At 66.2% G+C, this 115343-nt stretch carries 106 protein-coding genes (2 of these 106 running past the window's edge); 52 read left to right on the forward strand and 54 right to left on the reverse strand.

All coding sequences use genetic code 11. From position 1 onward, the window contains the following. A protein-coding gene (locus tag QM618_RS07020) for a WapI family immunity protein (RefSeq protein ID WP_428096064.1) crosses the window boundary here: on the forward strand, positions 1–183 show its 3' end. 258 nt of this gene lie to the left of the window's left edge; only the last 183 of its 441 coding nucleotides appear in the window; its start codon lies off the left edge, out of view; the stop codon is at positions 181–183. A gap of 8 nt (positions 184–191) precedes the next feature. Here QM618_RS07020 and QM618_RS07025 read toward each other — a convergent pair whose 3' ends face one another. Beyond that, positions 192–1610 (reverse strand): aldehyde dehydrogenase family protein, encoded by a 1419-nt coding sequence (locus QM618_RS07025; RefSeq protein WP_428096066.1) that lies wholly within the window; start codon positions 1608–1610, stop codon positions 192–194. Positions 1611–1638: 28 nt separating this feature from the next. Continuing rightward, positions 1639–2058 carry a ribonuclease HI gene (gene rnhA / locus QM618_RS07030; protein ID WP_428096479.1) on the reverse strand — a complete coding sequence of 140 codons (420 nt, stop codon included), beginning with the start codon at positions 2056–2058 and terminating at the stop codon, positions 1639–1641. 66 nt (positions 2059–2124) lie between these two features. On the opposite strand from rnhA, the gene ybaK reads away from it, so the two are divergent. The 7 genes from ybaK to QM618_RS07065 all read left to right on the forward strand — a co-directional run bounded on the left by ybaK (position 2125) and on the right by QM618_RS07065 (position 5625). Next, positions 2125–2622, forward strand: coding sequence for a Cys-tRNA(Pro) deacylase (gene ybaK, locus QM618_RS07035; RefSeq protein ID WP_428096068.1), 498 nt, complete (start codon positions 2125–2127; stop codon positions 2620–2622). Further along, the gene (locus QM618_RS07040) at positions 2623–3333 is read left to right on the forward strand and encodes a YggS family pyridoxal phosphate-dependent enzyme (RefSeq protein ID WP_428096070.1); all 711 of its coding nucleotides are present in this window, start codon (positions 2623–2625) and stop codon (positions 3331–3333) included. 330 nt (positions 3334–3663) lie between these two features. Further along, on the forward strand, positions 3664–3864 hold the full coding sequence (locus tag QM618_RS07045) for a hypothetical protein (protein WP_428096072.1): 201 nt from the start codon (positions 3664–3666) through the stop codon (positions 3862–3864). Beyond that, positions 3864–4055 carry a helix-turn-helix transcriptional regulator gene (locus tag QM618_RS07050; protein WP_428096074.1) on the forward strand — a complete coding sequence of 64 codons (192 nt, stop codon included), beginning with the start codon at positions 3864–3866 and terminating at the stop codon, positions 4053–4055. Before QM618_RS07045 ends, QM618_RS07050 begins: the two co-directional genes overlap by 1 nt. Continuing rightward, a complete protein-coding gene (locus QM618_RS07055) occupies positions 4045–4452 on the forward strand; it encodes a hypothetical protein (protein ID WP_428096076.1) in 408 nt (135 codons plus the stop codon). The genes QM618_RS07050 and QM618_RS07055 overlap by 11 nt, the downstream gene beginning before the upstream one ends. A 61-nt stretch (positions 4453–4513) precedes the next feature. Continuing rightward, complete coding sequence (locus tag QM618_RS07060) at positions 4514–4852, forward strand: YciI family protein (protein ID WP_428096078.1); 339 nt, start codon at positions 4514–4516, stop codon at positions 4850–4852. A 74-nt stretch (positions 4853–4926) separates the two neighbouring features. Beyond that, positions 4927–5625 (forward strand): VIT1/CCC1 transporter family protein, encoded by a 699-nt coding sequence (locus QM618_RS07065; RefSeq protein ID WP_428096080.1) that lies wholly within the window; start codon positions 4927–4929, stop codon positions 5623–5625. On the opposite strand, the gene QM618_RS07070 is transcribed toward QM618_RS07065, so the two are convergent. From QM618_RS07070 to QM618_RS07085, 4 genes are all read right to left on the reverse strand, one after another. Further along, the gene (locus tag QM618_RS07070; protein WP_428096082.1) at positions 5622–6674 is read right to left on the reverse strand and encodes a lipoate--protein ligase family protein; all 1053 of its coding nucleotides are present in this window, start codon (positions 6672–6674) and stop codon (positions 5622–5624) included. The two genes, QM618_RS07065 and QM618_RS07070, sit on opposite strands and share 4 nt — an antisense overlap. Positions 6675–6694: 20 nt before the next feature. Next, a complete protein-coding gene (gene cimA / locus QM618_RS07075) occupies positions 6695–8296 on the reverse strand; it encodes a citramalate synthase (RefSeq protein ID WP_428096084.1) in 1602 nt (533 codons plus the stop codon). Between the two features lie 164 nt (positions 8297–8460). Next, a complete protein-coding gene (locus QM618_RS07080) occupies positions 8461–8829 on the reverse strand; it encodes a type II toxin-antitoxin system death-on-curing family toxin (RefSeq protein ID WP_428096086.1) in 369 nt (122 codons plus the stop codon). Beyond that, positions 8830–9030 (reverse strand): hypothetical protein, encoded by a 201-nt coding sequence (locus QM618_RS07085; protein WP_428096088.1) that lies wholly within the window; start codon positions 9028–9030, stop codon positions 8830–8832. Between the two features lie 162 nt (positions 9031–9192). Between QM618_RS07085 and QM618_RS07090 the strand changes: the two genes are divergently transcribed. From QM618_RS07090 to QM618_RS07105, 4 genes are all read left to right on the forward strand, one after another. Beyond that, positions 9193–10320, forward strand: coding sequence for a hypothetical protein (locus QM618_RS07090; RefSeq protein WP_428096090.1), 1128 nt, complete (start codon positions 9193–9195; stop codon positions 10318–10320). Positions 10321–10400: 80 nt separating this feature from the next. Beyond that, on the forward strand, positions 10401–10958 hold the full coding sequence (locus QM618_RS07095) for a sigma-70 family RNA polymerase sigma factor (RefSeq protein ID WP_428096091.1): 558 nt from the start codon (positions 10401–10403) through the stop codon (positions 10956–10958). Further along, positions 10955–11893 (forward strand): hypothetical protein, encoded by a 939-nt coding sequence (locus tag QM618_RS07100; protein ID WP_428096093.1) that lies wholly within the window; start codon positions 10955–10957, stop codon positions 11891–11893. Before QM618_RS07095 ends, QM618_RS07100 begins: the two co-directional genes overlap by 4 nt. Before the next feature lie 148 nt (positions 11894–12041). Beyond that, on the forward strand, positions 12042–13232 hold the full coding sequence (locus QM618_RS07105; RefSeq protein ID WP_428096095.1) for an EAL domain-containing protein: 1191 nt from the start codon (positions 12042–12044) through the stop codon (positions 13230–13232). Between the two features lie 3 nt (positions 13233–13235). On the opposite strand, the gene QM618_RS07110 is transcribed toward QM618_RS07105, so the two are convergent. The 6 genes from QM618_RS07110 to QM618_RS07135 form a co-directional block, all read right to left on the reverse strand. Beyond that, positions 13236–13760, reverse strand: coding sequence for a M48 family metallopeptidase (locus QM618_RS07110; protein WP_428096097.1), 525 nt, complete (start codon positions 13758–13760; stop codon positions 13236–13238). Between the two features lie 29 nt (positions 13761–13789). Further along, complete coding sequence (locus QM618_RS07115) at positions 13790–14272, reverse strand: hypothetical protein (RefSeq protein ID WP_428096099.1); 483 nt, start codon at positions 14270–14272, stop codon at positions 13790–13792. Positions 14273–14275: 3 nt separating this feature from the next. Next, positions 14276–15130: an alpha/beta hydrolase gene (locus QM618_RS07120; RefSeq protein WP_428096101.1), complete on the reverse strand. Its 855-nt coding sequence runs from the start codon at positions 15128–15130 to the stop codon at positions 14276–14278. Between the two features lie 26 nt (positions 15131–15156). Further along, the gene (locus QM618_RS07125) at positions 15157–15630 is read right to left on the reverse strand and encodes a hypothetical protein (RefSeq protein WP_428096103.1); all 474 of its coding nucleotides are present in this window, start codon (positions 15628–15630) and stop codon (positions 15157–15159) included. Positions 15631–15701: 71 nt separating this feature from the next. Further along, a complete protein-coding gene (locus tag QM618_RS07130) occupies positions 15702–16265 on the reverse strand; it encodes an NADPH-dependent F420 reductase (RefSeq protein WP_428096483.1) in 564 nt (187 codons plus the stop codon). Positions 16266–16345: 80 nt separating this feature from the next. Beyond that, positions 16346–16735 (reverse strand): YrdB family protein, encoded by a 390-nt coding sequence (locus tag QM618_RS07135; RefSeq protein WP_428096105.1) that lies wholly within the window; start codon positions 16733–16735, stop codon positions 16346–16348. A gap of 58 nt (positions 16736–16793) precedes the next feature. Here QM618_RS07135 and QM618_RS07140 point away from each other — a divergent pair, with 58 nt between their 5' ends. After that, positions 16794–17672: an HNH endonuclease gene (locus QM618_RS07140; protein WP_428096107.1), complete on the forward strand. Its 879-nt coding sequence runs from the start codon at positions 16794–16796 to the stop codon at positions 17670–17672. Here QM618_RS07140 and QM618_RS07145 read toward each other — a convergent pair. From QM618_RS07145 to ilvD, 9 genes are all read right to left on the reverse strand, one after another. Beyond that, entirely contained in the window at positions 17669–19456 is a 1788-nt protein-coding gene (locus QM618_RS07145) for an AMP-dependent synthetase/ligase (protein ID WP_428096109.1), read from the reverse strand. The two genes, QM618_RS07140 and QM618_RS07145, sit on opposite strands and share 4 nt — an antisense overlap. A gap of 238 nt (positions 19457–19694) precedes the next feature. Then, positions 19695–20810, reverse strand: a complete 1116-nt coding sequence (locus QM618_RS07150; protein ID WP_428096111.1) for a branched-chain amino acid aminotransferase — start codon at positions 20808–20810, stop codon at positions 19695–19697. A gap of 103 nt (positions 20811–20913) precedes the next feature. Further along, positions 20914–21957, reverse strand: a complete 1044-nt coding sequence (locus QM618_RS07155) for a 3-isopropylmalate dehydrogenase (protein ID WP_428096114.1) — start codon at positions 21955–21957, stop codon at positions 20914–20916. Further along, the gene (ilvC, locus tag QM618_RS07160) at positions 21954–22982 is read right to left on the reverse strand and encodes a ketol-acid reductoisomerase (RefSeq protein WP_428096116.1); all 1029 of its coding nucleotides are present in this window, start codon (positions 22980–22982) and stop codon (positions 21954–21956) included. Before ilvC ends, QM618_RS07155 begins: the two co-directional genes overlap by 4 nt. 52 nt (positions 22983–23034) lie before the next feature. Continuing rightward, a complete protein-coding gene (gene ilvN / locus QM618_RS07165; RefSeq protein WP_428096119.1) occupies positions 23035–23553 on the reverse strand; it encodes an acetolactate synthase small subunit in 519 nt (172 codons plus the stop codon). A 3-nt stretch (positions 23554–23556) separates the two neighbouring features. Next, positions 23557–25392 carry an acetolactate synthase large subunit gene (locus tag QM618_RS07170; RefSeq protein WP_428096121.1) on the reverse strand — a complete coding sequence of 612 codons (1836 nt, stop codon included), beginning with the start codon at positions 25390–25392 and terminating at the stop codon, positions 23557–23559. 260 nt (positions 25393–25652) lie between these two features. Beyond that, on the reverse strand, positions 25653–27074 hold the full coding sequence (locus QM618_RS07175) for a hypothetical protein (RefSeq protein WP_428096124.1): 1422 nt from the start codon (positions 27072–27074) through the stop codon (positions 25653–25655). 87 nt (positions 27075–27161) lie between these two features. After that, on the reverse strand, positions 27162–27458 hold the full coding sequence (locus QM618_RS07180; protein ID WP_428096127.1) for a DUF1905 domain-containing protein: 297 nt from the start codon (positions 27456–27458) through the stop codon (positions 27162–27164). A gap of 144 nt (positions 27459–27602) precedes the next feature. Beyond that, positions 27603–29300 carry a dihydroxy-acid dehydratase gene (ilvD, locus tag QM618_RS07185; protein ID WP_428096129.1) on the reverse strand — a complete coding sequence of 566 codons (1698 nt, stop codon included), beginning with the start codon at positions 29298–29300 and terminating at the stop codon, positions 27603–27605. A 114-nt stretch (positions 29301–29414) separates the two neighbouring features. Here ilvD and QM618_RS07190 point away from each other — a divergent pair, with 114 nt between their 5' ends. From QM618_RS07190 to QM618_RS07210, 5 genes are all read left to right on the forward strand, one after another. Further along, the gene (locus QM618_RS07190) at positions 29415–30038 is read left to right on the forward strand and encodes a hypothetical protein (RefSeq protein ID WP_428096132.1); all 624 of its coding nucleotides are present in this window, start codon (positions 29415–29417) and stop codon (positions 30036–30038) included. Between the two features lie 33 nt (positions 30039–30071). Further along, complete coding sequence (locus tag QM618_RS07195; protein ID WP_428096133.1) at positions 30072–30821, forward strand: MerR family transcriptional regulator; 750 nt, start codon at positions 30072–30074, stop codon at positions 30819–30821. Between the two features lie 156 nt (positions 30822–30977). Continuing rightward, entirely contained in the window at positions 30978–32903 is a 1926-nt protein-coding gene (locus QM618_RS07200; RefSeq protein ID WP_428096486.1) for an APC family permease, read from the forward strand. A 139-nt stretch (positions 32904–33042) separates the two neighbouring features. Beyond that, entirely contained in the window at positions 33043–33600 is a 558-nt protein-coding gene (locus tag QM618_RS07205) for an NADPH-dependent FMN reductase (RefSeq protein ID WP_428096135.1), read from the forward strand. A 60-nt stretch (positions 33601–33660) separates the two neighbouring features. Then, on the forward strand, positions 33661–34023 hold the full coding sequence (locus tag QM618_RS07210) for a DUF1801 domain-containing protein (protein WP_428096137.1): 363 nt from the start codon (positions 33661–33663) through the stop codon (positions 34021–34023). 12 nt (positions 34024–34035) lie between these two features. Here the strand turns inward: QM618_RS07210 and QM618_RS07215 are convergent, their stop codons facing one another. After that, the gene (locus QM618_RS07215; RefSeq protein WP_428096138.1) at positions 34036–34998 is read right to left on the reverse strand and encodes a 2-hydroxyacid dehydrogenase; all 963 of its coding nucleotides are present in this window, start codon (positions 34996–34998) and stop codon (positions 34036–34038) included. A 174-nt stretch (positions 34999–35172) separates the two neighbouring features. After that, a complete protein-coding gene (locus QM618_RS07220; RefSeq protein WP_428096140.1) occupies positions 35173–36339 on the reverse strand; it encodes an ROK family transcriptional regulator in 1167 nt (388 codons plus the stop codon). Between the two features lie 85 nt (positions 36340–36424). Here QM618_RS07220 and xylA point away from each other — a divergent pair, with 85 nt between their 5' ends. Continuing rightward, on the forward strand, positions 36425–37618 hold the full coding sequence (gene xylA / locus QM618_RS07225) for a xylose isomerase (protein WP_428096142.1): 1194 nt from the start codon (positions 36425–36427) through the stop codon (positions 37616–37618). Positions 37619–37663: 45 nt separating this feature from the next. Then, entirely contained in the window at positions 37664–39088 is a 1425-nt protein-coding gene (gene xylB, locus QM618_RS07230) for a xylulokinase (protein ID WP_428096144.1), read from the forward strand. Between the two features lie 172 nt (positions 39089–39260). Here xylB and QM618_RS07235 read toward each other — a convergent pair whose 3' ends face one another. Continuing rightward, the gene (locus tag QM618_RS07235) at positions 39261–40256 is read right to left on the reverse strand and encodes a LacI family DNA-binding transcriptional regulator (RefSeq protein WP_428096147.1); all 996 of its coding nucleotides are present in this window, start codon (positions 40254–40256) and stop codon (positions 39261–39263) included. Positions 40257–40384: 128 nt separating this feature from the next. On the opposite strand from QM618_RS07235, the gene QM618_RS07240 reads away from it, so the two are divergent. The 5 genes from QM618_RS07240 to QM618_RS07260 are packed head-to-tail and all read left to right on the forward strand — an operon-like array spanning position 40385 to position 47245. Continuing rightward, positions 40385–41728, forward strand: coding sequence for an ABC transporter substrate-binding protein (locus tag QM618_RS07240; RefSeq protein ID WP_428096150.1), 1344 nt, complete (start codon positions 40385–40387; stop codon positions 41726–41728). A gap of 46 nt (positions 41729–41774) precedes the next feature. After that, complete coding sequence (locus QM618_RS07245; protein WP_428096491.1) at positions 41775–42812, forward strand: carbohydrate ABC transporter permease; 1038 nt, start codon at positions 41775–41777, stop codon at positions 42810–42812. Between the two features lie 5 nt (positions 42813–42817). Beyond that, the gene (locus tag QM618_RS07250; RefSeq protein WP_428096152.1) at positions 42818–43723 is read left to right on the forward strand and encodes a carbohydrate ABC transporter permease; all 906 of its coding nucleotides are present in this window, start codon (positions 42818–42820) and stop codon (positions 43721–43723) included. A 3-nt stretch (positions 43724–43726) separates the two neighbouring features. After that, entirely contained in the window at positions 43727–46003 is a 2277-nt protein-coding gene (locus tag QM618_RS07255) for a glycoside hydrolase family 3 N-terminal domain-containing protein (RefSeq protein WP_428096154.1), read from the forward strand. A gap of 30 nt (positions 46004–46033) precedes the next feature. Further along, positions 46034–47245 (forward strand): endo-1,4-beta-xylanase, encoded by a 1212-nt coding sequence (locus QM618_RS07260; RefSeq protein WP_428096156.1) that lies wholly within the window; start codon positions 46034–46036, stop codon positions 47243–47245. A gap of 179 nt (positions 47246–47424) precedes the next feature. On the opposite strand, the gene QM618_RS07265 is transcribed toward QM618_RS07260, so the two are convergent. Then, complete coding sequence (locus tag QM618_RS07265; protein WP_428096158.1) at positions 47425–48045, reverse strand: polysaccharide deacetylase family protein; 621 nt, start codon at positions 48043–48045, stop codon at positions 47425–47427. Between the two features lie 127 nt (positions 48046–48172). On the opposite strand from QM618_RS07265, the gene QM618_RS07270 reads away from it, so the two are divergent. Together QM618_RS07270 and QM618_RS07275 are read left to right on the forward strand one after the other, a co-directional pair. Then, positions 48173–49213, forward strand: coding sequence for a LacI family DNA-binding transcriptional regulator (locus QM618_RS07270; RefSeq protein WP_428096160.1), 1041 nt, complete (start codon positions 48173–48175; stop codon positions 49211–49213). Positions 49214–49222: 9 nt separating this feature from the next. Further along, on the forward strand, positions 49223–50695 hold the full coding sequence (locus QM618_RS07275; protein WP_428096162.1) for an alpha-N-arabinofuranosidase: 1473 nt from the start codon (positions 49223–49225) through the stop codon (positions 50693–50695). Here the strand turns inward: QM618_RS07275 and QM618_RS07280 are convergent. From QM618_RS07280 to gatC, 4 genes are read right to left on the reverse strand one after another with little or no spacing between them, the layout of a single operon-like run. Beyond that, positions 50625–51971 (reverse strand): MFS transporter, encoded by a 1347-nt coding sequence (locus QM618_RS07280; RefSeq protein WP_428096164.1) that lies wholly within the window; start codon positions 51969–51971, stop codon positions 50625–50627. The two genes, QM618_RS07275 and QM618_RS07280, sit on opposite strands and share 71 nt — an antisense overlap. 51 nt (positions 51972–52022) lie before the next feature. Next, on the reverse strand, positions 52023–53540 hold the full coding sequence (gene gatB, locus QM618_RS07285; protein ID WP_428096166.1) for an Asp-tRNA(Asn)/Glu-tRNA(Gln) amidotransferase subunit GatB: 1518 nt from the start codon (positions 53538–53540) through the stop codon (positions 52023–52025). Next, positions 53537–55042: an Asp-tRNA(Asn)/Glu-tRNA(Gln) amidotransferase subunit GatA gene (gene gatA, locus QM618_RS07290; protein ID WP_428096167.1), complete on the reverse strand. Its 1506-nt coding sequence runs from the start codon at positions 55040–55042 to the stop codon at positions 53537–53539. The genes gatB and gatA overlap by 4 nt, the downstream gene beginning before the upstream one ends. Next, entirely contained in the window at positions 55039–55338 is a 300-nt protein-coding gene (gatC, locus tag QM618_RS07295) for an Asp-tRNA(Asn)/Glu-tRNA(Gln) amidotransferase subunit GatC (protein WP_428096170.1), read from the reverse strand. Before gatC ends, gatA begins: the two co-directional genes overlap by 4 nt. 88 nt (positions 55339–55426) lie before the next feature. Between gatC and QM618_RS07300 the strand changes: the two genes are divergently transcribed. Next, complete coding sequence (locus QM618_RS07300; protein ID WP_428096172.1) at positions 55427–55675, forward strand: CopG family transcriptional regulator; 249 nt, start codon at positions 55427–55429, stop codon at positions 55673–55675. A 14-nt stretch (positions 55676–55689) separates the two neighbouring features. Then, positions 55690–56019, forward strand: coding sequence for a type II toxin-antitoxin system PemK/MazF family toxin (locus QM618_RS07305; protein ID WP_428096174.1), 330 nt, complete (start codon positions 55690–55692; stop codon positions 56017–56019). A 6-nt stretch (positions 56020–56025) separates the two neighbouring features. On the opposite strand, the gene QM618_RS07310 is transcribed toward QM618_RS07305, so the two are convergent. After that, on the reverse strand, positions 56026–56604 hold the full coding sequence (locus tag QM618_RS07310; protein ID WP_428096176.1) for a GNAT family N-acetyltransferase: 579 nt from the start codon (positions 56602–56604) through the stop codon (positions 56026–56028). A gap of 146 nt (positions 56605–56750) precedes the next feature. On the opposite strand from QM618_RS07310, the gene QM618_RS07315 reads away from it, so the two are divergent. Continuing rightward, positions 56751–58394 (forward strand): AbgT family transporter, encoded by a 1644-nt coding sequence (locus QM618_RS07315; protein WP_428096178.1) that lies wholly within the window; start codon positions 56751–56753, stop codon positions 58392–58394. 32 nt (positions 58395–58426) lie between these two features. On the opposite strand, the gene QM618_RS07320 is transcribed toward QM618_RS07315, so the two are convergent. Continuing rightward, on the reverse strand, positions 58427–59065 hold the full coding sequence (locus QM618_RS07320) for a TetR/AcrR family transcriptional regulator (RefSeq protein WP_428096181.1): 639 nt from the start codon (positions 59063–59065) through the stop codon (positions 58427–58429). A gap of 106 nt (positions 59066–59171) precedes the next feature. Here QM618_RS07320 and QM618_RS07325 point away from each other — a divergent pair, with 106 nt between their 5' ends. The 6 genes from QM618_RS07325 to QM618_RS07350 all read left to right on the forward strand — a co-directional run bounded on the left by QM618_RS07325 (position 59172) and on the right by QM618_RS07350 (position 67747). Next, complete coding sequence (locus tag QM618_RS07325) at positions 59172–61742, forward strand: beta-glucosidase family protein (RefSeq protein ID WP_428096183.1); 2571 nt, start codon at positions 59172–59174, stop codon at positions 61740–61742. A gap of 83 nt (positions 61743–61825) precedes the next feature. Further along, positions 61826–63517, forward strand: coding sequence for an ABC transporter substrate-binding protein (locus QM618_RS07330; protein WP_428096186.1), 1692 nt, complete (start codon positions 61826–61828; stop codon positions 63515–63517). 104 nt (positions 63518–63621) lie between these two features. Further along, positions 63622–64650, forward strand: coding sequence for an ABC transporter ATP-binding protein (locus tag QM618_RS07335; protein WP_428096188.1), 1029 nt, complete (start codon positions 63622–63624; stop codon positions 64648–64650). Continuing rightward, complete coding sequence (locus QM618_RS07340; RefSeq protein ID WP_428096190.1) at positions 64647–65627, forward strand: ABC transporter permease; 981 nt, start codon at positions 64647–64649, stop codon at positions 65625–65627. Before QM618_RS07335 ends, QM618_RS07340 begins: the two co-directional genes overlap by 4 nt. Positions 65628–65630: 3 nt before the next feature. Beyond that, complete coding sequence (locus QM618_RS07345) at positions 65631–66665, forward strand: ABC transporter permease (protein ID WP_428096192.1); 1035 nt, start codon at positions 65631–65633, stop codon at positions 66663–66665. Beyond that, positions 66662–67747, forward strand: a complete 1086-nt coding sequence (locus QM618_RS07350; RefSeq protein WP_428096194.1) for an ABC transporter ATP-binding protein — start codon at positions 66662–66664, stop codon at positions 67745–67747. Before QM618_RS07345 ends, QM618_RS07350 begins: the two co-directional genes overlap by 4 nt. A 160-nt stretch (positions 67748–67907) precedes the next feature. On the opposite strand, the gene ligA is transcribed toward QM618_RS07350, so the two are convergent. Then, positions 67908–69956: an NAD-dependent DNA ligase LigA gene (gene ligA / locus QM618_RS07355; protein WP_428096196.1), complete on the reverse strand. Its 2049-nt coding sequence runs from the start codon at positions 69954–69956 to the stop codon at positions 67908–67910. A gap of 56 nt (positions 69957–70012) precedes the next feature. On the opposite strand from ligA, the gene QM618_RS07360 reads away from it, so the two are divergent. Then, on the forward strand, positions 70013–70897 hold the full coding sequence (locus QM618_RS07360; RefSeq protein ID WP_428096199.1) for a M15 family metallopeptidase: 885 nt from the start codon (positions 70013–70015) through the stop codon (positions 70895–70897). Between the two features lie 32 nt (positions 70898–70929). Here the strand turns inward: QM618_RS07360 and QM618_RS07365 are convergent, their stop codons facing one another. From QM618_RS07365 to QM618_RS07375, 3 genes are read right to left on the reverse strand one after another with little or no spacing between them, the layout of a single operon-like run. After that, positions 70930–71490: a dihydrofolate reductase family protein gene (locus tag QM618_RS07365; RefSeq protein WP_428096201.1), complete on the reverse strand. Its 561-nt coding sequence runs from the start codon at positions 71488–71490 to the stop codon at positions 70930–70932. A 44-nt stretch (positions 71491–71534) separates the two neighbouring features. Next, positions 71535–72077 (reverse strand): dihydrofolate reductase family protein, encoded by a 543-nt coding sequence (locus QM618_RS07370; RefSeq protein ID WP_428096202.1) that lies wholly within the window; start codon positions 72075–72077, stop codon positions 71535–71537. A gap of 13 nt (positions 72078–72090) precedes the next feature. Then, positions 72091–73650, reverse strand: coding sequence for an amidase family protein (locus QM618_RS07375; RefSeq protein ID WP_428096205.1), 1560 nt, complete (start codon positions 73648–73650; stop codon positions 72091–72093). 97 nt (positions 73651–73747) lie between these two features. Between QM618_RS07375 and QM618_RS07380 the strand changes: the two genes are divergently transcribed. Further along, positions 73748–74452: a YoaK family protein gene (locus QM618_RS07380; RefSeq protein WP_428096207.1), complete on the forward strand. Its 705-nt coding sequence runs from the start codon at positions 73748–73750 to the stop codon at positions 74450–74452. Here the strand turns inward: QM618_RS07380 and QM618_RS07385 are convergent. Genes QM618_RS07385 through QM618_RS07400 form a run of 4 tightly spaced genes read right to left on the reverse strand, consistent with a single transcriptional unit; the run spans position 74437 to position 79206 of the window. After that, the gene (locus tag QM618_RS07385) at positions 74437–74943 is read right to left on the reverse strand and encodes a flavodoxin family protein (protein WP_428096210.1); all 507 of its coding nucleotides are present in this window, start codon (positions 74941–74943) and stop codon (positions 74437–74439) included. The genes QM618_RS07380 and QM618_RS07385 overlap by 16 nt on opposite strands. A 54-nt stretch (positions 74944–74997) precedes the next feature. Then, positions 74998–76443 carry an amidohydrolase gene (locus QM618_RS07390; protein ID WP_428096214.1) on the reverse strand — a complete coding sequence of 482 codons (1446 nt, stop codon included), beginning with the start codon at positions 76441–76443 and terminating at the stop codon, positions 74998–75000. Between the two features lie 27 nt (positions 76444–76470). Further along, a complete protein-coding gene (locus tag QM618_RS07395) occupies positions 76471–77526 on the reverse strand; it encodes an SDR family NAD(P)-dependent oxidoreductase (RefSeq protein ID WP_428096216.1) in 1056 nt (351 codons plus the stop codon). Between the two features lie 15 nt (positions 77527–77541). Then, entirely contained in the window at positions 77542–79206 is a 1665-nt protein-coding gene (locus QM618_RS07400; RefSeq protein WP_428096220.1) for an FAD-binding protein, read from the reverse strand. Between the two features lie 54 nt (positions 79207–79260). On the opposite strand from QM618_RS07400, the gene QM618_RS07405 reads away from it, so the two are divergent. Beyond that, complete coding sequence (locus tag QM618_RS07405; protein WP_428096223.1) at positions 79261–79818, forward strand: TetR/AcrR family transcriptional regulator; 558 nt, start codon at positions 79261–79263, stop codon at positions 79816–79818. 187 nt (positions 79819–80005) lie between these two features. Here the strand turns inward: QM618_RS07405 and mnmA are convergent, their stop codons facing one another. The 5 genes from mnmA to QM618_RS07430 are packed head-to-tail and all read right to left on the reverse strand — an operon-like array spanning position 80006 to position 86629. Continuing rightward, a complete protein-coding gene (gene mnmA, locus QM618_RS07410) occupies positions 80006–81082 on the reverse strand; it encodes a tRNA 2-thiouridine(34) synthase MnmA (protein WP_428096227.1) in 1077 nt (358 codons plus the stop codon). A gap of 26 nt (positions 81083–81108) precedes the next feature. Further along, positions 81109–81690, reverse strand: a complete 582-nt coding sequence (locus tag QM618_RS07415; protein ID WP_428096230.1) for an NAD-dependent epimerase/dehydratase family protein — start codon at positions 81688–81690, stop codon at positions 81109–81111. Beyond that, on the reverse strand, positions 81687–82394 hold the full coding sequence (locus tag QM618_RS07420) for a tyrosine-protein phosphatase (protein ID WP_428096233.1): 708 nt from the start codon (positions 82392–82394) through the stop codon (positions 81687–81689). Before QM618_RS07420 ends, QM618_RS07415 begins: the two co-directional genes overlap by 4 nt. Beyond that, positions 82391–83494 carry a cysteine desulfurase family protein gene (locus QM618_RS07425; RefSeq protein WP_428096236.1) on the reverse strand — a complete coding sequence of 368 codons (1104 nt, stop codon included), beginning with the start codon at positions 83492–83494 and terminating at the stop codon, positions 82391–82393. Before QM618_RS07425 ends, QM618_RS07420 begins: the two co-directional genes overlap by 4 nt. Before the next feature lie 36 nt (positions 83495–83530). Next, a complete protein-coding gene (locus tag QM618_RS07430; protein ID WP_428096239.1) occupies positions 83531–86629 on the reverse strand; it encodes an ExeM/NucH family extracellular endonuclease in 3099 nt (1032 codons plus the stop codon). A 142-nt stretch (positions 86630–86771) separates the two neighbouring features. Between QM618_RS07430 and QM618_RS07435 the strand changes: the two genes are divergently transcribed. Beyond that, a complete protein-coding gene (locus QM618_RS07435; protein WP_428096495.1) occupies positions 86772–87611 on the forward strand; it encodes an oxidoreductase in 840 nt (279 codons plus the stop codon). Here the strand turns inward: QM618_RS07435 and QM618_RS07440 are convergent. From QM618_RS07440 to QM618_RS07455, 4 genes are all read right to left on the reverse strand, one after another. Further along, entirely contained in the window at positions 87608–88570 is a 963-nt protein-coding gene (locus tag QM618_RS07440; RefSeq protein ID WP_428096242.1) for an electron transfer flavoprotein subunit alpha/FixB family protein, read from the reverse strand. The two genes, QM618_RS07435 and QM618_RS07440, sit on opposite strands and share 4 nt — an antisense overlap. Further along, positions 88567–89352, reverse strand: a complete 786-nt coding sequence (locus QM618_RS07445; RefSeq protein WP_428096245.1) for an electron transfer flavoprotein subunit beta/FixA family protein — start codon at positions 89350–89352, stop codon at positions 88567–88569. The genes QM618_RS07440 and QM618_RS07445 overlap by 4 nt, the downstream gene beginning before the upstream one ends. Before the next feature lie 442 nt (positions 89353–89794). After that, positions 89795–90982, reverse strand: a complete 1188-nt coding sequence (locus tag QM618_RS07450) for an MFS transporter (protein ID WP_428096248.1) — start codon at positions 90980–90982, stop codon at positions 89795–89797. Continuing rightward, positions 90979–91971 (reverse strand): phosphotransferase family protein, encoded by a 993-nt coding sequence (locus tag QM618_RS07455; RefSeq protein WP_428096250.1) that lies wholly within the window; start codon positions 91969–91971, stop codon positions 90979–90981. Before QM618_RS07455 ends, QM618_RS07450 begins: the two co-directional genes overlap by 4 nt. A gap of 416 nt (positions 91972–92387) precedes the next feature. On the opposite strand from QM618_RS07455, the gene QM618_RS07460 reads away from it, so the two are divergent. From QM618_RS07460 to QM618_RS07505, 10 genes are all read left to right on the forward strand, one after another. Continuing rightward, a complete protein-coding gene (locus QM618_RS07460) occupies positions 92388–92732 on the forward strand; it encodes a hypothetical protein (RefSeq protein ID WP_428096253.1) in 345 nt (114 codons plus the stop codon). Positions 92733–92868: 136 nt separating this feature from the next. Next, positions 92869–93405 carry a hypothetical protein gene (locus QM618_RS07465; RefSeq protein ID WP_428096256.1) on the forward strand — a complete coding sequence of 179 codons (537 nt, stop codon included), beginning with the start codon at positions 92869–92871 and terminating at the stop codon, positions 93403–93405. Positions 93406–93499: 94 nt separating this feature from the next. Continuing rightward, on the forward strand, positions 93500–94531 hold the full coding sequence (locus tag QM618_RS07470) for a peptidoglycan-binding domain-containing protein (RefSeq protein WP_428096259.1): 1032 nt from the start codon (positions 93500–93502) through the stop codon (positions 94529–94531). Further along, the gene (locus tag QM618_RS07475) at positions 94522–95169 is read left to right on the forward strand and encodes an ABC transporter ATP-binding protein (RefSeq protein WP_428096263.1); all 648 of its coding nucleotides are present in this window, start codon (positions 94522–94524) and stop codon (positions 95167–95169) included. Before QM618_RS07470 ends, QM618_RS07475 begins: the two co-directional genes overlap by 10 nt. After that, positions 95166–96293, forward strand: coding sequence for a hypothetical protein (locus QM618_RS07480; protein WP_428096266.1), 1128 nt, complete (start codon positions 95166–95168; stop codon positions 96291–96293). The genes QM618_RS07475 and QM618_RS07480 overlap by 4 nt, the downstream gene beginning before the upstream one ends. A 77-nt stretch (positions 96294–96370) precedes the next feature. Then, positions 96371–96607: a helix-turn-helix transcriptional regulator gene (locus QM618_RS07485; protein WP_428096269.1), complete on the forward strand. Its 237-nt coding sequence runs from the start codon at positions 96371–96373 to the stop codon at positions 96605–96607. Continuing rightward, entirely contained in the window at positions 96604–97866 is a 1263-nt protein-coding gene (locus QM618_RS07490; protein WP_428096271.1) for a HipA domain-containing protein, read from the forward strand. The genes QM618_RS07485 and QM618_RS07490 overlap by 4 nt, the downstream gene beginning before the upstream one ends. 71 nt (positions 97867–97937) lie before the next feature. Next, on the forward strand, positions 97938–100091 hold the full coding sequence (gene glgX, locus QM618_RS07495; RefSeq protein WP_428096274.1) for a glycogen debranching protein GlgX: 2154 nt from the start codon (positions 97938–97940) through the stop codon (positions 100089–100091). A 101-nt stretch (positions 100092–100192) separates the two neighbouring features. Continuing rightward, positions 100193–100573, forward strand: coding sequence for a hypothetical protein (locus QM618_RS07500; RefSeq protein ID WP_428096278.1), 381 nt, complete (start codon positions 100193–100195; stop codon positions 100571–100573). Further along, a complete protein-coding gene (locus tag QM618_RS07505) occupies positions 100566–101231 on the forward strand; it encodes a hypothetical protein (RefSeq protein ID WP_428096281.1) in 666 nt (221 codons plus the stop codon). Before QM618_RS07500 ends, QM618_RS07505 begins: the two co-directional genes overlap by 8 nt. 54 nt (positions 101232–101285) lie before the next feature. Here the strand turns inward: QM618_RS07505 and QM618_RS07510 are convergent, their stop codons facing one another. The 6 genes from QM618_RS07510 to QM618_RS07535 form a co-directional block, all read right to left on the reverse strand. Then, positions 101286–105134: a glycosyl hydrolase 53 family protein gene (locus QM618_RS07510; RefSeq protein ID WP_428096284.1), complete on the reverse strand. Its 3849-nt coding sequence runs from the start codon at positions 105132–105134 to the stop codon at positions 101286–101288. A 22-nt stretch (positions 105135–105156) separates the two neighbouring features. Next, entirely contained in the window at positions 105157–107088 is a 1932-nt protein-coding gene (locus tag QM618_RS07515; RefSeq protein WP_428096288.1) for a glycosyl hydrolase 53 family protein, read from the reverse strand. Between the two features lie 8 nt (positions 107089–107096). Further along, positions 107097–107996 (reverse strand): sugar ABC transporter permease, encoded by a 900-nt coding sequence (locus QM618_RS07520; protein WP_428096292.1) that lies wholly within the window; start codon positions 107994–107996, stop codon positions 107097–107099. 2 nt (positions 107997–107998) lie between these two features. Next, the gene (locus QM618_RS07525) at positions 107999–109603 is read right to left on the reverse strand and encodes an ABC transporter permease subunit (RefSeq protein ID WP_428096295.1); all 1605 of its coding nucleotides are present in this window, start codon (positions 109601–109603) and stop codon (positions 107999–108001) included. Between the two features lie 113 nt (positions 109604–109716). Next, positions 109717–110988: a sugar ABC transporter substrate-binding protein gene (locus QM618_RS07530; protein ID WP_428096298.1), complete on the reverse strand. Its 1272-nt coding sequence runs from the start codon at positions 110986–110988 to the stop codon at positions 109717–109719. Between the two features lie 136 nt (positions 110989–111124). After that, entirely contained in the window at positions 111125–113152 is a 2028-nt protein-coding gene (locus QM618_RS07535) for a beta-galactosidase (RefSeq protein WP_428096301.1), read from the reverse strand. Between the two features lie 194 nt (positions 113153–113346). Between QM618_RS07535 and QM618_RS07540 the strand changes: the two genes are divergently transcribed. Then, positions 113347–114360: a LacI family DNA-binding transcriptional regulator gene (locus tag QM618_RS07540; RefSeq protein ID WP_428096304.1), complete on the forward strand. Its 1014-nt coding sequence runs from the start codon at positions 113347–113349 to the stop codon at positions 114358–114360. 203 nt (positions 114361–114563) lie between these two features. After that, a protein-coding gene (locus tag QM618_RS07545; RefSeq protein ID WP_428096306.1) for an alpha-1,4-glucan--maltose-1-phosphate maltosyltransferase crosses the window boundary here: on the forward strand, positions 114564–115343 show its beginning. The gene runs 1230 nt beyond the window's last position; the window shows 780 of its 2010 coding nt (coding positions 1–780); it begins with the start codon at positions 114564–114566; its stop codon lies off the right edge, out of view.

Genomic DNA, 115343 nt, shown 5'->3' on the forward strand with positions numbered 1-115343 from the left:
GACTTGACGGTGAGATGCCTGCCCAATGGCGCACTCCAAGCCAGAGTGCGAGTTGCGGACCCGCTCCAATTCGACAGGGAGTTAACGGCGGATCTTCGAGATCTAGACCAGTCGCATCTGCCCAGCGCTATCGAGCAACTGCGCGCGATCGAGGGCGCCTTTCCGCCGCCCGCCCACCGATAGCCGGCCTACTAGCCCTGCAGCTCGATCCAGATGGCCTTCTCGCGCGTCCACTGCTCGAACGCGCGCAAGCTCTTCTCCACCCCACCAAACCCGGACTGCTTCCACCCGCCAAACGGCGACGTTAGGTCGCCCTCGGAGTAGTTCCCCACGGACACGACACCCGCCTGCACACCGCGGGCCGTGGCCAAGGCGTCGTCGATGTTCTTGGTGTAGACCGACGCTGCGAGCCCGTACTCGATCGCGTTCGCCATCTCGATGGCCTCTTCGCGCGTCGAGAACTTCTGCACGATCGTCACCGGCCCAAAGAGCTCGATGGTGAGGATGGGGTCGCCCTCGGCGATGTCCGTGAGGATCGTGGGCGCGATGTACCGGCCACCGCCCTCCACCGCCACCTCGGCACCTCCGGCCGCGACAACCGCTCCGGCATCCACGGCTGCGTGCACCGCCGCCATGATCCGGTCGGCAGCGCCAGCATTGATGATGGGCCCAACCTGCGTTGCAGGGTCCGACGGGTCCCCCACCCTGAGCGCCGACGCCGCCTGAGCGAAGCGCGCCACGAGCTCGTCGTGGATGCTCTCGTGCACCAGCACCCGCGAGCCCGCGGTGCAGTTCTGGCCCTGCGTCATGAAGGCGGCCGTGATGAGCCCGTCGATGAGCGTGTCCCCAAACGAGAGTCCATCCGCGAAGACGATCTGCGGGCTCTTGCCGCCCATCTCGAGGCTCACGCGCTTGAGGTTGGAATCGGCCGCGGCGCGCAGCACCGCGCGCCCGGTCGCCGTGGAGCCGGTGAAGGACAGCGCCCCAATAATCGGATCGGACGCCAAGGCCGCCCCCGTCACCGGCCCCGTACCAGGCAGCACGCGCAGAACTCCCTCAGGAATGCCCGCCTCCACCGCCAAAGAGGCGACGTGCAGCGCAGACCTGGGGGTGGCGTCGGCCGGCTTGAGGATGAGGCAATTGCCGGCGGCCAACGCCGGGCCGATCTTCCACGCCGCCATCGCGAGCGGGTAGTTCCACGGCAGGATGGCGGCGACCACGCCGAACGGCTCCCGCTGGGTGAAGGCCAACACGGACCCGGGCGCGGGGGCGACGGCGCCGTAGAGCTTGTCGGCGCATTCGGCGAAGTAGCGGATGGACTCGATCGCGCCGGGGATGTCGCCCTCGAGGCACTCGGTGATGGGCTTACCGGCGTCCTCGGAGTCGAGGCGAGCGAGCAGCGAGGCGTCCCGCTCCATGAGGTCTGCCAGCGCGTAGAGCGCGGCAGCACGCTCTCGCGGCGCGAGACCAGACCACACCCCAGAATCGAACACCGCAGCCGCATCGCGTGCGTGCTCGGCGACCTCTTCGGCACTGGTGATGGGCACGGTGGCGAGCACCGAGCTGTTGGCGGGGTTCACGATCTCGAGGTATGCGTTGTCAGCGGTCACGCGTGAACTGTAGCCCGCCGTCGGACCGCTAGACCGCCTTGAGCACCCCGGCGTTCGCGAGCGCATCGGCGCGCTCATTGCCAGGATCGCCCGCGTGGCCCTTCACCCATACCCACGAGATCTGGTGCCGCGTCATCTCCTCGTCCAGCGCCTGCCACAGCTCCACGTTCTTGACGGGCTTCTTGTCGCCCGTGCGCCAGCCGTTGCGCTTCCACCCGTGGATCCACTTGGTTGCGCCGTTCATGACGTAGGTGGAATCCACGTGCAGCGTCACCGCACACGGCTCCTTGAGCGCGCGCAGTCCCTCGATCACCGCGGTGAGTTCCATGCGGTTGTTGGTGGTGACCTTCTCGCCGCCGCAGAGTTCCCGCTCATGGGAGCCGTACTTCATCCAGGTTCCCCAACCGCCCACGCCGGGATTGCCCTTGCAGGCGCCATCGGTCCACATCTCGACACTTCGCAACGCATCTGACACGACGCCAATGTACCGACAGGAGTCAGACAGAATGGGCACATGGCCAAGAAGCACGAGGTGGGCGCCACTCCCGCCGTCCACACCCTTGTCGAGGCCGGCATCAATCACACGCTGCACCCTTACACGCATGACCCGAGCAGCGACCTCGGCTACGGGCTCGAGGCCGCCGCGGCCATCGGAGTGGACGCGGATCAGGTCTTCAAGACGCTGTGCGCATACGTGGATGGGCATCTGTCCGTGGGCATCGTGCCCGTGTCCGGCATGCTCGACCTCAAGGCGCTGGCTGCGGCCTTCGGAGGTAAGCGCGCCGAGATGGCGCCACCCGCAGATGCCGAGCGTTCCTCTGGCTACGTCGTCGGCGGTATCTCCCCCATCGGCCAGCGCAAGGCCCTACCCACCGCCCTCGATGAGACCGCGGAACTCTACGACGTCATCTACGTCAGCGGCGGGCGGCGCGGTCTCGACATCGGACTCGCGCCCGCAGACCTGGCGCGCATCACCGGGGCCATCATCGCGCCCATAGCGAAGGACGCCTAAGTGACCTGGGACTACGCCGCGCGCCTCACCGAGGTCAAGGCGCGCATCCACGCCGCCGAGGCCGCGTGCGGCAGGGCGGGCGCCGGGGTTCGGCTCTTGGTGGCCACCAAGTTCTGGGGGCCCGACGCTGTGGTCGCCGCAGTGCGCGCAGGCGCCACCTTGGTGGGCGAGAGCAGGATGCAGGAGCTCGAGGAGAAGGGCCCTGCGCTGCTTGGGGCGGGCGCCCGGGTGCATGTGATCGGCCAGTTGCAGCGCAATAAGGCCGCGACGGCGATCCGATACGCGCAGTGCGTGCAGACCGTGGACTCGCTCGCGCTCGCTGAGAGGCTCTCGCGGTTGTCGCTTGAGGCGGAACGCGATCTCGAGGTGATGATCCAGGTCAACGTGTCCGGCGAGGACACGAAGGCCGGGGTGAACGATGCAGAGGCCCTTGCCCTAGCGTCGGCCGTGCAGGGTTTACCAGGGCTTACGGTGACGGGCTTCATGACGATCGGGCTGAACTCGCGCGAAGAGGCGCCGGTGCGAGCGGGCTACGCGCGGTTGCGCGATATCCGCGATCAGGCGCTCATCCTCAGCGAGCGCGGGTCAATGCCGCTGAGCAGTGCCTGGGAGCTGTCGATGGGCATGTCCAACGACCTCGAGTGGGCGATCGCCGAGGGCGCGACGATGGTGCGCGTTGGCACCGCGGTGATGGGGCGCCGCCCGGCATAGCGTGCCCGCATCCTCCTCACCACCTGGGTTTAGGCACCTCACATGTACCAAATGGGCTGGAACGCGCTCGTTTAGGCAACTCACTAGTATTTTCACGTCCAGCCCGGCTGTGCACTACCCGGCGCCTGCTCCGGTCCCCGCTGATCGCGGAGCACAACTCAGCTGCCAAAACCACGGCCAGATCGTCCAATCGGTACATGTCAGATGCCAAAACCCTGGGGCGCGGCGACTTGTTCAGAAATCGGTTGTCAAGCTCGCTTGACAACGCTCCCCATGTCAAGCATCCTTGTTATGTCAAGGTCGCTTGACACCAAACCCAAGGGGAACACCATGAACGCCAAGCCCGCCACCAACCGGAACGCCCTCCTCGCCGCCCTGTCGAGCGCGGCCCTCGTGCTGCTAACTATCCACGCGAGCGAGAACGGCTCGTTCAGCGAGACAAGCACCTTCGTGGGCATGTTCGTAGGCGTAGCACTGGCCACTGCGGGCTACCTCATCGCCAAGCGCGTGATCCGCGGGCGCGAGCGCTGATGCGCAACGACGTCCGCGAAAACCGCGAGCGTACGGGCCTCTCCCAGGCCGCGCTTGGCGAGGCGCTTGGCGTATCTCGCCAAACGGTCAACTCCATTGAGACAGGCAAGTACGACCCCTCTCTCCCTCTAGCCATCGCCATCGCGCGCCACTTTCACACCACCGTCGAGGAGATCTTTCATGTCGACTAAGGCCCCATCCACGATCGCCAAAGTGACCGGGATTCTCTCCGGAGCCGCCGCCATCACCGTCATCGCCATCCTTGGCTACACAACGGACCACGGAAGCTTCGCCAAGGGAGCGATCATCGGCGGCGCGGCCGTGCTCATCGCGATGATCGTGCTGTGGTCCGGCGTGGGGCGATCAAGCACCGCCTCGCGCATGGCCTCTGGCCAGGCCGACGAACGCGAGCGCCACATCTTCCGCGAAGCGGCCGCGGACGCCGGGCTCGCGATGTTCGGCGCTGGCGTGGCCTGCGCCATCTGGGCGCTGTTCGACGCGGAGGCGATTGGCGTTGCGGGCATCGTCCTGTGGACCGGGCTCCTCACATGGGGCATCAGCATGATCGTGAGACTACGACGCGGATAGCCGGCGCTCATCTGTCGATATCGCGCCAACCCGTTCGTAGAGTTAGCGAAACGGAGGAAACATGACCGACTACATGCTCTCGATGTACTACCCCCAAGTTCCCAGCTCAGTCCCCGACAACATCCAAGAAATCATGGAGCGCGTCAACGCGCTCACGGCCCGCATGCGCGAGGCGGACGCCCTCGTGTGGACAGGCGGCCTTGAGTTTGCCGGCGCCGCACGCGTGGTCACCGCGGGCGAGCCGCCGCTCGTCACCGAGGGTCCGTATCTCGAAACCAACGAGGCCATTGGCGGGTTCTGGATTCTGCGTGCGGACTCCAGCGACGAGGCTCACGACTGGGCCGCCCAAGCCAGCGAGGCCGTGGGGCTACCCATTGAGGTGCGCGCGTTCCAAGGCTGACGCGAAAGTTCGGCGCGCCAAAGACAGGCAAGCCTTCCTAGCGCGCTTACCGCAACGCTTTCTACCCTTGACGCGTGATCGAAGAACACGTCGAAGAGGAGAACCTCTCCGCGCGCCTTAATTGGTTGCGCGCGGGGGTTCTCGGCGCGAACGACGGCGTGGTTTCCGTGGCCGCGCTGCTCGTTGGCGTCGCCGCCTCGGATCCGGCCGCGGGAGTGCTCGCCACCGCAGGCATCGCCGGCATTGCGGCGGGCGCCTTGAGCATGGGCATCGGCGAATACGTGTCCGTGTCCAGCCAGAGCGACTCCGAACGGGCGCAGCTCAAGCGAGAGCAGAGTTGGCAAGAGACGCGCCCAGACTGGGAACTGGAACAGTTGGTGCGGCTCAACATGGAGACGGGGATGTCAGAGGAGACCGCGCGCCGCGCGGCCACCGAGCAACACGACCACGACCCCGTCGCGATTCACGCCAAGATGCACCTTGGCATCGACCCCAACGAGATCGTGAACCCCTGGGCCGCCGGCATCGCGAGTTTCATCGCCTTCACGAGCGGCGGGCTGTTCCCGCTGGCCACGATGTTGCTCGCGCCAGAGACCGCGCGCATCCCAGCGACGTTCGCCGTGGTGATCGTCGCACTCGCCGTGACCGGCTTCGTCTCCGCGCGCCTTGGGCAATCGAAGCGGCGCATCGGCGTGCTGAGGAACGTCGTTGGCGGCGCGCTCGCAATGGCGATCACGTATGGAATCGGCACCCTGGTAGGCACCGCGGTCTAGGGGACGAGCCCTATCCAGGCCTCGCTAGCGAACTTGGTATCTACCAGGCCAGACGCTCGCTCGAGTTCGTGCGGACGCACAGTTCCCTGCGTGGTGGCATAGCGGCCCGCGAAGTAGGCAAGGAAGGCCTCGACGATCTGCTCTCTGGCCATGCCCGTCTGGCTGCGCAGCGGATCCACACGCTTGTTGGCGCTCTTGGTGCCCTTGTCGGAGAGCTTCTCGCGACCAATCCGCAGCACCTCGAGCATCGCGTCCGCGTCGATGTCATACGCCATCGTCACGTGGTGCAGTACAGCGCCTGAGGCGTAGCGCTTCTGGGCTGCACCCGCGATCTTGCCCGCCGGTGACGCGATGTCGTTCAGTGGAACGTAGGTGGCGTCGATTCCCAGTTCGCGGAGTGCCCCGATCACCCAGTCATCAAGGAACGCGTAAGAGCGCTCGAAGCTCAGCCCGTCCACGAGTGACGCTGGCAGGTAAAGCGAGTACGTGATCGTATTTCCCGGCTGAATGAACATTGCCCCGCCGCCGGAGACTCGCCGCGTCACCGTGATGTCATGCTTGCGGGCACCCTCCGCGTCCACCTCGTTGCGCAACGACTGGAACGAGCCAATGACCACGGCGTTGCGTTCCCATTCCCAGATGCGCAGCGTGGGCCCACGCTCTCCGTCGCCCACTGCCCTAGCGATGACCTCGTCGAGGGCCATCTGCAGGTGCGGCTCGCGGGGCTCATCGTGGATCACCTCAAACGTGTGGTGTTCCCAACCCGTGGCGTGCCCAAGTGCGCGCCGAACGGCGGTGGCCACAGCGTCGGCCGTGAAACCAACGAGCGTCGCGTCACCAAAGGCCTCGGCAACGAGAGCAGCGAGATCACGCGCCTTGGTGGCGACGGGCACGCCAACGAGCGCGCCATTGACCGCACCGATCGCCTCTGCGGGTTCGAGGAAGAAGTCCCCGGAGATGACCGCTGCGGCGATCGTGTCCCCTGCCTCGTTGAGCTCTAGATCTGCCGCGACAAGCTTGCCGCCCGGAACCTTGTATTCGCCGTGCATGATCTCGATTCTCCCAAGCCCTAGGGCTTGGGCGTGACGTCGAGCTTCAACAGCCCGTAGTGCAGCGCGTCCGTGAGCGCCTCCCACGAGGCTTCGATGATGTTGGGGCCCACGCCTACCGTGCGCCAGGCCAGCCCCGTCTCGGAGTCAACCGTGGTGATGAGCACGCGCGTCACCGCGTCCGTGCCGTGTGACGCATCCATGATGCGCACCTTGAAGTCAACGAGTTCAAACCGAGAGATCTCGGGGTAGACGCGCACGAGCGCGGTGCGCAGCGCGTGGTCGAGCGCGTTGACGGGACCATTGCCCTCTCCCACCGTGATGACGCGCTCTCCCCCGCCCGCGTGAAGTTTGATGACGGATTCGGCGTCCGCGTCGCGAGGGTTTCCAGGTGCCGAGGACACGCGAACGCGCCACGACTCCACGTCCCAGTACGCGGGCGATTGCCCCAGTTCAGAGCGCAGCAGCAACTCGAACGAAGCATCCGCTGCGTCGTAGGTGTAGCCAGATGCCTCGGCGTTCTTGACGCGCTCCGTGACCCGGCCCAAGAGATCCGCTTGACCAGAGAGGTCAAAGCCAAGCTCCTTGCCCTTGAGCTCGATCGATGCCCGGCCTGCCATCTCGGACACGAGCATGCGCATGTCGTTGCCCACAAATTCGGGCTGAGTGTGCTGGTAAAGGTCCGGATCCACCTTGATGGCCGAGGCGTGCAGCCCCGCCTTGTGGGCAAAGGCCGAGGCGCCGACGTAGGGCTGGCGAGCGTACGGGGCGATGTTCGTGATCTCGGAGATCGCGTGGGAGATGCGCGTGGCCTCGGCGAGGCCATTTCCGCGCAAGGCCACCGCGCCGCGCTTGATCTCGAGATTCGCGACCACCGCCACGAGGTCCGCATTTCCCGTGCGCTCGCCGTAGCCGTTGACGCACCCTTGGACGTGGCGCGCGCCTGCCGCAACGGCCGCCATCGAGTTCGCGACCGCGCACCCGGAATCGTTGTGCGCGTGCATGCCCAAGGGCGTCCCCACGCGGGAGGCGACGGCCGCAACGATCTCAGCCACGCCGTCGGGCAGCATGCCACCGTTCGTGTCACACAGGCACAGCGTGGAGGCTCCGCCCGCTTCCGCGGCGAGCAGCGCGCGCACCGCGTATTCCGGGTCAAAGCGGTAGCCGTCGAAGAAGTGCTCGGCGTCGAGGATCACGCGGCGGCCCTCGCCCGCGAGGAAGGAGACGGTCTCCTCGATCATCGCGAGGTTCTCGTCTCCAGAGACCCTCAGCGCGCGTTCCGCATGCCGGATGTCGCTTTTGGCAACCAAGGTGATGATGGGCGCCTCGGAATCGAGCAGCGCCCGCACCTGGGGGTCCGCGGCCGCCGTGGAGCCCGCGCGGCGCGTCATGCCGAACGCCGCAAACTGCGCGTTCTTGAAGGTCAGTTCTTTGTGAACCAGGGCAAAGAACTCGGTGTCCTTGGGCACGGCGCCCGGCCAACCGCCCTCGATGATGCCAACGCCAAGCTCGTCCAGGAGGGGTGCAATCGCCATCTTGTCCGCGACGGACAGGTTCATGCCCTCTTGCTGCGCGCCATCGCGCAGCGTGGTGTCGTAGACCTCAACGGTGAGATCGGACATCGTGTGCTCCTTCTGGTTGTGCGGCGGCCTCATCCCAACAAAAAAGCCCCCCAGGGTGCGGGAGGCTGCGCGTCGGGGGTTGGCCGACGCGCTACGGAATGATGATCGCGGTAAACATCGTTGTCATTCTGGCACAGCTTTGGCCGTTGGCATATGCCCGACGCTCACCTGGCTTCCGTACGTAGCCTCGCGGCAATCTCGGGAACGTCGCGCAACTCGCCGGAGGCGACGGCCATGACGAGGTCGAAGAGTTCGTCGTTGGTCAGACTCAGGCCCTCTCCGTTGATGTCGAGGAAGACCGACATGGCAATGGCGGCTATCCGCTTGTTGCCGTCGACGAGGGCGTGGTTGAGACAGAGCGAGTGCATCAGCGCGGCCGCCTTGAGGTGAAGGCTCGGGTAGGCGTCGACACCCATAAGCGTGGTCTGAGGGCGCTCGACGGCAGACTTCAGTAGACCGGGGTCGCGCACTGGCCCGATTCCTTCCGCGTGCACCATGTCGACGACGTGGCGGTACTGCAGGTAGCGCGTCATCTAGACGGATCCCAGGCGATCGAGCGCGTCGCGATAGCGCGCGACCGTCCTCGCGTACGCGTCGGTCACGTCGGCGTCGAGGTCGGTGCCGGAGTCCGCAGCCTCAAGCGCTCGCACCACCGCCTCCGTCTTCGACACGCCCCACCGCTCGGCAAGCCTCGTGAGCATCTGGTCGTGCCGTTCCTCAAGTCTGAGTGTCATAGCCATACTTCCTTGATACCACTCTGGTATCACTCTGTCGAGATCCCACCGTTGCACGACGTTGCTTTGTGCTGTCAAGACACGTGGGGAACGTCGCGCCGCTGGCGGCGGACCAGCCGTGTCAGCCGCTCGTGGCAGACTCGCACCCTTGGGAGGTGTGAGTTGAGCAAGTGGCCACAGACGCTTGAGGCGCTGATGCGCGATCGCGGGCGCGAACTCTACGGGTACGCGTTCGCGCTAACGGAGAGCCGCGATGAGGCAAATCTTCTGGTCAAGGAGGCCCTGTACCGCACGTTCCGTCGCGGGAAAGGGCCAGCGACCATAGACGAGGCCGACTCATCGGTTCGAGACCACATGCTCGCGCTGTCTCCCGAAGAGCGCGTGCTCGCCGTGACCGACCCCTCCCACAACAAGTCCGCTGAGGAATCAATCGCCGCGGGCATCGAATCGCTCGGTAGCCGCAACATGCAGGATGTGATCGGGCCCACCAGACGCCGAGCCCGCAAGCATCGGCGCAATGTTGCCTTCGCCTGGACTGGGATCGCAGTGGTCACGATTGGCGCCGTGTGGATCGCCACCGCAGTGATCACCAACGATCCCGCGCCAGAGCCGTCGCCCTCCGGGATCGTGGTGCCCGCCGGCACCATGGATGCCACCTACCTCTTGTCCGAGGCCAGCAACCGGGCGCCTGGCTCTCAGTACCCGGGACCGCCCGGCCTCAAATGCGACGTTGGCGACGAGAACCCCCACCTGGATCGGGGCACTGCCGCAGCCGTCACCGCGGAGTGCATCACCCTGTGGATCACCGCAGATCTGGCCCTGGAGCTCACGTCGGAAGTCAGCGTCGACACAACGGCGGGCACCGTCACCTTGAACTGGAGCGTCGCGAACGAGTCGTACCCCGTACTCCTCGACCGCGCAGGAATCATCGGCGTTCTCACCACCGGCTCAGAGGGGTTCGCGCAAGACGTGTCCCATACGGACACCACCCTTGCCGCAACCACCACCTGGACGTCCGCGTCAACAGAGTTGGGGCTTCTCAACTCGAGCGAGGACCTCGCGGTACTGACCGCCGACACGCCACTTGAGGGCTCGACTACATGGAATGCAAGCGACAGCACCCTGGTCGCGAGCGCCATAGCCGGCGAGACCCCCTTCGCGCTCACTCTGCAGCTGCGCATAGGCCCCACAAGCGACGCACCCGCCACCGAGCTGCTCATCTCACTCGGAGCCAGCACCACGTACGTCATCCAGGATGACGAGGTTGAGATCTCCTCGACAACCAACTGACGGCACCCCCAACCCCACACTTCGCCCGCCGCGTGCGTCCTTGCCAGTGAGACAATCACCATGGTTGGGAGGCAGGGCTCGTGAGCACGTGGGCAGAGACGCTTGACACGCTCGTTCGCGAGCGCGGAGGCGCGCTGTACGGTTACGCATTCGTGCTCACTGGAGACCACCACGCCGCCGACGACCTCCTCCAAGACGCCCTCGTTCGCGCCTTCCGACGAGGCCGCGGCACCATGCCGCTCGACGCCGCCCACGCCTACGTCAAGCGAGCCATGCAGACGGCGCTCATCGACGGCCACCGCCGCGCCAGCGCACGGCCCAAACCCGACCACCGCCAAGCGGACGCCACGGCGCCAGACCCCACCACAGCGTCGGACACACGAACGGCGCTTCACGAGGCCGTCCTTGCCCTGCCGCCGCGTGAACGCACGTGCGTGGTGATGCGGTATTTCGACGGCCTCAACGCCACCCAGATCGCGCACGAGCTGGGCCTGCAGCCCGGCACCGTGCGCCGGTACCTGGCCGACGGCGTGGGCACCTTGTCCCGCACGCACAGTGAGTTTGGGCTCGCGCAAGAAGACATAGAACCGGAAGAGAGCATCACCGTGGTGGTGCAGAGCAAGGAGGCGCGGCGATGAGTCAGCAGCTGAAGGACGCGCTGAGCCAGGCGGAGCACGCCGGCCGCGTGGAGTTCGCCACGCGCGACGCCGACGACGTCATCGTTCCTGCTACCAGGCGGGTGAGGCGTCAGCGGGCGATGGTCGCAACGGGAAGCGCACTCGGCGTCGCAGTGATCGCGGGCGGCATCGTGTGGGGGGCGGAGGCGTATGGGCCCGCGGGGCCCGGAACCGTGGACCCTGCAGGGAGTGCGAACCCGAGCGGAACCGCCAACACCGAGGTGCCGGAGGTGCCGTGGTCAACGCTGCAATTGGCGGCAATCGCGGAGCCGCGCAAGCAAGGCGAACTGCGCGAGGACTCCGTGGCGGGCATGATCTGCAACCACGACAGCCCCACCGACGATCCCCGCGTGTATGTGCGCGAGGCCCACAACGACACCATCAGTCACGCCCTGTTCTTCACGGATTGCGCGCCAGTGTGGTTCAAGCACGGACCAGCGACCACGGATTCAGAAGCATTCGTGTCAATGGGAGATTCGCTCGAGTTGGCTAGCCAGGCAACGATTCACAATGTCTCCGCGAACAGCATTGCGATTGACCGTGATTCGATCTTCATGTGGGTGGAATCGGCGCCTGCAAAGGCAAGCGACGGATCCGCAGACACCTACGCGGGCGCGGTGATTGGCACGTCCATGTGGGACACGAGCGGCTATGTGACCGCGCTGCTGGATTCGTCGACCGCCACCACGGTCATCGAACCCGGCGAGGCGCTCGTGGCCGCCGAGGCTGCCGCTGGCGTCCCCGGCGGGAGCGCCGCGCTCTCGAACCTGCTCAAGAACGGCCAGCCGTTCACCGTCACCTTCTGGGCACGCGTTCACGAGGAGAACCCGTCTGGCGATGCGACGTATTTGATCCAACTGGGAGCGGCTCACGAGTATTTGCAGGCAGGGAATTAGTTCACCCTTCCGTTGGCGAAGTGAGGAATGCCACTCCTGCGCGCCTTGACGGCTATTTCCCTATTAGCCCATTCCTTCTACGCTCATAAGCGAGGTAACTCCCGCAACTGAGGGCTGGAGGGCTGATGCTGGGGAAACTGGGGGCGCCATGACGTCTCAACTGAAGCGCGTCACCATATTCGACGCGGATGCCGCGCTCGCACGGAGCCTCGCCGCCCTGCTCGAGGGCGAGGGGTTCGAGGCGCGCGCCACCGCAGACCCTCAGGAGTTCGCGGACTGGGCCGATTCGTGGCTGCCAGCTCTTGCGTTCGTCGACATTGTGGACGACGCCGACGGCGCAATGACCGTTCTTGACCGCATGGCGAAGGGCCGGTCGCGCGCAGGCGTTGTGCTCATGTGCGGCTCGAGCCGCGGCGGCATTCGCGCGGCCCGCGAGTTTGGGGCCGCGCAAGGACTGGTGCACGCGGGGCTGCTGCGGAAGCCGTTCAGCAAGGGCCACGTGCTCATGGCCCTGGCCCGCAATCCTCATGCCCTAGAAACGGTGGAACGCGTCGCCGACCCGCTCGACGGGTGGAGCGAAGAGCAACTTGCCGAGGCCCTGCACCACGCCATCGACCACAACGAACTGCGCAACGTCTATCAGCCCAAGATCTCGTGCACGGATGGAAGGCCCGTTGGCTTCGAGGCGCTCGCGCGCTGGGACCACCCAACACTCGGTCATATTCCGCCAAGCACGTTCATCCCGTATGCCGACGCGCAAGGGTTGTTACGGACCATCACGGAAGCGGTCACCGCAAACGCGCTCGAGTGGCTGGGGACGGCCCGTGCGGGCAGCCGCGAGCGCATTTCCATCAACTACTCGCCTGCTGAACTCAAGGACGCGGATCAGTTGCGCGAACTGCGCGACCAGTGCGCGCGGCACGGCGTGGCACCGGAGCGCGTGGCGCTAGAACTGAGCCACACCTCCGCCCTGACTGACGATCCCGCCATGCTTGCCGCGCTGCGCGGCCTCGATAACGACGGCTTCCACCTCATCATCGACGACTTTGGCACGGGCTACTCCACCGCGGCACGCCTTGCCGCCCTCCCGTTCAACGAGGTGAAGATCGACACCCGGTTTGTTCGCAAGTGCCAGCGCTCGGACGCGGCGAGCGCTCTTGTCGAGTCCCTCGTCATGACGGCTCGCGATCTCGACATCGAGTGCACCGGCGAGGGCGTGGAAAACCAGCAAATCCTCGACAAGCTGGTGGGGTGGAGATGCGATTACGCGCAGGGCTACTACATCGCGCGCCCCATGCCCGCGGACGAGATGGACGTGTGGCTTCGCGCCCAGCTCTAAGCCTCAGCGCCCGTTGAGCCGCGCTCGGAGGCCGGGCCACTCGGGCAGGTAGCGCGTCATGATCGCCTTGAAGGCTGGGCCGTGCCCCCGCTCGTACAGGTGCGTGAGTTCGTGCACGATGACGTATTCGAGGAGCTCGTCATCGCGCCGGGCAAGCTCAAGCGCGAGCGTGATGTGCCGCCTCTGCGTGTTGCATGTGCCCCACCGCGAGCGCATCCGCCGCACCGAGTAGGTGGGCGGCACCAACCCCATGCGGTCTGCCCAGTACTCCACGAGCGGCCCAATCTTGGCGTACAGCACCGGCCGCAACTCCTCTGGCACCGGCTCCGCCTCGGGCAAAGAAGGCGCGGAGGCCATCCGCTCCTGATGCTTGACGATCCATGCCCGCTTCTCGAGCACAAAGCGTGCAATGTCCCGTTCGCTCACGTGACGTGGGGCAGTAACCGCAACCCGGCCGTCGGGCGGCAAGACGCGAATGCGCGTGTACTTCACGGGCTTTCGCGTCACCGTGTAGGCGGGCAGGTTCATGCGTGAAGCGTACGTGGTGCGGCTGACACCTAGGCGGCGACCGGCACCTTCGCCTTGCGCGGTTTCACGAACGCGGCGAGCAACGGGATGAGGCTCAGCACCGCCCACACCACCGTGAGCGGAAGGTAGAGCAGCCACACGAAACCGGCGTCCACGATGGGCGTCACCGCGGTCCAGATCATCCACCAGGCCATCAGTGCGAACGCAGCCTCCGCCACCACGGCGAGGATCACAAACCAGCTGGGGCGGCCGTAGCGCTTCTGGAAGCGGTCGTAGCCGATGAAGCGCAACAGGAACGCGATGACAACCGGGAAGCCGATGAGCACTGCTCCAAACAGCGCGTCCGTCCCTGCCTGCAGCCAGCTCTCGGCCGGCGTGGCGGGATCGGCGAGTTCGTCCACGTCAACGGTGAGGTAGTTAATGACCCCCACCGCGAATGCGCCCAGCAAGAAGGCGACCGTGCCGATCACCGGGATCCAGCGCAGCGTGCTCTTGTGTTCCGTTGTGTCCATGCTCTACCCCTCGAGATTGCTCGCCGCCCTCGCAGCGATCCAGTCCAGTGCCTGTGGTGCGGCCGTCATCACACCGATATGCCCCGCTCCCTGGACCTCCAGGAGCTCAGCACCGTCGATGCGCGTGGCCAACCAGCGGCCGTGTGCCGCTGGCACCACCCTATCCTCCATGCCATGTACCAGGAGTGTTGGCACCCGAATGTCGCTGGGGTCGAATCCCCAGTCGCCAACGCTTGCCACGTCGTCGTCGATGAAGGGCTCCGGCCCGCTCGCCTCCGCGAGTCCCACCACGTGGTTGAACCATGCCCACTCGCCGTTCAGCAGAGCCCAGTCGCTGTCTGTGAACATGCTCGGGTCAAACTCGGCGGTTTCGAGGTGGGCGCGGAGTTCTGCGGCACCAAGCGTTGCAGCCCGCAGTTCCGCCTCGCCGCCCCGGTTGAGACCAGCGAACCAATCAAGTCCGCGTGCGCCCATGGGCGCGAGGCCGCTCATGCTCACGGCCGCGACCACGCGGTCAGGGGTGAGCGCCGCACACGCCAGCGCATGCGCTCCCCCGCCGCTGTGGCCAAGCACGGCGTAGCGCTCAAGGTCCAGTGCGTCCGCCACGGCTTGAGCATCAAAGGCCGCCTGCCCGACGCTGCGGCCGGGTTGGGCGCTTGACCCGCCATAGCCTGGGCGGTCGTACCCCACCCATCGCAGCCCGCGAGCAGCGGCCGCCTCAAAGAGCGGCGCCGGTGGCTCTCCCACGTTGGGACTGCCGTGATGCCAGATGATCGCGAGGTGGTCTGTGGCGTCTGGCGTGACGTCGTAGAACTGAAGTTCCCTACCATCCCCCAGCGTGACTGTGCCTGTGCGCATAGGGCGACCCTAGCGTCGGGCCGTGCCTAGATGATGGGCGTGATGGGGCGCCGCTTGCCGAACACAAAACCGACGATCAAGATCCCGAGGCTCACGACGAACCAAATCACGCACATCCAAATGAACACGAGGAAGCCGGTGCCGACGCGCACGGAGTTCGCGGTGGCCACCCACAGCACCCAGAGGGCGATCACGAGGAAGATGGCCTCGAGCACCAGGGCGGGGATGCGCAGCCACGCGGGCTGGCCGTAACGGTCCTCGAGCCGGCGGTAGGCGAAGTAGCGCATGACGGCGCCGAAGAACGCGCCCGCTCCGCCGATGAGCGCCACCATCACGATCGCCGCGCCAGCCGCGAGCCAGCTGTCGGGGACGTCGTCGAGGGAGACGTCGGCGCTGGGGACAAAGCGGCCGCGCATTGTGGCGCCCGTGATGAATGCGCCGACGAGCAGAAGCAGCCAGGCGTAGAACGGAGCGAGTTTGAGGCTCGTGAGCGAGGTCATCATTGATCCCCTTGGTGAAGCGCTTCGATAGTGCGTGTAGAAGCGATGCTAGCAGGGGTTGTGCGGGCGCTCTACTGCTGCTGGACGCGCTCCGGGTTCTTGGTGAGCTCGCGGAGTTCCTCAGCCGTAGTGCGCGTGCCGTAAGCGGGCGTGTCGCGCTCCACGCGCCACGATTCGCTGAGGTTACCTAGGTCAACGGTGTCGAAGCCGATGTCGCTGAGGAAGGCTTCTACCTGGTGCTTCGCTGCAGCATCGTTGCCCGCGATGGGCAGAGCCCTCCGATTGGCCGCTCCGGCGGGAAGGCCTGCGGTGGGGATCTGGTCCGCGTAGATGTTGTTGAAGGCCTTCACCACGAAGCTCTCCGGGAGGTGCGCCTGGAGCAGCTCGCTCGTGGTGCTGCTGTTGGTGTCGAGGGCCTCGATGCGGCCGTCTCGCTGCGGGTAGTAGTTATTGGCGTCCATGACGACCTTGCCCGCGAGCTCGTGGACTGGGACGCCGTCGATCTTGCCTAGTGGGACGGCGACAAGCACGAAGTCGCCCTTGGTCGCCGCCTCCGTGGCGGTGGCCGCCGTTGCCTTGGGGCCGAGTTCGTCGATGAGGTTCGTGAGGGTCTCCGGTCCGCGGCTGTTGGAGATAACGACGTCCTAACCAGCTCTGATAGCTGCGCGTGCCACGTTCGAGCCGATGTTGCCTGCGCCGATAATGCCTATTGTTGTCATGCGCGAGGCAACGTGGGGTCTTCCGTGTCCATTCCTTGGGGCTGCGCGCGGCCTGGCACGTCGATGGGGTACTTAGCGGCTAACGCGGTACCTACCAGGGCCGACGCTGCGGTTGCGATCGCGGCCCACCGCACGTCCGCGAGCCACCAGGCCGTGGCGCCGGCGAGGAGCAGTACGAGCCGCGTGATCACTTTTGCGGGGGTTGGCAGCGGTCGGGGCGCCTTTGGCGAGAGCGTGAGGCTCCAGAACACCGAGACGAAGAACGGGACGCCCAGCCCAACGAGCCAGCCCCAGAAGTGCGGGAAGGAGGTGTAGCCCCACCAGAACATGCCGGCATACATCGCCAGCTCTGCCAGGAAGACGAGGGTGCCGCCGAGCCACTTCATGGTGGTTAGTTTGGCATGGCGTGTTGTGGGCCGGCGGCGATGCTGCCAAGCTGCGGGCATGGGTTTGGACTCGCCGGCGCTCCGAACAGCGGCTTTCGCATACGTCCGCCGATGCGCCGACGCCCGGGGCGGTACCATCACTCGCGCCGAGCTCGAGGCCTTCACCTTCGCTGGCGTCCAGGTGAAACTGATCGCGCAAATGCAGGGCATCAACAATCCCAAGGTGCTCGACGCGTGCATCTCCGTGGTGTCGTCCCCCACCGGGCCGTACGAAGATGAAGCGGTCTCGGACGGAGTATGGGACTACGCGTACGAAGGAAAGACGCCGGGCCGAACTAACATCCGGCTCCGGCGAGCAATGGAATTGGGCCTGCCAATCATCTTCCTGGAGAAGGTGCGCGATGGCATCTACATCCCCTACACGGACGTCGTGGTCGTCGGGGATCGGCCGCAAGACCTCAGGTTTGAGCTAGCTCTCGGCGACGTGAGTCAGTTGGGCAATCCAGCGGACGACACCCCGGTAGAGCGCGCGTATCGCGAGGTCGTTGTAGAGCAGCGACTCCATCAGCCAAAGTTCCGCGCGCGCGTCCTCACCGCCTACGAAACCCAGTGCACGGTGTGTCACTTCCGCCACGCCGAGCTACTCGACGCCGCCCACATTCTCGGCGACCGCCACGAACGCGGCGACGCGACCGTCACCAACGGAATGGCAATGTGCAAGATCCACCATGCCGCTTACGACCGCAACTTCCTCGGCGTGACCGCGGACTATGAGATCCGGATCAACTCGGATCTACTAGCGGAAAAGGATGGCCCAATGCTGCGGTACGGACTTCAGGCGATGCACGGACAGCAGATCATTGTGCCGCGCCGCAAGGCCGAGCAGCCCGACAAGGATCGCCTCGCAGAGCGATTCGCGCAGTTCAGCGCGACCTAAGCCCCCTGCGGCTTAGCGGCGGAATACATCTCCTCAACAACATCCGCATAGTTCGCAAGCACCCGGTCCCGCCGCACCTTGAGCGACGCCGTCATCTCCTCGCGCGCCTCCGAGAAAGACGAGGGCACAATCCGGAACTCGCGGATCGACTCCGCGCGCGAAACATGCGAGTTCGCCATCGCAACCGCCCGCGACACTAGCTCGCGCACGCGCGAGTCGCGCGACGCCTCTTCCACCGTCATGGACGGCAAAGAATGCGCAGTGAGCCAGTCCGGCAGCATGACCTCGTCCAGCGCCACGAGCGCCGAGACAAAGTGTCGCCCCTCCCCCACCACCACGGAATCCTGAATGGCAGGGTGCGTGCGGATCGAGTCCTCGAGCACGGCCGGCTGCACATTCTTCCCAGACGAAAGCACCAAGATTTCCTTCTTGCGCCCCACCACGCTGAGCGCGCCGTCGGTAATCCGCCCAAGGTCACCCGTGGCAAACCAGCCGTCGCGCATCACGGCGGCCGTAGCGTCGGGCGCATTCCAGTAGCCGAGGAAAAGGTTCGCGCCGCGCAGCAAAATCTCGCCGTCCTCGTCAACTGCGGCCTCCGTGCCCGAGAGGGGCCGCCCCACCGTCCCGATCACCCGGCGAGGCTCCGGCGTGCCGAGCGCCGCCGCCGTGGTCTCCGTGAGTCCGTAGCCCTGCAGGATGGTCACGCCAACACCCTCGAAGAAGTTGCCCACGTCCTCGTTGAGGCGCGCGCCACCGCTCAGCGCGTACTGCAGCTGCCCGCCCGTGAGGTGGCGAATCTTGGCAAGGACCAGGCGGTCTGCGATCTTGTGGCGCGCCTTCAGCGCAGCCGACGGCTTGCCCAACGGCACCGTGGCGCCGTACTCGCGCGCCACCTTGGCAGCCCACCGGAAGATGCGCTTCTTGGCGCCGTGCTGGGCGGCGTCGGCGCGGTTGTAGATGGTCTCGAGCACGCGCGGCACCACCGTGATGACCGTGGGCCGGAAGCTCGCCATGTCCGCCGCGAGCGTCTTGTGACTGGGCGCGAACGCCGTCACCACTCCCGCCGACATCGCGAGCACCATCGCGAGCCGCCCAAACACGTGTGCCAGCGGAAGGAACAACAACAGCCGCGCGTCACCTTGAACGAACCCGCCAAAGTCCGGGTCCCGCTCGATGTTCAACACGTGGTCCACAAAGTTCGCGTGGCTGAGCATGGCGCCCTTGGGCCGGCCCGTGGTGCCGCTCGTGTAGATGATGGTCGCGAGGTCATCGGGCAGCACGTCCGCGGTGCGCGCGTCCAGCTCCTCATCCGTGATCGCCTGGCCCGCGGTTTCCAGTTCGCTGAGCGCGCCCATGTCCAAAACACGGCCCGACGCTTCGGCAACGGCCTCTGCCCGCTCGGGGAGGTCGGTGGCCACGTGGGTAATGCCTGCGTCGGCCATGATCCAGGCAAGCTGGGTGGTTGAGGAGCTGGGGTAGATCGGCACCGAGATGGCACCCGCGGCGAGCACCGCGAAGTCCATGACGGCCCACTCGTAGCGGGTGTCGCCCATGATGCCAACGCGCTCGCCAGGAGCGATTCCTTTGGCAACCAAACCCTTGGCTACGGCGCGAACTTGTGCGTGGAATTCCTTGATGGTGAGGGGGGTCCAGGTACCGCCTTCGCCCTTATTTTCGGCGAACGCCTGGTCGGGCTCCGTGGCGGCACGCCTCGCCAGTAGTTGGGTCAGGTTGCAGCGCTCCTCAGGCGTCACCAGTGACGGCGAGGACATCTCGGTCCACATGACCCAAGTCTAACCTACGGGAGCGTAGGTTATGCGACTCGTCACGTGTGGCATTAGCCACCCTATGTGTGCGCCAGCACCACTTCTGGTGGCGACGACCCTGCTGTGTGTGCGTGAGCGCGACTTTGGCGCAGCGCCGAACCCAGCCACGCCGTCGGGCGTGTGCGGCAAAGTGGTACTGACGCACACGTGCGAAAGACGGGACGGCGAAAAGCGGCGCTCACGCACACATAGAGGCCTAGACGAGCCGGCGCATCCACCCGTACGTGTCCTTGGCGCGGCCGTACTGAATGTCAGTGAGCTTCTCGCGGATCGCAACGGTCACCGGACCGGGCTCGCCGTCGCCAACCGTGAGCTCGAAGTCCTCGGACCCGAACTTCCCGATGGGCGTCACCACCGCCGCCGTGCCGCACGCGAAGACCTCCGCGATGTCGCCGGACTCCAGCCCGGCGCGCACCTCGATCAGCGGGATGTCTCGCTCCACCACCTTGGTCTCGGACTCGCCGAGCAACTGGATGATCGACGACCGCGTGATGCCCTCGAGGATGTTGCCGTTGATGACTGGGGTGACCACCGTCCCGTCGGCCATGACGACGAAAACGTTCATGCCACCGAGCTCCTCCAGCAGCGTGCCGTGGCGAGCGTCGAGATAGAGCACCTGCTCGTAACCGCGCGCATACGCCGCCATCTGCGGCATGAGCGACGCGGCGTAGTTGCCGCCGCACTTGGCAGCGCCCGTGCCACCCGGCCCGGAGCGGTGGAAGTCCTTCTCGATCCAAATGCTCACGGGCTTGAGACCGGACGCGAAGTACGGGCCAACCGGGGACGCGATGACGAGGAACTCCACGTGCTTAGCAGGCCGTACACCCAGGAACGCCTCTTGCGCGTACATGAACGGGCGCAAGTACAGTGAGGTCTCCGCGCCACCGGGAACCCAGGCGGCGTCCTCCCGCACGAGCGCCTCGATCGCCCCGATGAAGTCCTCGGTGGGCAGTTCGGGGAGCGCGAGCCGCCAGGCGGAACGCGCGAGCCGCTCGGCATTCGCCTGCGGCCGGAAGGCCCACACGGAGCCATCCTCCCAGCGGTACGCCTTGAGCCCCTCGAAGACCTCTTGGCCGTAGTGCAGCACCGCGGCAGCGGGATCCAGTTGCAGGGGTCCGTATGCCTCAACCCGGCGATCGTGCCAACCCTCGCCATCGGTCCACGTGATCCGGGCCATGTGGTCCGTGAACTGGACGCCAAAGCGAAGGTCGGCCAGAGCGTCGGCCCTCTCCTCATCTGAGTGAGGCGAGGCGTTCGCGACTACCTGGAAGGCCTCGACACTCGAGGGAACTGATGCTGCAGTGATGCTCATGAGACCTTCCTTTCGTTGTTGACACTATCTGTTCGGTGCTGTGAGTGGATATCGGAGGAAATGACTGGCAGATCCTCGCAGATCCACTCACAGCGGTTGGTGGTTAGGCGCGGATGCGAGCGGCGAGTGCGTCGCCTACCTCGCTGGTTGAGCGGGAAACGCCCGGCACCTTCTCCGCGGCGTCCGACGCTACGGCGCCTTCTACCTTGGCGGCCAGTTCGGGGTAGCCAAGGAAGTCCAGCATGAGCGCCACCGAGAGCACGGTCGCGGACGGATCCGCGATGCCCTTCCCCGCGATGTCGGGTGCGGAGCCGTGGACCGGCTCGAACATCGACGGGAACGTCTTGTCGGGGTTCACGTTGCCCGACGCCGCAAGCCCGATGCCGCCAGAGATGGCAGCCGCCTGGTCCGTGAGGATGTCGCCAAAGAGGTTGTCCGTCACGATGACATCGAACTTGCCGGGGTTGGTGGTCATGACGATCGTGGCCGCGTCGATGTGCAGGTAGTCCCACGTGACGTCGGGGAACTCTGGCGCCACGGCCTCGACCGTGCGGCGCCACAAGTGACCCGCGTGGACCAGCACATTGTGCTTGTGGACCAACGTCAGCTGCTTGCGCTCACGCTTGGACGCCACCTGGAACGCGTAGCGGACCACGCGCTCCACACCGTGACGGGTGTTGATGGACACCTCGGTAGCGATCTCGTGCGGGGTGTCGACGCGCAACGCGCCGCCGTTGCCCACATACGGACCCTCGGTGCCTTCGCGGACAACCACAAAGTCGACCTCGGTCACGTCGCGCAGCGGCGAGACCTCTCCCGGGTACAGCCGCGACGGACGCAGGTTCACGTACTGGTCAAGGGCGAAGCGCAGCGGCAGCAGCACTCCCCGCTCGAGCACTCCGGAGGGAACCGACGGGTCGCCAATGGCGCCGAGCAGGATGACGTCGTGGCTTCCGATCTCTTCCAGGTCCGAAGAGGTGAGGGTGTCGCCAGTGGCGTGCCAGCGTCGGGCACCCAAATCAAACTCCGTGGTCTCAAAGGTGAGGTCGGTGCCCTCGGTGGCAGCGGAAAGGGCCTTGAGGCCCTCCGCGACCACCTCGGGACCGATGCCGTCACCGGCGACCACCGCGAGGCGGTAAGCCGTCATCGCGCGGTCTGTCCGTCCACGTAGTCGGAGTCCACAGCCGTAGTCCACGCGAAGAGCTTGCGCAACTCGCGGCCCGTGGTCTCGATGGGGTGGCTCTCGCCCTTGCGGCGCAACTCCTGGAACTCCTCGCCGCCACCGTCTTGGTCGTCGATGAAGCGCTTGGCGAACACACCCGTCTGGATGTCCGTCAGCACGGCCTTCATGTGGTCCTTGACGTCGGGCGTGATGACGCGCGGGCCGGAGACGTAGTCGCCGTACTCTGCGGTGTCGGAGACTGACCAGCGCTGCTTGGTGATGCCGCCCTCGTGCATGAGGTCAACGATGAGCTTGAGCTCGTGGAGCACCTCGAAGTACGCGATCTCAGGCTGGTAGCCGGCCTCGGTGAGCGTCTCGAAGCCGTACTGGATGAGCTGCGACACGCCGCCGCACAGCACGGCCTGCTCGCCGAACAGGTCCGTCTCGGTCTCTTCGGTGAAGGTGGTCTTGATGACGCCGGCGCGCGTGCCGCCGATGCCCTTGGCGTAGGACTTGGCGATCTCCCAAGCCTGGCCGGACGCGTCCTGCTCCACGGCGATGATGTCCGGGATGCCGCGGCCCGCAACAAACTCACGGCGCACCGTGTGACCGGGGGCCTTGGGGGCGATGAGGATGACGTCGACGCCCTCAGGGGGCGCGATGTAGCCAAAGCGGATGTTGAAGCCGTGCGCGAACGCGAGCACCTTGCCGGGGGTCAGGTGCTGCTCGATGTCGTCGGCGTAGATGAGGCGCTGGAACTGGTCGGGCGCGAGGATCATGATGACGTCCGCCCACTCGGCGGCGTCGCCAACCGACAGCACGCCAAGGCCGGCGGCCTCGGCCTTGGCGACCGAGCGCGAGCCCTCGCGCAGGCCAACGCGCACCTCAACGCCGGAGTCCTTGAGGTTGAGCGCGTGGGCGTGACCCTGCGAGCCGTAGCCGATGATGGCCACCTTCTTGCCCTGGATGATGCTCAGGTCTGCGTCGTCGTCGTAGTACATCTCGGCCATGACTGGTCTTCTCTCGTTTCTGTTGTGCTGCGTGAAAAAGCTAGGGAAAGTGTTAGGCGCTGACGCGGTCCAGCGCGCGCTCCGTGATGGAACGGGCACCGCGGCCAATAGCGACGGTTCCGGACTGCACGATTTCGCGCACGTCGTAGGTGCCGAGCGCCGCGAGCAGCGCGTCGAGCTTCTCTGGTGTGCCGATCGCCTCGATCACAAGGGCGTCCGTGGAGACATCCACCACGTGCGCGCGGAAGAGGTCAACGATCTGCAGGATGTCTCCGCGCTGGCGCGCATCCGCGCGCACCTTCACGAGCAGCAACTCGCGCTGCACGGAGCGTTCCTTCTCGAGCTCCACGATCTTGAGCACGTGCACCAGCTTGTTGAGCTGCTTCGTCACCTGCTCCAGCGGGTGCTCTTCGACGTCCACCACCACGGTGATGCGGCTGATGTCCGGGTGCTCGGTTGGACCCACCGCTAGCGAGTGGATGTTGAAGGCGCGGCGCGAGAACAGCCCAGCGACGCGAGCGAGCACGCCTGGCTTGTTCTCGACGAGCACCGAGAGGGTGTGCTTGGGCATGATCTAGACCTCGCGTTCCCACTGCGGCGCCAAGCCGCGAGCGTACTGAATCTCATCGTTGCTGGTACCGGCCGCAACCATGGGCCACACCATCGCGTCTCGCGACACGGTGAAGTCCACCACCACGGGCTGGTCGTTGATCTCGTTGGCGCGCTTGATGGTGGCGTCCACATCCGCATCGGACTCGCAACGCAGACCAACGCAACCCATGGCGTCGGCCAGCTTCACAAAGTCCGGGGTGCGGCGGGTGCCGTGGCCCGTGTTGAGGTCCGTGTTGGAGTAGCGCGACTCGTAGAACAGTGTCTGCCACTGGCGCACCATGCCGAGCGACGAGTTGTTGATGATCGCCACCTTGATGGGGATGTCGTTGATGGCGCACGTGACCAGCTCTTGGTTGGTCATCTGGAAGCAGCCATCGCCGTCGATCGCCCACACCGTCTTGTCCGGCGCGCCCACCTTGGCGCCCATCGCGGCGGGCACCGAGAATCCCATCGTGCCGAGGCCGCCCGAGTTGATCCACGTGTTGGGGTGCTCGTACTTGATGAACTGGCTGGCCCACATCTGGTGCTGGCCAACGCCCGCGGTGAAGATCGTGGAGTCAGGGTCATTGAGCTCACCGAGCCGCTTGATGACGTACTGCGGGCTGCTCAGGCCGTCCTCGGTGGGCGTGTACCCAAGCGCGTAGGTGGTGCGCCACTCGTCGAGCTGCTTCCACCACGCCTCGAGGTCGGGCTTGCCGTGCTTGCGCTGCTCCTCCTCGAGCGCCGGAACCAGGTCCGCGAAGACGTCCTTGAGGTCGCCGACGATCGGGACGTCGGCCACGCGGTTCTTGCCAATCTCTGCGGGGTCGATGTCCGCGTGCACGATCACGGCGTTGGGCGCGAAGCCATCCAGCTTGCCCGTCACCCGGTCGTCGAATCGGGCACCCAAGGCAACCACGAGGTCGGCCTTCTGCAGCGCCGCAACGGCCGCAACGGTGCCGTGCATGCCGGGCATACCGAGGTGCTGGGGGTGGCTGTCGGGAAGCGCGCCACGAGCCATGAGGGTGGTCACCACGGCGGCGCCGCTCAGATCGGTGAGCTTGCGCAAACCGGCCGACGCTCCGGAACGGATCACGCCGCCGCCCACGTAGAGCACGGGTCGCCGTGCCGTAGCCAGCAGGCGGGCGGCCTCAGTGACGGTCTTGGCGTGGGGCTTGGAGCCGGCGTTGAAGCCAGGCAAGTCGATGCGCGTTGGCCAGCGGAACGTGGTCTGCGACTGCATCGCGGACTTCGTCACGTCCACGAGCACGGGGCCTGGGCGGCCGTGCGTGGCGATGAAGAACGCCTCGGCGATCGCGCGCGGGATGTCCTCGGGGTCCGTGACCAGCATGTTGTGCTTGGTGATGGGCTGGGTGATGCCCACAATGTCCGCCTCTTGGAAGGCGTCCGTGCCGATGAACTGCGCGCCCACCTGGCCCGTGATCGCGACGAGCGGGATGGAGTCCATGTTGGCGTCGGCGATCGGCGTCACGAGGTTGGTGGCGCCAGGGCCGGATGTGGCGATGCACACGCCTGGGCGGCCGGTGGCGTGGGCGTATCCCTGCGCGGCGTGACCCGCGCCCTGCTCGTGGCGCACGAGGATGTGGCGCAGGACAGTGGAGTCCATGAGCGGGTCATACGCGGGCAGGATCGCGCCGCCGGGAAGCCCAAAGATGTCCGTGGCGCCCGCCATCTCGAGCGAGCGAATGAGCGACTGAGCGCCCGTCATCGCCTCACCGGTGTGTGCTGCGGGCGTGGCCGGCGTCGCGGCCGGGCGCGTGCGCACCGCGGAGGGCTTCGGTGTCTCGACCTGTGCCATGGTCTCTCCCAATCTGTCGATGAGGCGGCCGTCGCATCCGCCTCGCATGAAAAACCCCCTAGGCCGTCTTGTCGAATGACTCAGTGGCTTTTGGGGGATGCGCGCGGACGGTGCCTGGTTGCTGGACTAGTGGTCCGCGCGCCCAAGTACTACTACGACGATCGTCTGCATGGTGCGACTCTACGCCCGCGTAGGTTGCGTTGTCACCATCTGGCGCCACAATCTCGCATTGTGGTTCACCGTCTTATATATTGAGACAATCAGTATGGGACGTTGACGAACACAGTCAGGGCCAGCGAGGGAGGCGCGTAGCCGGTCCACATGTACTTGGTGCCGTCCGGCGAATAGGTGGGTGCCGCGTCGGCCTCGTATTCCGAGTTCCCCTCGAACGGCTCGAGCCAGTCCTGGTTCGAACCCGCCTCGCTCTCTAGGTGCCACAGCTCCGAAGGTTTCGTCGCGTGATACGAAACGTAAACGCTGTCGCCGTCTGGCCCCCACGCCGTCTCGGGATACGCCTGGTAGCGGATCTTGGACTTCGCATGGAGGTCTCCTTGCCTGGACACCACCCATGCGGTCTTGCCGGAGCTAATGAAGAGACGCTGGCCATCTGGTGACCACCGAATCTGGCCGTACCCAGCCGGCTTGTTGATGCCGGTGACTTGCTGCGTGGCGCCGCTCGCGAGGTCCCGCACCATCCAGTCGGTGGTGCCGTTTGCGCGGTCGTATTGGTACGCGATGGCGGAACCGTCGGGAGCCCACTGCGGCGCACGGTTCTGAAGCGGAGCCGCTTCTTCGCTCTCGGGAACCAGCACCTCGCGCTTGGATCCGTCAGGTCGCGAGACGACCAAGGCTGTTGCGTGGCCGTCGCCGTCCTCATCAGCCCAATACGCCATGCGGTCGCCGGACGCAGACATCGTGAGGAGCCCTCCGGCATCGATCGTCGTCTGCTTGCCGGTGGCGAGGTTGACGCCAATTATGGAAGAGCCGTTCGCGTGCCAGGAGGGGCCCTCCGCCAAGATGATCGCCTTGTCATCCGCCGACCACGCGACCGCCGTCGCCTGATCCATATCCGTGAACTCGTAGATCTTGTTCGTAGTCGACGTGGCGTTGACCACCCGCAACACGCGGTTGTGCTCGTCGCACCCCATGACAGCAAGACGGTTGCCCGTGTGCGACCACGCGAGCGGGTATCCGCAGAACTCCATCCACACCTCGGAACCAGCGACCGTGTCGACGATCATGACATTGGCTCTCCCCGCAATGTCCAGAACGCCAGCGGTGATGGCGACGTAATGCGAATCGGGGCTCCACACTGGAGTGACCGAGTCAACCTCGTGGGCGAGCTCGTACGCCTGCTCCCAGCGAGCCTCTTCGGCTCCCTCGCTCTGAGATGGCTCGCTGCTGGGCGACACCGACGGCATAGGAGTGGCCGGTTCGCTCACGACTGCCGACGGCGTGGATGAAGGCAACGCCGTAGCGGATGTCGCTGTGGACGAGCTTGCGCTAGGTGTCACAGAGGGACTCGCGAGTGGAGCACCGCCGCCTGCGCTGGCAGCTGCGACCACGACGCCCGTAACGACCACAGCACCAACGACGCTGGGAATCCACACTTTTGGCTGCCGCACGGTGCGCTTCCAAGAACGCGCTGTGGCCGGCTCAACGGTGACTTCTTCGTCGCTCATCAGTACCCCCCAAGCTAGTGGTTGAGCGCCAATTTAGCGCTCTAGGCCCCTGACACACAGCCACAAATGGACACGGATTTGTCACAGTTAGGCATCGGCCCGACGCTGGGTCAGGGTTACCTCGACGGTGTCACCTATGCCCTTACCCAGTTTCTTGCGCACCTGCGAGTTGAGCGACAGCATGTGGCCGCCCGCACCGGTAGGCAGCAGACCCACGTTGTCGAGCGAGATGCCGTCGACCGTGGCGTCGACCTTGACCGCCTTGCCGGTGCCTAAGAACTCAGCGGATCCCGGCACCTCAACGCACGCCCAGGTCTCGCCTTTCACCTCAACGCCTATGCGTGCGGAGAAGGTGTGGCCACGAGGGCTGCTGTCATGGGTCACAAACCCACCCAATCACACGTCCGATGAGCCCGTCACGAGCGCCCTGAGTGACTCAGTGTTGCTTTCGACGAGAACCCGACACTCAGACACTCAGGGAGCGCACGCGGACCCGTGGGAGGTGGTGCGACTTCAGGCAGCATGGCACTACGAGAGAACGGCACCCTTGGACGCAGAACCCACGAGCTTGGCGTACTTCGCGAGCACACCGCGCGTGTAGACGGCGGGCAGCGGCTCCCAGCCCTCCTTTCGGGCGGCGAGCTCCTCGTCGGAGACGAGCAGCTCGAGCCGCCCGTTCGCCACATCGAGCGTGATCTTGTCACCGTCACGCACAAAGGCGATGGGGCCGGCGTCGACCGCCTCGGGTGCGATGTGACCAACGCACAGGCCCGTGGTGCCACCGGAGAAGCGGCCGTCGGTCACGAGCAGCACGTCCTTGCCCAGCCCAGCGCCCTTGATGGCCGCGGTAATCGCGAGCATTTCGCGCATGCCGGGGCCTCCCTTGGGGCCCTCGTAACGGATGACGACGCAGTCGCCGGCCTGGATGGTGCCGTCCTCGAGCGCATCAAGCGCCGCGCGCTCGCGGTCAAACACGCGCGCGGTGGCCTCGAATACATCGTTGTCGAAGCCAGCGGACTTCACCACGGCGCCGTCAGGGGCAAGCGATCCCTTGAGGATCGTGATGCCGCCCGACTTGTGAATGGGGTTGTTGAGCGCGCGCACCACGCGGCCGTCGATCTTCTCCGGCTTGAGCTCCGCCATGTTCTCCGCGAGCGTCTTTCCCGTGACCGTCAGCACATCGCCATGCATGAGCCCGGCCTCGAGCAGTGTGTTCATCACCGCGGGCACTCCCCCAACCCGGTCAACGTCGTTCATGACGAACTTGCCGAACGGCTTGAGGTCACCCAAGTGCGGGACCTTCGCGGCCACGCGGGCGAAGTCGTCGAGCGTCAGGTCCACCTCTGCCTCGTTCGCGATCGCGAGCAGGTGCAACACCGCGTTCGTGGAACCACCAAACGCCATGACCACCGCGATCGCGTTCTCGAACGCCTCCTTAGTCATGATGTCGCGAGCGGTGATGCCCAGCCGCAGCATGTTGACCACCGCCTCGCCCGACTTGTGCGCGTAGTAGTCGCGGCGTCGGTCAGCAGAAGGCGGAGAGGCCGAGCCAGGGATCGACATGCCGAGCGCCTCGCCAACAGACGCCATCGTGTTGGCCGTGTACATGCCGCCACATGCGCCCTCACCAGGGCAGATGGCCTTCTCGATCGCCAGGCGGTCCTCCTCGGACATGAGCCCTCGAGCGCACGCGCCCACCGCCTCGAACGCGTCGATGATCGTGACGTCCTTCGACGTCCCGTCAGACAAGGTCACGTGCCCCGGCATGATCGAGCCCGCGTAGAGGAACACCGAGGCAAGGTCAAGGCGAGCGGCCGCCATGAGCATGCCTGGCAGCGACTTGTCGCATCCCGCGAGCAGCACAGAGCCGTCGAGCCGCTCCGCCATCATCACGGTCTCCACGGAGTCCGCGATGATGTCGCGGCTCACGAGCGAGAAGTGCATGCCCTCGTGGCCCATCGAAATGCCGTCGGAAACGGAGATGGTGCCGAACTCGAGCGGGTACCCCCCGCCCGCGTGCACGCCGTTCTTTGACGCGGCAGCGAGGCGCTGCAGGGACAGGTTGCACGGGGTGATCTCGTTCCATGAACTCGCGATGCCGATCTGCGGCTTGGCGAAGTCTTCATCGCCAAGGCCAACCGCGCGCAGCATGCCGCGCGATGCGGTGGCCTCCAGGCCGTCGGTGACTTGGCGGGAACGGGGCTTGATGTCGGGACCGGACGTCATACGGGGAGTCTAGAACCGGCCCGACGCTGTGGTTGCGTCGCGCTCGAAAAGTGGGCTTAGCGTTGACGTAGCGTCAACTTCCGGCACACAGCCCACCGATGCAAGAATGAGCATGTGGGCGACGTGGAGGTAGCGGCAGACGCGTGGTGGAAGATCGCGCCGTACGACCGTCTCGTCGTGGTGTTGTCTAGCGAACCTGACTCGTTCGGTGAACTCGCGTGGGCCGCGGGTCGTTGGCGTACCCGCATGGGACGGCGAGAGGTCTGGAACGCGCTAGACGCGCTCACGCAGAGCGGTCTTGCAACGAGGTCACCCAGGGGCTGGGCGGCCGCTGGCCCCCTCACGGAGATCCGCGAAGCGAGTGTCGCCGCCGAGGAGGATTACTTCAGTCGCTTGTACGCGAAAGCTGTTGCGGTTGGCGACATCAAAGACGGTGACGAGAACTTCTGCGGCGACTGCTGCTACCAATACGACGACGTAGAGTCGATTGACGATGGCACAATTCGCGACGCGGCGCTCAGGGATGTCCACCTCATAGACTCACCACCCCCTCCCCCGGCGCCAAGCGTCAACCTCGCCGTATCGACGGTTCGCGCCGCGCTCACCAACACCGTGCTCGGAGGATTCCTGGCCTTACTCGTCATCCTCACGCTGCCACTTGTCTTGGTGATCGTAGGCGCTGGCTGGGCGATCGTCGGCATCGGACGGCTTGCGAAGGCAATCTTCCGGCGCGCTTGACGTTGACGCGACGTCAACTTTTACGATGGTCGCATGACCTCGATATCCATCGCTCAGGCCGCCAAGAAGACCGGCATCACGAGCCGCACCCTGCGCCACTACGACGCGATCGGCCTACTCACACCAAGCGAAACCGCGCACGACGGCCGACGCTTCTACGGCGAAGAAGAGCTGCTGCGTCTCCAACACATCCTCGTCCTGAAGGAACTGGGAGTGGACCTCACCACCACCAAACGGGTGTTGGACGCAGAACCCGGCCACGCCGTCGGGCTGCTGAAAGACCACCTAGCCGCGCTCACCAAAGAGCGGGACCGCTACGCACGGCTCGCCACCACGGTGAGCCGCACCATCGACCACCTAGAAAGAGGCACAGCCATGACCACCGACGAGATGTTCGAGGGCTTCCAACACGCCCGCTACGAGCCAGAAGCCCGCGAGCGCTGGGGCGACGCGGCCATCGACAGCGGCAACGCTAACTGGGAGAAGCTGGGCGACGACGGCAAGAAGCGCCACATGCAGATTGACCGAGAGATCGTCGAGGCGCTTGGCGCAGCCGCGCGCATTCACTTGGCGCCCACCAGCGCAGAGGTGCAGCAGACCGTGGCGCGCCACTACGAGTGGCTCACCCAGATCTGGACGCCGAACGCCGAGGCGTACGTCTCGCTCACGCAGATGTACGTGGACGACGAGCGCTTCCGCCAGCACTACGACGAGGTGACGCCGGGCGCTGCGGCCCTCCTGAGGGATGCGGCCGTGGTGTACGCGCTGGAGAACCTGACCTGAGCGCACACAAACCAACCGGGACCTTGGGGCTTGCCGGCAACCTACGGCGGCGTAGCATGGTGATACGTGACTGCTTCGGCGCGCGATCTCAAGCGCTGGTTTGTGGGTAAGCCCCTACCGTCGGACAAGGCCGAAGGACAACTCCTTCGCAAGCGCATGGCGCTACCTATCTTCTCCTCGGACATGTTGTCCTCCGTGGCGTACGGTCCCCAGGAGTTGCTGCTCATGCTCACGGCGGGCGGCCTCGCGTTCCTGGCCTTCGCGCCGTGGGTGGCCGCCGCGGTGGTGGTGCTCATGGTCATCGTTGTCGTCTCGTACCGCCAGCTGATCCGTGCCTACCCCAGCGGCGGCGGCGACTACGAGGTGGCCTCCAAGAACCTCGGCGAGAACGCGGGCCTCATCGTGGCGTCCGCGCTGCTCATTGACTACGTCCTCACGGTGGCCGTGTCGATCGCGAGCGGCGTGGACAACCTCATCTCCGCGATGCCGGGGCTGCACGCGTGGCGCATCGAGATTGCGGTTGCCGCGGTGGTGGCGCTCATCGCCATGAACCTGCGCGGCGTTGCCGAGAGCTCGCGCGCGTTCGCCGCGCCCACCTACTTCTTCATCTTCTCGGTGTTCGTGATGATCATCGTTGGCGTTGCCCGCGAGGTGTTTGGCGTGCTCCCCCAAGCCGAATCCTCGCAGTACTCCGTGGCGCACCAAGACCTGGCCACCGCGGGAATCGTGCTGCTGGTGCTACGTGCGTTCGCCTCTGGCTGTTCCGCACTCACCGGTGTTGAGGCGATCGCCAATGGCGTGCCCGCCTTCCGCCGCCCCAAGGTCACCAATGCGCAACGCACGCTCGTGACCATGGGTGCGATCGCGGTAACCGCCTTCATCGGCATCACGTTCCTCGCGTTACGCACCAACGTTCACTACGCGGCCAACTCGTGTGACCTGCAAGGCTTCGTGGACTGCGAGACCACCGCCCAGCGCTCGGTGATTGCGCAGCTCGCGGGCGCGGTGTTCGGCGGCTACAACTCCGTTGGCTTCTACGCGGTGCAGGCCGCCACGGCCCTGGTGCTGTTCCTCGCCGCCAACACGGCGTTCAACGGCTTCCCCTCGCTCGGCTCCGTGTTGTCTCGCGACCGCTACGCGCCCAAAGCCCTGCAGGCCCGCGGCGACCGCCTCGTGTTCAGCAACGGCGTGATCATCCTCGGCGCCGCGGCCGCGATACTCGAGATCGTGTTCCGTGCCAACGTGAACCTGCTCATTCAGATGTACATCATCGGCGTCTTCATCAGCTTCACGCTTGGGCAGTCCGGAATGGTCATCCACTGGACTCGCAAGCTGCGCCGCGGCCACGCCCCTGGGGCAGCGGCCGCCAAGATCAAGCGCATCCGTGTGCTCAACTTCGTGGGCGCCATCACCACCGGCACCGTTCTCATCATCGTGTCCATCACCAAGTTCACTCACGGCGCGTGGGTGGTGTTCCTGGTGATGCCGATTCTGTGGTTCTTCATGCGCAAGATCAACCGCTACTACGCGGCCGTGGAGAAGCAGATCGAGCCCGACGCCACCACCGTATTTGGGTCCACGGGTGACCACGCGATCGTGCTGGTGCACAAGCTCCAGACTCCCGTGCTGAAGGCACTTGACTACGCCATTGCCGCCCAGCACCAAAGCCTCGAGGCCGTGCATGTGGCGACCGACCCGTCGGCTCTTCCTGGCCTGCAGCGCGACTGGGCGCTCCACCGCATCCGCCTGCCGCTCACCGTGCTTGCCTCTCCGTACCGCGACGTTTCCACGCCGCTCATCGAGCACATCCGCGCGCACCGCGAGGAGCACGGCTCCGAGGTGGTGTCCGTGTACATCCCGCAATACGTGTTTGGGCACTGGTGGGAGGGCTTCCTGCACAATCGCAAGGCGCGGCGCATTCGCCACCGGCTGGTGCTGTGCCCGGGCGTCGCCGTGGTGCTGGTGCCGTGGCTGCTCGACTCTTCCCGCGCGCTCTATACGCGGCCGCCGCGGCCCATGCCCGGCTTGGAACGGCGCGGGGTTGCCGCGCTCCCAGTGGTCAGGGATAACGCGCGCAAGTAGGCGCCCGCCCGACGCTGTGGCCGGGTGTGGTGTACGCCTCGCCGATTCTGGGAATGGTTGAGACGTCAAGTTCGTTCCCTCAGCGTGCCGGCACGGCTGCCGGCGTCCCCCACTTCCCTTTTCTTGAGGAGACTTTGTCATGCGCATTGGCGTCATCGTTGGCTCGCTGTCCGGCCGTTCCATCAACCGCGCGGTGGCGAACCACTTCGGTTCGGTTGCCCCAGAGGGCGTGGAGTTCGTCGAGATTGACTGGTCTCAGTTGCCGCTGTATCGCCAGGACCTTGAGGCCGATTTCCCCGCAAGCGCGCTGGCGTTCAAGCAGGACATCGCCGATGCCGACGGCATCATCATCGTCACGCCCGAGTACTCGCGTTCGCTACCCGGCGCCCTCAAGAACGCGCTTGACTGGGCGGCTCGCCCGTATGGCAAGGGGGCCTTCAACGGCAAGCCCGTTGCGATCATGGGAGTGAGTGGCGGCCCCATCGGCACGGCGGCCGCGCAGCAGCACTTGCGCGCCATCCTCGGCCACTACAACGCCCCCACCCTTGGTCAGCCAGAGGTGTTCTTGCGCTTCAACGCGGAGGACTTCGCGGGCGGTGTGATCGTCAACGACGCTACGCGCGCCGTCCTCACGCACTTCCTCGCGGCCACCGCCGCGCACGTGGCCCTGCACACGCGCGAGGTCGCCACCGTCTAGGCGACACGAGTACGCGGGCCTACCTACCGTCGGGCCGCTGGTAACGGTACTTTCAGGGGTATGACGTCCCCCGAGGTCGACACCTGGATGACGCGCTACGACAACCCGATGCGCGATGTGGTGCAACGTCTGCGGCAAATCATGTTGCAATCCGACGAGCGGCTCGACGAGTGCATCAAGTGGCAGACCCCCACGTTTGTCTACAAGGGCTACCTCGCGAGCTTCTACCCCAAGCCCACCGCCGTGGCGACCTTGGTGTTCCACGCGGGTCGCGCCATTCCCGGCACGTTTCCCAGCCTTGAGCCCGCCGGGCACGAGGGCCTGGCGTTGCGCGTGGTCTCCATCGCCGAGGCCGAGGAACACCGCGAGGAACTGGAGCGGATTGTCTCTGCCTGGATCACCCTGCAAGACAAGGTTCGCTGACTGTTTCTTCGTCTACTGACGCGGTTCCGGCACCCACTCGCCCGTGCCCACGAAGTTGACGGGCTCCCCGCCCGCGAGCGCCGCGTTGATTTGGCGGTGCACTAGATCGGTGTAGCGGCGATCGGTGAGCGGGGTCATGCCGCCAACGTGGGGCATGATGATGCAGCCAGGGGCGTCCCATAACGGGTGATCCTGCGGGAGCGGCTCCGGATCCACCACGTCGAGCGCGGCGCGCAGGCGCCCGGAGGCGAGCTCCGCGAGCAAGGCGTCGGTGTCAACCACGGGGCCGCGGCCAACGTTAATGAGCAGCGCGCCATCCGGCATTTTCGCTAAGAAGTCGGCGTTTACCAGGCCTTTCGTGGCATCGGTGAGCGGAGTCACGATGACCACGATCTCTGATTCGGGAATCAGGAACGGCAGGTCCTCCACGCCGTGCACCAGGGTTCCGTCCGCGGCCATGCGGGGTGCGGTTGCTACGCCGAGCACCTGCGCCTCGCACGCGCGCATGCGAGCGCCGATGGCGCTGCCGATGGAGCCGTAGCCCACGATCAGCACGCGTCGGTCCGCGAGCGACGGCGGGTAGGTCTCGCCGCGCCAGTCGTGGCTGCGTTGGGCCTCGAGAAGCTCGGGGAACATGCGCTGGCTCGCGAGCGCCAGGGTGAGCGCCATCTCTGCAGTGCGGGTGTCGTGGACGCCAGCGGCGTTTGCCAGTGCCACACCCTGTGGCGTGATGGGGAGCGCGTGCTCATATCCCGCGGAGGGGATCTGGATCACCTTCAGATTGGGCAACTGCGCGAGCCGCGCGTACACCTTGCGCCCGCCCGTCTTGTGGGGGATGCACACAAGGTTGATCTCGTCTTTCGCGTCCTGAGGCGCGTCGCCCTCGCCCGGGTGCCACAGCACCAGGCGCACGTCTGAGGGAAGCTCGCCTAGAGCGTCGGCCACATCCTGATCGGGAACGGAGACGGTCAGCATCCAGCCAGTCTGTCACGCCCTCCTCCCCCCTCCCCCGCAAGCCCTCCAACAACGACACGCGCGACACGCCGGTGCACCGGTACATGGGGGCGCAACACGCCGGGCAACACGCCGAAGCGTTGTTGGAGAGCTTTCGGCGGGGGACGGCTTGCGGCGGCGGCGTTTCCGCGCGATCTACACGCGGGCTGGCACAGGATCCGCGAGCAACGGCGCGAACGCGAGCTCCGCCGCGCCGAGCGCCAAGACCGCGTCGCCGAGCCCCGCGCGCACGATAGGCACTCCGTCCGCGAGCGGCGGCAGCGTCTGCTCCGCGACGCGCCCGAGCACAAGTTCCGACTGATCGTCGATGAGCTCTGCCAAGAAGCCACCGACCACCACCAACTGGGGGTTGAAGGCAGAGATGAGGTTGGCGATGGCACCAGCGAGCACTCCCGCCTGCCGCTCCACCTCGGCTTGCCGCGCGGCGCCCTCGAGCCCCGCGAGGCGTTGCACGTTGACCTCGGTCTCGAGGCACCCCGTACGTCCGCAGTCACATCGCCGCGTACCGCTCGCCACGGCCATGTGGCCAAACTCGCCGCCGTGCCCGCGCGCACCCGTCATCAGGCGCCCGCCAACGAGCGCCGCGCCACCGATACCGGACGTGGACCCATTGAGATACAGCACGTCGCTCGCGCCCATCGCCGCGCCAAACCGCACCTCCGCGAGCAGGGCAACATTGGCGTCGTTGCCCACGTACACCGGCATCCCTAGGGCGCTCGACCACGGCTCAGCAATGGCCTCGTCCCGCCAGCCAAGGTGCGGAGCGTTCACCACGGTTCCCCCTTCGAAGGCGACCAGGCCGGGTACCGCAACACCTGCACCTACCAGGCCCGACGCTCGCTCACCCACAATCGAAGCCGCTAGTCGAGCGGCGGTTGCGGCAGCGTCGGGCGGGCTGGGAACGGAAGCGAAGCTTTCCGAAGCCTCGGCGAGAACCTCTCCCCCGAGGCTCACAAGGGCAACGCGAATGGCGTCGATGTCGGGGTTGATGGCGAGCGCGCAGACTGTGGGCGCGGGGCTGATAACGGGGCTGGGGCGGCCAACGGAGCGCTCGGCGGAGGGTTCGTCTGAGGTGACGAGGCCTGCCTCCTCGAGCGTGGAGACGACGGCGCCAATAGTGGAGCGGTTGAGGCCCGTCTCGCGCGTGAGGGCCGCGCGTGACACGGCGCGGCTGTAGTGCACGGCGCTCAAAACCGTGGACAGATTATGCCTGCGCACGGACTCGTTGCGCGCGCCGCCGGAGCCCCGGACCGTCCACGGCTGCGGGGACGCCTCGGCGCCGCGAACAGGGGTGTCGACCATGACGCTCCCATCGTTTGACATCGTCTGGGCGCAAGTATATGTTGTCAGTCACAACATAAACAGTCTTTTCTTCAGGAGTGTTGCAATGGCGCCCACACCCACCGCGGCCGACAAGTTCTCATTTGGTCTTTGGACCCTTGGCTGGACCGCGCAAGATCCTTTCGGCTCGGCCACCCGCCCGCCGCTCGACAACCCCGCGGCAGTGCGCAAGCTCGCCGAACTCGGCGTGTGGGGCATCACCTTCCACGACGACGACGTATTCCCGTTCGGCAGCTCGGACGCTGACCGCCAGAAGGCGATCGACGACCTCCGTGCGGCGTGCGACGAGACCGGCGTAGTGGTGGAGATGGTCACCACGAACCTGTTCTCGCACCCCGTCTTCAAGGACGGCGGTCTCACCTCGAACGACCGTGGCGTGCGCCGCTTCGCGCTGCGCAAGGTGCTGCGCAACATCGACCTTGCCGCCGAGCTTGGCGCCAAGACGTTCGTGATGTGGGGCGGCCGTGAGGGCGCAGAGTACGACAGCGCCAAGGACATCAACGCGGCGCTCGAGCGCCTGCGTGAGGCCGCGAACCTGCTGGGCGACTACGTCACGGACAAGGGCTACGACATCAAGTTCGCGCTTGAGCCCAAGCCCAACGAGCCCCGCGGCGACATCCTGCTGCCCACGCTCGGTCACGCGATCGCGTTCATCGACTCGCTTGAGCGCCCCGAACTGGTTGGCCTCAACCCCGAGGTTGGCCACGAGCAGATGGCCGGCCTCAACTTCACCGCCGGCATCGCGCAGGCGCTGTTCCACGGCAAGCTCTTCCACATCGACCTCAACGGCCAGCGCGGCATCAAGTACGACCAAGACCTGGTCTTCGGTCATGGCGACCTGCACAACGCGTTCTCGCTGGTAGACCTGCTCGAGAACGGTTCGCCCAACGGCGGCCCCCGCTACGACGGCGCACGCCACTTCGACTACAAGCCCTCGCGCACCGAGGACGAGAACGGCGTGTGGGACTCGGTCAAGGCCAACATGTCGATGTACCTGCTGCTCAAGGAGCGCGCCGCTGCGTTCCGCGCAGACCCCGAGGTGCAGGAGGCTCTCGAGGCCGCCCGCGTCTACGAGCTTGGCCAGACCACGCTTGGCGAGGGCGAGACCGCAGACCAGCTGATCGCGGACCGCTCCGCGTTCGAGGACTTCAACGCCGACGCCTACTTTGGCGGCAAGGGCTTTGGGTTCGTTCGCCTGCAGCAGCTTGCGAGCGAGCACCTCATGGGGGCGCGCGGTTAGTTCGTTCGCGGGCCAGTAGGCCCACATCTCACGCAAGGGGAGGCAATGACGCTGGTTGCGGGGGTGGATTCATCCACCCAGAGCTGCAAGGTCGTGATTCGCGACCTCGAGACGGGCGCCGTCGTGCGCTCTGGCAGGGCCACGCACCCAGACGGAACGTCTGTTGACCCGCGGCACTGGTGGGATGCCTTGCTCGCGGCCATCGCGGACGCTGGGGGTCTCGACGACGTCGCGGCCATCAGCGTCGGGGGGCAGCAGCACGGCATGGTCGCGTTGTCCTCCGCCGGCGAGGTGGTGCGCGACGCGCTCTTGTGGAACGACACTCGCTCTGCCGGGGCAGCTGCGGATCTGATCCGCGAGTTCGGCGCCGAGGAACTGGCATCGCGCACGGGACTTGTTCCGGTGGCGAGCTTCACGTCCACGAAATTGCGCTGGCTGCGCGACAACGAACCGGACAACGCAATGCGGGTAGCGGCTGTTGCGCTCCCCCACGATTGGCTTACGTGGCGCCTTCGAGGCTACGGACCTGCGGTCGAGTCCCCGCTCGGTCCTGACCTCGAGGCGCTCACCACGGACCGGTCAGATGCGTCGGGAACGGGGTACTGGAGCCCCACCACCGGCGAATACGACCGCGACCTGCTCTCCGCCGCGCTTGGGCATGACGCCGTCCTGCCGCGAGTGCTCGGGCCGGCGGAGAGCCCGGGTGTTGTTCATTCGTCGCTTGCTGCTAGCAGCCCGACGCTGGGGCCGGGTGCCGGCGACAACGCTGCCGCCGGCCTTGGGTTAGGTGCCGCAGCGGGTGATGTCGTCGTGTCTATCGGCACCTCCGGCACGGTGTTCGCCGTCACGCCATCACCTGTGCGGGACGTGACCGGCACAGTTGCCGGATTTGCGTCCGCCTCCGGAGACTTCCTTCCCCTGATCGCCACCTTGAACGCCGCGCGCATCCTCGATGCCTTCGCGCGCGTGCTCGGTGTGGATCACCACGAGCTGAGCCGCCTCGCGCTGGACGCCGAACCCGGCGCGGGCGGCTCTCTTCTTGTGCCCTATTTCGAGGGCGAGCGCACCCCCAACCTGCCGCATGCGACGGCGTCGCTCACGGGGTTGACCTTGGCGTCGATGACCCGCGAGAACCTCGCGCGCGCGGCCGTGGAGGGCATGCTGTGCGCACTCGCCGATGGCATGGATGCGATCCTGCGACTCGGTGTTGAGGCGAAGCGCGTGCTGATCGTTGGCGGCGCGGCCCAGTCCCCCGCCGTCGCGCTCGTTGCCTCGCAGGTATTCGACGTTCCCGTCGAGATTCCAGAGCCCGGCGAGTACGTCGCGGCCGGTGCGGCCGTTCAGGCGGCGTGGGCGCTGACGGGATCCCGCCCGCAGTGGCCCGTCACCACGGTTGCTAGCCCCGCCCCGGATCCCACGCCGTCAATCCGCCACGCATACGCCAAGGCAAGGGCGGCATACGGCGCCTAGCCCAAACCGCGAACACCTCTCCACACACGGCGATCGCCCCTCCACACAAGACCGTCCACTGCCGAACGGCACAGGTAATCTACCAGGAACGACTCTCGCGGCCAGCTCTGAAGTACGTCCACTTGTGTGGAGAGGTGATCGCCGTGTGTGGAGGGGTGATCCGGATCGACGGCTAGAGAGCCGGCAGGGCCGTGGACTCGCGCACGATGAGTTCGGTGGGCATGCGCAGATGCGTCTCGCGATCCTTGCCCGCCAAGAGATCCAGCAGCATGTGCATCGCCGCCTCGCCCATCGCGCCAAGCGGCTGACGAACGGTCGTGAGGAGCGGACTCACGAGCGAGGCCTGCGGAATGTCGTCGAAGCCCACCACCGAGACATCCTGCGGCACGCGCATACCGAGCACGCGCGCGGCGCCAAGCACGCGGATCGCGGTGACGTCGTTGGCCGCAAAGATCGCGGTGGGACGTTCCGGGAGCGAGAGCATGTCGAGAGCGATAGCTTCTGCAGCATCGGGGTCGTAGCGCGACTCACGAACATACGCATCTGGCACCGTGAGGCCAGCGGTTGCCATGGCGTCGCGGTAGCCGTTCTCGCGAAGTCGTGACGAATCCAGTTCGCTACGACCGCCGATGAAGGCGATGCGGGTGTGACCCAAACCGATGAGGTGCTTGACGGCCGCGAGCGCTCCCCCGTAGGAGTCCGCGTCAACGGTGGGCATCTGGTTGGGGCCGTAGTGAGGGTCGATGGCAACGGCGGGAACGATGAGGTTCACCTCAGAGGTGGTGGGGGTGACGATAACCGCGCCGTCGATGAGAGTGCCACCAAGCCGTGCAAGGGAGCGACGCTCCCACCCGTGCGTCTCGCCACCGGCGTGAGAGAGCAGCTCCCACTCCGTGCCGCGCGTCACGGTGGCCGCGCCCTTGATGATCTCCGCGGAGTACGGCTCAAAGTCGGCCACAAGGATGCCAAGCACGTTAGTGCTGGCAGATCGCAGACTGGCGGCAGAAAGATTACCCACATAGCCCAGCTCGTCGATGACGCCCTGAACTACCTCGATGGTCTCCTTCGAGACCCCATAGCGTCCGTTGACGACCTTGGAAACGGTGGCCACTGACACGCCGGCACGGGCGGCGACATCGGAGAGCTTGACGCGCGCTGCCGGGTTCATGGTGGCAATAGTAGCGGGTTTTCGACTGTTGCGAAAACGTTATCGACAACGTTTGACATCGCAACAGAGCCGGTGCCACACTTCCCATGTTCGGCATAGATCAACGACGATCCGAAAGGACACACTCCATGGCGCACATGCGACGAATGGCCGCATTCGCGGCTATCGCTGCCTCTACCGCGCTGGTGCTCGCCGCTTGCAGCGACTCCAGTGACGACCCCACCGGTGGCACCACCGGCGGAACCGACAGCACCGAGCCCGTAACCCTCACCTGGTGGCACAACGGTGTCGCGGGTGACTCGGGTGAGAACTCGCTCGGCGACTACTGGGACAAGGTGGCCGCTGACTACACGGCCGACCACCCCAACGTCACCATCAAGATCGAGCAGATCCAGAACGAAGACCTGCAGCGCACCCGCATCCCCACCGCGCTCCAGTCTGGCGACGCTCCCGACATCTTCCAGCAGTGGGGCGGCGGCGAAATGGCTGCCCAGGCCGAAGCCGGCTACCTCATGGACCTGAGCGACGTGCTCGCCGACGACATCAGCAACCTCGGTGGTGCTGTTGGCCCGTGGCAGGCGGACGGTGCGACCTACGGTCTGCCGTTCCAGTTCGCGGTTGAGGGCATTTGGTACCGCAAGTCGCTCTTCGAGCAGGCTGGCATCACCACGGAGCCCACCACGTTCGACGAGCTCAACGCCGACGTGCAGAAGCTCAAGGACGCGGGCATCGTCCCCATCGCCGTTGGTGCCGCTGACAAGTGGCCCGCCGCGCACTGGTGGTACAACCTCGCTCTGCAGCAGTGCTCGCAGGACACGATCAAGAACCTCGGCTCGTTCGACTTCAGCGACCCGTGCCTTGTGAAGGCTGGCGACAACCTGCAGGCGTTCCTCGACACCGAGCCCTTCCAGAAGGACTACATGTCGACGGTCGCTCAGACCGGCGCTACGTCCTCCGCTGGCATGGTTGCCAACGCAAACGCGGCCATGGAGCTCATGGGTCAGTGGAACTTCTTCGTCTACCAGGGCTTCACTGACGGTAGCGACGAGGCCAACCAGGCTCTGCTCGACGACCTCGGCTGGTTCCCGGTTCCCGCTTACGGCGGTGGCGAGGGTGACCCGACCGCTGCCCTCGGTGGTGGTGACGGCTTCAGCTGCTACGTGGACGCCCCGCCGGAGTGCGCGGACTTCCTGTCCTACATCGTGAGCGACGACGTTCAGCGTGGCTTCGCCGAGGCCGTTGGCGGTCTGCCCGTCAACCCCAACGCTGCTGACGCAGTGGCACACCCGCTCAACCAGAAGATCGCACAGGCCGCGTCCAACGCCGCTTACGTGCAGCTCTGGCTCGACACTGACCTCGGTCCCAACGTTGGTGGCGGTGCCATGAACGACGGCATCGTGGCCATCTTCGGTGGCACGGGCACCCCGCAGGGTGTGGTCGACAACATGGTCGCCGCAGCCGCAACCGAGTAGTCAGAGCACACAACTACAAGAAAGCGAGGCGCTCCACGTGACCACGATGGAGACCTCGGGCAAGGGAGCGGGCCCCGTCGGCGACACGTCGTCGGCGGGGCCCCGCACCGCCAGCCCGGATGTAATGGCGATGCGTCGCCAAGACCAGCGCCGTAAGTGGGGCGAGATCGCCTTCTTCACCGGCCCAGGCCTGATCCTCTTTGCACTCTTCGTTCTCTTCCCCGTGGCGTCCGCCGCCCGGTACAGCCTGTACAAGTGGAACGGCATCAAGAAGTTTTCTGAGGCCGAGTTCATCGGCTTCGAGAACTACGCGCGTGCACTGTGGGGCGGCAACGACCCCGCCACGCGCGAGGCCTTCAAGACGGCGTACACCGAGCCGTTCTGGGAGGCGCTGAGCCACAACCTGCTCATCATCGTGGCCTCCATGGCGGTGCAGTTGCCGCTCGCGCTCCTCATTGCGCTGGTGCTCAACCGCAAGTTCCCCGGACGCAGCTTCGTGCGCGTCGTCATCTTCGCCCCTTACGTCATCAGCGAGGTCATCGCGGGCGTCATGTGGTTCATCATCTTTGACCCCAACGGCATCGCCACCAAGTTCATGGAGTCGATTGGCCTCAATGCCCCGTCCGGCGGGTGGTTCGAATCCCAGACCTGGGGGATATGGACCGTCTTCTTCATCGTGACCTGGAAATACCTGGGCCTCGCGATCATCCTCTTCCTCGCCGGCCTCTCCGGCGTCCCGCAGGAACTCCAGGAAGCCGCGAGCATCGATGGCGCCAGTTGGTGGCAAGTGCAGCGCCGCATCAACATTCCGCTGATCGGCCCCACCATCCGCATCTGGGTGTTCCTGTCCCTCATCGGCTCCATCCAGCTCTTCGACATGGTCTGGGTGCTCAACCGAGGCGGCACGCAGGGCCAATACGCCACGATCGCCACCTTCATGATGCAGTTCGGCTACTTCCGCAAGGACGTGGGCTTCGGCTCCGCGGTGGCCGTGATCATGTTCCTGATCTCGCTCATCGTGGCCGTCGCCTACATGTTGACGATCCTGCGCCGCGATAACGACAACTCCGAGCTGGCGAGGTAACTGCCATGACCGCAACTCTTAACGACGCTCCCCCTGCCGGCCCGACGGCCCAGTCACCTGCCGCTGTCACCCCACCTAAGCGGGGCAAGGGTATTGATGGTGCCGCTCTTGGCGCGATCTTCGTTGGCTTGGTGGGCATTGCGCTGACGCTCGGGCCCATCCTCTACCTCGTCATTGGTGGCTTCCGCAGCCAGCAGAACCTGTCCACGAACCCCACGGGCCTCCCGGATCCGTGGATGTGGTCCAACTACATCGACATCCTCACCGAGGGCACGTTCTGGCGTCAGGCCCTGAACTCGCTCGTGGTGGCGCTTGGCACCACTATCGGCGTGGTCCTGTTCGGCACGATGGCCGCATACCCCCTGGCACGGTACCGTTTCAAGGGACGCGAGCTCATCTACCTCATCTTCGTGACGGGCCTCATGTTCCCCCTCACGGTGGCGGTGCTGCCGCTGTACTTCATGATCAGGAACCTTGGGCTCACCGGCAGTTTGTGGGGCCTCATCGTGCCGCAGATTGCGTTCGCCTTGCCCGTCACTGTGATCATCATGCGCCCCTTCCTCAAGGCCATCCCTCGGGAACTTGAGGAGGCCGCCTTCGTCGATGGTGTGACGCGCGTTGGGTTCTTCTGGCGCGTGGTGCTTCCCCTCGCTGGCCCCGGCATGGTGACCGTTGGCGTGCTCGCGTTCATCGGGTCGTGGAACGCGTATCTGCTTCCTTTGCTGCTGCTCACCGGCCCGCAAGAGGGAATGACGCTTCCGCTCGGTGTGGCTACCTTCCAGGGCCAGCACGCCTCCGCGACCACGCTGATCATGGCGTACACCTCGCTGTCCATGATTCCCGCGCTCATCTTCTTCCTCATGCTCGAGCGTCGCATCGTCGACGGTCTCACGGGCGCGGTCAAGGGCTAGTCCATGACCGCGATCCAGGGCGCTCCGGCGCCAGAGCACGACACGAGTACGCGTGTTAGCGCAATCATTTCCCAACTGACCCTGCGCGAGAAGCTCGCGCAGCTCGTGGGCCTGTGGCAAGACGAGGCGGGTGACGTGGTGGCCCCGTTGCAGGGCCAGCAAGTGGCAACGCTTGGGCTCAACGACGCTCTCGCTGCTGGCCTTGGCCACATCAGCCGCGTCTACGGCACCAACCCCGTGGATCCCGACGAACGCGCGGCGTGGCTGTGGGACGTGCAGCGGGAGATCGTCGCCAACTCCCGTTTTGGGATTCCGGCGATCGTCCACGAGGAGTGCCTCACGGGACTCGCCGCCTGGAAGGCGGCGACGTTCCCCTCTCCCCCAGCATGGGGAGCAACCTTCGCCCCGGACCTCGTGGAAAAGATGGCCGGTCTCATCGGCTCGTCGATGCGTGACCTCGGCGTGCACCAGGGCCTCGCACCGGTGCTCGATGTCATCCGCGACCCGCGCTGGGGGCGAGTCGAGGAGTGCATCAGCGAGGACCCATACCTCGTGGGAGCCGTGGGAACAGCGTTCGTGCGCGGGCTTCAGGAGGCGGGAGTCCACGCGACTCTCAAGCACTTTGTTGGCTACTCCGCGTCCGCGGCCGGCCGCAACTTTGGCCCCGTGCATGCGGGGCCGCGCGAGCTCGCGGATGAGCTCCTCATCCCCTTTGAAATGGCGGTCAAAGACGGCCGCGTGCGTTCCGTCATGCCTGCATATACACAGATTGACGGCGTCCCAACGCACGCGGACCCCTCGCTCCTCACCGACGTCCTGCGCAACAAGTGGGGCTTCGACGGAGTGGTGGTCGCGGACTACTTTGGTGTGGCCTTCCTCGAGGTGCTGCACGGCCTTGCGGCAGACCTTGGCGAGGCGGCAGCGCAGGCGCTTGAGGCCGGAGTGGACGTGGAACTGCCAAGCGGCAACGCGTACCTAGACCCGCTCGAGGCGGCCATCATGGCGGGCCGCATTCCGGTGCACCTCGTGGACCGCGCGGTGGAACGCGTCTTGCGCCAGAAGGCGGAACTTGGGCTGCTCGACAACGAGTTCGACGGCCCCGCCCCCACGGGCGTGGACCTCGACTCCGCGGAGCACCGGGAGGTTGCGAAGCAGCTTGCGGAACGGTCCGTTGTGCTCCTCAGCAACGACGGCACACTCCCTCTCGCCCCGGACGCCAAGGTGGCGCTCATCGGCCCGAACGCGGATCGCTCCGCGGCGCTGTTTGGGTGCTACTCCTTCGTCAACCACGTACTTTCCCACCGCCCTGGCTTCCCCCAGGGCTTCGAATCGCCCACGGTGCGTGACGTGCTCAATGCCGAACTTCACGTCACGTTTGCCGAGGGCAGCACAGTCACCGGTGATGACCGCAGCGGGTTCGCGGCGGCGGTGGATGCAGCAGAAGCTGCGGACGTCGCTGTGGTCGTCGCCGGTGACCACGCTGGCCTGTTCGGCAGGGGCACGGTTGGAGAGGGCTGCGACGTCGAGTCGCTCGAACTCCCTGGCGTGCAGCGCGAACTTGTCGAGGCCATCCTCGACACCGGCAAGCCCGTGATCCTTGTGCTCATGACCGGCCGCCCCTACGCCGTCGGCTGGGCGCTCGAGCGCTGCGCGGCCGTGATCCAAACCTTCTTCCCCGGCGAAGAAGGAGGCACCGCGGTGGCGAGCGTACTGACTGGGCGAGTGAACCCGTCGGGCCATCTACCGGTGACGATGCCGCGCTCCACGGGCGCCCAGCCGTACACGTACCTGCACAGCGCCCTAGGCGGCGACGGCGACGTCACGTCCGTTGGCACGCAGCCGGTGCGGCCGTTCGGCTTTGGCCTCTCGTACACGACGTTTGGCTACGGCGAGCTCTCCGCGTCCCCTGAGGTACGGCCCGACGGCACGGTCACCGCGAGCGTCACCGTCACCAATACGGGTGACCTCGCGGGCGAGGACGTGGTGCAGCTCTACGTGCGCGACGTCCTCGGCTCGGTGGCGAGGCCCGTGGCGCAGCTTGTTGGTTTCCAGCGGGTTGCGCTGGAACCAGGAGCGTCCGCCACGGTGGCATTTGAGGTGCCAACGGCCCGGCTTGCTTTCTCCGACCGCGCGTTGCGGCGCATCGTGGAACCCGGCGAGTTTGAGCTGTGGGTTGGGGACGCGGAGTCCCGCGATTCCCAGACCACGTTCGCCGTGGTGGGCCGGGCGCACGTTGTTGGCGAGGACGATCCTCGCCTCACCGTCGCCACGGTTTCGTAGCGCACACTGTTTCATGATCAACACCGCGCCGTGACGCAGTTCGCACACCGGAAGGGGACAGTCGACGTCACCGTCCGTCGCGCGGACGGCACTGCTGTCGGTACACCGGTGTCGTTACGGCAGGTGTCGCACGACTTTGGGTTCGGGAACATCGGCTTTGAGCTCATGGACGTGGCCACGGGCCGCGCGGCGCAATCCGACCTCAGCGACGCGTGGCTGTCCCTGTTCAACCAGGCGACCCTCGGTTTCTACTGGCGAAACTATGAGCCAACCGAAGGGGCTCCGCACACTGCGGATCTGCTCGCGGCGGCGCGCTGGTTTCGCGAGAGGGGTGTGCGTCTCAAGGGTCACCCGCTGGCGTGGCACACGCTCGCGCCGGCGTGGCTCATGGGCCGGCCGCTCGACGACGTAGAGCGGACTCTTCGCGATCGCATCACGCGCGAGGTCACGGGTTTCGCGGGGCTCGTTGACCAGTGGGACGCGATCAACGAGGCCGTCATCATGCCGCGCTTCACCGCGGAACGAAACGCCATCACTCCCCTGGCTCATGAACTTGGGCGAGTGGAGATGGTGCGGTTGGCGTTCGAGACCGCGCGGGCCGCGAATCCCGCGGCCACCCTGGTTCTCAACGACTTCTTGCTCACGGAGGAGTACGCACACCTCATCGAGGAGTGCCTTACCGCGGGCATCCAGATCGATGCCATCGGCTTGCAAACCCACATGCATCAGGGGTTCCGTGGCGAGGACCAGTTGGCCGCGATCCTCGACCGCTTTGGCGCCTTTGGGCTGCCGCTGCAGTTCACGGAGGTCACCCTCGTCTCGGGCAACCTGATGCCGCCAGAGATCGTCGATTTGAATGATTACCAGGTAGAACAATGGCCATCAATATCCCGCGGGGAGCAGCGGCAAGCGGACGAGGCGACACGGATGTACCGACAGGCACTGGAGCACCCGCTGGTGGAGTCCGTGACCTGGTGGGGGCTGTGCGATCGCGACATGTGGCTGGGCGCGCCCGGCGGCCTGCTGCGCGCGGACGGCTCGCCCAAGCCCGCCTACGACGCCCTGCACGCCCTCATTAAGGGCGAATGGTGGCTACCCGCAACGGAGGTCTTCCCCACGGCCACGGGAGTCGTCACCGTCAGCGGTTGGGCCGGGGACTACGAACTCACGGCAGAAGGCAAGGCCGCCATGGTGCACGTAGCCGCGGGAGCGTCGGGCCGTCTCGAGGTAACGCTCACCTAACCCCCGCCCCTATGTGTGCGTCAGCACCACTTTTCGCGGCCCAATCCGCCCCGTGTGTGCGTCAGCGCGCGTAGCGGCGAGCCCGCCGTCTCCTCGGCTCCTCGGGCATGTGGTTGCCACGCACACACCCGAGCGATTGCGAACCAAGAAGTGGTGCTGACGCACACATTTGAGGCGGGCTAGGCGGAACCCACCGGGAGCGTGAACTCCCACCCGTCAGAGACGGCCTCGTCAACGAAGCGCTTGATCGCCGCCACGGTTCCCGAGCGATCTCCCCCGCCGTCGTGACACAAGATGATCTGCTCGCGCGTGAGCACCTCCCACAGGCGCGCCTCGAGCACGTCGGCATCTTGTTCCGCCCAGTCCCCGATGACGTTGATGACGTCGAGCGGCTGCATCCCCAGCTCCACGGCAACGTCGCAGCTGACACCCCACGAGCCGTTAGGGGCGCGCCAGAACGGAACCTCAGCGTGGGGAACAACGGAGCGAATGATGTCGAGCGTCTGCTGCAGGTCTTCGCGCACCGAATCGGCATCCCAACCGCCCATGTCGTGGTGGAACCTTGAGTGATTGCACAGCACGTGCCCCTCGTCGACGATGCGCTTGAGGAGCTCAGCACCGCCCGGGTCCAAGACGCGCTGCCCCACCACCGCGAATACCGCCCTGATGCCCCGGGATTCGAGGAAGTCGAGCAGTTCAGCGGTGTCGGCGCCGTTGGGGCCGTCGTCAAAGGTGAGCGCGGCGACGAGGCCCTGACCTTGCGCGGCACCGACGGGCGTGGGAGTGAGCTCGCGAGTCATAGTCCCAGTCTGGCGCCTCGCGCGGACTCGCCCGTTCGCCCAACGAAACTTTCGCGCCGAGCACTAGACATGCGCCACTATGGACACGGCATGCTTATGTCGCTGGGCGCACATCACAAGGGGAATCATGGGCGATGCCTCACGGACAACGATCGCTGAGATCGCGAAGATTGCGCGCGTTTCCGTCCCCACGGTGTCGAAGGTTCTCAACGGTCGCACAGGGGTGTCAGAAGAGACGCGCAAGCGAGTCAACGGCCTGTTGGAGCAACATAACTACCGACGCCGCGGCACCGCGCGGAGAAATCGCGTTGGCCTCATCGACTTTGTGGTGCGCAACCTCGACACGGTGTGGTCGATGCCGCTCGTCGCGGGCGCCGAGCGCGAAGCCGTGCGCCACGGATTCAACCTCGTGGTCACCTCGATGGAGCGCCGCACCGTCGGCACCCAGCAGTGGATTCGCCAGCTCGCCACGCGCCGCACGGACGCGGTGGTGTTGGTGGTGTCCGAGGTGCGACCGTGGGCGCTCAACGAGCTGCTCAAGCTGAACGTGCCGGTGGTATTGCTTGACCCCGTGGGGATCGCAAGCGTGGCGCTGCCAGCCGTCTCCGCCACCAACTGGGCCGGGGGCGTGACCGCCACGGAACACCTCATCGGCCTTGGGCACAGGCGAATCGGCATTATCACCGGCCCCGAGGAGCTGATGTGCGCGCGTGAACGCCGCGACGGCTACCGCTCGGCGCTCGCCCACGCGGGGATTGCCCACGATCCAGAACTCGAGGTGGTGGGCGACTTCCTCCCAGGAACCGGGTACGACCTCACCAAGCAGTTGCTCGCGCTTCCCGATCCGCCTACCGCCATCTTCGCGTGCGCGGACAGGGCGGCCGCCGGAGTCTACAAGGCCGCACACGAGTTGGGGCGGTGCATTCCGCAGGACCTGTCGGTTGTTGGCTTCGACGACGTCGTGGTTGCCGAGTGGCTCGAGCCACCCCTCACCACGGTGCGCCAGCCGCTTGAACACATGGCCCGTGAGGCAATCCGCGCGGCCGTGGAGCTCATCAACGGCGCCGAGCCGGAGCACTCCCGCCGCGAGCTCGCCACCTCGCTCGTGGTGCGCGCAAGCACCGTGCCGCTGCCCTCCGGAACCCGCGGTTCGGAGCCGCCGCACTAGGCTGGCTTGGTGACCTCGTCGCCCCTCACTCCCAGGCCCGACGCTGTGGTTGGCTCCGTGGACCGGCGCCTGTTTGGCTCGTTCGTTGAGCACCTTGGCCGATGCGTGTATTCGGGGATCTACGAGCCCTCTCATCCCTCTGCTGATGCGCTTGGATTCCGTGGGGACGTGCTGGAGCTGGTGCGCGAGCTGGGTGTCACCACCATCCGGTACCCGGGCGGCAACTTCGTCTCCTCCTACCGTTGGGAGGACGGGGTTGGCCCGCTCGAGGAGCGTCCCGTACGCCTGGATCTCAACTGGCACTCCACCGACACCAATGAATTTGGCACCGACGAGTTCATGGCGTGGTGCGCGGCTGCTGGCGTGGAGCCCATGATGGCGGTCAACATCGGCACGCGTGGCACGGCAGAGGCCCTTGACCTGCTGGAATACTGCAACCACCCAGGCGGCACGGCGCTCTCGGACGCGCGGCGGGCCAATGGCGCACAGAACCCGTACAACGTGCGCATGTGGTGCCTTGGCAACGAGATGGATGGGCCCTGGCAAGTGGGCCACATGACGCCAGAGCAGTACGCGCACGCGGCCGCCGACATGGCGCGCACGATGCACAAGTTTGATCCCACTATTGAGCTGGTGGCGTGCGGTTCCTCAGGCACGGGTATGGCGACCTTCGGCACGTGGGAGCGTGCGGTCCTCGACGCGTGCTTCGACGAGGTGGATTTCATCTCCGCGCACGCCTACTACGACCCCACGGTGAGCGACCTGGAGTCGTTCCTCAGGTCGTCGGACAACATGGACCGGTTCATCCGCACCGTGGTGGACATCGCGGACGAGGTGGCCGCCGCTCGCGGCTCTGACAAGCGCATCGCGATCTCGTTCGACGAGTGGAATGTCTGGCGGATGGCGTCGCCAACCAATCCCATGCCCAGCGGCGACGATTGGCCCATCGCACCGGCGCTGCTTGAGGACGTCTACACCGTGGCCGACGCTGTGGTGGTGGGCTCGCTGCTGATCACTTTGCTGCGCCATGCGAACCGGGTGCGCGCCGCATCCCTTGCGCAGCTCGTCAACGTCATCGCGCCCATCATGACCGAACCCGGCGGGAGCGCCTGGCGACAGACCACGTTCTATCCGTTCTCGATTACTGCCTCCCTTGCCGGCGAGACCGTGCTCGAGACGCCGCGGCCAAGCGAGCACGTGGACGCGGTGGTGACCTGGGATGGCGAGCGTGACGTCACGGTCTTTGCCGTGAACCTCGACGCTGGCGCCGGTCACGACCTGGTGCTCGACCTCGCGGGTCTTGGCGACGTGGCAGGCGCCGAGGTAGCGCTCGTGACCGACCCCGATCCCCTAGCCACCAACACGGCCGACGCTCCGGACAGGGTGACCCCGGCGTGGGGCAGTGCGATCGTTACGGGAGCAACGGTGACGGTGGCGCTTCCTGCTGTGAGTTGGGCTGCGGTGCGGGTGACTCTGCGCTAGGTTCGGCGCCCTCCGGGGCCGCTGGCCGATGCTCGCGCACGTAGGTGAGCGCGGCGCGTCCGCCGGGGGTGAGGAAGGCGAGCGCGGCGGCCACGAAGGTCAGCAGGCCCGCGACGATGAGGACGGTCTGGACCGAGAATACGTCGGCGAGCGGCCCAAATACCGCCATGCCGATGGGCATGGACACCGCGCCCACGATGCTAACGAAGCCGAATACGCGACCCAAGCGATCGGGCTCCACGGACTCTTGCAGCACCGTGAAACTGGGCACGGTGAAGAATGGAATGGCGAAGCCTACGAGGAACATCACCGTGAGGAACACCCACAGGAACGGGGACAGGCCAAGCGCGGCGGTGAGGCCCGCGAGCACGAGAGTGGACCACACGATGAGCGACGTGCGTTGGAAGCGGTCACCGATGGCGGCCACGAGCGCGCCGGAGATCATCATGCCGATCGAGAAGGCGAGTTCGAGCGCCGTGAGCTTCCACACCTCTTCGCCAAATGTGCGCGCCACCATGAGCGGCGTGAGCATCGAGGGAGCGGCGCCGAGCACCATCACCGCGCCAAAGAGCGACAGCAGCCACATGACGTAAGGGTGGGTACGCACGTAGCGCACTCCCTCTTTGAGGTCGTCGAAGTAACCGGCGAGCTCGTCTCCCCTGCTCACTGCCTTGAGCGGCACGAGCGCCAAAAGGCCAATGCCGATCACGGCGGTCACCACGTCGATGAAGAAGATGTACTCGAGGTCAAGGTTGGCGTAGAGGATGGCCGCGAGCGCCGGAGCAACGATCATCATCGCGGACTGAATGGTGCCGTTGATGCCGTTGATGCGCATGAGCTTGTCTTGCGGGACTATCTGGGGGATCACGGCGCTCACCGCAGGCGTCTGGATGCCCGCCCCGGTTGAGCGAACTGCGAGCACCGCGAAGATGAGCCACAGCGAGTCCACGCCGTTGAGCATGAGAAGCGCGAGTGCGAGCGTGGCGAGCGCGATGGCCGCGTCAGCTCCCATGATGAGGAACTTGCGGTTGTGCCGATCCGCCCACACGCCGCCAAAGATGGACACGATGGCCTGCGGCAAGAAGCCAAAGACGATCGACAGCGCGAGGATGGTGCCGTCTTTGGTGGTGAGGGTCAGGTACCACAGCACCGCGTACTGCACCAGCGACGAGCCGAGCAGCGACGCCGTCTGACCGCCAAGGAACAGGGAGATGTCCCGCACCCATGCTTGGGATGGCGTGGCGCTTGACGCGTCAGCTTCGTTGGAGGGGACCATGGGTCAATTGTGCCGGATGGGTCCGACACGGGAGCGGCGCGGGCTGGACCGCTAGCCCTCAACCCCCGCGCGAGCCAGGATGATTTCGCGAACTCGTCCAGCGTCGGCCTGGCCGCGCGTGGCCTTCATGACCGCGCCCACGATGGCTCCGGCCGCCTGCACCTTGCCCTCGCGGATCTTCTCGAGCACGTCCGGCTGCGCGGCGAGCGCCTCGTCAACCGCGGCCTCGAGCGCGGAGTCATCGCTCACCACCACGAGCCCGCGCGCCTCCACAACCGCGGCCGGTGAGCCCTCTCCCGCGAGCACGCCCTCGAGCGCCTGGCGGGCCAGTTTGTCGTTGATCGTCCCGGCATCGACAAGGCCCTGGAGTTCGGCGATGTCCGACGCTGTGACGGGCAGGTCCTGGAGCGTCACCTCGCGCTCATTGGCGGTTCGGGCGAGCTCGCCGAGCCACCACTTGCGTGCGGCCTGTGGCGCTGCGCCGGCGGAGACGGTGTCCTGGATGAGAGTCACGGCATCGGCCGCCACCACATCGCGCATCTCGAGGTCGCTGAAGCCCCACTCTTCGCGCAAGCGCGCACGGAGCTTGGCGGGGTGCTCCGGGATGGTGCCGCGGAGCTGCTCCACCCAGGCGCGCGAAGGCTCCACGGGGAGCAGATCGGGCTCGGGGAAGTAGCGGTAGTCCTCCGCCTGCTCCTTAGAGCGGCCGGGCGTGGTGGACGAGGTGTCCTCGTGCCAGTGGCGCGTCTCTTGCACCACGGGCTGGCCCGCGGTCAGTAGCTCCGCCTGGCGGGCCGCCTCGTACTGCACCGCGCGCTCAATGGCGCGCAGCGAGTTGACGTTCTTGGTCTCCGAGCGCTTGCCGAACGGCACCGCGGACTGATCCGCGCCGTCGGCCGCCTTGGGCCGCAGCGAAAGGTTCACGTCCGCGCGAAGGCTTCCCTGTTCCATGCGCCCATCGCTGATGCCAAGCCCGCGCACGATGTCGCGGATGGTGGCGACGTAAGCGCGAGCGACCTCGGCGGTGCGCTCCCCCATGCCCTCGATGGGCTTGGTGACGATTTCGACGAGGGGCACGCCACCCCGGTTGTAGTCCACGAGCGAGTAGTCAGCGCCCTGGATGCCGCCCGTACCGCCCACGTGGGTGTTCTTGCCTGCGTCTTCCTCGATGTGCGCGCGCTCAATGGCAACGGTCACCACCTCGCCGTCGTCAAGGACCACGTCGAGCGAGCCCTCGAAGCAGGTGGGCTCGTCGTACTGCGAGATCTGGTAGTCCTTGGCGAGGTCGGGGTAGAAGTAGTTCTTGCGCGCGAATCGGCTGGACTCGCGAATCTCGCAGCCGAGTGCGAGGCCCAAGCGGATCGCAGACTCGACGGCCTTGCCGTTCGTCACGGGCATCGAGCCTGGTAGACCAAGGCACACGGGGCACACATGGGTGTTGGGTTCGCCACCAAACTCGTTGAGGCAGCCGCAGAACATCTTGGTCTTGGTGTTGAGCTCCACGTGCACTTCGATGCCAAAGACGGGATCGAAGCGCTCCACGGCGTCTGCGTAAGTAAGGTTGCTCACTTGGCACCTCCTAAGGCTGGAGCCAACGCGCTCAACGGGCCTCCCCATGCCGCGTTGAGCAGCGCCTCGATGGCACCGCCAACGCGATACAGGCGCGCATCCTGGTGAGCGGGAGCGAGCAGCTGGAAGCCCACTGGCAGGTTGTCTTCCGGGGCCAGGCCCGCGGGGATGGACATTCCGGGGATCCCCGCGAGGTTCGCAGGGATCGTCGCCACGTCGTTGAGGTACATCGCGAGGGGATCGTCGATGCGCTCGCCCAGCTTGAACGGCGTGGACGGCACCGTGGGGCTCACGAGCACGTCGGCCTTCTCGAAGGCAGCGGTGAAGTCGCGCTGAATGAGCGTGCGCACCTTCTGCGCCGAGCCGTAGTACGCGTCGTAGTAGCCGGCCGAGAGGGCGTAGGTACCAAGGATGATGCGGCGCTTGACCTCGTCGCCAAAGCCCTGCGCACGCGTGGCCGCCATGGTGCGCTCCACGGTCTCGCGCTCCACGCGCAAGCCAAAGCGCACGCCGTCGAACTTGGCGAGGTTGCTGCTCGCCTCCGCAGGAAGGATCAGGTAGTACGCCGCGAGCGCGTACACGAAGCTGGGGCACTCCACCTCAACCACGGTGGCACCAGCGCCGCGAGCAGCGTCGAGCGCCTCCTCGAAGCGCTGCTTCACGCCGTCCTGGTAGCCCTCCCCGCCCAACTCCTTGATGACGCCAAGCGTCACACCACTGAGATCGCCCGACGCTCCCTCAAGGGCCGCTGCCACCGCACCGGGGACGGGCTCGCGAAGGCTCGTGGCGTCGTGGGGGTCGTGGCCGCCCATGACCTCGTGGAGAAGGGCGGTGTCGAGGACCGTGCGGCCGCACGGGCCGAGCTGATCGAGGCTGCTCGCCAGGGCAATTGCGCCGTAGCGCGAAACGCCGCCGTACGTGGGCTTGACGCCAACGGTTCCGGTTACCGAAGCGGGCTGGCGGATCGAGCCGCCGGTGTCCGAGCCGATCGTCAGAGGAGCCTCAAAGGCGGCGAGAGCGGCGGCGGAGCCGCCGCCGGAACCGCCGGGGATCCGGTCAAGGTCCCATGGGTTGTGCGTGGCGCCATAGGCCGAGTGCTCGGTGGAGGAGCCCATCGCGAACTCGTCCATGTTGGTCTTGCCAAGGATCGGCATGCGCGCCTCGCGCACCTTGCGGGTGACGGTGGCGTCGTAGGGAGGAATCCACCCCTCGAGGATGCGCGATCCCGCGGTGGTGGGAAGCCCCTTGGTGACGAGCACATCCTTGATGCCGATGGGCACGCCAGCGAGCTTGGGTAGCGAGACCCCTGCGGCACGATCGGCGTCCACAGCGGCCGCGGTCTCGAGGGCGCCCTCCGTGTCTACGTGAAGGAAGGCGTGCACGTCGCCGTCGACGGCCGCGATGCGGTCAAGGTGGGCCTGAGTAAGGGAGACGGACGTGACCTCCCCAGCCGCCAAAGCGTCGGCCATCTCAGCGGCGGTGCCGCGAACGAGGTCGCTCATGCCTCCTCCCCAAGGATCTGGGGAACGCGGAAGCGATCCTCTTCCGCTTGCGGGGCGGCGGCGAGCGCCTCCGCGGGAGTCAGCGACGGCTCGATGACATCCTCGCGCTCCACGTTAGCCATGGGGATGGGGTGGCTCGTCGCCGGGACGTCGTGCGTGTCGAGCGTGGAGAGAGTCGCCACCGCGTCCACGATCGCGGTGAGCTGACCGGAGAGGCGGTCTAGATCATCGTCCGTCATGTCGATGCGAGCGAGCACCGCGAGGCGCGCCACATCCTCACGTTCCAGGGAAGCCATGGGTAGATTCTAGTCAAGGGCACACGCCAACCCGACGCCCTGGCTCCGGACCCGCTCACCGTTTGGTATAACCGGTTATACTTGGGGCATGAAGACCGCAATCTCGGTGCCCGACGCCGACTTCGAGCGATTCGAGCGCGTTGCCCTGCGCTACGGCATGACGCGCTCTGAGTTCTACCAGCGCGCTGGGCGTCGCCTCGCCGACGAGCTCGAAGAGGGGACGAACGCGCTCACCGAGGCGGCGAACGCCGCACTCGAGCGTGCGGGTGCTTCGCCGGTCGAGGACGCGTTCGCAGTTGCTGCCGAGCGCGCGCTTCTGGAGAACACCGAGTGGTGATTCATCACGGTGACGTGCTCTGGGCAGACTTCGGCTCTCCCAGGGGTTCCGAGCCAGCCAAGCGGCGGCCCGCCATTGTGCTCCAAGACGACTGGCTCTTGCGGTCCGCATTCAACACGGTGATCGTGGTGCCACTCACCTCCAACACGGAGCTCGCTAGCTTCCCAGGGAACGTGCTGGTGACGAGCGCCGCCTCGGGGCTTGACCGCGACTCGGTGGCCCTCGTAGCTCAGATCACGTCGGTGGGGCGAAAACATCTGGACCCGTACCCGGCGGCCACGCTGCCTGCCTATCTGCTCGACCAGATCAAGAGCGGCGTGCGCCTAGCGATCGGCGCGGGCTAGCGCCAGCTAAGGCAGCTCGCGGGCCATATCCCACGAATAGCCGAGCAAGCGCACCTCACCTGCCGCAGCGTCGGGCGCGTGGTCAACTGGGGTCACGGAGCCGTCCGGGTTGTCCTGCACCACCCAGTCAAGATCCTCGCGCCTCACAAAGCCCAAGCGCTCGTAGAGGCGATGCGCCGCGTGCATGGATTCCATCGTGGACAGCACGATTCCTCTGGCACCGCTCTGCTTGGCAAGCTGCACTCCCGCGAGCGTCAGTTCCGCGCCAATGCCGCGGCCGCGCTCCATGGGAGACACGGCAAGCATGCGGAGCTCGTACTCCCCCTCCCCCGCGCGCTCGATGAAGGGGCTGCCAGGCGGCACAACGGTGAGCGTGCCAACGATCGAGCCTTCGCCGCGGTCGCCGTCAGCCATCGCCAGCAGGATCGCCTTCTCGGCACGCGCGTGAGCGTCGCGCAGCGCGGGAATGTAGGGGTGGGCGGCGTCCACGAGCGCGTCGGAGAGGTATGCGAGCGCGGTGAGAGCGCCGATCTCTTGCAGGCGCACCTGCTCGTCCGCCCCGATGACTCGAATGCTGCCCGTCATGCCGTCCCCTCGTCCGCTAACCCCAGCACGGTCAATGTACCCGCCGAGGGCGACACGACGCCACCGCCACCAAAGCTGACACGTGCCGCAAAACCCTGCACAGCGTCGGGCACCCGCAATATGCTCATCCCGAACAGGGAGGCACCATGGCTATCAAAGAAGAGGCCCCTGCAAACGGCGGCTTTCTGGACAAGATCGAGGCGCTCGGCAACAAGGTGCCGAACCCCACGATCATGTTCCTCTACCTGATTGGCTTCATCGCAATTCTCTCCGCAGCCCTTGCGTGGGCGAAGGTTTCGGTGACCGACGAGGTGGTCACCCAGGTGCCCAAGGCCGAGTGGCAGACCATTAACGAGGGACTCGGCGGAATGATCGTGCCGTGGGACCTCAGCACGGGCGAAGAGGCGATCCTGCCCGACTACATCGTGTCCGAGGTGGAGATCCCCGTGCGCTCTCTGCTGAGTTCCGAGGGCATCGAGATGTTCTTCTCGAGCTTCGTCGCGAACTTCGCGGGCTTTGGAGTGGTGGCCGTTGTGCTCATAGCGATGGCGGGCGTTGGCGTGGCAGAGCAGGCGGGCCTCATGGGCGCGCTCATCCGCAAGATCGTCAAGGTGGCCCCGGCCAAAATCCTCGCGTTCCTGCTCATCTTCGTTGGCGTGCTGTCCTCGGTGGCGAGTGACGCCGGATACCTGATCCTGATACCCCTGGCAGCCGCCGCGTTCCTGTCGGTAGGCAGACATCCGCTCGCTGGCATGGCCGGGGCCTTCGCGGGCGTGGGCGCGATCTTTGGCGTGAATCTACTCATCACCCCTGTGGACTCGATGATCACCGAGATCACCAACGAAGTGCTCCCGGCCGGCATGGCACCGCTCGATGTCACGGCGAACTTCTACTTCTCGATCGTCTCCTCGATCGTGCTCGCGGTGGTCGCCACGTGGGTCACGGTGAAGATCGTGGAGCCCCGCCTGGGGACGTATGTGCCGCCGGAGGGATCCGGACTCAACGCCGACGACGAGGTTGACGAGGCCGCGGAGGCGCGCGGCCTCAAGTGGGCAGGCTGGGCCCTGCTTGGTGTGGTGGTGCTCATCAGCGCACTGTCGCTTCCGCCCAACGCTCCCTTGCGCGATAACGCCACGGGAGAGCTCATCGGCGCCACTCCCTTCATGGCGAGCCTCATCTTCATCATCTCGCTCGCGTTCCTCGCGTGCGGGATCGCGTACGGCTACGGTGCCAAGACACTGCGCGGCGGCGATGCCACCGTGGGCGCCGTGGCGAAGACCATTGGCAGCCTCGGCGGTCTGCTCGTGATGTTCATCATGATTGCGCAGTTCATAGCGCTCTTCTCATGGTCAAACCTGCCAACGGTTGCGGCCGTGGAGGTGGCGCACATCCTTGAGAACGCGAACGTGCCCGCCCTGGTGCTGCTGGTGTTGTTCATCCTGGTCATCGTGGTGCTCGACATCATCCTGCCGGGCGTGGTGCCCAAGTGGGCCATCTTCGCGCCCATCTTTGTGCCGATCTTCGCCCAGCTCGACGTGGCCCCGCAGACTCTGCTCGCGGCCTACCGCGTTGGCGATTCCCCCATGAACGTGCTGACCCCACTCATGGTCTATCTGCCGTTCATCGTGACGATCGCGCAGCGCTACAAGAAGGACGCGGGAATTGGCACGGTCATCGCGCTGATGATCCCGTACACGATGTGGATCCTGGCCGCCTGGACGGCGCTGTACGTGGCGTGGTTCGCGCTCGGCATCCCGTGGGGCCCGGGCGCTCCCGTAGGGACCAGTTAGGCCCTCGTTGGCTTGGGCCCGCCCGACGCTGGCTACAGCACGCGTCGACGGTGGCCTTGGATAGCGGCTACCAGAATCGCGTCGATCGCGAAGGCAGAGGATTTCGCGAGCCGGATCTGGTCGGGGGCAAGGAGCCACTGGATCTGCAGCCCATCCATGACCGCGATGATCGCCGCGGTGGCGTAGTCGAGGTCCTCCGCTAGAGGCGGATCCGAGGGGTCGCAGATCTCCGTGAGAGCCTCTTTGACCTCGCTCCGGAGCGTCTCGTAGCGCTTCTGGAAGAACTCCTTAGCGGGGTGCTCATCGGTCACGGATTCGGCGGAAAGCACCGCGAATGCCTGGATGATTCCGGGCCGCTTTTCGTTGAGCCCCGCAGTGGTCACGAGGTGGCGGAAGAGATCCAAACCCCCTGGTATGTGGTGCCCTTCAAGGTGTTCGACGTCCGTCTCGTCGCGGTACAGCAGCACCTCAAGAAGTAGCGCGTCTTTGGACCCAAAGTGGTGCAGCACTCCCGCATGGGTCATGCCCACTTGCTCGGCGATATCGGCGAGCGATCCCTTGGTGTAGCCCTTCGATCCAAACACCTCTGTGGCGGCGCGCAGGATCTCCCTGCGCTTGCGCGCAGTCTCCTCGCGAGGCTTCACTGCCCGCGTAACGTTTCGCCCTGCCATGGGCCAACAGTAGCGTGACAAAACCGTTATCTACGTCAACTTGCGAAACTTACTGACTAGTAAGTAACGTCCGTCTCATCCGATCCCAACGATGTGAGGAGACGGCGTGACGCAGACGTCCGCGACCATCCCCGGCCCCCAGGAAACTGGCGCCGAGGAGTCCACGGCGACCACGCCGTCGGGCAGCCTGGACGAGTTCCGCGCCCTCGCCGCCTCCCTACCGCTCACCGAGCGCGTGCAACTGCTCACCGGCCAGACCGCATGGCGGCTCTATGCCAACGAGGCGATAGGCCTGCAGTCGATCGCCGTGTCCGACGGCCCGGTTGGGGTTCGCGGGACCGGCGAGATCGCGGGGGCCAGCTCGGCACTCATGCCCTCCCCGAGCGCGCTCGCCGCCACCTGGGACCTGGCCGCGGCGCACCGCGCGGGTGAGCTGTTCGCGAGCGAGGCGAGGCGTCTCGGCGTGGATGTGGTGCTCGCCCCCCAGGTCAACATCCAGCGCACTCCCGTTGGCGGCCGGCACTTTGAGTGCTACTCAGAAGACCCGCTGCTGACCTCGGCGATCGCCGGGGCCGTGGTGGCCTCGATGCAGGCGCATGGCGTGGCCGCGTGCCTCAAGCACTTCATTGCGAACGACTCGGAGACGGCCCGCACCGTTTACGTGAGCGAGGTCGACGAGCAGACGCTGCGCGAGGTTTACCTCGCTCCCTTCGAACACCTGGTCAAAGACGTTGGCGTGTGGTCGATCATGGCCGCGTACAACGGCGTGGACGCCGCGGGCAAGGCGAGTCCCATGACGGACCACCACCACCTGCTCACCGAACTTCTCAAGGACGAGTTGGGCTTTGACGGCGTGGTGGTGAGCGACTGGATGGCCACGCGCAGCACGGTCGCCTCGGCGAACGGTGGGCTGGACCTCATCATGCCCGGGCCCGGCGGGCCGTGGGAGGAGCGCCTCCTGGACGCGGTGCGCGGCGGCGCCGTGAGCGAGGACACCATCAACGACAAGGTGGCACGCATCCTGCTGCTCGCCCACCGCGTGGGCCGGCTCGCCCCAGCAGCGCCCATCCCTGCAGAGCCTCGGGAAGACGACGAGCGCTTCATTCGCACTCTCGCCGCGCAATCGATGGTGGTGCTTCGCGGTGAGGGCACGTTGCCGCTCGTCTCCACCCCGCAGAGCATCGCGCTCATCGGCCCCAACGCCGTGTCCGCGTACGTGCTCGGCGGCGGCTCGTCCACCGTGAACCCCCATCACATCGTTGACCCCCTCGAGGGGCTGCGCACCGCCTATCCGAACTCGGACATCACGCTCCTTCGTGGTGGTTCGGCGCGAGTGCACACCCCGCCGGCGGCGCCGGGCGTATTGGTTTCCGCGACCGGCGCCGCCTCCGTGGGGCCAACGGTCACCATTAAGGCCGCGGACGGCAACGTCCTGAGCGAACACGTCGCCTCGTCGTGGAATGGCTGGTTCAACGAACTGCCCGACGCCGCGGCGAGCGTCACCCTGAGCGGCGCCTTCCGGCTCACGCAAGCGGGCACCCACCGCCTGGACCTCGGGTCTGTCGGTACGTACAGGTTCTCTCTTGACGGCGAGACGATCGCGAGCAGCGATGAGTTCGCGGATGAAAACGTCATTCTGAACTCGAGCGCGAACTCGCCAGCGGGCGTCGGCGCCACCATCACCATCCAGGAGCCCCGAGACGTCCCGTTCAGCGTGGAGCTCACGGTCATCGACGCGGGCGGGTACGGCCGCTTTGTGCGCGCCGACCTGCGCCACTTGCCTCCCGGCGAGGACACGGACGCGGAGATCGCCGCGGCGGTCGCGGCCGCCGCGAGCGCAGATCTCGCCGTGGTGATCGTGGGCACCAACGCGGAAGTGGAGTCCGAGGGCTGGGATCGACGCTCGCTCGCCCTCCCTGGCCGCCAAGACGAACTCGTGGAGCGAGTCCTGGACGTGGCCCCCCACGCGGTGATCGTCATCAACGCCGGAGCGCCCGTACTGCTGCCCTGGCTGAACCGCGCCAAGACCGTGCTGTGGGCCTGGTTCCCCGGCCAGGAGTGCGGCCACTCGCTCGCGGACGTGCTCAGGGGCGTCACCGAACCCGCCGGGCGCCTCCCCTGGACCCTTCCGGCTCGCGAGGACGACGTCCCTGTGCCGCATGCCCTCCCCGATGACGCGATGCGCGTCATCTATTCCGAGGGCGTCCACGTGGGCTATCGCGGCTGGGAGCGCTCGGGCGCCACGCCGGCCGCGCCGTTTGGCTTTGGCCTCGGATGGACCACGTGGCGCTACGACGAGGCGGTGCTCACGGCACTGCCCGACGGCGCGCTTGAGATCGCGGTGACGGTCACCAATGTGGGCGAAATGCCTGGTAGCGAGGTAGTGCAGGCCTATGTGACCTCGACTGCTCAACTGCCTGAAGGCGTCGACCGCCCCGTGCGTTGGCTCGCGGGCTTCGACCGCGTGACTGCGGCCCCTGGCCGCAGCACCACGGCGACCATTCGCGTACCCAGCCGCGCGCTCGAGGTGTGGCACAAGGCCAATTGGCACCGGCCGTCGGGCCTCTACGAATTTGAGGTGGGGCGAAGCATTCGCGATCCGCGAATCACCCTCACCTACGAGCTTCCTGAACGGGAAGAGACCGGCTCAGCGGGGGAGGTGAGCATCCCCTCCTGAGACACACGGCGCCGGGTAACTGGAAGCCGCGGCGCCATCCACTCGCATCACCCGAACCACATCTAGTTACAGAGAGGTATCTGATGTCTCGACGAATCATCCCGGCCATCGCGCTCGGCCTTGCGGCCGCGCTCACGATCGCTGGTTGCTCCAACAGCGGCGACGACCCAACGACGTCCGCCGCTCCCGGGGGCGGCGACGACACCGTCGTCCAGGGCACCGTGCCCTTGACGGTCGCCATGCCCAACGGTCAGCTGACCAATAACTCCAACCCCTTCTCCCCCGACTCGGCGGGAAACAAGACGGGCTACACGTGGGCCATCTACGAGCCGCTCGTGCAGACCAACACCTACGCGGACACGGACCCCGTGCCGTGGCTCGCGTCTGCGTTCTCGTGGAGTGACGACTACACCGCGGTGACCTTCACTGCTCGCGACGGTGTGAAGTGGTCCGACGGTGAGGACTTCACCGCGGACGACATCGCTTACACGTTCAACTTCGTGAAGGCCAACCAGGCCGCGAACCCCAACGCGTACGACATCACGGACGTGACGGTGAGCGGAAGCGACGTGACCGTGACGTTCGGTGCGGCCATGTTCACCAAGGAATACCGCGTGCTGCAGCAGATCATCTTGCCCGAGCACATCTGGTCCGCGATGGCCGATCCGCTGACGGACCTCAACCAGAACCCCGTTGGCACCGGCCCGTACGTCATGACGACGTGGACCAACCAGGCCATCACGATGGACGCCAACCCCACCTATTGGGGCGGCACTCCTGCGGCACCGCAGGTGCAGTACTCCTCGTACACCGACAACTCGGCGCTCATCAACGCCCTCCTTGCCGGTGACGTGCAGTGGACCTGGACGTTCATCCCTGACTGGGAGAACGTGTGGGTGGGTCAGGACCCCGACCACAACCACTTCTTCACGCCCGCCGCAATCTCCGGCGACGTGCTGTACCTCAACAACGAGACCAAGCCGTTCAACGACCCCGTCTTCCGCAAGGCGCTGAACATGGTCATCGACCGTCAGGCGATCTTCGACAAGGCATCGTCGAAGGCGTTCCCGCTGGTCACGAACGTCACGGGAATCATCGAGCCTGCAGGCTCGGCGTACATCGCTGACGAGTTCCAGGGCCAGAACGTGGCCGTGGACATCGACGGCGCCAAGAAGCTCCTGACGGACGCGGGCTACACGTACAAGGGTGACGAGCTCTACGACCCCTCTGGCGAGCGCGTGTCATTCAAGCTGTCCGACCCCTCTGGCTGGACCGACTACATCGACTCGCTCACGCTCATCGCGTCCGACGCTCAGAAGCTGGGCGCCGACGCAACCGTGGACGGCCAGGAGCAGGACGCCTGGTTCGACAACATCGCCAAGGGCAACTTCCAGGCGAGCCTGCACTGGACCGACGGTGGCAACACTCCGTGGGACCTCTACCGTTCGATCCTGGACGGCAACCAGTACATCAAGCTGGGCGAGAACGCCAACTGGAACTTCGGTCGCTACAACAACCAGACCACGACCGACGCTCTGGCGACGTTTGCCACCTCGTCTGACCCCGACGAGCGCTCCGCCGCCATCGCCACGGTTGAGCAGGCATACGTCAACGACATGCCGGCCATCGTGGTGCGTGGACGTCCGGACTCCGCGGAGTACTCGACGCTCTACTACACGGGCTTCCCGAGCGAGGACGACCTCTACAGCGGTCCTCAGCCCACCGGCCCGCAGGCGTCGCAGATTCTCATGAAGCTGCGCGTCAACGACAAGTAGTACCGAGCACCGCTCGCGTGTGCGGCGGGAGGGCTGCCTCCCGCCGCACACCGACGGCCCGTCCCCCTCATCTGCCCTTTGTCCCTCACCCCCAAGGACGCACGATGTCTTCCACGAACGATGCTGTTCCCGCGCTTGAGGCGCGCGCACTCACCAAACACTTCCGCCTTCGCGGCCGCAGCCGCGGCAAGGCCGTTCACGCGGTCGATGGCGTAGACCTGCGGCTTGATCGCGGCGCCGTGGTGGCGCTCGTTGGCGAGTCCGGCTCTGGAAAGTCCACGATCGCCAAACTGCTGTCACTGCTGATTCCCCGCACATCCGGCGAGCTGCTACTTGACGGCGACGACGTCCATGGCCGCGGGCGCCGCGCCTTCAAGCGCCACGCGAGCCGCGTGCAGCTGATCTTCCAAGACCCCTTCGCGTCCCTCAATCCCGTGCACCCTGTGCGCTACACGCTCACGCGATCGTTGCGCATTCACCACGGCTCACTCAGAGGCGAGGCGCTCGAGGCCGCGCTCCTGGAACTGCTGACGCGCGTGCAACTCACTCCCCCGGCGCGGTACATCGACAAGTACCCGCACGAGCTCTCCGGAGGCCAGCGCCAACGGGTCGCTATCGCCCGCTCGCTTGCCGCAGATCCCGAGGTGCTGCTCGCCGACGAGCCCATCTCGATGCTCGACGTCTCCATCCGCCTCGGCATCCTCAACCTGCTCAAGTCGCTTCGCGATGACGCCAACATCGCGATCCTCTACATCACCCATGACATCGCCTCTGCCAGGTACTTTGCCGATCGCATCATGGTGATGTACGCGGGCCAGATCGTGGAGTCAGGCCCCAGCGAGGGCGTCACCCAAGAGCCCGCCCACCCCTACACCCGGCTCTTGCTCGAGTCCGCTCCCGACCCCGATGCTCCCCCACGAACCACACGGGCCGACGCTGGGGAGGCTCCCAGCCTTGTCTCGCCAGCGTCGGGCTGCCGCTTTGCAGCGAGGTGCCCGTTTGCGAACGAGCTGTGCCGCTCGGAAACCCCCGACCTCTTTGAGGTGGGCGAGGATCGCGCGGCCCGCTGCTGGGGCTACAGCGAGCGCCCCGATCGGCCAAGCGTCCCCCTAGCCCAGGAAGTCGCATCATGAGGTTCTTTGTTCGCCGCGGCATCTTCTACGTGGTGACCCTGTGGGCCGCGATCACCATCAACTTCTTCTTGCCGCGCATGATGCCAGGCGACCCCATCAGCGCGCTCATCGCGAGCAAGCAGGGGCAGATCACGCCGGAACAGGCGGAGTCGATCCGCGTGCTCTTTGGCCTCGATAGCGAACAGAGCCTGTGGCAGCAGTACACGTCCTACCTTGGCCAGATCTTGCGCGGCGACCTTGGCATCGCGTTCTCGCAGTTCCCCACGCCCGTGTCGATGATCATCAAGGACACGCTGCCGTGGACCTTGGGACTCGTTGGTCTGTCGACGATTATCGCGGTGGTCATTGGCACCTCGATCGGCACCTACATCGGCTGGCGGAGGGGCACCAAAGCGGACATCGTCCTGCCCATCACCACCTTCTTCTCTTCCGTTCCCTACTTCTGGTTTGGACTGGTGGCGATCCTCGTCTTCTCCGTGACGTGGAAGATCTTCCCATCATCGAAGGGTTACCAGCCGGGACTCGTTCCCGGATGGAACTGGGAGTTCATCAGTTCGGTGCTGTGGCACGGGGCGCTGCCCGCGATCACGATCGTGCTGTCGTCAATAGCCGGCTGGATCCTCGGCATGCGCAACATGATGGTCACGGTAAGTTCCGAGGACTACGTCACCGTTGCGCAGGCCAAGGGACTGTCAGAGGGACGCGTGATGGTCGCCTACGCGGCACGCAACGCGGTGCTTCCGCAAATCTCGAGCTTCGCGCTAGCGCTGGGCTTCGTCGTTGGCGGCACGCTCATCATGGAGATGGTGTTCTCCTACCCCGGCATCGGCTACGCGCTCTTCCAGGCGGTTCAAGCGAAGGACTACCCACTCATGCAGGGGTGCTTCCTTGTCATCACGCTGTCGATCCTCATCTTCAACCTCATCGCGGACGTGGTCTATGCCTTCCTCGATCCCCGCACCCGGCAGGAGGGCTAAGCCATGACCGCTCAACCGGCACAACTGACTCCCCAAGAGATGGAGCAGCCCAACCAGACCCCTGGCGTGCTGCGCGGGAAGGGGCGCCGCGGCAACACCGAACGGGGCACCCAGCTGCTGTTCCTGCGCAACGCCAAGGTGATCACGGGCCTTCTCATCCTGGGCTTCTTCACCGTGATCGCGATCATCGGTCCGTGGGTGGCTCCGTATGACCCCGACGCTCTTGGCGACGACATCGTGGCGCCGCCTTCGGCGCAGCACTGGTTCGGCACCGCGAGCCTTGGGCAGGACATCTTCAGCCAGGTGCTCGTGGGCACCCGCTCCGTGATGTTCGTGGGCTTCCTCGCGGGCATCCTCGCCACCATCATCGCGATCGTCGTTGGCGTTACCGCCGGCTACCTTGGAGGCGCGGCGGACGAGGGTCTCTCGCTGCTGTCCAACGTGTTCCTTGTGCTTCCCGCGCTGCCGCTCATCATCATCATCGCAGGCCCGCTCGACGGCGCGCCCAACCTGGTAGTTGCGGTGGTGATCGCGGTGACTGCGTGGGCGTGGGGCGCTCGCGTCTTGAGAGCCCAAACACTCTCCCACCGCCGCCGCGACTACGTCGAAGCGGCGCGTGCCAATGGCGAGTCAACGCCCCGCATCGTACTCGCGGAGATTCTGCCCAACCTCAGCGCGATCATCGCGTCGAGCTTCGTGGGCACCGTGACCTTCGCGATCCTCACGCAAGTGACGCTCGCGTTCATCGGCGTCACCGGCCTAGACCAGTGGAGCTGGGGAACGGTGCTGTTCAACGCACAGTCCAACCAAGCGCTACTGCGCGGCGCGTGGTGGTGGTTTGTGCCCGCAGGGCTGTGCATCGCGGCGGTTGGCGTGGCGCTAGCACTCGTGAACTTCGGCATCGACGAGTTCGTCAACCCGCGGCTGCGGTCCACCGGCAAGTACGCACGCGCCCTCAAGAAGCGTGGCGTGCGCGCCCGCGTGGGATTCACCCCTGTGGACCGTCATAGCGAGCCCCAAGCAAAGGAGGCGCCATGACTGCGGTGACCACAGCGTCGGGCATGCCCGGCGCCCTGGCGGCGAGCCAAGTTGCTGATCCCATCCTGGAAATCCGTGACCTCACGGTCGAGTACGGCTTTGGCGAGAACCCCGTGCGCGTGCTGGACCACGTCAACCTCACGCTTGGCCGCGGTGAACTGCTTGGGCTCGCGGGCGAATCCGGCTGTGGCAAGTCGACGCTCGCTTACGGCGCCACGAGGCTGTTGCCTCCCCCTGGCGTGATCCGCTCGGGCGAGGTGATCTTCCGTGGCCGCGATCGTGACGCCTACGACATTCTCGAGCTCAGGGACAAGGATCTGCGGGCCGCGCGGTGGCGCGACTTCGCGATCGTGTTCCAGGGTGCGATGAACTCGCTCAACCCCGTGCACCGGCTCGGCGACCAGATCATGGACGCGGTGAAGGCGCACCAGCCCAAGGTCAAGCGGGCGGAGGCGCGCGATCGCGCCGCCTACCTGCTGGACATGGTGGGCATCAGCACCGACCGCATGAAGGCCTACCCGCACCAGCTGAGCGGCGGCATGCGGCAGCGCGCGATGATCGCCACGGCGCTCGCGCTTGAGCCCGAGCTGCTCATCATGGACGAGCCCACCACCGCGCTCGACGTGGTGATGCAGCGGCAGATCCTCGAAGAGATCGCGGACCTGCGGCAGCGGCTCGGGTTCTCGGTCATCTTCATCACGCACGACGTCTCGCTGCTCGTGGAGGTCGCGGACCGCATCGCGATCATGTACGCGGGCGAGATCGTGGAGCAGGCGGGCGCGCAAGACGCGTACCGCCGGCCGCGGCACCCGTACACGAAGGGGCTGCTCTCGTCGTTCCCACCGTTGCGCGGTGCCCGGCGGGAGTTGGGCGGCATCCCGGGGTCTCCCCCTGACCTCGCGGCGTTGCCGGCTGGCTGCCCGTTCGCGGCGCGGTGCCCACACGCGTTCGATCGCTGCCGCGTTGAGGACCCCGTTCTAGGCCCGACGGCGTTCGCGGCTACCGAGCCAACTCGCCTGGTCGCGTGTCACCTCCACACGGATCCCGGCGTAGAGGTCCCGGCAGAGCTCGCTCTGCGCTAGCCCTAGGGACAAGGGCCCGCGGCGGAGGGTGAGCCGCCGCGGGCCCGCCCTGCGCACCAGGGCCTGCCCTGCGCCCCCGGCCCGCCCTCCCATAGGGCCCTCATGTTCGGTTTCGCGCCTTCACCGCACGCAATAGGGCCGTCAGGTCTCCCAACGTGCCCTACAGCGCTCCCGGCCCGCCCTCGAGCAACGTCACGAACTGCTCCTCTGTGAGCATGGGCACGCCCAACTGTTCGGCCTTCGTGGCCTTCGATCCGGCGTTGGCTCCCACCACCACGTAGTCGGTGTTCTTGGACACGCTCGATGCGGCCTTTCCTCCACGGCTCACGATCGCCTCCGTGACGGAGTCCCTAGTGAATCCCTCAAGCGAGCCCGTGGCGACCACGGTGAGCCCCGCGAGGGTCTGCTCCGTGGACTCGTCGCGCTCGTCCTCCATGCGCACGCCTGCTGCGGCCCACGCGTCGACGATGGCCGCGTGCCACGGCACCTTGAACCACTCCACCACGGACTCCGCGATGACGGGGCCAACGCCATCAACCGCAGCGAGCTCCTCCACCGACGCCGCGCGTACCGCCTCCATGGATCCAAACGCCGTCGCGAGCGCCCGCGAGGCGCTGGGTCCCACATGGCGAATGCTGAGCGACACGATGACCCGCCACAGCGGCTGAGCCTTCGCCACCTCGAGGTTCGTCAGCAGCTTGGCACCGTTGGCCGCGAGCGCGCCGTCTTTGGTGACGAACAGTGGCACCTCGAGCAGCTGTTGCTCGGTGAGCGAGAACAGGCCCGCCTCGTTGGGCAGCACGCCGGATTCCACGACAGTCGCGGCTGCCTTCTCCCCCAACACCTCCACGTCGAGCGCGCCGCGGGAGCCGATGAACGCGATGCGATCAACGATCTGCGCGGGGCAGAACTCGCTGTTAGGGCAGCGAAGATCTTTGTCCCCCGCCTTCTGCTCGGCGAGTTCGGTGCCGCACGCGGGGCACACGGTAGGCATGACCCATTCGCGTTCCTTGCCCGTGCGTGCCGCCACCACCGGCCCAACGATCTCCGGAATCACGTCCCCTGCCTTGCGCAGCACGATGGTGTCGCCAATGAGCACGCCCTTGCGCTTGACCTCGTGCGCATTGTGGAGGGTCGCGAACGTGACAGTTGAGCCGGCAACGGTGACCGGCGTCATCACGCCGTACGGCGTAACACGGCCCGTGCGACCCACGTCCACGCGAATGTCCTCGAGCGTGGTGTGCACCTCCTCAGGAGGGAACTTGTAGGCGATGGCCCAACGCGGCGCGCGGCTCGTGGACCCGAGTTGCGATTGCACGGATCGGTCATTGACCTTGAGCACGGCGCCATCGATCTCGTGCACCAGCGAGTGCCGCTTGTCCTCGAGTTCTGCTAGGTACTTTTCCGCCTGCCCGACGCTGTTGACGACCTTGGCGAGGTCCGTCACCGGGAGCCCCCAGTCGGCAAGCACCTGGTAGATGCCCGCTTGGGTAGCGAGCCGAGCGTCTGGTTCCGTGTCACCCCATTCGAGGGCGCCGAGCGCGTAGGTGGTCACCGCGAGTGGGCGACCTGCGGTGATGCTCGGATCCTTCTGGCGCAGCGACCCGGCCGCGGTGTTGCGCGGGTTCGCGTACGGGGCCTTGCCCTCTTCAAGCAGCGCCTCGTTGAGCGCCTCAAAGGCGGCAACGGGAAGGTAGACCTCTCCGCGCACCTCGACGAGTTGCGGCACGTGCGTCCCCGCGAGCGCGTGAGGCAGGCCCGCGATGGTCATGACGTTGGCGGTTACGTCCTCGCCCACAGTGCCGTCACCCCTAGTGACACCGCGTACCAGCGTCCCGTCCTCAAACGTCAGCGAGATCGACAGACCGTCGATCTTGGGCTCGCAGACGAAGTCCTGATCGCCCGCGTCCCGTGACACGCGCGCGAGCCATGACTCCACATCCGTTATCGAGAAGGCGTTGTCGAGACTCATCATCCGTTCGCGATGCTTGACCGACGCGAAGCCTGTAGCCACCGCCCCGCCCACGGTCTGCGTGGGGCTGTCGGGAGTCGCTAACTCGGGGAAATCGGCCTCAATCGAGCGCAGTTCACGTTCCAGCACGTCGTACTCGGCATCGGAGACCGTTGGCTGGTCTAGCTCGTAGTAGGCATGGCGGTGCGCCTCGATCTCTTGAATGAGTTCCTGGTGGCGCGCACGGGGATCTGTCACCTGCCTATTCCACCACGGCCGTCTGACACCACGCGTGGAGCAGGTACCGTATCCCAATGCGGAAAATGGGCCGGGCAGCGATTGGGGTGGCGTGCGCCGCCCTTGCCTTGAGCGCCTGCACGCCCGACGGCGAGCCCCAGCCCACCGCAACCGTCACCATTGAGTCGCAGACCACCGTGACGACCACGGCGACTCCAGAACCCTCCGTGGACCCCAATCTGGTGCCCAACCCGTTTGCGCGTCCCGCGTGGCTGGGAACCGAGGCGCTTCCCGTGCAGAAGAACGGGCTCGCTAAGCCCGGCACCACTCCGCCGGAGCTCACGAACCGGCAACTGGAGCCAGGGCCGAGCGCCCTCCCAGACCCCGATTCCGACGCGTGGTTCGTCACCATCTCTGAGGTCCCCGAGGACGTGCTCGCCCGGTCAAGCTGGCGCTCGGAGTGCCCAGTGAAGCCCAGCGAGCTCGCCTACGTGGTGATGCCATTCTGGGGATTCGACAACAAGCCCCACACCGGCGAAATGCTGATCAACGCCAAGTGGGCCGAGAAGGCCGCAACCGTCTTCGAGTACATGTACGAACACCGCTTCCCCATCGAAGAGATGCACGTGACCACCAATGAAGAGGTCAACGGCGAGCACTTTGGGGACCAGAACGTCACCATCAGCTTTGAGTGCCGCCGCACCACGGGCGGGTTCTCGACGTGGTCAGCGCACGCGAGCGGCCTCGCCATCGACATCAACCCGTTCCAGAATCCGTGGCAGCGCGACGGCGCCGTCTTCCCCGAGCTTGCGTCCTCCTACACCGACCGCACGTGGCTGCGCCCCGGCATGGTCGAGACCCAGCGTCAGATCATCAAGGAGTTCAAGAACATCGGCTGGTACTGGGGTGGCAACTGGGGGACGCTAGACGACTGGATGCACTTCTCCGCGAACAATCACTGACGCACCGAAGGGAAGCACCCCAGCGTCGGGCCTTAGTAGTTCACCGCGTAGCGCACGTTGACGAACCCGCTGGTAAAGCGGTGTTCGTCGACGAGCGTGAGCGACAACGGCATCCCCGCGGGATAGAAGGGTGTGCCGCCGCCCGTGGCAATGGGCACCACGTATGCCGAAATGCCGTCGACGAGCCCGGCCTCAAGGCACGCCCTCGCGATCTGCGTGCCCTCCACCGTGACGTGCTTCTCGCTCGCGTCCTTGAGGGCGCGAATCTCGTCGAGGTCAACGGCTGAACGGAGGTTCGTGTTGAGGGTTGGAGGCTCCGTGAGGGTGCGCGAATAGACGTACTTGGGGGTGGCGTTCCACAGATCGGAGAAGGTGTAGTCCACCTCGCGAAGCCCCGGCACGGATCGCAACGTGGCCCAACTGCGCATCGTGTCGTAGTAGCGCCTGCCGTAGAGGTACGCCCCCATGGCACGTTGGCGCTCCGTGATGTAGGCAAGCACGTCGTCATCGGGATCGGCCCAGTCAAAGGAGCCGTTGGGACTGTTGATGTACCCGTCCGCACTGACGAGCATCGAATAGATCAGCTTGCCCAAGTGGAGCCTCCTTCACCGCCCCCTGAGTTGCTTGCTCGACCGTATCAAATGACGCGATAGCGCAGGTAGAGCCACCCTCCGGCGAGCACCTCGTCCTCGAGCAGTTCAAGCCTTGCGCTCACACCGAGCGGCCACCACGGGGTTCCGCCGCCAACGCTCACGGGTGCTACGTAGCGCGCCACCTGTTCCACTTCACCCTCTCGTAGCGCGACGCTAGCGAGGCCCGGCCCGGCAATGCTGACAAGGCCGCCCGACGCTGCCTTCAGTTCTCGCAACGCCTCGCCTGTGAGGGGCTCACCCTGCTGCCGGCTGAAGACATGGGTGGGTAGGGCACGCCAGGCGTCGGCGTAGGCATACATGGCCTCGGCGAGGTCGCCGTAGTCGCCGCCGTCACCCGGCCGAATGTCTTGCCACACCTTCATCGTGTCCCACATGCGAGGGCCGTAGATCTGCGCCGAGAGTCCGCGCGTGAAGGCATTGACGTGTTCGTGGACCGCCATGGGCGGCTCGCCCCAGTCGAAGTTTCCGGCCGCGTCGGCCGTGAAGCCGTCCGCCGAGGTCACCATGAGGTAGATGAGATCACCCACGGCTCAACGACTCTTACCCGTAGCGGATAACGCCGATATTCCGCGCCCACAGAATCGCGGTGCGAATGAGCGACATGTCGCTGCCGCGCGGGCCTACAAGGCTGATGCCAACAGGACCACCCGGCACGCGCATGACCGGGATGGAAAGGGCAGGCCGCCCCGTGAGCCCCGCGATCGTGGTGAGGCCCAGCGTTGCCTGACGTGCGGCCTCGAGCTCGTCCTCCGTGGCCGTAAGCGGCGGAGCGGCCGACGCTGCGGCCGGAATGAGCAGCAAAGAGTCGCCGAGGATCGCGTCGAGTTCGGAGGCGAGGCGCTCGCGCTGGGCGAGCGCCTCCTGCTCGCGTCCGGGCGTGACGCCGGATGCGGCGAAGAACCGCGACGCCACGTCTTTCCCGAGCGCGCCCGGATTTGCGGCCACCCACGAGCCGTGAGCACGCCACGCCTCTGCCTGCTGGGTGACGCGGAACGCCTCGAAGAGATCGGCGAACGCGGGCAAGGGGACGCGATCCGCGTTGGGAGCACATGCTGCCGTGGCCTCGCGGAACGCGGCCTGGACGTCGGCGTATGGGGTGACAACGCCGTCGGGCACGATGACGCGCTGACCAGGGCGCTGGAAGGGGGCGCCGGCAAGCCCTACGGAGGCGGCAGCGAGCAAGGTCTCGCCATCGCGCGTGAGGTAGCCCACGGTGTCATACGACGGCGCGAGCGGCGCAACGCCCTGCATGGGAATGGCGCCATGGGTGGGGCGCAGTCCCCAAAGTCCCTGGTAGGAAGCCGGAACACGAATGGAACCCGCGGTGTCGGTACCCAGCCCAATGCTCGCCTGGCCAAGGGCGACCGCCGTGGCGGGTCCGCTCGAGGACCCCCCGGGGATGGCGCCAGGAACCGCCGCGTTTGGCGGGGTGCCGTAGTCCGGGTTGAGGCCCGCAATGGAGTACGCGAACTGGTCCGTCTGCGCGATGCCAACCACGTCAGCGCCCGCATCGACGAGCGCGCGCACCGCGGGGGCGGTCTCGAACTCGAGCTTCGCGGAGACGACGAACGCGCGCACGCCAACCCCTCGACGCACGCCAGCAACCGAGAACAGGTCCTTGACCGCGACCGTCTCGCCCTTAAGTGGTCCCTCGTGAGCACCCGTGATGAGCGGCGACCCCACAAGACGCCACACGCGCGAATCGATCGCCGGTCCGGGCGTGGAGACGTGCGCGGTGGCGATGCGCCAGCGGCCGTCATCGCCTTGGCGCCACAACTGGCTCACGGTGGCGCGCCCGCCGTTCGCAGAGACGTGCGTGCTCACCACGTGCGAGACGCCCGGCCCAGCCCTGTGAACGTGCAGTTCAAGCGCCGAACTTGCCCCGGCCTCACCCAGCGTGGCGAGCTGAGCGGCAATAGCGTCGGGCCCCTCGACGAGGCCAGCGTTGTCCACGCGCACCGTGTGCGGGCCGCGCTCAAGGAAACCCGCGAGCGCCTTCGTGTCACCGGAGACGCGGGCCGATTCGTGCGCAAGCACCGCCTCAACAAGGCCCGCGGGAGGGGATGAGCCGTCGTCGGTTGTGACGCGTGGCTGTGTCATCGCCGCCCTCTCGGTGCCCCCGTATTCTTGGCACCGACACTACTGCTGTCGCGGCCCCAAGTGGTGGCGACACGTGAATGCGAAATGCGAGGTTCTCGTGCTCGATGCACTGCGTAGGCATCCGGCGAATACGCACTTGGGGCTCATGCTTGCGCTCACGTTCACCACGGGAATCGTCGACGCCGTTGGTTATTTGGGGCTTGATCGCGTCTTCACGGGAAACATGACCGGCAACGTGGTCATCCTTGGCATGGCTTTGGTTGGCGACACGGGGCTGCCGATCTTGGGACCCGTGCTGGCCCTGGTGGCGTTCATGGCGGGGGCCGCCGCAGGGGGCCGGGCACTTCGGTCCGACGCTCACGCCTGGACAGATCGTCACACCTGGCTCTTCGCAGGCGTGGGTTTGGTAGTCCTTGGCGCGGCCCTGCCTGCAGTGCTTACCGAGTCCCCTGGCCGAGCGCTGCAGTACGGCATTACGGCGGCCCTTGGCCTTGCGATGGGTTGTCAGGCGGCAACTGCCAGGCATATCGCCGTCAAGGACGTGACCACGGTGGTGGTGACGTCAACGATCACTGGCCTCGCCTCAGATAGCGTCCTTGGGCGCGGCGAGGGCCAGCCGTGGAAGCGGCGCGCGGGGGCGATCGTCCTTATCGGCGTTGGCGCGCTCACCGGCGCCGCGCTGCTCAAGGTGCATCTTGGATGGGGGCTGCTGCTCGCGGGGCTCGTGATCATCGCGGTGGCGTGGATTGGGCACGCGACCAGGCCCCTGCCCGTGCCTGCAGAGGGCTACGACGAGGAGTAGTTGGCGACGAGTTCGGCCACCCAGTCGAGTACCCGCTGGCTTTGCCCGTCCTCGATGGGACCCACCACGGCCTCAACGCGGAAGTCGGGGCCGCGCTGCGCCTTGATGCCGCGCCGCTTGAGTTCCCGCACCGTAGCGCTCGCCGCAGAACCCGTGAAGCGTCCGGTCACCGTGGTAAACGTGACCACGGGCGCGTCGATGCTCTGCACGTCTGCAATCCACTCGCGCACCCCGCGCTCTGGCGCGGTGCCTCCCAGCTGAGTCGCCTTCTTGCGCGTCGACGGGGAGGGCAGCCCAAGGTTGTGGGTTGGCGCGCCCACGAGCACCAGATCCGCGGCGATGCGTGGCGGGGCTTCGTCTGCGGGCACAAGGGCAACCTCCGCGCCGCGCTCAAGGAGCGCCGCTTGGACCTGCTCGGCAAGCTGCGCGGTGTTGCCGAACGCTGATTCGACGACGATGACGACGTTCACGGTGACCACCACCTCACTCACCTTGACACTATGTCTGCGAGCGCGCGGCGCGAAGGGACCGTGGTCCTATGCGGGTCAGGTAAGCGCCGCGTGGGTGACGCGGCCGCCGAGCAGCGTTAGTGCCACGGGCATAGCGCGCAGGATCGTTGGCTTTGCGGTGAGGGGGTCGTAGTCCACCGCGATCAGATCGGCCGCCTCTCCCACTGCCACGGAGGAACGCACGCTCGCCGCAATGGCCACCTCGCGCGTCACCTCTTGCTCTGGGTGCCACGCTCCACGGTCGTCATCCGTGCGGGACACCGCGGCGGCGAACGTCACCCATGGGTCCAGGGGTGCAACGGGCGCATCGGAGCCCAACAACAGCGTGGCCCCAGCGTCGGCAAGGCTGCGATACGGGAACGCGCGCGCAGCCCTGTCAGCCCACACCACGTCCGTGACCTCGCGGTCGTCGATGGCGTGCTGCGGCTGCACCGACGCGGCAACGCCGAGCCGCGCGAACCGCGGCAGGTCCTGGCCGCGCACAAGCTGAGCGTGCTCAATCGTGCCGCGCGCTCCCGTGGCCTCGAACGCGTCGAGCGCCCCGGTCACCGCGAGGTCGCCGATCGCGTGCGCGGCCACCTCGAGGTTGCGCTCGGTTGCGGCGCCGAACAGGTCTCGCAGTTCGGTTTCGCTATGCGCAGCATGCCCGACGCTGTGGTCGCCGTCCGCGGCTCCGTACGGCTCGTGCGTGAGTGCCGTTCTGGTGTTGAGCGCACCGTCGGTGAAGATCTTGAGGCCACCGACGCTCACGAGGCCGCCCGTGCCGGGAACGACGCTGCCGCCAACGAGCCCGCGCGCGTCGGATGCCGCAAGATGCTCCTGGTAGATGCAGGCTTCGACGCGAAACAAGGCATGGCCCAGTTCCACGCGGGAGCGCCACCGCGCCACGTTGTCCGCGAGCTCAAGGTCACGAATGCCAACGAGTCCGCGAGCGGCGGCCGCTATGGCCGCCGCGGTCACGAGTTCCTCAACATCTCCCGTAGCGCGGTCTAGCGCCAGCTCCGCGGCAAAGGCATCCGCCTCTCGCAGCAGGCCCGCGTGTGGAGCGGCAAGCATGGTTGCCGCGGCCGAGTTGAGCCACACCGAGTGCAGGTCATGGGAGATGGCCACCACGGGCGTTCCTGCGGCGGCGAGGTGCTCGGCGCTCGGGGCGTCGGGCCACAGCGCGTCCTGGAAGCCGCGCCCCACCACGGGTGCCGCCCCAGCGTTGGTGACGTGAGAGAGCAATGTGGCCGCAGCGTCGGCCGCCGAGCGCGCGCCCGCGAGATCCACGCGCCCACGGTGCCGAGCCCATTGCGTGAAGTGCACGTGCGCGTCCCACAGCCCAGGCATCAGCCAGCGACCATCGAGGTCAAGCTCCTCGGCGCCCGCGGGAGCGTCGAGGGCGCGGCCGATGGCCGCCACCCGGCCGTCGGCGCTCACGATGTCCGTGAGACGTCCATCGCCGACGATCCGGGCGTGGCGCAGTACCAGGGAGGTCACCCTCCCAGGCTAGTCGCGTGAGTGCGCCTAGACGGCAGACCACCCGCCATCGGACGGCAGGATGACGCCGTTGAGGTTCACGCCATCGTCGGACAGCAAGAAGGTGATCGACGCCGCCAAGTGCTCGGGGTCCGCGATGGGCGGAAGCACCGTCATCGCGAGCCCAATCCGCTCCCCCGCCACGGGGTCAGAGAACGTGCCCTCGATGCCCGTAGCGACGCCGCCAGGCGCCACCGCGTTGACGCGCACGCCCTGCGGCCCGTAGATGAAGGCCGTGGACTTGGTCATGCCCACCACCGCGTGCTTGGACGCCGTGTACGCGACGCCGGCTGCGGATCCGCGGATGCCGGCTTCCGACGTGATGTTGACGATCGAGCCCTTGTGCGCGGCGAGCATCGCGGGCAGCACGGCGCGCGTGAGGCGCATCATGCCGGTGACGTTGACGGCGATGACGCGGTCCCAGACCTCGTCTGTAACCGCCGCGATACCAGCCATCTTGTCCATGATGCCGGCTACGTTGGCGAGGCCGTCGATGGCGCCACCCGCCGCCGCGACGATGCGCGCGACGTCGGCCTCGCTCGTGATGTCACCGCGAACGGTGACCACGTCGAGCCCCTTGTGCTCGTCCGCGAACTCGGCGAGGCCGCCCTCGACCACGTCGACGGCGATCACCCTGCCGCCCTCGCGGGCTACACGGCTAGCGGTGGCACGGCCAATTCCGCTGCCTGCTCCCGTCACGATCACGGTCTTGCCGGTGAATCGCCCGGCCGTGACCGCCTCCTGCCACTCGGGAAGGTCAACGGCTTCTGCGGCATTGCCGCTGCCCGACGCTGGGGCGGCTTGCGCTTCCCCCTCGCCTGGGACGTACGCCTCGGCTTGGCGGACGAGGTCATCGATGATCTCTTGCGTGAACTGACCCTTGCTGAGTTTGATGAGCCGCTTCATCGCGAAGCGACGTACCGGCCGCATCACTGATTCGCTCTGCCCATTGTCCGCAAGCATCTTGCGCAGCACCGGCCCACCTTGCGGGTGGTCAAACCAGTCGCCGATGCTGGTGTCGCCTGACAGTCCTGTTGAAGACATCGTCGTCTCCTCCCACTAACGCGATGACGCGGCGGCGTTGACGCGGGTTGCCGCGTGGACGCCACCCAGGTAACCGAAAACGGTCGCCGGGCCAATCGTGGAGCCAGCTCCAGGGTACGTGCGGCCCATGACCGATGCCGTGGTGTTGCCCGCGGCGTAGAGGCCCTCGATGACGTTGCCGTCGGTGTCGAGGACGCGGGCGTGCTCATCCGTGAGCAAACCGCCCTTGGTGCCGAGGTCACCTGGGACCAGCTTGACGGCGTGGAACGGGCCCTTCTCGATGGGGCCGAGGTTGGGGTTCGGCTTGACGCCGGGGTCCCCGTAGTAGTTGTCATACGCGGTGCGGCCGCGATCGAAGTCCTCGTCAACGCCCGTCTCGCAGAAGCCGTTGAAGCGCTTGACCGTCTCGTGGAGCACGCCGGGCTCCATGTCCAGCTTGATGGCAAGGGTCTCGAGCGTTGGCGCGGTGACGTAGATGCCCGCCTCCTTGAGCGGCTTGAGGCCGGTGACCGCAGCGTTGAACAAGTACTTGCGGCGGTGGCGCGCGTCCATGATGAGCCAGCTCGGGATCGCTGGCACCTCCCTGTTGCGCTCGAGCATTGCGTGGCCGACGTCGATGTAGCTCGCCGATTCGTTCACGAAGCGGCGGCCCGACTGATCCACCATGATCGAGTACGGGTCCGAGCGCTCGTTGAGCACGAACAGCGCCTCGCCATTGGGCAGCGGGATGCTCGCGCCCCACCACGCGTCGTCCATGAGGGCGACGTCAGCGCCCGCGTCGATGCCCACCTGGATGCCGGTACCAAGGTCGCCCTCGGGTGCGCTCGTGTAGCCGGGCACGCCGTGGTACTTCTCGCGCCACGCAGTGTTGCGGGCAAACCCACCCGTGCCAAGCATGACGCCCGCCCTTGCGCGAATGGTGCGTGGGCCGTCGGGCGTGCTGACAGTGGCGCCAACGACTACGCCGTCCTCCTTCACCAGGCCGGTGATGGGGGTGTTGAGGCGAACCGGAATCTTGAGGTCGCGCACGATCTTCATGAGGCCAGAGGAATACGCGCCGCCGAGGCCGACGAGCTTCTTGCCCGTCACGACGCCCTTGGCGGTGCGGCCCATGACCTTAGCGGCGCGGCCAAAGCCCTGCAGCGTGGACCACGAGCGGGTCATGAGCCACACGTCGTCGGTCTTGAGCGGCAGCGGGACACCCTGCTCCTTGGCGCGAGCGACCTCGAACCAGGGGCCGAGGCGCTTGGAGTCGAAGGGCTCGGTCTCGATCGCGCGCCCACCGTCCATGCCGCCGGGCCGGTCGGGGTAGTAGTCCGGGTAATCCGCGCTGAGGGCCCACTTGAGGCCGAGCGAGCGGAAGAGGTTGTAGACCGTGGGGATGGTCTCGAGGTAGGCGCGGCGCCGCTCTGGGCTGCTCGCGGGGCCCACATCGCCGATGCAGACGTCCATGTATTCGAGCGCCTTCTCGAACGAGTCCTGCTTGCCCAGCTTGGCCATGTCCGGGTGGTTAGGGAACCACAGGCCGCCGCCGCTGATAGATGTGGTGCCGCCCCACTTGCCGGTGCTTTCTACGATGAGCACCTTGAGGCCCTGCTGCTTTGCCGCGATCGCCGCGCTCATCGCGGCCGCTCCGGAGCCGCCGACCAGGAGGTCGACCTCCTCGTCAAACTCTGGCATTTCTGTTCCTCCCAGCTATACCGGACAACGTTGTCCGGTTGCTAGTCTACGCCTGTGGCGGGGTCATCTACTACCGGGAAGTCCAACCGCGGGCCGAGCGCGGGCCCAGAGAATCGCGCGGCGCTCATCGCGGCCGCGCGCGCGGTCTTCGACGAGCAGGGGGCGTCTGCGCCGCTGTCCGCGGTGGCGAAGCGAGCCGGGGTTGGGCAAGGCTCGCTCTACCGGCACTTCCCCGACAGGATCTCGCTCGCGCTTGCCGTGCTCGAGGAAAACATGACGCAGATATCCGCGCTGGCGGCCTCCCCTGACTCCACCTTGCGCGACCTATGCGACCTCGTCACGCATCACACGGAGGCAACGGCCGCGTTCCTCTCGCTCTTGGGCGCCGATGGTCAAGACGAGCGCTTGGCCGGATTCGAGTTTCAGCTGCGCTCGCTCTTCGCCACCAAACTTGCCACTGACACCGAACTGTTGGGGCCGTCGGCCACGCTCGATGACTTGATGCTCGCGGTGGGCATGGTGGCCGGCATCGCCATGCAGTCCCCGCGAGAGACGCGGCACGCCGCCGCGACCGGTGCGTGGGACCTGCTGCAGCGCGGGCTCAGTGGCTAGCCAGCGCGTGATGGTCGCCGTCACCGCCGCCTGACCGCTGCACCCCACCCCCGCACTCCACCCCCGCACCCTTCCCTGAGTGCCTGTGTGCAGGATTCGCGCCGGAAAGCGACAGTCAGACACTCAGGGGACGCCTCCGGGCGGCCGCGCATCGCGCGGGCGGCCGCGCATCGCGCGGGCGCCACCATCAGCGCGCGATCGTCGCCTGTCCTAGCACGCGTGTTCCCTGGTAGATCACGAGGGACTGTCCAGCTGCCACGCCGCGCATCGGCTCGTCGAGCGTCACCGTCACGCGGTCCCCGCTGACAACCGCCGACGCTGCGGTCGTGGAGCCATGGGCCCTCACTTGCACCTCGCAACGGGTGGGCTCGGTGGCAGGCACGTCTGGCGCGAGCCAGACAACTGCGTCGGCCGTGAGCTCGCGGACGCTCAGTAGCGTCTCCGGCCCTACGGTCACGACGTTGCGCACGGTGTCGACCGCGGTCACGTAGCGAGGCGCGCCGTCGGCGGCAGGCCGCGGCAACCGCAGCCCCTTTCGCTGACCCACCGTGAACGCGTACGCACCCGCGTGGGCACCAACCACCTCGCCCGTCTCGTCCTCAATCACACCGGGGTTCTCACCGAGCGCCCGCTCGAGGAATCCCTTGGTGTCGCCGTCCGCAACGAAGCAGATGTCGTACGAATCCGGCTTGTTGGAGACCCCCAACAGCCGCGCCGCGGCCTCGTTGCGCACCGCCTGCTTTGACTCGGATTCGCCAAGCGGGAACATAGCGCGCGCAAGCTTCTCCGGCCCCATCACGGCGAGCACGTACGACTGATCCTTGGCGAGGTCGCGAGCGCGGTGCAGTTCGCGGATGCCGTCGTCGCGGATGACGATGCGCGCGTAGTGGCCGGTCGCCACGGCGTCGAAGCCCAGCGCATCCGCACGCTCAAGGAGGGTGTCGAACTTGATGTGCTCATTGCAGCGCACGCACGGGTTGGGCGTGCGTCCGGCCTGGTATTCGGCCACAAAGTCGGTGACCACGCGGTCGTGGAACTCGTCGCTCAGGTCCCACACGTAGTAAGGAATGCCCAAGCGATCGGCCGCACGGCGAGCATCGTTCGAGTCCTCGATCGAGCAGCACCCCCGGCTGCCGCTGCGGAACTCGTCGCGATTGCGGCTGAGCGCCATGTGCACACCAACGACGTCGTGGCCCGCGTCCTTGGCGCGCGCGGCGGCAACGGCGGAGTCCACTCCACCACTCAATGCCGCCAGAACCTTCACGGGATCAAGGGTACGTGGCAACCGGACTATGCCGGGTCCACGATCTCGTAAACGCCCGGCTCGGCATCAAGCAGCTCGACGGTCCGGATAGCCGCGAGCTCCACGTGTACGCGCGGTTCATGCTTGGTGCCCTCCGGATACCAGGTGCCTGGGCCAAAGAAGTAGCCGTACCTGAGCACAACGCCCGGGTACTCGAGAGTGGAGCGTTCCAGATGCTCCACCGCCTTTCGCACCGGAGCGGGCGCCGAGAACGCCACCGACTGTGCAATGAACCGCGACGCTCCCGCGGTGCGAGCAGCGTGAATCAGCGCATCCATCCCCTCGGTTCGCGCGCGATTGAGCTCGCGGACCTTGAGCGCGATCATCGCCTGATGCTGCGGAAGGTCGGTGATCTGGTTGATGACGAGATCGGGGGCGAACTCCGCCATCTCGACGATGAGTCGGGGGTCGTAGACATCGCACACCACGGGCACAGCCCCGGCCTCCACGAGCGCCGGCGCCTTGTCCGCCGAGCGCGTGAGGCCCGCAACCTCGTGACCGGCCTCAGCCAGCAGAGGCACCAAGAACCGACCAATTGCTCCCGTCGCTCCCGCGACGAAGATCCTCATGCCAACAGCCTCGCCCTCAGTGACCCAAGGGTCTCCGCGTCGCCGCCGTGCGCGAGGTACCACCCCTCGACTCCGTCGTCCCATGCATCCCAGGCGTCGAGCACGCCCTCGATTGCGCTCGCCGGCGCGTCAAGCAACTCCGTAGACCCTCCACGGGGCGCCGCCGCCTCCATCTGCGCGCGCATCTCCACGGGCATCGCGGACAGGAACCGCGCCATCACGCCGCCCATGTTCGCGGCCGTCGCCACGTAGTCGGCCACGATCGCCTCGCGCGGCGCACCCACCAAAGCGAGCACGAGCGCAGCCGTCACCCCCGCGCGATCCTTCCCCGCGCTGCAGTGCACCAGCACGGGAGTCGCATCACTCGCGATCCCTCGCACCACCCCCGTGAGCACCTCTGCCTGGGGCGACGCGATGAGCGTCTGGTACATGTCGGCCAGCGTCGTAGTGCCCGCGTTCTTGATCAGCTCACCGATCGCCGCGTCGGCGAACACCTTGACGTGGTGCACGTGCGCCACGCCATCAAGACCGTGCGGCCCCTCACTCTCGCTCGGGTCGCGAAGGTCGTAGACGTTCGCAGGCGGCCACGGCAGCGCGGGAGGCGGGTCGTCGCCCACCATGGGCGCGTCGGAACGGAGGTATTGGCCAGGCCGCAGCCCCGGAGCGGCGCTCGCGATGTCGCGCGCGTTTGCGAGAGAGCTCATGAACTCGAGCCTATGGCGGCCAGAGCCGCCTTGAGCGCCTCAATATTCTCAGGGACCGTGGTGCGGCCAAGGCTCACACGCAGGCCCGACGCTGCGTCGGCTTCCGTACGGCCCATCGCCACGAGCACGTGGCTGGCATCCACGACGCCCGCGGTGCAGGCGGATCCAGAGGACACCTCGACCCCAGCCATGTCGAGCGCCGAAAGCATCAGTTCCGCGCGCTGACCTGGGCGAACCACATGAAGAATGTGCGGCGCAGCTGGAACCCCGGTACCCGTCACCTGCACCCCCGGAACGCTCGAAGCAAACCAGGCGGCTAGTTCTGCGCGCATCGCACTGAGCCGCGCCGCCTCCACCTCGCGCTCGGCTACGGTCTCCGCGAGCGCCACCGCAAAGGCGGCCGCCCCAGCGGCATCAAGCGTTCCGGAGCGGAACCGCTGCTGCCCTCCCCCGTACGCGAGCGGCGCAAGGCGCGCATCGCGGCGCACCAGTAGCGCGCCAACGCCCACCGGCCCGCCCACCTTGTGGGCGCTCACCGCCATCGTGGTGAGGCCGCTCGCGGAAAAGTCAACGGCCACGTACGCCACGGCCTGCACGGCATCGGAATGGACGCGGTAGCCATCAGCCATAGCGGCCTCAACGGCCGCCTCCACCGGCTGCACCACCCCCGTCTCGTTGTTGACCCATTGCAGGCTTACCAGCCCGGCCCCACCCTCAAGGGCAGGCAAATCCCCCACCTGAACCACGCCGTCGGGCAGGACGGAAAGCCACGAAACGCGCGCCGCACCGGCCGATTCCAGCCACTTCACCGGATCCATCGCGCTGTGGTGCTCAATCGGCGAACTGACGATGATCCGCGCCCCAGAGCCTTGGATCGCGAGGTTGTTCGCCTCCGTCGCGCCCGAGGTGAAGACCACCTCGGTGGGGTGCGCGCCTAGCGACGCTGCAACGGACTCGCGCGCGTCCTCGACGATCGCCCGCGCCCGCCGCCCCGCCGCATGCAGGGACGACGGGTTGCCCACCTTCCCTTGAGCGCTCAGCCAGGCGTCGCGAGCGCTGGCACGCAAGGGCGTGGTCGCGGCGTGGTCGAGGTAGTGCACACGGGAACCCTAGCCCGGCCTAGGCCTCCGCTCCCACTAACTCACCAAGCACTTCTCGCCGTTGAGCCAGAACTCCGTGGGCTCGGCGAGCGTCGATGGATACGTGCCGACAACGCCCACGCTGAGGCTCTTACCAGGCTTGATGGCGCCAAGTAGCGGCAGGCTCTTGACCGTGACGTCCGCACCCTGCTGCTTGAGGATGCCGTTGAGTGCCACCGCGGCCTTCTCTCCGTTGCCGTAGGACCACTGCAGCGTCCACGACGTGAGCTTGGTGTCCGTGAGGTTGGTGATTCTCGCCTCGGCCACGAAGGCACCCGGAGTGGCACCGTGCTTCTTGGTGGCCTTGCTAGGTGCCCACAAGCTGTGGGCGTCGTAGCTCACGGCGCAGGTGGGGACGGGCTCTGGCTCGCCCTGCAGCGCCACGCCCAACAGCACCGGATCGTGGTCAGAGGTGCGGTACATGTCGGGCGCGTAGAGGCTGTCGATCTGCGCCGCCGTCTTGAACTCCGTGTTGTAGTCCAGCGCGGGCACCTCATCGGAGTTGATGTGGAACTCGGTGATGCCCGTGACCTGCTCAAGGAGAGTCGGTGAGACGAGCGCATAGTCCAGATAGCCCCATTGGCCGTCGAAGACGTACGAGTAGCCGCCCGCGCTGAGGTCCGTGAAGCCCGCCGCCGCGAAGACGTCGATCGGGTCCTCCTTGGCGTACGAGTTCATGTCTCCCATGAGCACCACGTCGGGGTCGCCGTTTCCGGCGTGGCCGCCGGCGATCCAGTCCACGATGGCGAGGGCCGCCTCCGTGCGTTCGGCGTTCCAGCATCCCGCGCCGTCACCCTGATCCTCGTTGGCCGCATCGGTGCCGGCAGCGGGGCACGAGCCCTTGGACTTGAGGTGGTTCATCACAAGAGTCAGGTCTTCGCCGGTCGCGAGCTCCGTGAAGCTCTGGGCGAGCGTTGGCCGGTGGTGGTTGTCGTCGAACCGCGGGTCCACGCTCGAGTTGAGAATCGTGAAGGCACCCGCAGGCGTCACCCTGTCGCTGCGGTAGATGGCACCTACCCGGATCACGTCGGTGCCCTGCACGCCCGTGTCCACGGCATGCCACACGTCCGTTCCCTGCAGGGCGTTGAGACCGGCGGCGAGATCCGCAGCCGCGTCCACACCTGGCGTGTTCTCAAGCTCCATGAGCCCCACCACGTCCGCGCCTAACGCATCGAGCGCGCTCAGCAGCTTGGTGCGCTGCCGCTCGAACTCCTGGGCGGTGTTGGCGCCGCGGCACTCCTGCTCGTATCCCACGGGTCCGCACAGCGCACCGTTGGCATTGAGGGTGAGGAAGTAGTTGAGTACGTTGAAGCTCGCCACCTTGAGCGAGCCGCCCACATTTTCAGGGGCCGACGGCCGGGGAGCGCCCGCCTCAAACACCGGCACCGTGCCGCCGGGCACGAGCCCGGCGTCACTCAGATCCTGCACGGGCCGCACGCGGTACGAGTTTGGCGACGCGCTCGCCCCTCCCCACGTGTAGGTCATGACTCCCGTGAGGCCGTCGGTGTAGTCGCCGCCGCGCAAGGGGTTGGCGGCGCTGAGCGGGTTGCCGCCCCGCCCGAACAGGATGGTCGCGGGGTTCTGCGCCTGGGTTGCGTCGTCGATCTTGATGCGGTTGAGGTTGTTGGCCGCTTGCAGGGCGTTCGCCTCCGCTCCGGGTTCCGCCACGGCGGTGGGCTGGTCGAGGCGGTCTCCACCGGAGAGCACCACCTCGCCAAACCGTGCCAGTTGGAAATACTCGGTGACATAGAGGCGCTGCGCAAAGTGCACGAGCATGCCCTCAGTCGCCTCGAACGCGGTGGCCGAGGCCATCGGCAGCACCACCTCCGCGGGTGTCACGGCGTTTCCGGAGGACAGCACCTCCACGGCGCCCGCCGCTGTCAGCTGCGTCTGGCCCTGGAACTCGCTCACCGCTCCACTCACACGCACCTCGTCGCCCAGCGCCACTGAGTCCGCGTTGCCGTTGAACACGAAGAGGCCCTCGCTCGTCGCTAGGTCGGCGTCCGCGTCGGCATCACGCGACTGCACGTAGAACCCGCGCAACGCGGGGCTCGGGCCCTCGAAGTCGCCTACGACGATGCCCTCCACAGTGACCGTCTGGCCCGCGAGCGGCGACACGTCGCCGGCGCCCTGCACCGCGCTGATGGGCGTCGCGGCAGCTGTCCCGGCCACCGTAAAGCTCGAGGAGAAGTTCGCGGCCAGCCCGTCCGGGGGATCGATCGCGTCAACGTCGCTCACGCCGGAGGCGCTCACCGCCACCGTGCATGTGGCGCCAGCGGGCAACGCCGACGCTGGAGTCACCGTAAACACCGAGGGGCCTCCCGCGGTAGTCGCCGCCACGGGTTGGCCCGCGCAGGTCAGGGTGACCGCGCCTTCGGCCAGCGCGACGTCTTCGCTGAAGGTGAGCGTCACCGCGGCGCCGGGGTCCACGTCCCCAGCCCCATCGGCTGGCGACACTCCCCCGACAACTGGCGCAGCGTCGGCCGGGCCGCCGCCGCAACTTGCCGTGTGGGCGCCAAGGCCATCGAAGGTGTTGGTGGCATACCCGGCCCACTCCGTGGCGGGATCAAACGCCGTGGAGCCGTCCGTGCGGCCGCTACACACCGTGGGCAGGCGGCGCAGGGTGTTGTCTGCGGTGGACGTGAGGCCCGTGCCCCACTCGGCGCCAGGATCCACGCCAATCTGCCCGATCACGTCGAGGGTGCCGCTGGGGCCGATGAGAGCGAGTGCATCGTCGCCGTTGAAAAGGCCTGCCCCGCTGGTGAGGTCCGCCTGCGCGAGGATCAGCGGGTCCGAACTCGCGTGCGCGATCACGAACACGTCCCCGGCGGCCAGAGTGCCCGTCAGGTTGAAGGTGAGGCCCGCGGTAGTGGCGCCGTTCGAGTACTGCGCCACGCTGTAGCCCGCGAGGTCTACGTCAGCGCCAGTGCCGTTATAGATCTCGAGGGCCTTGTTGTTGGAGGTGCCTTCGATGTACTCGGAAAAGAAGAGGTCCGACGCTGCGGCGGCTGCCGTAGTTACCGCACCTGCTGCGAGGCTTGCGGCGAGCAACGAGGTGCTTGTTATCAGTGCGACGGCACGGCGGCGCGCGGGCATATTGACTCCTTTGTCCGATTTGTAGTCCTCTATGACCGTACGTGGAAACGCAAAGGATTGCGCGGCGAGCGGGTGAACTTCGCATGAAACTCGCGTTGCCGCGGGGTTACGGCGCACGAGTACCGTGGAGCGTGTGACCCCCATGGACGCACATCACACCTGGTTCATCACCGGCTGCTCAACCGGCATTGGTCGGGCGTTGGCCTTTGCGGTTGCCGCTGCCGGGCACCGAGTGGTCGCCACCGCGCGCCGGCCGGAGACGCTCGACGAGCTGGTAGTGACGTACCCGCAGACGGTGCTGGCACTACCGCTCGATGTCACCGATCCCGGTCAGATTGAGGCCGCGCGCGACGCCGCGCTGGAGTGGCTCGGCGACGAGGGACTGGACGTGCTCGTGAACAATGCGGGGATCGGCTATTTCTCCACGATCGAGGAGTCCGAGCAGGCCGATGTCGAGACCATGATGGACATCAATTTCTGGGGAGCGGCAAACGTCACGCGCGCGTTCCTGCCCCACCTGCGCGAACGGAGGGCGGGGAACATCGTCACCGTCAGCTCCATCGCGGGAGTGCGCGGCTCCGCCGGGCTTGGGTACTACTGCGCCACCAAGTTTGCGGTGAGTGGATTCATGGAGGCGCTCGCGGCCGAGGTGGCCCACCTTGGCCTGCGCGTCACCGTCGTGGAGCCAGGCCCCATCGACACCCTCTGGATTCCCAGCGGCAAGAAGCAGCACCACGTGGCGCCCGACTACGCCGAAGTCATGGAGCCCTACTGGAACAGAATCGACAACCTCCCGGGCAACCAGCCGGGCACTCCGGAAGCCCTCGCGGAGGCGGTGGTGACTCTCGTTGCCTCGCCGGAGCCGCCCCTTCACTTCATCGCGGGCAAGCACGCGCTCGCGGGCACGCGCGAGAAGCTGGAACGGCTGGGTGCGGACGTGGACGCGTGGGAGGAACTCACGGTCTCCGTGGATAGGCGCTAGGCGCCACGCACCTGCCGAATCCGCGCGATGGCATCGGGAAGCACGTCGAAGAGTGAGCCCACCACACCGAAGTCGCTGATCTCGAAGATCGGTGCATCCGGATCGAGGTTCACGGCGACGATGGTTCCCGAGGCCTGCATGCCTCCGCGGTGGTGCACAGCCCCGGAAATACCAGCGGCTACGTAGAGCGCGGGCGTCACGGTGGTGCCAGTCTGGCCCACCATGTGTTCGTGGCTGATCCAGCCCTCATCCGTGGCATCACGGGAGGCGCCAACCGCGCCGCCAAGCAGTTCGGCGAACTCGCGGATCAGCGCGTAGTCGCCGCCCGTTCCGCGGCCGCCAGATACAACCACGGGCGCCTCGGCGAGCGGAACGCCATCCGACGCTTTCACGGGCTCGGCGTGAACGAGAGTCTCGCGCGTCACGGGAGCCTCGAACGGCACCTCAACAACGGCGGGCAGCGCCGCGTCCTCGATCACCACCGCCTGGGTGGTGTTGGGCCGCACGCCCACGATTGCCACGTCGCGGTTCACGCGCGTCCGCACGTTCCACGTGGCGGCGAAGACGGTCTGGGTGGTCTCGACGTGGCCGTCGACAACCTCGGCGCCTGCGGCGTCCACGACCACCCCGGCGCCCGTGAGCATCGCGAGCCTGGTCGCGATCTCCTTGTTGACGAACGTGGAGACCACCACGAACACCTCGGCGTCGTGGCCCGCGGCCGCGAGCGCAGCCGCACCAACGGAGGGGATCCGGACGTCCGCGTCAATGACCCGCACCTGCACGGCACCGTAGTCTCCCAACTGCTGCACGGCCTCAGGCGATGGGGTCCCGCCAAGCCACACCGCAACCGGCGTCCCAAGCGTGTCCGCGAGCGTCAGTGCCTCGAACGTTGGGCTCGCGATATGGTCGCCGTGACGCTCCACCAACACCGCAACGGTGTTCGCATCTACCGAGCTCATGCGAGCCCCCTCTCGATGAGGAAGTCGGCAAGTTGGCGGCCGCCCTCCCCTGTGTCGGTGACGATGACGGGCGTGCGCGGCTCGCGCGGCGACGCGTCGAGGACGGTGACGCGCGCGGCGCCAGCGCCCACGGTGCTTGGCACCACGCCGAGGTCATCGAGCGACCACGTCTCCACCACGGCGGTGCGCGCGGCCATGATCATCTTGAAGTTGGGGTAGCGCGGCTTGTTCGCCTCGTCGGTTACCGACACCACCGCGGGCAGCTGCGCGCTGACGGTCTCGTGCGACTCTGGCAGGTGCCGTTCGATCGTCGCCACGCCATCGGCGACAGTGAGCGAGGACGCGAGCGTGAGTTGCGCCCAGTCGAGTTCCACAGCGAGCGCGGTAGGCAGCATCGAGGTGAGGCCGTCGAGCGCAGCCATGCCCGTGATAACGAGGTCAAGCGGCGTCTCTTCGTGCACCTTGCGCACGGCCGCGGCCAACACCTTCGCCGTGCCAAACACGTCCGATCCAGCGATGGCCGCGTCCGAAACGTGGATAGCCCGCCCCACGCCCAACTGAAGCGCCTTGCGCACGGCGGCCACAGCGTCGGGCCCACCAACGGTGAGGGCGACAACCTCGCCCTCACCGGCCGCCTCAACGAGCTGGAGCGCGGCCTCGACCGCGTTCTCGTCGAGCTCATTCATGGAGCCGTCGTCCGCCGTGCGCGTGACGGTGCCGTCCGTGAACGAGCGGTGCGATTGGAGGTCGGGCGTGAACTTAACGGTGACGAGTACGCGCATGGGCCCAAGCCTATCGGGGGCAGGGTTGCGTACTCGGCGTCTGCCAGCACGCGACACAGCGGCCTGTGCGTCCTAGCGGCAAGAACGGCGTCGGATGGGCCTCTTAAGACCCATTCCTTACCGCCAGCAAGCAACGACGCCGCCTGCCCGACGCTGGGGCCGGGTTACGTACTCGGCGTCTGCCAGCACGCGACAGAGTGGCCAATGCTTCCTGGCGGCAAGAACGGCGTCGGATGGGCCTCTTAAGGCCCATTCCTTACCGCCAGCAAGCAACGACGCCGCCTGCCCGACGCTGGGGCTGGGTTGCGTACTCGGCGTCTGCGAGCACGCGACAGAGTGGCCAATGCTTCCTGGCGGCAAGAACGGCGTCGGATGGGCCTCTTAAGGCCCATTCCTTACCGCCAGCAAGCAAAGGCGTCGCCTGCCCGACGCTGGGACTGGGCTACCGCGCAGGCTCCAGCGGGCGCGTGGCCGGCACCACGAGGAGCGCGAGCACAGACACGGCGCCCACCACGAGGAGCGAGTTGAGCACGCCGAACTCGTTGCCAAGGAATCCGAGCAGCGGCGGGCCGGCGAGGAACGCCGTGTAGCCGATGGTCGAGACAACGGACAGGCGCAGCGGCGCGCGGCGCGGATCGTCGGCGGCCGCCGACATCCCAACCGGGAAGCCGAGGCTCGCGCCGATTCCCCAGATGGCGCAGCCAATGAACGCGATCCACACGTTCCCAAACACCACCAGCACGCAGCCCACAATCGCGGCGATGAAGAGAATTCGCAGCACGGGCACACGGCCGTAGCGGTCCAGCAGTCCAGTGCCGAGGATGCGCCCGGCGGTCATGAAGCTCAGGAACACGGCGAGCGCGACCACACCCAAAGCGTTGTCGAGGTCGTGCCCCTCAACGAACGCGACGGCCATCCAGTCGTTCGCGGTGCCCTCCGCGAAGGCGGCCGCAAGCACCACTAGGCCAATGAGAAGGGTGCGCGGCTCGAGCCACGCGGACCGCTGCTTGGCGGGCACGGGAGACCCAGCCCCGGCGTCGGCCTCATGCCCTGCCTCGTCATACGCAGGCAAGAAGTCGCGCGTTGCCCACCACACGGCAACGGCGCCAACCACCGCCACAGCAACGAGGTGCGGCACCAGCCCAACACCGCCCCACACCAGAGCCGCGCCAATGAGCGCGCCCAGCACGGTGCCGCCGGAGAACATCGCGTGGAACCACGGCATGATCGCGCGGCCAAGGCCCTGCTCGATGATCGTGCCCTCAAGGTTCTGGGAGACGTCCCAAACACCAAACCCCAGGCCTACCAGGAACAACCCCGGCATCACCAGGAAGATCGAGTCGCCGTACTGCACCGCGAAGGCAGCAAGAATGAGGCCGGGAAGCGAGAGCACCGCGCCCAGGCGCACGGCGTTCGCCGCGCCATACTTGTGCGCCAGCCGGCCCGCAACGGGTAGGCCAACGAGTGAGCCCACGGAGATCGCGAGCAGCATTACGCCCAGCGCGCCGGGCGTGAGGTCCAGCATCTGCTTCGCGTCTGGGACGCGCGACATCCAGGTGGCGAAGGCGAAGCCGTTGACGCCAAAGATGATGAAGTCCGCGTTGCGCGCGCGGGTGATGTGGGCGGTCACGCGTCCACCTTTCCGTAGATCGCCATGAGCTCGTCGAGCCGCTCTCGCGCCCAGTCGTACTGCTTGTCGTCCTCGTGCCCGCGGTACCGAGTCTCGATCACCATGATGAGCACCAGATACAAGGTGTAGAGGCGGCGCCGGCGGCGCGCATCGACATCGAGCTCGCCGAGCCCGTAGCCCTCCCGGAATGCCGTCGAGTCTCCATAGGCGGGCAGGTCGAGTGGCGTGAAGTACGCCTCCATGAGGGGGTCGCCCCAGAACGCGCGCTCGTGATCGATGATCGCGACGATGCGCCCGTCGCGGATCATCACGTTCGAGTCCCACAGGTCCCACTCGGTGAGGCGCGGCTCGGCCACGGCGTCGAGAGCGTCGGCGTCGCGCGCGATGAGCTCGCGGACCAGGTCGTATGAGTGCCCCAGGTCCACGCTCAGCGCCTCGCCGTCGCGCACCACGCCCTCGATCATCGTCAGGAACGCCTCGCGCCAGGTTGCGAAGCCGGGCCCAGCCAACGGCCCAAACCACGGCCCGACGGCCTGGTTGAGTTCGCGGTTGAGCACACCCAGTTGCCGGGCATAGTCGGCACGCTCGGTGTCGGTGAGTGCGCGCTCGTGCGTCTCGATGCCGAGATTCGCGCCCTCGACGAAGGGCATGAAGAACCAGTCGGCATCGATGAGCTCGCCGCTCGTGTCCGCAAACTCGACCGCCGGCACAGGAACGGTTGTGTGAGCCTGGATGAGCTCGAGCGCGGCGAGTTCGTTACGCATCATGTCGAGCTCATAGGTCATCACCTGCACACCGGCCGGCGGCGCGATCTTGAGCACGACCCTGCGACCGTCGCGCAGCGTGATCGCGTACGCGACGTTGAACCAGCCGTGGCCCAACTCCTCGGCGAAGTCGTCACCCTCGGGCACCTCGGCGACGCCGTATGCGCGCGCGATCATCGCCCGCAGGGTCGCGACCGACTGCCAGTTCTTGGTGATGCTCTCCATCGAGATCCTTCGCGCGTTGCTTACCGAGTGGTAACTACGAACAGCCTAGCGGACGCGTCGTCGCGCCGTGCATCCCCCGCCGCTCGCGGTGCAGTGGTGAAGGGCGTCGGCGCAACCGCCACTAGACGGCTTACGCACTCTTGAAGGGCGCCTCGCTACACTCAGGCCAACGCACTGTCGCGCTGACGAGGGGGATTGACCTAGGACATGGCATCGAACGCGCACTCCTGTGGGCTCGCAACGTGCGCAGAGCCGATCGCCCGATCCTTCGCAAAGCAAGAGCGTCGCGAAAATCCTGCCGCTGTCGACTAAATCGAATCGCTCCACTTGGCACCTTTGCGTGGCGCCGCTAGGGTGGCAGTGCGGGGGTCGCACATCCCCCGCTGACAAAGAACTCAACTTAAGCGGTGCAAGTAATGGCTCTGCGCAATTCCAAGCGCGGCAAGTTTGCCGCCATCGCCGGCGCCGTCCTGGCACCCACGATCGCTACGGCGGTTCCTGCCTCTGCAGGGTCAGGTGGGGCGTCCGGACCTGGATGCAACGTCACGTTTGGCAACAGCACATCCACAGACAACGCCTGGAGCGTCCTCAACTCCGGCAACTGCGGCACGCTCAGCGTCCGCCACCAGTGCTACGCCAGTGGCGGTCCCTACTGGACCAACTGGCGCACAGGGAACACGCTGACGCAGCCTCAGCTGACTTCGTCGCAACACAAGGCAACGATCTCAGGCGTCACCTACACGTACAACGTCAGTGCATAACAACACTACCAACTGGCGAGACGCGTCTGGGAGATCCCGGACGCGTCTCGTCCTTGCCATGCCGGTCCTAGGCCTCGTCGGATGCTTGATGGGATGCAGCGGGCCGAACAAAGAGGAGTCGGCTTCACCCGCTCCGATGGACACAACCTCGGTGTTCTACCAGCAGTACAAGGCCGCCGAGTACTACGAAGCATCCGACGAGCAAATTGCCGTACTAAAGAAGGCGGCCGAGACCAACACGCTGGAGTTCAGTGCGGTGGGCGAACTAGTAGAGCAGGCCCTCGCATGCATTGAAGACAAGGGGATTGCCGTGATTCGGCAGGCACCCGAGGAGTTGGGCGAAAACTACTTGATACCGAGATACTCGATTGCAGTATCCGCACCGGGAATGACCGACGCACAGGCCGACTTGTTGTCAAATGAGTGCATTGACCAGTATTCGTATTACGCCGAGGCCGCGCTGCAGATGAGTCCGCAAGCCACCGATGCGCGGGATGCTCGGTTGGTCGCGGAGCTTCCGACTATCATCGACTGCCTGGCTCAGAATGGCGTTGCGGCGACGGAGGATGAGACTCCGGACGAGATTCGGATCAAGGTCCGCGACTTGCTTGTCGAGACGAACGAAGCGGGCGCGGCGGTGATGTGTTACGACGACTTCACGCCGGATCAGTAACTCGGAAAGGGCCCTGTGCGTGTACTCGAAGCGGCCCGTCGATACACTCGCTCTCGACGCACTGTCGCGCTGACGAGGGGGATTGACGTAGGACATGGCATCGAAGGCTCGTTCTAGTGGGCTCGCGATCGCGGTTGCGCTCGCCCTCATCGCCCCGCTCGCGGCGGGCATCACTCTCGTTATCGCCCGGTCGGGCCAGTCCCCCCTCGAGTCAGCCTCCGAGGTTGAGCCGCTCGTCGGCGCGGTCGAGCGCGCAGAGCGCTACCAGGAAGCCACCGTCGCCATCACCGTGCAGTACGCGACGGCCCTGTCCCCCGCAACCAACGCGTCGGGCACGCTGACGGCCCTCGCCCTCGCTCCAGGCACGGTGGTCAAGACCGGCACCGTCGCAGGCTCCGTGAACAACGCCAAGCTCGTCGCATATAGCTCGAAGTCGCCACTCTTCCAGGACATTTACCGTGGCCTCAAGGGCGCTGACGTGAAGACCGCGCAACAGCTGCTCAAGGACCTTGGCTTCTACTCGGGCGCCATCGATGGCGATGCCGGCCCCGCAACGGAGAAGTCCATCAAAGCCTTCAACGCCCACTACGGCTGGGGCAAGGACAACGGCACACTTGCCCTCGCGAGCCTCGTGTGGGTAGGCCAGGCGCCGGTCACGGTCGCGGAGCTGTCGGTGACGCTCGGGCAGTCCGTTAGCCCCGGCACCGAGCTGTTCACGACCACCGCGGGGCTCGCGGCGATCGCGGTTACCGAGACCCCCAACCTCCCCGCGAGCGGTGACACCACGCTCACCGCCAACGGCGTGAAAGTCCCCTACACGGTGGGTTCGGGTGCGGTCACGGAGCCCGACGCTGTGGCTGAGATCGCGGCCACCATGGGTACCACGACGGAAGGGGTAGCCACGGTCGCCCTTGTTGAGCCCCAAGTGGTGGGCACCGTCCCCAGTTCCGCAGTGTTCTCCGACGAGACAGGCGCAACGTGCATCTTCCCGTCCGTTGACGGCGCGCCCATTGCGGTCACGCCCACGGGCGGCACGCTCGGCACCGTGGACCTCGACGAGTCGCTCGTGGGCCAGGCGGTGCTGATCAACCCCCGCGACGTGCGGCAGGACCTCGCGTGCGGCTAGTCGCCACCGGCGTCACCTACACCTACCCGCGCGGGGACCACCAGGTGCTCGCCGGGGTGGACTTCGACATCCCGCCGGGCACGTCCGCCGCGATCATCGGCCCGTCCGGCTCGGGCAAGACCACCCTGCTGTCCCTCATGGGGCACCTGCTGCCGATGCAGGCAGGCTCTATCCACGCCCTGGACGACTCCGGCAATGAGCTGCGCCTCCGAGACACCGCCTCGTGGGTGCTCCAAACCGTCTCCCTGCTCCCCGACCGCACCGCCCTCGACAACGTCATGGTGGGCGCGTACTCGGCTGGGGCTTCCCGGCCCGACGCTGTGGCGAGATCGCGGGAGGCTCTCGCGAGCGTCGGGCTGGCAGGGCGAGACGACGAGCCCGCGCGAATCCTCTCCGGGGGCGAGGCGCAGCGCGTGGCGATCGCGCGCGCACTGGCCAGCCAGCGGCCCATCATCCTCGCCGACGAACCCACGGGTCAGCTCGACGCGAAAACGTCCGCGACGGTGCTCGAGGCGATGATCGGTGCCCACGGCGAGCGCACGGTGGTGGTGGTTACGCACGATCCCGAGGTCGCCGAGCGCTGCGACGTGGTGCTGGAACTCAGAGACGGCGTGATTCACGAGCGGGCGCGAGCATGAGCCGCGAATCTCAACACCGGCGCGTGTGGCCGCTCGGGCTGTCCGCTCGCGAGGGCGTGGCCACGGCCCGCAACGGCCGGTGGACGTCGCTGCTGCTCATCGTCGCCGTGGCCTGGTCCGTCGCGGCCGGTGCCGCGGACGCGGTGTCGGTGACGCGCCTGGTGGAGGGCGAGCGGGACTGGATCGACGCCGGAGGTTACGTGTTCGTCGTCACCGGCGCCCGCACCGACGGGGCCCAGAACCCCATTCCTGCGGACGTGTGTGACCGGCTTGCGAGCATCGATGGCATCGACGCGTCGTTTGCGCTGACTCGCGGAGACGCGAACGGATCGTTGAGCTACATCCCCGGCGGGCGCGCGTCGATCTACGCGGTCTCTACTGGGGTGTCGACGTTTCTTGGGGTGGCGCCGGCCACAACGGGAATCGTGATCGGCACCCTGGGGTTCGCCGAACGCACGGGCGCGCACGACGGCGACGTGGTGCGCGTGACCCAGCGAGCGTCGTTCTCCGCCCCTGCCGGCGAGTCCGACCCACTCACCCTGCGGGTCGCGGACTCCGCGGTGATGGGCGAGGAGTTCGACGGCGCCATGCTCATGCCGTCGCAGCTGACCGGCACGGCGGACACCTGTTATGTGCGGACAGACGCCGCCCACCACACCGCGGTCGAGGCGGCCCTGCCCTCGTATCTTGCCTACAACGGCCTCCCAGCGATCCCCAACCCCCGGCTCTTTGAATCCGACTTCACCGTGGACTACACCCATGCCTACGAGGACCGCCAGTTGCGGTTCCTGTGGGTCGCGACCGCCGCGATACTTGGCCTGCTGTGGGCGATGCTGCAGTGGTTCCGCCGCTCCCACGTGGCCATCTACGCCACGTTCGGCATGCGCGCACCCTCACGGCTCATGGCGCAGGCGTCGGAGTGGGGCGTCATCGCTGCGGTGGGTCTGCTCGTTGGCTGGTCCATCGGAGTGGTGGGCGCGGTCGCGATGGGGGCGCGAGTGGAACAGGCGCTGACGCAGGTCACCGCGCACGCGCTGCTCACCGTGCTCGGGGCATCAATCGTGGTGGTGCTCCTTGGACTCAGGCCTACCGGCACGCTACTCAACGCACTCAAGGACCGCTAGCGAGTTAACGTCCGGCAACACGTCCCTAATGTTTACGTCCGTGGACATTCCCTCAATGTTCACGTACCGTAACAGTCATGCAAGAACTGCTGGCAGCTCGCTCGATCACCCGCATCGGTCAGTCCATTCGGCTGCTGCGAACGCGCCGCGGCCTCACTCAAGAAGAGCTCGCGAAGGAAGCCGGGGTCTCCAGGACCTGGCTGAACCAGGTAGAGAACGGGTCCAAGAGCAACGCCGAACTCGCCTCGATCTTTGCAGTGTTGAACGTGCTCGACGCCTCGCTACTCATTCGCGATGACGTGGACAGCCAATGACCGGGCCAAAGGGACTTGCCATCCTCCTCGAGAGCGAAGTGGTCGCCACCCTCGAGCGCACGGCGTCCACCTTGCGCATCACATATCGCGATGACGCCCCCGGCTCAACTCCGCTCTCGCTGTCACTTCCCCGCGGCGTACGCCACAGTGGCACTGCTGTCACGCGCTTCCTCAATGGCTTGGTGCCCGAGGACGCCAACGCTCGCGCCGCGATCGCACGTCAGTATCGGATAGACCCGTCCGATCTCATGGGTTTGCTGCACGCGATTGGCAAGGACTGTGCAGGAGCGGTCCAGTTCTGCCTCGATTCGGAAGTCGAGGAACTTCAGTCCCGCGCCGGGGAGCTTGAGCCGTGCTCGAACTCAGACATCGAGGCCCGTCTGGCAGCGCTGGACATGAACGAAGCCGCATCGTGGACGATGCCTGAGGAGCACTGGTCACTCGGCGGCACCCAACAGAAGTTCGCACTGCGCCGCCAAGGCGACCTATGGTTCACGGCACACGGAGCAGCGGCGACAAGCCACATCATCAAACCGGGCATCCGACGCATGGCGCTTCAGGCGTTGAGCGAACACGCGACGATGGCGGGCGCCGCTCGCATCGGTATTCCCACCGCGACGACCTCGTACCAGGAGTTTCGGTCGCAGTCCGCGATCGTCGTCGAACGCTTCGATCGCCGGCCGACACCAGGTGGCGACCTCGTTCGCGTCCACCAGGAAGACCTGTGCCAGGCCACGGGGAACCCAGAGAAGTACGAGGACCAAGGCGGCCCTAGCGCGGGCGACATCGCCCGCGCGCTGCGGGAGTTTGCCGCGACAGCGGCGGAAGCCGAGCGAGCAGTACGGCTATTCACGGACATGGTCATCTTCAATACTGTCGTCGGCGCGCCAGATGCCCACGCCCGCAACTACGCGGTGCTGCTCGCAGGCGACTCCCTCGCCCTGGCCCCTATGTATGACGCCGCGACCGCCGCCGCATACGGGAGAAGCGATGGCAGCTCTGCACACGTCGCGATGGCCACTGGATCCACGCGTGCTCTCGACCATCTGACCGCCAAGGACTGGAGCACATTCGCTCGCGCGCTTCGCCTCGACGCCGACTACGTCACTGCACGCGTCACCCACTTCGCCGAGCAAGCGCCGCAGGCAATCATCGACGTGCTCGAGGAGATAGGAACACCCGAGGCCGACGAACTTCGGTCACGAGCGAGCGAGCCGCTGATGCGGACCGCGCAGCGAATCGTGACCGCGCTCCGCTAGCGCGAGCCCGGAACTCGAGACTCAGTCACCCCCGCAACCAACCGGACACATCGCTCCGGCAGAATAGAGCCATGGGCAAGAGTGAACTTGCGGAGTCCCCCACTCCCCACAAGCTGGGTGTACATCTGGTCGACGGCGGCGTCACGGTAGGCGTCTGGGCGGCGCACGCCACCGGCGTCTTCCTGTGCCTCTTCGACAAGGCGGGGAAGGAAACCCGGCACCTGCTGAACGGGCCAACCAATGGCGTGTGGCATGCCTACGTTCCCGAGATCAAGGAGGGGCAGCGCTATGGCTTCCGAGCGTCGGGCCCCTGGAACCCCAAGCAGGGCCTTCGCTACAACGTCAACAAACTGCTCCTTGACCCTTACGGGCGCGGGCTCGAAGGCAACCTCGCGAAGATGACTGACACCGGGGCGTCGGCCCTGCTGTGCACGCGAGACGCGACTGACTCCGCTCCCCTGATGCCGCGCTCCGTGGTCACCACAGAGCCCAGGGAGCCTCTGCCCGCGCCCAAGCCGCACACGCCGTGGACGGATTCGATCGTCTACGAGATCCACGTCAAGGGCTTCACCCAGCAGATGGGCGACGTCCCCGAGAACCTGCGCGGCACCTATGCGGGCCTCGCGCACCCGGCCTCCGTCAACTACCTCAAGAGCCTCGGCATCACGGCCGTGGAGCTGCTGCCCATCCACGCCTTCGCTTCCGAGCCTCACCTTGAGCACCTTGGCCTCACCAATTACTGGGGCTATTCGACGCTGAGTTTCTTCTCCCCGCACCCCGCGTTCGCTACGGCCGACGCTAGGGCTAAGGGAGCGCAGGCCGTCCAGGATGAGTTCAGGGGCATGGTTGACCTGCTGCATGCGGCGGGCCTCGAAGTCATCCTTGACGTGGTCTACAACCACACCGCGGAGGGCTCGGCTACGGACAGGGTGCTGAGCTGGAAGGGCCTCGACAACCGCACGTACTACCGCTCCAACCCCAACAATCCGCAGCACTACGACGACACCACGGGAACGGGAAACACGCTCGACTTTGCGCACCCGTCCGTAGTGAAGATGGCGCTGGACTCGTTGCGGTACTGGGTGGAGGTCATGGGCGTTGACGGCTTCCGGTTTGACCTTGCGGCCACGCTCGGCCGCACGGGCACTGGCTTTTCTACGAATCACCCGTTCCTCACGGCGCTCACCACGGACCCTGTGCTTGGCGCCGTGAAGCTCATCGCGGAGCCGTGGGACGTGGGGCTTGGCGGCTGGCAGGTGGGCAACTTCCCGCAGCCGTTCGGCGAGTGGAATGACCGCTTCCGTGACTATGTGCGCTCGTACTGGCTCGAGTGGGGCTCTGGAAAGGTGGGCGACCGCCACCACCCCACTGCTCCGGAACTCGCAACCCGCATCGCCGGATCCAGCGACCTCTTTGGGCACTCCGATCCGTACGGCATGCGCGGGCCGTTCGCGTCCGTCAACTTCATCACGGCACACGACGGCTTCACCGCTCGCGACCTTGTGACGTACACGAACAAGCACAACGACGCGAATGGCGAGAACAACCGCGACGGCACGGACAACAACCGCTCGTTCAACCACGGTGTGGAAGGGCCAACGGATGACGAGAAGGTCATGCGCGCGCGCCGCCGGTCACTGCGCAACCTCCTGGGCACGCTGCTGTTGAGTGCGGGAACGCCGATGCTGCTGGGCGGCGACGAGTTGGGCCGCACGCAACGCGGCAACAACAACGCGTACTGCCAAGACAACGATATTGCCTGGTACGACTGGAATCTACAGCCGTGGCAGCACGATCTGCGCGCGTCGGTGGCGCGGCTCATCGAGTTGCGCAAGGCACACAGGGTGCTGCGCCCTCACCGGTTCTACGACGGAGTGGACGACGACCCTCGCGACGAGCTTTTCCGCGCAGACTCCGCCTGGTTCCGCGCCGACGGCGAGCACGAAGACGAGGACTGGTGGGAGGACCCAAAGACGCGTGTGGTGCAGTTCATGCGGTCGCTGTCCGAGGCCGACGAGGCCGACGCGTTGGTGGTCATCAACGGCTCACGTGCCGTGGCCGAGGTGACGATCCCCGCCGACGAAGGAGCGCCCTGGACGCTCGTGTGGGACTCGGCGCTCGAGACCCCGCCACCACCGCCGTCGGGCGCCGTCAACCCTGGTGACACACAGGAACTTCGCCCAATGTCGATCCGGCTGTATATCAGTGAGCCTGTGACATCCTGAGCGGAGTAGCACCGCGCTGACGCACAGCGAACTCCGCGTGCATCGGCTAGATTGGCACCGCGAGGCACTAGGTCGTGTCGCGACCAACTAGGGGGTTCAAAGTGAACAAAGTGGCGATTGTCCGCACCGCTATTGCCGGTGCATTGGCGCTGGTACTAGCAGTGGGCGTAGGTACCGCAGGTTGGGCCTCGTACCGGGTTCAACTGAATCCTGCAGAGGGCGGGACTTCGTCCTCGATCGTGACAGCGTGCGCGGTTGATGCGCGCTTCAAAGCATTCTCTTCGGAGGTTCCTGGACTCAACTACGCGTACACCAAAGACTACGACGCCTACTGCGACTACCTCGGCGTCCGCGTTCACTACGTCGCGTCGAATGGATCCTGGGCAGGGTGGACGTCGTGGGACACCGCTAGCGGTTCGGACAACGTCGCTACCATAACCGTGACCGGCGACCTGCAGTATTCGCTACACGAGGGTGACTAGCCACCGCGTAGCGCTTCGCCGGGTGAGGGCAGGCGTCGCGTCAACTTTCGGTCTCGTATGCCTCGCCGCGTGCACAGCGCCCACGAGCGAGCCATCCACCACAGACAACGGGTTCGGCTCCCTTGCAACCGCGATTATCGCGCGGGCCAACGCTGCCGGGGCCAGCGAGGCGCAACTCGACGCGCTGAGGGATGCAGAGCTCATCGGAGTCCTTGAGTTCGAGCCCTACAAGCAGGCCGTTGACGCTACGTTTGCGTGCTTCGCGGACGCAGGTATTCGCTACGAATCGTCGGGGCCTACAGCCAGTTCGGGCCTCCCGATGATCCGTTACGGGTTCGAGGCGCCAGAGAACGGCCCAGACCCGGGCTCTCAGTGTGTCAATGTGAACTCGCGGTTTGTGGAAGAGCTCTACCAGAATCAGCCGGCCGCGGCAGAAGCGGTGGAACAGGCGTTTATTGATGCCATGCCTCAGCTGATTCCGTGCCTCCGTGAAGATGGGTGGCTCCCGTCCAGCGGCGAGCCGAGCCCTGACAACGTCAAGCACGCAATTGAGGATGGCATGACCGCCGCCGAAGACGGCGACGCTCCAATGGAATCCAACCCAATGAAATGTGTGATCGCCGCTGGCCTCACGGACGGTTTCACTCCCAGCGGATAGCCAGCGGCCCGGGTGCTTGCGCAACCCGGGCCGCCGCACGTGACGGGAATGGGACTATTTCACCGTCACGCTCTTGGAGGTCGACGAGGTCGGCAGGTAGCCGGACTTGATCGCCGTGACCTTCACCGACACCTTCTTGCCCTTGTCCGCAGACGTGAGCTTGTAGGTGACGGAGGTGGCGCCTGGAATCGCCACACCATTGCGCAGCCACTGGAACTTGTAGGAGCTCGGTGACGGGCTCCAGATGCCGCGGTGTGCGTTGAGCGTGTTGCCCACCTTGGCGTAGCCGGAGAATGCGGCGTACCCAGTGCTGGCGAACCGCTTCAGGATCTTCACGGAGGCGGACGTCTTTGCCGCCGACGTGTAGCCCGTCTTGCCCACTGTCACCTTGACCGTGATCTTGTGGCCCGTGTCCGAGGTCTTGACCGTATAGGTCTTGGCCTTGGCCCCGCTGATTGCCTTGCCATCGCGGTACCACTGGTACGTCACGGACGACGGAGTGGGCGCCCACGTACCGATGTACGCCGTGAGCTTCTTGCCCGCCACGGGCGTGCCGCCGATCGATGGCGCCTTTGTCGAAGTGAACGTGCCCTTGGCCACGGTCACCGCGGCCGAGGTGGTGGTCGCGGTGATGCGGTCAGCCGCGGACGCCGTCACCGACACCGTGATCTTCTTGCCGATGTCACCAAGCGAGGGCTTGTAGGTGGTCCCCGTTGCCCCGGCGATGGCGGCGCCGTTCACCTTCCACTGGTACGTGATGCCCGACGGCGTTGGCACCCAGGTGCCCGCGCTCGCCGTGAGCGTGCTGCCGTACTTGGCAGTTCCACTGATCGTGGGGTTGGGTGCCGTGGTGAACGGAACGTCGATGAGGTCGAGCTGTGCCAGCGCGTCCTCGAACAACTGCGTCACCGCGTCCACCGTTGCCTGCGACGGCGAATCGGCGTCCATAAGTACCGAGTACGCCGCCCCTGCAGCGATGATGGCCGCGAGCGACTCCGGCGTGTAGAGCTCCGGGTCGATCTGCTCCACCTGCTCGAGGACTGCGTCGAGTCCGGTGAAGTCGGCAACCGGTGCCTTCTTGACGAGGCTGAAGTCGTCGAAGAACGCCCAGTTACCGGCGCCGACGGTTCCCGCGAGCGCCACCGTGGCGTCGCCCGCAACCTCGTTGCTGAAGTTCACCGTGAACGTGGCCCAGTTGCCCCATCCCGTGACCGTGACCGGGGTGCTGACGGTACTTTCGTCCGTCACCACCGAAAGGTTCACGGCCAGGTCAGAGGTGGCTCCTGAGTCCACTCCGCCGTGCGCACCGAGAGTGAGCACGTAGTCGCCTGCAGGCAGGTCACTCACGTCCTGAGCAATCGACACGCTCGCCGGGCTCGAGGCGTAGAGGTTCATCGCGGTGGTGCCGTGAACACTGCCCGAGTCTTGGCTGGTCCACCAGGTTGCCGGCCACGGGTCCGCCGTGACATTCCAGCCTGCCGGGTCGCCCGTCTCGAAGTCGCCATTCACCAAGTACTGGCGCTGCGCAACGGTGACGTTGGCGGTGGCACCGTAGCCACCCTCCGTGGTGCCGTTGATCGAGTATTCACCGGGGCCATCGATGTACGCCTCGGCGCCCGACCACGTCACCGATTGGGTGAGCTTGCGACCGTCGAACTGCGTGAGCTGCACCGTGGTGGGGAGGGTGATCGTGTCACCATCCACCACGTTGATGGCGATGGGATCCACGGTGGGATCCGGCACCTCGCCTACGACGACGAGAGCGTCGAAGGCCTCGCTGACGAGGGTGATCGCGCCGGCCACCTGCTGCTCCGTTGGACTCGATGCCGCGAGCACGAGGTTCGCCACCTCAAGAGCGGAGTCGAGGCCCTCGAGCGACTCGGCGGAGTACACCGAGCGGGTGAGGCCATTCATCTGGTCAACGAGGTCCTCGAGGTCCGACGTGTCGGCACCAGCGGGGGCCACCTTGGTGAGCTCGAAGTTGTCGAGCCAACCCCACGCCCCTGCAGCGCCGGTGCCGTCGACGCGAACCGTAGCCGCGCCGTCGGCCGGAACCGTGAACGTCACCGAGGGTGTCTTCCAGGAGAGGTATCCCGTGAGGGCGACGGAGGTGCCAGCAGTGGGGCCATCTGTCGTGGTCGCGGACGGCGCGAGAGAGATGTCCACGCCCTGCGCCTTGCCGGTGAACGTGTACTGACCAGCCTCGAGACCGGTGACGGTCTGCGCCATCGCGAACGTGTACGCGGAACCGTTGTACACGTTGATGGCCCAATCACCGTACGCGTTGGCGCCAGGCGTCTTTGCCCAGAAGGTGCTCGGCCAGGTGGGTGCGGAGAAGGACCACGGAGCAACCGAGGAATCGCCGTTCTCGAACCCGCCGTTGAGGAGGTAATTGACCGCCTTGACCGTGATGGTGGCAGTGGTGGCGTCACCGTTGGCCGTCACGCCGTTCACCTTGTACACACCAGGCGACGTGATCCATACGAGGACGTCGTCCCACGTGACAGCCACATCATCGGTGGACGAGTCGTTGTACGTGACCGTCACCGTGGACGGCAACGTGATCGTGTCGCCCTGCGTGAAGGTCAGCGAAGGCTTCTCCACGGACTCCACTGCCAGGGGCGCCTGAGCGCCCGTGCGCGCGTACGCGAACACGTTGAGCGACTCGAGCGGCGTGCCGTCGAAGGCGAAGAGCGCCTGGTTGTCCCACGACGAGCCGCCGTAGTACGTCCCCGCGTCCGCCGAGTACTCACCCGCGTACGAGGATGCCCAGCCGGAGCCGTCGCGCTCCCACAGCACCTTGTTGGCCTCAAGCTCATCGGCCGGGCCAACGGGCAGCCACGCGGGCTCCCAGTAGAACACGCCTATTCCGGCCTCACCCACGTTGGACACGGCCTCCATGACATCGCGAACCGCCGTGGCCTGACCCTGAACGGAGGTGGGGTACGGGCCGTCGTCATTCTGGCCCGCGCGCACCGTGTTCTCGTGGCCGTCGCCGTCCTCGAGCGTGTACGCGTACGAGGTCTCCGCGACCATGACCTTCTTGCCGAAGTCCTGGGCAACCCAGTACAGCTTGTTGGTCAGGTTGGCGAGCGTGCCGTGCCAGTACGGGTAGTACGACGACGCGAAGACGTCGTAATCCATCCCGTTGTCCTGGAGGGTGTCCGCGATAGTCCAGTAGTCCTTGGACTCGGGGTTCGTGAAGTGTACGGCCACCAGAGCGTCCGGGTAGACCTCGCGAACGGCCGCCGAACCGCCGTTCGCGATCTGAACGAAGTTGGCCCATCCGGTTGAACCCGCGATGAGGCCGTCGTTGGTCTCGTTGCCCACCTGCACCATGGTCACGTCAACGTCCTCTTCCGCCATCGCGGCGAGGGTGTCGTGCGTGAAGTCGTAGGTGGCGTCGGCTTTTTCTTCCACGGTCATCGCCGCCCACGCCTTGGGCGCGGGCTGCTGACCGGGGTGCGCCCAGAAGTCCGCGTAGTGGAAGTCCACGGTCACGTGCAGGCCCGCCGCCGTGGCGCGCTCACCGATCTCGAGCGCGCGCTCGGCGTCGACCGTGCCGCCGCCGTAGCCGTTGCCCTCGGCGTCGAAGGGGTCGTTCCACACGCGCACGCGCACATCGGTGATGCCGTGGTCCGCAAGAATCTCAAAGAGATCGCCCGGCGTGCCGTCGTCGTTGCGGAACACCACACCTGAGTCCTCAAGCGACAGCACCGAGGACACATCAACGCCGTTGATGAAGTCTTCCGATAGTCCGTCAATCTTGTGGACGGTGATGCCAGCCTCCACCGGCCCGTCATCGTCAGCGTAGGCCGCGCCTGCGCTCACAAACACGGTTGCCACCATCGCCGCCGCCGCGGCGGAGGCGGTGACCGCTCCCAGTCTTGAATGAAGCCTCATTGCTTCGTTCCTTTCCCTCTACCTAGTTCACCGGCTCCACGATGAAGCCGTCGATAAATCCCCAGTCCTCCGCGCCCAAGGTGCCGTCAACGCTCACGGTGAGCGTGCCGTCGGCCCCTACGACCGCACCTTCAATGACCCCCTGGTACCACTGCTGCCAGCCGTTCAACTGCAGCGGCGCCGTCCACTCCCCCTGGGACCCCTTGGCGTTGAGCGCGAGCGCGACGCCCGCCGGGTCCTTGTCCTCCCCATGTACGGAGACCTTGACGTTGTACGTTCCCGGCTCGAGCCCGGTGACGGTCTGGGCAACGGACAGCGAGTAGTCCGCGTCGCTCCAGAAGTTGAGCACGCGCGCGTCCATGGCCGCGGGCACGTTGTCGTCCACCACGGCAAACGTCGCGGCATCCGAGTCCAGGGTCCACATCGACAGGTCGTCGTCCTCGAAACCAGGGTTTACCAGCACATTGATAGGCCCGACGGTGATGGTCGCCGTCACGCTGTCGCCGCTGGCTAGGGTGCCGCTCACCTCGTGCACGCCCTCGCGGGAGGTGTCGACAGCGATCTCTTGCCACGCCACTTCGTCCTCTGAACTGGTGCCGTCGTTGAAGTGGACGGTGACGGTAGCCGGCAGTTCGACGACGCCGCCCACCTGGACCTTCACCTGCGGGCTATCGATCTGCGAGACGGCGAGCGGGGCCGTTGCGCCACGGCGAACGTACTCGAAGATTCGCAGCGACTCGAGCGGCGTGCCGTCTGGGGCGAAGAGTGATTGGTTGTCCCACGCACTGCCGCCCACCTGGCCGGCGGCATCGTTGGGGTCGTAGGAGCCCGCGAAGCTCGTGGCCCAGCCAGAGCCGAACTGCTCCCATAGCTTGGCGTTGGCCTCTGCTTGGTCTGGGGGACCTACCGGGAGCCACGCCGGCTCCCAGTAGAAGACGCCAACACCGGCATCCCCTACGTCGGCGACGGCCTGCACCACAGCCCGCACAGCGTCGGCCTGGCCCTGCTCCGAAATGGCGTACTGCGTGGCATCGGCGGCCGCGCCGATGACGTTGGGGTAGCCGTCCGCATCGTCGAGCGTGCGCAACCAGCTGGTCTCGGCAACCATGACCTTCTTGCCGTAGGTGTCGGCGATGCTCTTGAGCACGGCCGTGAGGTTCTCCGGGGTGCCGTGCCAGAACGGGTAGTACGAGCTGGCGAAGACGTCGTAATCCACGTCGAAGTTGTCGAGGATCTTGGCGATGCGCTCGTAGGAACCCTCTTGCTCGGGGTTGGTGAAGTGGACGGCCACGAGCGCGTCAGGGAACACCTCGCGCGTGGCGGCGGCGCCCGCGTTGAAGATTGCGGCCATGCCGTTCCACGCGGTGACTCCCGCAACCCCGTTATTGGTCTCGTTGCCGGTCTGCACCATGGCCACGTCCACGCCCGCGTCCTTCATCTGCACGAGCATCTGCTGGGTGAAGTCACCCGCGGCGATGGCCTTGTCCCCGTCGGACATGTCCGCCCAGGACTTGGGCGCCTGCTGCTTGGCCGGATCCGCCCAGAAGTCCGAGTAATGGAAGTCAACGAGCACCTTGAGGCCGGCGTCTGTGGCGCGCTTGCCAATCTCGATCGCGCGTTCCGGGGACACGTTGCCGCCGCCGTAGCCGTTACCCTGCGCATCGAACGGGTCGTTCCACACCCGCACGCGCACGTGGGTGACGCCGTTGTGCTTGAGGACGTCGAAAAGGTCTGCCTCTTTGCCGTTGTTGTCCTTGAACGTGACGCCCGATTCCTCAAGGGAGAGCACCGTGGACACATCCACCCCCGCCACGAAGTCCTGCGGCAGGTTCTCCACCTTATTCACCACGATTCCGCCCTCAATGGGACCGGAATCGTCCGAACACCCCGAAATACCAGCGGTGACTGTGACCGCTCCCAGGGTGGCGGCGACGGTGCGCCAAAAGGACTTCATGGATCGAGTTAGCCCTTCACCGAGCCGGACGTGAGGCCGCCAACGATGTAGCGCTGCAGGGCAAGGAAGAGCACCAGAATCGGGATGGACGCGATCACCGCGCCCGCGGCAAAGATGCCCCAGCGGGCGGTCAACTGGTCAGAGACCCAGCCATACATGCCCACCGCCAGCGTCCAGTTGTCTTCCTTGGTCAGCACGATCTTGGACAGGATGAAGTCGCCAAACGCGGTGATGAATCCCAGTAGCGCAACCACCGCAAGGATGGGGGTCACGAGCGGCATGATGAGGCGCCAGAACGTCTGCGCGTGGGTGGCGCCGTCCATCTTGGCCGCCTCGTCGAGTTCTTGCGGGATCGAGTTGAAAAAGCCGTACATGAGGAAGGTGTTGGCGCCAAGAGCGCCGCCAAGGTAGACGCAGATCAGCGCAATCTTGGAGTTGAGGCCAAGCGCGGGGATCACGTTGCCGAGCGAAATGAGCAGCAGGAACACCGCGATGAACGCCACGGTCTGCGGGAACATCTGGATGATCAGCAGGCTCGTGAGCGAGGTGCGGCGGCCCTTGAAGCGGAAGCGGCTGAAGGCGTACGCGGCCGCGGCGCCCATGAGCGTGGCGCCAATCGCTGTGGAGAAGCCAATGATCAGGGTGTTCACCACCCACGTCCAATACTTGGTCTCGCTCAGCGCCTGGTAGTTGGTGAGGCTGAAGCTCTCAAAGAGACGAGCGGATCCGGACAGCGACGCGGACGTCGACAGCGACGCGGACAGGATGTAGACCAGCGGGAACGCGGCAACAAACACCACCACCACCGCGACGATGTACTTCCAGCCCACCTCCAACGCCCACCGGGAACGCTTCGTGGGAACGCGACGCGGCTTGGCGGTCTCTTGCACAGGTGCTGACGTAGCCATGGCTAGAACTCCTCAAGCTTCTTGGTCTGGCGGAAGGCGATGGCAGAAACCACACCCACGACGATGAACACGAGGATCGAGAGCGCGGATGCGAGTCCGTAATCCGCCTTGCCACCCTGAACACCGGAGATCTTGTAGATCGCGGAGATGAGCAGGTCCGTATAGCCAAGGCCGGTGTTGCTGTCCGCCATGGGCGGACCACCTCCGGTGAGCATCCAGATAATCGTGAAGTTGTTGAAGTTGAACGCGAAGGAGGCGATCGCAAGCGGCGCCGTCGAGATGAGAAGCAGCGGCAGCGTGATCGAGCGGAACTGCCTGGTGGCGCCTGCTCCGTCGATGCGACTCGCCTCCATGGTCTCCTTGGACAGCGATTGCAAGGCGCCCGTGCACACGAGGAACCAATAGGGGTAGCTCAGCCACAGGTTCACCATGAGCACGGAAACTCTCGCCATCGTGGGGTCCGAGAGCCACGGCACATCGAGCCCAAAGAGGAACCAGTCGTTGATGACGCCATACGTGCGGTTGAGCATGCCCTTCCACAACAGCGCAGACATGAACGCGGGGAAGGCGTACGGGAGGATGAACAGCGTTCGCCAGATCTTGCGCCCGCGGATGCGGTCGTCGTTGAAGATGATGGCGAGGATGAGGCCAACAAAGAAGCTCGAGAGCACCGTGAGGATCGCGAACGCGAACGTCCATGCGGTGACTTTGAGCAGCGCCTCCGAGTAGTTCTTGTCCGTAAACGCCTTGACGAAGTTGTCGAAGCCAACGACAACGTGCCAGCCAACGGGAAGCGTGGAGCCGTCCTCAGCAACAAAGGAACCGACGCTGGAGTCAGCCACGTACACCACGCCGGTATCGACGTTCGTAAAGGTCTGGGCTCCCTCGTCCCACACCATCGTGGATCGGTAGATCGCGCCCGTGGTCGCGTCCTGAGTACGGATGGAGCCTTCGTCGGCGTCATCCGAGACGGGCACGCGCAAGACAACGACGTCCTTCTGCAGCTGCTGGTTCGTGTAGATATCCGAGGTGGGGATCACCTCGAAGCCCGGCACCGAGGTTGCGCGGCCGCCCTCGATCGTGGCGTCCGGGACCTCTTGCAGTGGCTGCTCGGCGGTACCCGCCTTGACGACGTCGCCGTCCACGATCGCGAAGCCAAGGGTGCCGCGGTCCTGAATGATCGTCAGCGGGTAGCTGGGAGAGCCATCCACCTTCTTCTCGTTCTGGATCAGCACCGCGTCAACGGCCTGCTCTTGAGAAAGGTTGTGGCCCGTTCCATAGTTGGTGAACGCCACGTAGCCCGTGTAGGCCATCGTGAAGAGCTGGAATACCAGCAAGAACACGAGGCCGGGGAAGATGTATTTGAGGGGGACGGCGCGCTTGGAGAAGTAGATCCAGTCAGCTGCCACGAGCAACACGATGGCGGCCGTCATGATGCCCCAGGCCTCTGCGTTGACCGCAGAGAGGATGGCCGCCAAGCCAAAGGCGTTGACGAGCATCATCAACGCAAGCTTGGCGATGAAGCCCCAGCCAATACCGGTCCAACGGCGCGCGTGAGAAGTGCGAGGGGGTGTTGGCGCGGGTGCGTCGACGGTGGTGGATGGCATCGTTGCTCTCCTGCGGGGGTTCAGAAACTTAGTGTCCCAAGGTCATTGTGCCGCGTAAGCGGCGGTGTCGTGGGGCGGGGCGCAAGAAGCGCCCCGCCCCACCTACCAGCTAATTAGCCAGCGAGAGCCGCGTTCAGGTCCTCAATCATCTTGTTCCAGGTGGGGACGGGGTCCGCACCGGTGATGATCTTGATCTGAGCAGCGTTCCAGAGGTCCCACACGGAACCCATCTCGGGGATGGAAGGCATGGGCACGCCGCCGCTTGCGGACGCCGCGAAACCACCCGTGTAGGGGAAGTTGGCGGTGTCAGCGGACACCTGCTCCATAACCGAGGTCATCGCCGGGATACGGGGGTCAGCCTCGAAGAGCGCCATCTGCGCCTCGGGGGTGGCCATGTACTGCGTGAGGAACGCGTTCGCGATGAGCGCGTTCTCGGACTGAGCGCTCAGGTAGAAGCCCTGAACACCAACGAACGGAGACGCGGTCGAGTCACCGGCAGACGGAACGGCCGACACAGCGATCGGAACGCCCTTGGCGGTGAGGTCAGCGATCGCCCACGGGCCGGCAACGGTGTACGCAGCCTTGCCGTCAGCGAACAGCGAGTTGTTCGTTGCGTAGTCGATGTCACCGGAGATGTAACCGGTGCCCTTGTCGCCGTTCTCGCCGAGCCAGGTCGCGAAGGCCTCGCCAGCGGCGCCGCCCATGCCAACCTCGTTCGTGTACGAGCCGGACGCGTCCTGAACGAACACGGGAGCACCGAACGACGTCTGGAACGGGTACATGGTGTAGCCGTCACCCGTGGGGGCATTGACGTTGATGACGAACGGACGCTCGGCGCCGGAGTCCTTGCCCTTCTGGATCATGTCGTCCCACGAGGTGGGGGCGTCAGCACCAACAAGGTCGGTGTTGTAGATGAGGGCAACAGCCTCGGTGGCGTACGGCAGGCCGTAGGTCTGGCCGTCGTACGAGAAGGCGTCAACGGCGACCTTCTCGAACTCGCCAGCCTTGTCACCAAGGTCAACCGGAGCAACCACACCGGCCGTCACGAGGCCACCAAGCCAGTCGTGAGCACCGATCGTGATGTCGGGGCCCTCGCCGGTGGGAACCTGGGCGATGAAGTCGGCGCGAATGTCCTCGAAGTTCTTGACGACGAGCTCGACGGTGGCGCCGGTCTCCTCTTCGAACGTCTTGGCGGCGGCGTCGACGGCGGGCTGACGGTTCTCGTCAACCCAGATGGTCAGGGTGACGCCGGTGCCGTCGATGGCGGGCGTCGTGTCCGACGGCGACGGCGCTGCCGACGTCGTGGGGTCTTCGCTGGAGCTGCACGCAGCCAGCAGACCGGCGACCGCCACAACGGCGGCGCCAATGCCGATCTTCTTGATCATGGAATGTTCCTTCCAGGGGTTGTGCCACACTGCGCGTCCTCGGTGGTACGCGTCATTGCGACGAGGTGTGCGGGAGGGCTTCCCGCCTCAGTTGTGGTTTCCTGCCGAGCGGTAATGCTCATTGCGGTGGCGACGATCAGCGACCACCCCCTTCGGAGGCGACGGCGGTGCGGATCACCGCAACATCCCCCGCCCCGAGCTCCCACTCCCCGGATACGGAATCTCCGGAGAGCAAGTCTTCTCCCGTGACGCCGAGCGCCACGGCGTCGTCGCGGTGGTTGATCGCGATGACGAAGTCTTCGTTTACGCCGTGGCGCGTGACAACCTCCACGCCCTCCGGCAGGGCCGACGCTGAGATCCCAGCGTCCTCATACACCCGGTTTAGCACGGGTGCGAGGTCAGCGACACTCAGGACAGTGCCCACGTACCAGCCAGTTCCCTCGCCGAAGGCGTTGCGCGTGACCGCGGGCTCGCCGGCTCCTGGGCCGTCGGTGTGCGTCGCTACGACGTCCGCGCCCTCGAGGCGGATGTCCTCTTGCCATACGGTGGGGGCCAGCGCGGTGCCGTCGGCCATCATGGCGCCAACGGTGACGTTCTCGCGCAGCGGCAAGAACTCCTCCACCGTCAAACCAAGCGCCTCGCGAAGGGGAGCCACGAAGCCGCCCTCGTGCACAGCGTCGTGCTCGTCCACGATGGCAGAGAAGCACGACACAAGCAGCGTGCCGCCGTTCTGGACGTACGTGGTCAGGTTGGCAGCGTCGGCCGTACTGAGTAGGTACGACGCTGGGGCCACCACGAGCTTGTAGGAAGACAGGTCAGCACTTGGGTGGGCAAGGTCAACGGTGATCCCGTCGCGCCACAGCCGCTCGTAGTACGCGCGAATGCGATCGCGGGGGTCGAGGTCCTCGCTGGGGCGCCACTCGAGCTCTTGTGCCCAGATTGACTCGAGGTCGTACAGCACGGCGACATCTGCCGTGACCTCGGAACCCTTGACGTCTTCGAGCTTGCCGAGCTTGGCGCCGAGGTCAACGACCTCACGCCACACGCGCGAATCCGTTCCCGCGTGGGGAAGCATCGCCGAGTGAAACTTCTCCGCGCCCGAGCGCGAAGCGCGCCACTGGAAGAACAGGATGGCATCCGCGCCACGGCCGAAGTGGCTGAGCGAGTTGCGCGCCATCTCTCCTGGACGCTTGGCGACGTTGCGCGGCTGCCAGTTGACGGCGGACGTCGAGTGTTCCATGAGGATCCACGGCTTGCCACCGGCGAGAGAGCGCGTGTAGTCGGCGGCGAGCGCGAGTCCGATTTCGCCTTCCGGGTCTGCGGCGGTCAGGTAGTGGTCGTTCGCGACGATATCGACGATCTCTGCCCATTTCCACAGCTCCGTCGTGAAGGACTGGTGCGCCATGAAGTTGGTGGTGATGGGCTGGCTCGCGTAGGCGCGGATTGCGTCGCGCTCGATGATGTAGCACTCGCGCAGCTGGGCGTCGGTGAAGCGCATGAAGTCAAGCATCTGGGCGGGGTTGATAGCCGAGGGCACCGCGGCAGGGGCGCCGATCTGCAGCCACTCCTCGTAGTGCTGGCCCCAGAATGCGGTGCCCCACGCGGCGTTGAGCGCGTCGAGAGTGCCGTAGCGAGTGCGAAGCCATTGGCGGAAGGCGCCAACCCCGGCCTCCGAGTAGTCCTCGCCAACGGGAACGCCGTACTCGTTGTGGACGTGCCACATCACGATCGCGGGGTGCTGGCCGTAGCGTCGGGCAAGTTCACCCGCGAGGTTGGCGGCGGCCTTGGTGTACTCCCCCGCGCTGTGCGAGGCCATGCCGCGAGAGCCAAAGCCCATCGCAACGCCGTTCTTGTTCACCGCGGCGGCGTGGGGGTACTTCTTGAAGAACCACGCGGGCGGGGAGGCGGTGGGAGTGCCGAGGTCTACGGCGATGCCGTTCTCGTGCAAGAGGTCGAGGAGTTCGTCGAGCCAACTGAAGTCGAAGACGCCTTCAGAGGTCTCGATGAGGCCCCACGAGAAGATGCCTACGCTGACGAGATTGACGCCTGCCTCACGCATGAGACGGACGTCCTCATGCCACGTCTCGCGCGGCCACTGCTCAGGGTTGTAGTCGCCTCCGTAGGCGATACCCGAGACGGCCGGCCAGGCTGCTGGCAAGGTCATGACACTCCGTTGGATCAGTGGGCGGTCAGGCGACTACCCGGAACTTCATTGTCACATCAGAACACTGTGACCGGTCCCAGTGTAAACGGTTACATCGTTTTGTTGCCAAATTGATACACATCTTGTTACCGATCTGTGACCGTTCACAGTCCAAATCCCCTACCGCATCGATTCGAGCGCTACTCTTGGCAGTTGTGGCGTCACCAACGAAGCAACGCAAGCCCACCATTCGCGACGTAGCGGCAGCGGCCGGGGTCTCTCGCGGAACCGTTTCGCGCGTCATCAATGGCGGGCACTGGGTATCCCCCGACGCCCGCCGCGCGGTGGAGCAGGCCATCGAGTCAACCGGCTATCACGCCAACCACCACGCGCGCTCGCTCGCAACCGGCAGGGCCAATTCGCTGGCCTTCTTGCTCACCGAACCTCAGCACCTGCTCTTCGCTGACCCCACGTTCTCCATCCTCTTGCGCGGCGCAGCTGAGTCACTCGCGCGCCGCCACATGACGCTCGTCCTCCTGGTCGCTGGCACCGCTGCTGAACGGGAAAACGTGGCCCAGTTCGTGTCTGGGGGTCACGTGGACGGCGTCATGCTGGTGTCCTCTCACGAGTCCGAGCCGCTCCTTGATCTGCTTGTAGCGGCAGGCGTTCCCACCGTCGTCTGCGGTGGCGTCCTTGGCCGCGCGGACAACGTTCCCAGCGTCCAGGTAGACGAGATTGGCTCCGCGCGCATCATGACCCGCCACCTCCTCGACCGCGGCTACACGCGCATCGCCACCATCACCGGGCCGGAGGACACTCCCGGCGGTCGGTACCGTCTCGTTGGCTTCCAAGAGGAACTCGGAGACCTCTTTGATCCGGCCCTCGTCGAGGCAGGCGATTACACCACCGAGTCCGGCGCAGAGGCGATGCAGCGCCTCCTCGACCGCGCCCCAGACATCGACGCCGTCTTCGCCGCGTCGGACCTCATGGCCGCCGGCGCGATGGCAACTTTGCGCCGAAACGGTAAGCGTGTACCTGACGACATCGCGGTGACCGGCTTCGACGACTCTGGCCTCGCGGCCACCCTGGAGCCACCTCTCACGACGATGCGTCAGCCCTTTGACCAGGTCTCAGACAACATGGTGGACGTGCTCCTCCACGTCATCGAGGGCAAAGAGCCGCCGTCGGTGGTGCTCCCCACCACCCTGGTAGTCCGCGAAAGCAGCTAACCCTCCCGCCGCACGCGATCACCCCTCCACACACACCGATCACCCCTCCACACAATTTCAGCTTCTCGCTACCTAGGGCCGAGCAAGCCAAGCACGAAACCGTGACGGCAAGCGATGTCTTGTGTGGAGAGGCATTCGCCGTGTGTGGAGGGGCGCGCGGGGTCGAGGTACCAACCCTGAGCAATCCCTAGTAGTTTCGGTATATGCCAGCGCCCCAGGTACTGTCCGTTGGCCGCATCCCCATTGTGGGAGTGGGCCCGGTGCTCGAGGAGGGACGCTGGCCAGCGCGCGCCGTTATCGGCGAAGCCGTCCCCATCACCGCAACAATCTTCCGCGAGGGTCACGACGCTGTGGGCGCGAACGTCGTCATCACGCGCCCCTCTGGGCGCACTCAGGTGATCCCCATGCCAGTCAAGGAGTGGGGAAACAGCCTCTACGAGGCCACCTACCTGCCAAGCGCAGAGGGCGGTCACACGTTCCGCGTAGAAGCGTGGTCGGATCCCGTCGAGACCTGGGCGCACGCGGCTCGCGTCAAGATCCACGCCGGCGTCGACGTTCAGCTCATGCTCGATGAGGGCGTCGCGGTCCTCACCCGCGCCGTCACGGAAGTTCGCAGGCCCGACGCTAAGCAACAGCTCTTGCGCGACGCGATAGCCGCGCTTCAGGACGGTAGGCAAGACCCCGAATCGCGGCTCGCTCCGGCACTCTCGACGGCAGTCCGGGACGTCCTCACCGCCGCACCGTTGCGCGAATGGGTGACCACCTCGCCCGACTACCCACTGGTGGTGCAACGAGAACGTGCCCTAGCGTCGGCCTGGTACGAGATTTTCCCCCGTTCAGAAGGCGCCAAGCTCAATAAGCGCACCGGCGAGTGGGCCTCCGGGACGTTCACTACCGCGGCCAGGCGCCTTCCCGCGATCGCGGCGATGGGGTTCGACGTGGTGTACCTGACGCCCATCCACCCCATCGGCCTCACCCACCGC

Origin of the sequence: Demequina sp. (assembly GCF_049841215.1) — a bacterium.
Lineage (GTDB): Bacteria > Actinomycetota > Actinomycetes > Actinomycetales > Demequinaceae > Demequina.

What these genes read in the sequence shown, in the direction of transcription:
- QM618_RS07255 (WP_428096154.1), top strand. Translation starts at nt 43,727, where the DNA reads ATGACCGCGATCCAGGGCGCTCCGGCGCCAGAGCACGACACGAGTACG.
- QM618_RS07135 (WP_428096105.1), bottom strand. Translation starts at nt 16,735, where the DNA reads ATGAAGTGGCTCGGCGGCACCCTCGTCTTCCTGGCAGAGCTGGCGATG.
- QM618_RS07100 (WP_428096093.1), top strand. Translation starts at nt 10,955, where the DNA reads ATGAGTCAGCAGCTGAAGGACGCGCTGAGCCAGGCGGAGCACGCCGGC.
- QM618_RS07340 (WP_428096190.1), top strand. Translation starts at nt 64,647, where the DNA reads ATGAGGTTCTTTGTTCGCCGCGGCATCTTCTACGTGGTGACCCTGTGG.
- ilvD (WP_428096129.1), bottom strand. Translation starts at nt 29,300, where the DNA reads ATGACGTCCGGTCCCGACATCAAGCCCCGTTCCCGCCAAGTCACCGAC.
- QM618_RS07510 (WP_428096284.1), bottom strand. Translation starts at nt 105,134, where the DNA reads ATGAGGCTTCATTCAAGACTGGGAGCGGTCACCGCCTCCGCCGCGGCG.
- QM618_RS07490 (WP_428096271.1), top strand. Translation starts at nt 96,604, where the DNA reads ATGACCGGGCCAAAGGGACTTGCCATCCTCCTCGAGAGCGAAGTGGTC.
- QM618_RS07520 (WP_428096292.1), bottom strand. Translation starts at nt 107,996, where the DNA reads ATGGCTACGTCAGCACCTGTGCAAGAGACCGCCAAGCCGCGTCGCGTT.
- QM618_RS07270 (WP_428096160.1), top strand. Translation starts at nt 48,173, where the DNA reads ATGGGCGATGCCTCACGGACAACGATCGCTGAGATCGCGAAGATTGCG.
- QM618_RS07535 (WP_428096301.1), bottom strand. Translation starts at nt 113,152, where the DNA reads ATGACCTTGCCAGCAGCCTGGCCGGCCGTCTCGGGTATCGCCTACGGA.
- glgX (WP_428096274.1), top strand. Translation starts at nt 97,938, where the DNA reads ATGGGCAAGAGTGAACTTGCGGAGTCCCCCACTCCCCACAAGCTGGGT.
- QM618_RS07205 (WP_428096135.1), top strand. Translation starts at nt 33,043, where the DNA reads ATGCGCATTGGCGTCATCGTTGGCTCGCTGTCCGGCCGTTCCATCAAC.
- QM618_RS07050 (WP_428096074.1), top strand. Translation starts at nt 3,864, where the DNA reads ATGCGCAACGACGTCCGCGAAAACCGCGAGCGTACGGGCCTCTCCCAG.
- QM618_RS07300 (WP_428096172.1), top strand. Translation starts at nt 55,427, where the DNA reads ATGAAGACCGCAATCTCGGTGCCCGACGCCGACTTCGAGCGATTCGAG.
- QM618_RS07455 (WP_428096250.1), bottom strand. Translation starts at nt 91,971, where the DNA reads ATGGAGAGCATCACCAAGAACTGGCAGTCGGTCGCGACCCTGCGGGCG.
- QM618_RS07145 (WP_428096109.1), bottom strand. Translation starts at nt 19,456, where the DNA reads ATGTGGACCGAGATGTCCTCGCCGTCACTGGTGACGCCTGAGGAGCGC.
- QM618_RS07530 (WP_428096298.1), bottom strand. Translation starts at nt 110,988, where the DNA reads ATGATCAAGAAGATCGGCATTGGCGCCGCCGTTGTGGCGGTCGCCGGT.
- QM618_RS07420 (WP_428096233.1), bottom strand. Translation starts at nt 82,394, where the DNA reads ATGAGCTCTCTCGCAAACGCGCGCGACATCGCGAGCGCCGCTCCGGGG.
- QM618_RS07240 (WP_428096150.1), top strand. Translation starts at nt 40,385, where the DNA reads ATGGCGCACATGCGACGAATGGCCGCATTCGCGGCTATCGCTGCCTCT.
- QM618_RS07515 (WP_428096288.1), bottom strand. Translation starts at nt 107,088, where the DNA reads ATGAAGTCCTTTTGGCGCACCGTCGCCGCCACCCTGGGAGCGGTCACA.
- QM618_RS07155 (WP_428096114.1), bottom strand. Translation starts at nt 21,957, where the DNA reads ATGACGGCTTACCGCCTCGCGGTGGTCGCCGGTGACGGCATCGGTCCC.
- QM618_RS07315 (WP_428096178.1), top strand. Translation starts at nt 56,751, where the DNA reads ATGGCTATCAAAGAAGAGGCCCCTGCAAACGGCGGCTTTCTGGACAAG.
- QM618_RS07080 (WP_428096086.1), bottom strand. Translation starts at nt 8,829, where the DNA reads ATGACGCGCTACCTGCAGTACCGCCACGTCGTCGACATGGTGCACGCG.
- QM618_RS07060 (WP_428096078.1), top strand. Translation starts at nt 4,514, where the DNA reads ATGACCGACTACATGCTCTCGATGTACTACCCCCAAGTTCCCAGCTCA.
- QM618_RS07470 (WP_428096259.1), top strand. Translation starts at nt 93,500, where the DNA reads ATGGCATCGAAGGCTCGTTCTAGTGGGCTCGCGATCGCGGTTGCGCTC.
- QM618_RS07395 (WP_428096216.1), bottom strand. Translation starts at nt 77,526, where the DNA reads ATGTCTTCAACAGGACTGTCAGGCGACACCAGCATCGGCGACTGGTTT.
- QM618_RS07335 (WP_428096188.1), top strand. Translation starts at nt 63,622, where the DNA reads ATGTCTTCCACGAACGATGCTGTTCCCGCGCTTGAGGCGCGCGCACTC.
- QM618_RS07435 (WP_428096495.1), top strand. Translation starts at nt 86,772, where the DNA reads ATGGACGCACATCACACCTGGTTCATCACCGGCTGCTCAACCGGCATT.
- QM618_RS07105 (WP_428096095.1), top strand. Translation starts at nt 12,042, where the DNA reads ATGACGTCTCAACTGAAGCGCGTCACCATATTCGACGCGGATGCCGCG.
- QM618_RS07330 (WP_428096186.1), top strand. Translation starts at nt 61,826, where the DNA reads ATGTCTCGACGAATCATCCCGGCCATCGCGCTCGGCCTTGCGGCCGCG.
- rnhA (WP_428096479.1), bottom strand. Translation starts at nt 2,058, where the DNA reads ATGTGGACCGATGGCGCCTGCAAGGGCAATCCCGGCGTGGGCGGTTGG.
- gatC (WP_428096170.1), bottom strand. Translation starts at nt 55,338, where the DNA reads ATGGCTTCCCTGGAACGTGAGGATGTGGCGCGCCTCGCGGTGCTCGCT.
- QM618_RS07400 (WP_428096220.1), bottom strand. Translation starts at nt 79,206, where the DNA reads ATGCCAGAGTTTGACGAGGAGGTCGACCTCCTGGTCGGCGGCTCCGGA.
- QM618_RS07045 (WP_428096072.1), top strand. Translation starts at nt 3,664, where the DNA reads ATGAACGCCAAGCCCGCCACCAACCGGAACGCCCTCCTCGCCGCCCTG.
- QM618_RS07465 (WP_428096256.1), top strand. Translation starts at nt 92,869, where the DNA reads ATGGACACAACCTCGGTGTTCTACCAGCAGTACAAGGCCGCCGAGTAC.
- QM618_RS07375 (WP_428096205.1), bottom strand. Translation starts at nt 73,650, where the DNA reads ATGACACAGCCACGCGTCACAACCGACGACGGCTCATCCCCTCCCGCG.
- QM618_RS07235 (WP_428096147.1), bottom strand. Translation starts at nt 40,256, where the DNA reads ATGAACCCGGCAGCGCGCGTCAAGCTCTCCGATGTCGCCGCCCGTGCC.
- QM618_RS07265 (WP_428096158.1), bottom strand. Translation starts at nt 48,045, where the DNA reads ATGACTCGCGAGCTCACTCCCACGCCCGTCGGTGCCGCGCAAGGTCAG.
- QM618_RS07360 (WP_428096199.1), top strand. Translation starts at nt 70,013, where the DNA reads ATGCGGAAAATGGGCCGGGCAGCGATTGGGGTGGCGTGCGCCGCCCTT.
- QM618_RS07125 (WP_428096103.1), bottom strand. Translation starts at nt 15,630, where the DNA reads ATGACCTCGCTCACGAGCCTCAAACTCGCTCCGTTCTACGCCTGGCTG.
- QM618_RS07250 (WP_428096152.1), top strand. Translation starts at nt 42,818, where the DNA reads ATGACCGCAACTCTTAACGACGCTCCCCCTGCCGGCCCGACGGCCCAG.
- QM618_RS07310 (WP_428096176.1), bottom strand. Translation starts at nt 56,604, where the DNA reads ATGACGGGCAGCATTCGAGTCATCGGGGCGGACGAGCAGGTGCGCCTG.
- QM618_RS07445 (WP_428096245.1), bottom strand. Translation starts at nt 89,352, where the DNA reads ATGCGCGTACTCGTCACCGTTAAGTTCACGCCCGACCTCCAATCGCAC.
- xylB (WP_428096144.1), top strand. Translation starts at nt 37,664, where the DNA reads ATGACGCTGGTTGCGGGGGTGGATTCATCCACCCAGAGCTGCAAGGTC.
- QM618_RS07525 (WP_428096295.1), bottom strand. Translation starts at nt 109,603, where the DNA reads ATGCCATCCACCACCGTCGACGCACCCGCGCCAACACCCCCTCGCACT.
- QM618_RS07480 (WP_428096266.1), top strand. Translation starts at nt 95,166, where the DNA reads ATGAGCCGCGAATCTCAACACCGGCGCGTGTGGCCGCTCGGGCTGTCC.
- QM618_RS07150 (WP_428096111.1), bottom strand. Translation starts at nt 20,810, where the DNA reads ATGAGCATCACTGCAGCATCAGTTCCCTCGAGTGTCGAGGCCTTCCAG.
- ybaK (WP_428096068.1), top strand. Translation starts at nt 2,125, where the DNA reads ATGGCCAAGAAGCACGAGGTGGGCGCCACTCCCGCCGTCCACACCCTT.
- QM618_RS07200 (WP_428096486.1), top strand. Translation starts at nt 30,978, where the DNA reads ATGGCGCTACCTATCTTCTCCTCGGACATGTTGTCCTCCGTGGCGTAC.
- QM618_RS07485 (WP_428096269.1), top strand. Translation starts at nt 96,371, where the DNA reads ATGCAAGAACTGCTGGCAGCTCGCTCGATCACCCGCATCGGTCAGTCC.
- ilvN (WP_428096119.1), bottom strand. Translation starts at nt 23,553, where the DNA reads ATGCCCAAGCACACCCTCTCGGTGCTCGTCGAGAACAAGCCAGGCGTG.
- QM618_RS07280 (WP_428096164.1), bottom strand. Translation starts at nt 51,971, where the DNA reads ATGGTCCCCTCCAACGAAGCTGACGCGTCAAGCGCCACGCCATCCCAA.
- QM618_RS07220 (WP_428096140.1), bottom strand. Translation starts at nt 36,339, where the DNA reads ATGGTCGACACCCCTGTTCGCGGCGCCGAGGCGTCCCCGCAGCCGTGG.
- ilvC (WP_428096116.1), bottom strand. Translation starts at nt 22,982, where the DNA reads ATGGCCGAGATGTACTACGACGACGACGCAGACCTGAGCATCATCCAG.
- QM618_RS07175 (WP_428096124.1), bottom strand. Translation starts at nt 27,074, where the DNA reads ATGAGCGACGAAGAAGTCACCGTTGAGCCGGCCACAGCGCGTTCTTGG.
- QM618_RS07415 (WP_428096230.1), bottom strand. Translation starts at nt 81,690, where the DNA reads ATGAGGATCTTCGTCGCGGGAGCGACGGGAGCAATTGGTCGGTTCTTG.
- QM618_RS07215 (WP_428096138.1), bottom strand. Translation starts at nt 34,998, where the DNA reads ATGCTGACCGTCTCCGTTCCCGATCAGGATGTGGCCGACGCTCTAGGC.
- QM618_RS07110 (WP_428096097.1), bottom strand. Translation starts at nt 13,760, where the DNA reads ATGAACCTGCCCGCCTACACGGTGACGCGAAAGCCCGTGAAGTACACG.
- QM618_RS07430 (WP_428096239.1), bottom strand. Translation starts at nt 86,629, where the DNA reads ATGCCCGCGCGCCGCCGTGCCGTCGCACTGATAACAAGCACCTCGTTG.
- QM618_RS07120 (WP_428096101.1), bottom strand. Translation starts at nt 15,130, where the DNA reads ATGCGCACAGGCACAGTCACGCTGGGGGATGGTAGGGAACTTCAGTTC.
- QM618_RS07440 (WP_428096242.1), bottom strand. Translation starts at nt 88,570, where the DNA reads ATGAGCTCGGTAGATGCGAACACCGTTGCGGTGTTGGTGGAGCGTCAC.
- QM618_RS07320 (WP_428096181.1), bottom strand. Translation starts at nt 59,065, where the DNA reads ATGGCAGGGCGAAACGTTACGCGGGCAGTGAAGCCTCGCGAGGAGACT.
- gatA (WP_428096167.1), bottom strand. Translation starts at nt 55,042, where the DNA reads ATGAGCGACCTCGTTCGCGGCACCGCCGCTGAGATGGCCGACGCTTTG.
- QM618_RS07085 (WP_428096088.1), bottom strand. Translation starts at nt 9,030, where the DNA reads ATGACACTCAGACTTGAGGAACGGCACGACCAGATGCTCACGAGGCTT.
- xylA (WP_428096142.1), top strand. Translation starts at nt 36,425, where the DNA reads ATGGCGCCCACACCCACCGCGGCCGACAAGTTCTCATTTGGTCTTTGG.
- cimA (WP_428096084.1), bottom strand. Translation starts at nt 8,296, where the DNA reads ATGTCCGATCTCACCGTTGAGGTCTACGACACCACGCTGCGCGATGGC.
- QM618_RS07460 (WP_428096253.1), top strand. Translation starts at nt 92,388, where the DNA reads ATGGCTCTGCGCAATTCCAAGCGCGGCAAGTTTGCCGCCATCGCCGGC.
- QM618_RS07245 (WP_428096491.1), top strand. Translation starts at nt 41,775, where the DNA reads ATGGAGACCTCGGGCAAGGGAGCGGGCCCCGTCGGCGACACGTCGTCG.
- QM618_RS07170 (WP_428096121.1), bottom strand. Translation starts at nt 25,392, where the DNA reads ATGGCACAGGTCGAGACACCGAAGCCCTCCGCGGTGCGCACGCGCCCG.
- QM618_RS07195 (WP_428096133.1), top strand. Translation starts at nt 30,072, where the DNA reads ATGACCTCGATATCCATCGCTCAGGCCGCCAAGAAGACCGGCATCACG.
- QM618_RS07115 (WP_428096099.1), bottom strand. Translation starts at nt 14,272, where the DNA reads ATGGACACAACGGAACACAAGAGCACGCTGCGCTGGATCCCGGTGATC.
- QM618_RS07055 (WP_428096076.1), top strand. Translation starts at nt 4,045, where the DNA reads ATGTCGACTAAGGCCCCATCCACGATCGCCAAAGTGACCGGGATTCTC.
- QM618_RS07070 (WP_428096082.1), bottom strand. Translation starts at nt 6,674, where the DNA reads ATGCACGGCGAATACAAGGTTCCGGGCGGCAAGCTTGTCGCGGCAGAT.
- QM618_RS07210 (WP_428096137.1), top strand. Translation starts at nt 33,661, where the DNA reads ATGACGTCCCCCGAGGTCGACACCTGGATGACGCGCTACGACAACCCG.
- QM618_RS07345 (WP_428096192.1), top strand. Translation starts at nt 65,631, where the DNA reads ATGACCGCTCAACCGGCACAACTGACTCCCCAAGAGATGGAGCAGCCC.
- QM618_RS07140 (WP_428096107.1), top strand. Translation starts at nt 16,794, where the DNA reads ATGGGTTTGGACTCGCCGGCGCTCCGAACAGCGGCTTTCGCATACGTC.
- QM618_RS07350 (WP_428096194.1), top strand. Translation starts at nt 66,662, where the DNA reads ATGACTGCGGTGACCACAGCGTCGGGCATGCCCGGCGCCCTGGCGGCG.